We start from the raw sequence: 110,738 nt of genomic DNA on the forward strand, positions 1-110,738 counted from the left end.
CACCCGGCCGGGTCCTGCCGGTTCTGGTCTGGTCGGTTTGGGGATGGATCCTGCCCATCATACTGGTCGGCCTGTCCAGCCTTCTGGTCCTGCTGCTGACGCGCTCCGCGCCGGCCGACGCGGCCACACAACTGGCCGAGACCGTGCTGCAAGCCACCGGTGAAGACCTGCCGATGGAGGCCGACACATTGCTGATGCTGCAGCTGGCTGTTGGCGTGCCGGTCGGCATCCTCACCAATACCGCCATTCTGATGATCAGCGAGGAATTGGGCTGGCGCGGCTGGCTGCAGCCTCGACTGGCTCCGCTCGGTTTCTGGCCGGCGGCCCTGGTCAGTGGCGTCATCTGGGGCGCCTGGCACGCGCCGATCATCCTGATGGGGTACAATTATCCCGGCATGGGCTGGGGCGGGGTGGCCGCCATGATCGCCTTCACGACCCTGCTGACACCCTATATCGCCCTGCTGCGCGAACGCGGCGGCGGGGTTTATGCGGCCGGCGCCTTCCATGGCAGCCTCAATGCGGTCGCCGGCGTGGGCCTGCTCTACCTGCCCGACCCGGTCTTCCCGTGGAATGGCCTGCTCGGCGTGGCCGGATTCGGTCTCCTCGCCGCCGGCTGGCCCCTGATCGCCCTCTACCGGGCCAAGAAAAAACCGGCCTGACCGGCCGGTTTCCCCGAAGTCCAGCGATGGGGCGAGGCCTAGACCTCGCGCTCGTGGAACTGGCCGTAACGGCGATAGCGGACCAGATAATTCGGTACGATACTGTCCACGGTTTCGGCCTGCACACCCAGATCGGCGAGCGTCTTGGCCCCTTCGGCCACGACATTGTCCGATTTGAGCTGGATCAGCTGGTCGCGGGTCAGCATCGGCTGCACGAAGGGCAGGATGGCCGCGAGTTCCGACATCATGGCGATCACGGAACCGATCTGCCAGGGCAGCGGCAGCAGGAAGCGCGGACGATCGATCTCGTCGAGAATGAAACGCATCAGCTCGGCAAAGGTGTAAACGCCCGGCCCGCCCAGCTCATAGGTCTCGCCCTGGGCTTCCGGTGTTTCCAGCGCCGCGACCACGGCTTCGGCCACATCGCCGGCAAAGACCGGCTGGAATTTCGTCTTGCCGCCACCGAAGAGCGGCAGGGCCGGCGCGAAACGCGCCATGTCGGCGAACCGGTTGAAGAAGGCGTCATCGGTTCCGAACACGATGGAGGGGCGCAAAATGGTCGCGGTCGGCACGGCCGCTTTCACCGCAGCCTCGCCTTCGGCTTTGGACCGGGCGTACTGGGACGCGCTATCGGCATCGGCGCCGATCGCCGACATCTGGATGACGCGGGAAATCCTGGCCGAAGCCGCCGCTTCCGCAACCGTCTTGGCACCCAGGGCATGCAGACGCGAGAACGTCTGACGGCCGCTCTCATTGAGAATGCCGACCAGATTGACCACACCGGAGGCGCCTTCCAGCGCGCGCTCGACCGAGGCAGCCACACGCAGATTGGCCTGGACCAGCTGGACCTGCCCGACCACGCCCATCACACGAAGATCCTGGGCCAAGTGCGGACGACGTGAAGCCACCCGGACTCGATAGCCGGCTTTCGCCAGGGCCCGGACAATGTGGCGACCGATGAAACCGGAGCCACCGAATACGGTGATGATGTCGTCTCGCAGCATGGCTGTCCCTCTGGGAATCCCGTGTTGGGCCCGGATATTCCAAAAAAGCGCGGGCATGTCCATCAGGCATTGCGCCTCACCCCGCCGGACCGGGGTGTGAAATATGCAGTGCCCCGTGCAAACCGCCCGTTGACACGGGCCCGGCTCAGCTTTAGACACCGCGCTCCTGACACCTGCCCAGGTGGCGGAATTGGTAGACGCGCTAGCTTCAGGTGCTAGTGCCCGTATGGGCGTGGAAGTTCGAGTCTTCTCCTGGGCACCATTTCTCCGACATTGCAGTCAAGTTGCATATCGCGCCCAGCGTGCGCCTGCATGTGAATCAACTTAACTCTTGCCTTGCCGCGCAGACCGCCCCAACCTTGTCGTCAAGGGACGAGATTATTTGGGGTTTTTCATGCGTCGTTTTTTCTGTGCCGCGCTCATGGGCGCGTTGGGGATGGGTGTGTCTGGTCAGGCATTGGCCGAAGACACCGAGGCACCGGCCGATCCGGCCCGTTATCTGATCATGGAGCCGAATGCCCAGGTGATCTTCATCACCACCGGCGGAGCTGAACTGCGGGCAGACTGGACGGCAGCGGCCACGGAAAACCTCTGGTCTCACATGGACGACCAGGTCGGCACGGCGGGCTATGACACCGTGCTGTTCGACACCGAAGCCGAACAGGATGATGCACTCGAGCAACTCCTGCTCCTGTATGAACTGGTGGCGATTTCCGCGGACAGTGTGATGCCGCACAAGGGCGGCTTCCGGGCCAACCAGGAGATCACGCTGGGCCAGACCGCCTCGCTCCTGGCCGAAGCCTATGATGTCGACCGCGCGATTTTCGTGGACCACTATTCCCAGATCGAGAGTGGCGGCGTTTTCCTCACCCAGGTCATGATCGGGACCGCGACCGGCTATACGCCGCCGTCCCAGAACATCCGCGCCACGACCGGCACGGTGATCGATCTGGAGAGCGGTGACATTCTGGAGCGCAATTCGGTTGTCATGGGGGATCCGCGGGACCTGAACGAGTCTGCCGGAATCATTTCCCGCATCCTGCGCGACCTGCCGCTCGAATAGGGCCGCACCATGATCCGTCGATTGATGACACTGGGCGCAGCCGCCGGGTTCGCCATCAGCCTGAGCGCGTGTGCCTCCACGAACATGGAAGCGCGGGTGGTCGGCGATCGCCCCATGGACCTGTCCACCACCGAAGCCAGTCTCTGGTACCAGACGGACCAGGCCGAGGAACGCCTGCGGGCGTCCGGGCGGACCGTCGAGGACCCGGCGCTCAACGCGTTCGTCCACGGCCTGATCTGCGAGATTTCCGGCCCGTTTTGCGCCGACCTGCGCCTCTATGTGGTGGATACACCGGACTTCAACGCGTCCATGGCCCCCAATGGCATGGCGGTTGTGAATACCGGCCTGCTGATCCGGGCCGAAACCGTTGATGAACTGGCCTTCGTGCTCGGGCACGAATTCGTGCATTTCGAGGAAAACCATTTCCTGGAACGCCATGCCGCGATCCGCAATGCCAACATCACCTCGTCCATCCTGGGCAGTGCACTGGCCGCGGCCGGGGGAGGCGCCTTCACGTCATTGACCTCCCTGGCGGCCTATTCCGGTGCCGCCAATTTTTCGCAGGACCAGGAAAGTGAAGCCGATTCAAAGGGTCTCGATTATGCGGTCGCTGCCGGTTACTCGGCGACAGCGGGGGCTGAGATCTGGAGTCACTTCCTGGCCGAGTTGAGCGCATCCGACCTGGATGCGGTGCGGAACCGGCGGGGCGGCGGCATACTCGGCACCCACCCCCATATCGAACGCCGCATCGAGGACCTCACGGCCCAGGCCGAAACCCTGCCAAGCCCGGAACAGGATCAGGCCAGCTATCGCGCCCTCATCCGTCCGCATCTGCACACCTGGCTGGCCGACCATGTCGTTCGTCAGGACCACGGTGCCACCCTGGTCCTCATCGACCGCCTCAGCGAACAAGGCACCGATCTCGGCGTCCTGCTGAACGCCCGGGGCCGTGTCCTGGTCCTTCGGGGCGATGAGGGCGACACCGAGGAGGCGCTGGAAACCTTCCAGACGGCCGCCACCCATGACGACGCGCCGGCAGATGTCTGGCGTTCGATGGCGGAAATCCATCGCCAGGCCGGCCGCCATGCCGACGCCGCCGCAGCTTTTCAATCCTATCTCGACCGGGCACCGGACGCGCGTGATCGCGCCCTGATCGAAAGCCTGATCATTGACCTTACGGGGACATCCTCATGAAACAGTATCTTGCTCTCGCCCTCGCCGCGATCAGCGTCAGCGCCTGCGCCGTCGTCCCGCAAACCGCACCGGCCGGCATTCTGGAAACCGAAGGCGACTTCTCGGTCACCCTGGAACGTGACTGGTCGCGCTGGCCGTCGCAGATCAATGCCGACACGACGGGTGAGTTCATTACCCAGGATGGTGTCCTGCTGAACCGGGTCCACCTGGTGTCCATCCCGGATGAAGGCTCCCTGGTCCGGCCGCGCCGGGGTGTCGAAATGCCGATCTATTCGGAGGGCGCCAGCGAGTTCGAAGTCATCGAATTCGTCACGTCCAGCCTGGAAATGATCGGTTATCACGACGTCGAAGCGGCCGACATCCGTCCGGTGGACCTGGACGACCAGCGCGGCCTGCGCTTCGCCCTGACCGGTGTCTGGCAAAACGGTCTGCGCGTGCGCGGCGATGTGGCCACCCTGCCGCATGACGACCAGCTTGACGTGGTCCTCTTCATGGCGCCGGAACTGCACTATTACGATGCCCTGTCCGCGGAAGTGGACGGGATCATCGCCTCGATCAATCACGGCGCGGACTAGTCATTCGCACCCGGCGACGGATCATTTCAACGCACAAAGAACCCCGCTCCCGGTCCGGCAGCGGGGTTTTTGCTTGCCTGATCGGGAGCCAGGCTACTGCGCCAGGAGCAAAAGGCCGCGCAGCGCGTAGGCGGTCACCGCCACGACCCCGGCACCCGCCACAGCCAGACCCGCAAACCAGAGCCACTGACGCACGGACCCTGGGCGTGATGCATCGGGCTCGGCCGGGCCGGCCGGTTCCAGCCAGTCGCGCCAGGTCGGTTTAGTCATGATACCCGTCCCCGGGCTGAACCTTGCCCCAGAACAGCCGGTAGACATAGGCCGTATAGGCCAGGATGACCGGCAGCATGATGACCGCACCGACCAGCATGAAGCCCAGCGCATTGTCCCGCGCGGCCGCCTCATGGATCGTGACCTGATAGGGCACGATGAAAGGCAGGAGGCTGATCGCCAGCCCCAGATAGCCCGACAGGAAAATTCCGACGGCGAGCAGGTAAGGCCACCAATCACCACCCGACCGGTCTGCCGGACTGCGCGACAGCATGCGCCAGAGCAGGCCCACCAGGACCATGCCGGCAAGCGGTACGGGCAGCAGCGGCAACAGGGTGCCCGGATCGATATGCGTCATCGAGAAGCCCCAGCGCAGGACAACCTGCTCATTCACGGACAGGGTGGCCAGGCTGACGGCAAAGAAGCAGGCCGCCAGCACGACCAGGGACAGCCGCGCCCAGCCCCGCGCGCGTTCCTGCAGCGGGCCTTCGGTCTTGAGATAGAGCCAGCAGGCGCCCAGCAGGACATAGCCCACGGCCACGGACACCGCGACGAGCAGGCTGAACGGTGTCAGCCAGTCGAAGGGCCCACCGGCAAAGGCGCCATCCTCGACCGCCACGCCCTGGACAAAAGCCCCCAGCATGAGCCCCTGGGACAGGGCGGCCGCCAGTGAGCCGCCGAAAAAGGCGCCATTCCAGAAGCGGCGGGTCAGAGGGCGCACGGCCTTGTGCCGGAATTCGAAAGCCACACCGCGGAAGATCAGCGCGGCCAGCATCATCAGGACCGGCAGGTAGAAGGCCGGCATCAGGATGGCATAGGCGGTCGGAAAGGCCGCGAACAGGCCGCCGCCACCGATGATCAGCCAGGTCTCATTACCGTCCCAGACCGGCTCGACCGTGGCGGTCATCATATTGCGTTCCTCGTCGGACCGCGCCCGGCTGGTCAGGGTGCCAACGCCCAGGTCGAACCCGTCCAGGATGACATAGAGCATGACGCCGATGGCCAGGATGAGGGCCCAGATGAGTGGCAGATCCAGCATCATGCGCCCTCCCCTTCTTGGGTGCCGTCCGGCATTTCGGCGGGATCATCCACCGCTGCGAGCGGGGAGCCCGGCGCCCGGCGCCGGACAACTGGTGGTTGATCCCCGAAACCGCGGGCCGCAATCCGCGCCATGTAGATCACGCCGGCGGTGAAGATGATGGCGTAGACGATCATGAAGACGAGCAGGGAAAAGGCGACCTGGCCGGCCTCGACCGGCGCCACACTGTCAGCCGTCCGCAGCACGCCATAGACCGTATAGGGCTGACGCCCGACCTCCGCCGTGATCCAGCCCGTGACGACCGCCAGGAAGCCCAGCGCGCCGCCCGGCACGGCCAGCCAATGATACAGTCCGGGCTGGTCGAGACGCTTGCGCCACCAAAGGACCAGGCCCCACAGGCCGAGGACCAGCAGGGCCAGTCCGGCTCCGACCATGAGCCGGAAGCTCCAGAACACGATCCAGAAGGGCGGACGCTCTGTCTCGGCGAAAGCCGCCATGCCCTGCAGCGGTTCATCGGTGGCGAAGAGGAAACGGCTCGTGCCCGGAATGCCGATCGCATCGCGGCCACAGTCTCCATCGGAAGGCCAGGCCAGAAGGAGGGTCGGCTGGACCTCGGCGGTCTCGCACCAGCCTTCCATTGCGGCGATCTTGGCCGGCTGGTGATGATGCGCGACCTCGCCCGACCAGTGACCGGCCCAGATTTGCAGCGGCAGGAGCAGGGCCAGCGTGCCGGCCGCCATGCGCATCTGCCAGCGGGTCGGTTCCGATCCGCGCCCGCGCAGGACCTGCCAGGCCCCGGCCGCCAGGACGACGGCGGCGGTGGTGATATAGGCGGCCAGAAGCATGTGGACGAAGCGGCTGGGAAAACTCGGATTGAAGATCACGGCCAGCCAGTCCGTGGCGTAGAAATTTCCGGTATCGGGGTCCATCGCGAACCCCGCCGGCGTCTGCATCCAGGAATTGGCCGACAGGATCCAGAAGGCCGAGATCGTGGTGCCGATGGCAACGGCGCAGGTGGCGATGAAGTGCAGCTTGTTGCCGACCCGGCTCCAGCCGAACAGCATGACGCCCAGGAAGGTGGCCTCCAGGAAGAAGGCCGTCAGCACTTCATAGCCCAGCAAGGGACCCATGACGCTGCCTGTCCGCTCGGAGAAGACGCTCCAATTCGTACCGAACTGGTAGGACATGACGACGCCAGAGACGACGCCCATGGCGAAGGCGAGCGCGAAGATCTTGACCCAGTGGAGATAGAGCCGCCGGAAGACATCCCTCCCGGTCTTCAGCCACAACCCTTCGCAAACCGCCAGAAAGGCCGCCAAGCCGATCGTGAAAGACGGAAACAGGATGTGGAAGGCAACGACGAAGGCGAACTGCAACCGCGACAGGAGCAGGGCATCAAATTCCATGGCGGATCTCCTTGCCGCTGCAAACTAGGTGCAGCCACCGCACCTCACCAGTCACGGATTGTCACATGGGGCAATTCGGCGCGGACGCCGGCCCCTCCCGCACACAACAACGCCCGGCAGGTTTGCCTGCCGGGCGTTCTTTGACCTGCATGTGCTTCGTACAGGTTGGGGGTCTGCGGTCAGACGGAACCTTAGCGGGTTCCGGCCTGGGCCACCGAGGCAGAGCCGCGGCGGGTGATCTGGAAGCTGCCTTCATCCCCCGGGCGCAGATAGGCGCGGCAGAAACCGGCCTCATCCACCGGGAAGGGACAGGCAAAGCTGGTGTGCTCGACCGAAACGGTCAGGCGCAGCTCGCCACGCTCCGGCACGGAATAGGAGCACAGGCCGCCCGTGACATCGGCCACGGCGAAACGGCCATTATCGTGCAGGCCACGACCGCGTTCCCGGGATTCGATGACATCGCCATCATCCTGGTTCAGGCGGCAGGACACTTCCCAGCCGCGCTGGCCGAGCATTTCAAGAACGAAGGCTTCACCCGATTGCGGCGATTGCGCAGTGGTCGTGCCGACCAGGGCCAGGGCGCCAGCGAGGGAAGCTGCGATCATCATGGTTTGTTTTTTCATGACTTCTCCTCCTGCGAGAAATTCATTGGAACAAGTTGTATGACACTAATGTTACAGCTTTCAAAACGCCTGTAAAGTCCGTACACGGACGTTTCGTGATTTCGCGCAATGGCTTCTATGCTTTAATAACTGCGTGACTTTTGGCGACGAGTGCGGAAATTTTCGTAGTAATTTCCGATTAACAATTCCGAAAATGACACCTGATTGTCACAAAACGGCAGGACTTTTCCACAGCGTCAGCCGCGTGCAGCCCCGCCTTGCCGCTCCCGACCCGGCCCGCTAGCGTCATGACCACTCGGGGCGCGGCGCTGGCATGATCTTCAATTCCTTCGAATTCCTGTTTCTTTTCCTGCCGGCTGTGCTGCTCGCCTACTATCTGGCGCGGCGCTACATCTCGCACTGGACGGCCCTGTCCCTGCTCGCCGGAGCGAGCTTCTTCTTCTACGCCTGGTGGGACGTATCCCGGGCACCCTGGCATGAACTGACCGGGCTGAACGGAGAGAGCGTGATCCGGACGCTCTGGTTCATCCGCCATGTGTTGCTCTTGCTGATCTCGGTGATCACCAACCATGTGATTGCGCGCCTGATGCGGCGCTGGGGCAATCAGCCCCTGCTGGCGATCGGGATCATCTTCAATCTCTCCCTGCTCGGCTTCTTCAAATATGCCGACTTCCTGGCCTCCAACATCAATGCGCTGACCGGCCTGGCCATTCCGGAACTGGGTCTGGGCCTGCCCCTGGCCATCTCCTTCTTCTCCTTCCAGCAGATCTCCTATCTGGTGGATGTCGCGCGCCGGAAGACCGATCCGGGACGCTTCTTCGCCCACGCCCTTTTCGTCAGCTTCTTCCCGCACATCGTGGCCGGACCGCTGATCCAGCACCACCAGATCGCCTCCCAGTTCAATGACACCACCCGCAAGGATGATATCTGGGACAATCTGGGCGTCGGCTTCTCCCTGTTCGCGATCGGCCTGGCCAAGAAAGTCCTGATCGCCGAGAGCATCGAACCCTATGCCTCCTCCCTGTTCGCCATGGCCGAGCGGGGCGACACGCCCGGCCTGGTCGCCGCTTGGGTCGGCGCTATCGCCTATGCGCTGCAGATCTTCTTCGACTTCTCCGGCTATTCCGACATGGCGCTGGGCCTGGCCCGCTGCCTGGGCTTCCGCTTGCCGGTGAATTTCAACGGACCGTACAAGTCGGCCTCGGTGGTGGAGTTCTGGCGCCGCTGGCACATCACGCTGAGCCACTTCCTGCGCGACCATCTCTACATCCCGCTGGGCGGCAACCGGCATGGCGAAACCCGGCGCTCGATCAATCTGATGACGACCATGCTGCTGGGCGGACTCTGGCACGGGGCCGCCTGGACCTTCGTGATCTGGGGCGGACTGCACGGGCTGGGCCTGACCGTGAACCATTACTGGAACAAATGGGGCCCGAAGGGCTGGTTCGATGGCCATCGCCGCATCCTGGCGATCGGCCTGACCTTCGCCTTCACGACGATTGCCTGGGTGTTCTTCCGCGCCGAAAGCTGGAGCGGGGCCGGGCGCATCCTGGCCGGCATGTTCGGCTTTTCCGGCTGGGGTCTGGAAGGCGTTGCCACGGAAGCCGTGGCCTGGATCATTTTCGGCCTGGCCATCGTCTGGTCCCTGCCCGACACACCGGAACTCTTCTCCGATGTGATCGACGAGCAGACCCTCAAGGACGCCCAGATCAAGCCGAAGCCCGGCCTGCGCTGGCGCTTCACCCGCGCCATGTCGATCTGCGCCGCCCTGCTGCTCTTCCTGTCCGTGCTGAACGCCTGGAAGACGTCCGAATTCATCTATTACACCTTCTAGGGAGACCGGGATGCCGCGCTACGCCTCGACATTGCTGGCCACCCTGTTCGCCAGCCTCATCCTGTTCGCCGGCTTCAACACCGTGGTCGATCCATTCGGGATCACCGGTGCCCCGGACATTCCCGGCCTGACCGGCCGCGACACCCGCCTGCTCGAGGATGGCGGCCGCGTCCATGTCGCCGACCGCCTGGCGCGCGGCGAGGACCGCTCCATCATTCTGGGCTCCTCGCGCACGGTGGACGGCTTCCCCAGCGAAGCGGAGAACTGGCCGGGCGGGCTCTACAATGCCGGCATGCGCGGCACGAATATCTTCGAACTCACCCAGGCGGCGGCCCTCGCGGCGGAAAGCCCCGTCCTGCAATGCGTGGTCATCGGACTGGACCTCGACGAATTCGGCACGCACTCCAAGGCCAAGGCGACCTATTGGCTGTCGGCCCTGACCGATGGCAACCGGCTTTTCTCCCTGGCCCGGGTCGCCCTGTCGCCCAACACGTTCGGGGCCTCGGTGCAGATGATTGCCGACAATCTGACCGGCGGGGAGCCGCGGGTCCCCTGGGCCGACACCTATCCGGCCGGCGCCCAGCGCGAGCGCTATGAAAACGGCACGCGCGGCATCTATCGCTGGTATCTGGGCTATAATTTCGACCCGGAACGGCTCGCCCTGTTCGAAAGCCTGCTCGACCGGCTGACAGCCAATGGCGTGCAGGTCACCGGCTTCATCCACCCGCTTCATGCCTGGCGTGAGGAAGCCATGTGGCGCGCCGGACGGGGCGAGGACTATCTGGCCTTCCGCGCCGAGCTGGCCGCCCTGTTTGAGCGCCATGCCGACCGCGAGCCCGTATCGGCCTGCACGCCGGGCGGCAGTGCCGTGCTCTGGGATTTCTCCGGCTTTCAGCCCTTCGCCAGCCAGCCGGCTCCGGCGGCAGACCAGACCGAAGCTCATCCGGCCTTCTATGAGCCATCGCACTATCTGCCCCATGTCGGCGCGGACATGCTGGAACGGATGCGGCAGGTCCGGGATACCGGTCCGTTCGACCTGGCGCCTTTCGGTGTGCGCCTGACCCCGCAGACAGCGCCGGCGAGCGCCGACGCCATCCGGGACCGCCGCGCCGCCTGGCAACAGACCGAAGACGGCCAGGCCGTCACGCAGCTTCTGGATGCGGTGATCGCCGGCAACCCTGCGCCGGAGGTTTCACCGCCACAATTCCTCAACCGGGATGACCGCACCAGCGTGTCGGACAAGCTGGACGCCATTGCGCCCGCCGCCGCACGGCGCTAGGACGCACGCCTGACTGGAAGGACGGACGAGATGACAGTGCACTCTTACAAGGGCGACTTGCCCGCCGGGATCGATTTTGGCGATGCAGTTGCCGTCGATACGGAAACCCTGGGCCTGTCCCTGACACGCGACATGCTGTGTGTCGTCCAGCTCTCGTCGGGCGATGGCGATGCGCATGTCGTCCAGATGGACCGGTCCAGCTATGACTGCCCGAACCTGAAAGCCCTCCTCTCCGACCCCAAGGTCGAGAAGATTCTGCACTTCGCCCGCTTCGACGTGGCGATGGTGGAGAAATATCTCGGTGTCACGCTGGCGCCGGTCTTCTGCACCAAGATCGCGTCCAAACTGTGCCGCACCTATACCGACCGCCACGGCCTCAAGGACGTCACCCGCGAACTGCTCGGCATCAATATGGACAAGCAACAGCAGAGCTCCGACTGGGGCGCCGACGAGCTCTCCCAGGCCCAGCTGGAATATGCGGCCTCGGACGTGCTGCACTTGCATGCCCTGCGGGATCGCCTGACCGCCATGCTGGAACGGGAAAACCGGATGGAGCTGGCCCGGTCCTGCTTCGACTTCCTGCCGACCCGCGCCCGGCTTGACCTGGCCGGCTGGCCGGAAACCGACATTTTTGCCCATTCCTGAGCCGTCTGCCTTGAAAAGGCCTGCAAAGCCGGGTCAGTTGTCCTGACCGTTTGCCTGCCATCGGCAGGCCGCCACCAGCCCAGATCTCGACATGAGCGTCACTGCCACTCCCGGCCTGGAAGCCCTGCAGCCCACCCATCACGGGAGCTGGGAGCCGCGCCGTGCCCTGGCGCTGGATGTGGCCCGGCGGCGGACGGCTTTTGTGCGCTGGCTGCGCCTGGTCTTCATGGCCGGCGCCATCGGCATTCTGATCCTGCTAACCTTCCAGTTGGTGATGGGTAGTCTGGGACCGACTGAAGGCGATCCCCAGACCGCGTCCAGCGAAGGCCGGATGACGAATCCGCGCTTTACCGGACGGGATGAGAGCCTGACGCCCTATGCGATTACGGCCGACGTGGCCATTCGCCGCGAAGGCAGTGCGCCCGGCGTGACCGAGCTGGAGCGGCCGCGGCTGGATTACGATTTCCTGGCCGGCGATTCCTCGCGCGTCCTGGCCGAGACCGGGTTCTACGACCTGCCCAACCGGACCCTGGACCTGCATTCCAGCGTCAACCTTTCCACACCGGAGGGCTACAGCTTCGCCTCCAACCATGCGCGCATCCACTTGCGCGAGGAACGGGTGACCGGCGAGGAACCGGTGCAGGGAACCGGTCCGATGGGCACCATCCGCGCCGATCGCTATGAGATTCGCGACGGCGGTGATCATATTGTATTTGAGGGCAACGTCCGGGCCCGCCTGATTCAGGACCGGACAGCGCCGGTGCCGGCTGAAACGGCACCCAGAGAGGAAAACCAATGATGCGGCAAATCCTGACGGGTCTCGTTCTGATGCTGGCCGGGCTGGGTTCGGCCCATGCCCAGATCGGCAATTCCAGTCTCCCGCTCGATATCGAGGCCGATCATGTCGACGTTCTGGATGCGGAACGCCGCATCATCTGGCGCGGCAATGTCAACGCGATCCAGGGCACGTCCTCGATCCGGGCCCAGCAGATCGACGTCTACTATACCGGCAATGGGACCGGAGGCAGCGGCGCCGGCAGCTGGGGCGATATCGACCGCATCGTCGCGACCGAAGACGTCTATTACATCACGCCGACCCAGCGGGCCCGCGGCCAGCAGGGTGTCTATACCCTCGCCACGGAAACCATCGTTCTCACGGGTGATGTCGTCATCAATCAGGGTGACAATGTCATCACGGCCACCCGGTTCGTGACCAATCTGGCGACCGGGAATTCCAGCTGGGAATCAGGCGAAGGCGGCCGCGTCCGCGCCGTGCTCCAAACCCGGCAGGATGATGACACCACCGAGGGCTCCGACAGCCCGTCCAACCGCTAACCCTGGCTGATCGGACCCCATGGCCCTCCAAGAAACCCTGTCGCAAGACACTGATGCCGCACCGGCCCGCCCGGGCCTGGTCGTCGAACAGATCGGCAAGGCCTATGGCAAGCGCCCGGTCGTGAAGGGTGTGTCCGTTTCCCTGCAGCGTGGCGAGGTCGCCGGCCTGCTCGGTCCGAACGGCGCCGGCAAGACCACGTGTTTTTATATGATCACCGGTCTGGTGGAGGTCGATTACGGCCGCATCCTGCTGGATGGCGAAGATATCACCCGCCTGCCCATGTATCAGCGGGCCCGTCTGGGAATCGGTTACCTGCCGCAGGAAAAATCGATCTTTCACGGCATGACGGTGGCCCAGAACATCCTGGCCGTCGCGGAAGTGGTCGAGAAAAACCGCAAGGCGCGCCACGAGTTGGTCGACCAACTGCTTGAAGAACTTCGCATTTCCCATTTGCGCGATGCACCGGCCCCGTCCCTGTCGGGCGGTGAGCGCCGGCGGGTGGAGATTGCCCGCGCCCTGGCGACCCGCCCCTCCTTCATGCTGCTGGATGAGCCCTTCGCCGGGATCGACCCGCTGGCCATCGCCGATATTCGTGACCTGATCCGCTTCCTGAAAGAGCGCGGGATCGGCATTCTGATTACCGACCACAACGTCCGAGAAACCCTTGAAATCACTGACAGAGCGACGATCATCCACGAGGGTGAAGTTCTGTTCGAGGGCTCTCCGGCGGAGATCCGGGCCGACCCGGACGTGCGTCGCGTTTATCTCGGAGAAAGTTTTGGCTGATTAACCTCTGCAGGAAACGTACCAAACAGAGGTTCACATGGCCGGATTGATGCAGAAGCTGGATATGCGCCAGGGCCAGTCCCTGGTGATGACGCCCCAGCTCCAACAAGCCATCAAGCTGTTGCAGCTCTCGAATATCGAGCTTGCCGAGTTCGTCGAAGGCGAACTGGAACGCAATCCGCTGCTTGAACGGGATGAGCGCGAATCATCCACCGAATCGCTGCGCGAAGAGGGTGAAGGTGAACCGCGCGAGCTGGAACTCGCCGCGCCGTCCAGCGATGCCAGCGATTCGCTCGATGCCGATTCGGACATGCTGCACGGCGACGACTCCAAATCGGACCTGGCCGGTGTCGAAGCCGCCCCCGGCGAAGCCATGGGCGCCAGCAGCCAGTGGTCCTCGCCCGGTTCGGGCGGCGGCTCCGGGGCAGTCAGCGAAGACTATGATGCCATTGCCAATTCCTCGCGTGACATCTCCCTGTCCGAACACCTGCACGAACAGCTCGCCACGGCGACGGCCGATCCGGTCGACAAGCTGATCGGCGCCCATCTGATCGATCTGACCGATGATGACGGCTATATGCGCGCCGACCTCGACGAAGTGGCCGGCCAGCTGGGTGTCGAGCGCAGCCGGATCGAGCGTGTCCTGCAGCTGACCCAGACCTTTGACCCGTCCGGCGTGATGGCCCGGGACCTGCCGGAATGCCTGGCCCTGCAGCTGAAAGAGAAAGACCGTCTGGACCCGGCCATAGCCGCCCTGCTGGACAATCTCGATCGCCTGGCCCGCCATGACTACAGCGCCCTGAAATCCCTGTGCGGTGTGGACAATGAGGATCTGGACGAGATGATCGCGGAAATCCGCGACCTGACACCCAAGCCGGGCCTCGCCTTCACCTCCGACACCACCCGCGCCGTGGAGCCGGATGTCTTCATCCGCCAGTCTCCGGACGGGGCGTGGCAGGTGGAACTGAACACGGACACCCTGCCGCGCGTGCTGGTGAACAACACGTATTTTAATGAAATCGTGGCCGTGGCCCGCTCCGAGAGCGACAAGACCTTCATCACGGAGTGTTCCCAGAACGCGTCCTGGCTGGTGAAGAGCCTGGACCAGCGTGCCCGCACCATCCTCAAGGTCGCCAGCGAGATCGTGCGCCAGCAGGACATGTTCCTGGCCCATGGCGTCGCCTATCTGCGCCCGCTCAACCTGAAGACCGTGGCCGATGCCATCGGCATGCACGAATCCACGGTGAGCCGGGTGACCTCGAACAAGTATGTCGCCACGCCGCGCGGCATGTTCGAGCTGAAATATTTCTTCACCTCCGCCATCCCGTCAGCCGGCGGCGGCGAATCCCATTCCGCAGAAGCCGTCCGCTACCGGATCAAGAGCATGATCGGGCAGGAGTCGGCGGACGAAGTGCTCTCCGATGACAAATTGGTGGAGCATTTGCGGGATGAAGGGATTGAAATTGCCCGCCGGACTGTGGCCAAATACCGGGAGGCGCTCAACATCCCTTCCTCGGTCCAGCGTCGTCGAATTCTGAAACGCGCTGGCTAGGGAAAGCTTGCAAATGGCGCCTCGGCGGATCCGGTCCGCCGCCGTCGCGGTGCGACGGTCATCGGAGCCAGCTTGCAATTGACTCCAACCGTGACCCGCGACTAGGTTCCGCCCGCTTTTCCGGATCGGGGCGGCAACCACACGTCAACGCCTCACGTGCCGGTGTATGGCCGGCGGGAAGGAGCGCATGCAAATACAGGTGGTCAACAAGGGCATCGACGTCAGTGACGCGCTGCGGGAACAGATTCTCGGACGCGTCGAAGACGGGGTGACCAAATATTTCAATCGCCAGGGCGAGGCTTATGTCTCGATCTCGCGCGAAGGCGTCGGCTTTCGCGTCGATTGTTCGCTGCACCTGCCTTCGGGTGCCATGCTGCAGGCTCACGGCTCTGCCGATGATGCCTACAAGGCAGCGGTCGACACCATGGAGCGCCTTGAGAAGCGACTCCGCCGCTACAAACGGAAACTGAAGAACCACCACAACACCAACAAGGCCGAGCTTCCGGCCGAGTCCATGCCGATCTTCGTGCTTCAGGGCTCGCCCGATAATGGCCTTGATGATGATTATGATGACGATATGGACGCGCCGTCTGACGGCGCTCCGGAGCCGATCGTGATTGCAGAACGCCCCGGCGAAGTGCGGACCCTGACGGTCGGCATGGCGTCGCTGGAACTGGATGCGGCAGACTCGCCCTTCCTGATGTTCCGCAATGCGGCGAACGGCGGTCTCAACATCGTCTACCGGCGTCCGGACGGCCATATCGGCTGGCTGGATCCCAGCCGGGCAGACGCAGCAAAGTCGGCCTAGGAACGAGAAGTCGTACAATGGCGTTATCTGATTTGATCCCCAATGGGGGTGTGGCCGTTGATCTGGGTGCATCCAGCCGCAAACAGGCCCTGCAGGCGATGTCCGACATCGCGGCAGACCTGACCGGCCTGGCGCCCCGCGACATCTTTGATGCCGTGCTTCAACGGGAACGTCTCGGCTCGACCGGTGTCGGCCAGGGCGTGGCCATTCCCCATGCCCGGCTTGCCGGGGTCGATGAAGTCGTCGGCGTGTTCGCACGCCTGCGCTCACCGGTGGATTTCGAATCGATCGACGGTCGTCCTGCGGACCTGATCTTCATGCTGATCGCGCCCGAGGATGCTGGTGCGGAACACCTCAAGGCCCTGGCACGCGTGTCCCGCCTGCTGCGCCGCGAGGATGTCCGCCAACGCCTGCGTGCGGCTCCCGATGCCGACGCGATACATGCCGTCCTGGCCGGGGAACCGGCCAGCGATGCGGCCTGATATCCCAGCCGTCTGACGTCAGACAGAAGCGCTGAATGCGGCGGTCATGCCGCGTTCAGCTGCTGCCTGTTCTTCTCCTGCCAAGACATGCAAGCGGGAGACCCTGTCATGATGCGTGCAACCCTGTGCGCCCTCAGCCTGGCCCTGAGCGCCGGCACCCTGTCCGCACAGACCGATATCGCCAGCCTGCGCAGCGCGGCCGAGGCCGGCGATGCCGAAGCCGCCTTCGACTATGGCTATGAACTGACCTTTCCCGAGACCGGCACTCCCGACTTTGACACCGGCCGCTACTGGCTGACCCGGGCCGCCGATGCGGACCTCGCCCATGCCAATTACATGCTCGGCCAGATCTATCTGGACGGGATCGGCACCGAGGCCGACCCGGACCGGGCCCGCGCCTTTTTCGAACTGGCCTGGCAGGCCGGGGACCCGGCCGCCGGCTACGCCCTCGCCGAGCTGCTACTCTATGATTATGACGGTGAGCGTGACGCGGCCTTCATCATCCTGGAGGCTCTGGCCGATGATCCCGGCTTCGGCGCCCTGGCGCGCCTGGCCCAGGCCGACGCCCTTTTCTTCGGGTCCGAAGCGGATGCCGACGCCGTCCGCGCCGTGGACCTGGCCGAGACCGCCATCGCCCTCGATCCCTATCTCACGGACGCGCACTACCTTCTGGGCATAGCCGCCATGGAAGGCCTGGGCCGCGACACCGATCCGGGTGCGGCTCTGGAGCATTGGCGCCTGGGCAGTGAAGCGGGCGACACGCTCGCCATGCTCGCCCTGGCCGATGCCCTTCTGGATGGCGTTGCGGGTGACGCCGACCCGGTCGAAGCCCGCGCCTGGTATGGCGTGGCGGCCACCTTCGGCGATGCGGAAGCCGCAGAGAGTCTGGAAAGCCTCGATGCCAGCCTGCCGCCGGAAACCCTCGCAGCGGCCCGAACCCGGACCGAGACCCTGCTGGCGCAATTCGAATAAGAAAAAACCCCGCCGGAACCGGCGGGGTTTTGACTTGGTGGAGCCAGGCGGAATCGAACCGCCGACCTCTTGAATGCCATTCAAGCGCTCTCCCAACTGAGCTATGGCCCCGAAACTTGTGTCACCGGCTTGGGCCCCGGCGAGGAGCGCGGAAACTAGTCCCGGAATTTGCCGGGATCAAGCCTCTTTTGCGCCCTTTGTGCAGCAGCCTGCAGATGCCTCAGAGGTCCTCATCCTTCTCGATACTGAAGTCGCCGAAATCCTCGTCTTCCTCATCATCGAGCAGAACCGACGTGTCGTCATCATTGTCCGAATCATCGTCGACATCGTCTTCCTCGAAACCGTCCGGCAGATCATCGCTCAGACCCGAGGAATTCTCGTCGTCGTCATCATCATCGTCATCCGGGATGCGATCCGCTTCGGCGTCGACTTCCGGCGTATCGTCGTCCTCGTCGCCATAGCCGTCATCATCGGACGTATCCGGCTGTTTCTTCGGAGCTTCCTCTTCCTCGGGTTCCGGCGCCTTGGCTTTCAGGCGCGGATCCTCGAGTTCCGGATCAAACTCGGTTTCGCATTTCGGACAGCGCGCGGGGCGGCGGCCCAGATCGTAGAATTTAGCCGCACAGCTCGGGCAAGTGCGCTTGGTTCCCAGTTCAGGCTTGGCCATGACTTCCCTTCACAACCATGTTTCGAATTTCGGCGGCACCCGTTGCCACGATCACCGCGCTCTGTCAAAACCTCATCGCCGTCATGTCACCTCAAACCTTGCTTTTCCGTTCATGAGCGAAACTTCTTCCGGTCCGCGCGGCCCCATGCAGGCTCGCCCGGCTGATGGCCTGTCCGGTCGTCTGGCCGCGCCAGGCGACAAATCCGTCTCCCACCGCGCTTTCATCTTCGGCGCCCTGGCCAGGGGTGAAACGCGCATTTCCGGCCTGCTGGAAAGCGAGGACGTGCTCAATACCGGCAAGGCGATGGCCGCCCTCGGTGCCAAGGTCGAGCGCACCGGACCGGGCGCCTGGCAGGTCACCGGCTGCGCCGGCCAATTCTCCACGCCCGCCGTCGCGCTGGATTTCGGCAATGCCGGAACCGGGGTGCGCCTGGTCATGGGTGTCGTGGCCGGCGCCGGTGTCGGCGCGGATTTCATCGGCGATGCCAGCCTGTCCTCCCGCCCCATGCGCCGCGTGACGGACCCGCTGGGCGCCATGGGCGCGCAATTCGAGACCACAGATGGCCGCCTGCCCGCGCATCTGGAACCGTCCCGCCTGCACGGGATCGACTACACGCCGCCGGTCGCCTCGGCCCAGGTGAAGTCCGCCATCCTGCTCGCCGGGCTGGGTGCACAGGGCGAGACCCGGGTCCACGAACCGCAGATCACGCGGGACCATACCGAGACCATGCTGAAGGCCTTCGGCGCCGAGATCGATGTGGCCCGTGACGGCCCGGCCTCGACGATCCGCCTGACAGGCCCGCAAATCCTCACCGCCTGCCCGGTCGATGTACCGGGTGATCCGTCTTCCTCGGCCTTTGCCCTGGTGGCGGCGCTGATCATCCCGGACAGTGAGGTTACGCTGACCGGTGTGATGGACAATCCGGCCCGCACCGGCCTGTTCACGACGCTGCAGGAAATGGGCGCCGATCTCACCCTCACGCCGGGACCGGACATGGCCGGCGAGAAAACCATGACGATCACGGCGCGCACTTCGGCGCTCAAGGGAATCGAAGTCCCCGCCGAGCGCGCACCGGCGATGATCGACGAATATCCGATCCTGTCCGTGGCGGCGGCCTTCGCGGAGGGCACGACCTTCATGCCGGGCCTGGAAGAGCTGCGCGCCAAGGAAAGCGACCGTCTGGCCGGAACCGCGGCCCTGCTCGCCGCCAGCGGTGTCCGGGTCGAGGCCGGTGAAGACAGCCTTACGGTTCATGGCGCCGGCCTGAAGGGCGTCGAGGGCGGCGGGCAGACCGCCACCCATCACGACCACCGGCTGGCGATGAGCGGCCTGGTCCTGGGCCTGGCCTCGCGCGCGGGCGCGTCCGTGGATGATGTCGCCATGATCGCGACCAGCTATCCGGACTTCTTTGATCACATGCGCACGCTCGGTGCCGTACTGGAGCCGGTGTGAGATGATCATCGCCGTCGATGGTCCTCTCGCTTCCGGCAAGGGCACGATCGCCCGGGCCCTGGCGGCGCGCTTCGGCCTGCCACATCTGGACACCGGCACGCTCTACCGGGCGACCGGACTGGCCGTGATGGATACCCGGACCGACCCGGCCGATGTCGAAGCCTGCGCCAAGCTGGCGCGCAATCTGAACATCAACCGGATCGACGCCGACCGGATCCGCACCGCCGAGGCCGGCGCGATGGCATCCAAGGTCGCCTCCATCCCGCAGGTCCGGGAGGCCCTGTTCGAGCTGCAACGCAGTTTTGCCAACCAGCCGGGTGGCGCGATCCTGGACGGACGCGATATCGGCACGGTGATCTGTCCGGACGCCGAGGTGAAGCTCTATGTGACCGCCGATGCCGAGACCCGGGCCCGGCGACGCTGGGAAGAATTGCGCGCCCGCGGCGAGATGCTGAGCTATGACGACATGCTCGCCCAGACCCTAGAACGGGACCGCCGCGACGCCGGCCGGGCCGATGCGCCCATGCGGGCCGCAGAGGACGCGACCTTGCTTGATACGTCATCCTTGAGTATAGACGCCGCCGTTGCCCAAGCGATCCGCATTGTGGAAAAGCGCCAAAAAGCCTGACGCTTTAAACGTTAGGGCAGCAAGAAAGCCGGGTGTTTGGGACGGGATCTCGCGGCATCGAATGATGCAGCGACCTTGTCACACGCCCATTTGTACAATGTCCAACCGGCCGATATCGGCCAAGCGGTGCGCGCCTCTTTCTTACGCAACAGCGTTCGCCGCCTCGGAGCAACCCTTTAACATGTCTACAGAATCTCTCACCCCGTCGACTGATGATTTCGCCGCAATGCTCGAAGCGAGCCTGGCCGGCCGTGATCTGGCCGAAGGCCAAGTCGTCAAAGGTACCGTGACCTCGATCGAAAATGATGTCGTGGTCGTCGATGTTGGCCTCAAGACCGAAGGCCGCATCCCGATGCGCGAATTCACGGGCCCGGGCTCGGAAGCCCCCAAGGCGGGTGACGAAGTCGAAGTTTACCTGGAGCGCATCGAAAACGCGCTCGGTGATGCCATCCTGTCGCGCGACAAAGCCCGCCGCGAGGAAAGCTGGGATCGCCTCGAAAAGTCCTTCGAAAAGAAAGAGCCGGTCAACGGCGCCATCGTCGGCCGCGTCAAGGGCGGCTTCACGGTGGATCTGGGCGGTGCCTCGGCCTTCCTGCCGGGCTCCCAGGTCGACATCCGTCCTGTGCGCGATGTGGGTCCGCTGATGAACCAGGAACAGCCGTTCGCGATCCTGAAAATGGACCGTCCGCGCGGCAATATCGTGGTGTCCCGCCGCGCCGTTCTGGAAGAAAGCCGTGCCGAACAGCGCGCCGAGCTCGTTGGCCAGCTGGCCGAGGGCGAAGCCCGCGAAGGCGTCGTCAAGAACATCACCGATTACGGTGCGTTCGTTGACCTGGGCGGCATTGACGGCCTGCTGCACGTCACGGACATGTCCTGGAGCCGCGTCGGCCACCCGTCTGAAGTGGTGGAAGTCGGCCAGACGGTCAAAGTCCAGATCATCAAGATCAACAAGGAAACCCAGCGTATCTCGCTCGGCATGAAGCAGCTGATGTCGGATCCGTGGGAAGGCGTTGCCGCCAAGTATCCGGTTGGCGCGACCTTCGAAGGCCGTGTCACGAACATCGCCGAATACGGTGCCTTCGTTGAGCTGGAAGAAGGCGTTGAAGGCCTGGTCCACGTCTCCGAGATGTCCTGGACCAAGAAGAACGTCCACCCGGGCAAGATCCTGTCCACCTCGCAAGAAGTGCAGGTCATGGTCCTCGATGTCGACGCCGACAAGCGCCGCATCTCCCTGGGCGTCAAGCAAACCCAGCGCAATCCGTGGGAAGTGTTCGCCGAAACGCACCCGTCCGGTTCCGCCATCAAGGGCGAAATCAAGAACATCACCGAATTCGGTCTGTTCGTTGGCCTGGACGGCGACATCGACGGCATGGTGCACCTCTCCGACATCTCCTGGGAGCAGTCGGGCGAGCAAGCCATCGAAGCCTTCAAGAAGGGCGATGTCGTGGAAGCCAAGGTGCTGGACGTTGATGTCGAGAAGGAGCGCGTCTCCCTGGGCATCAAGCAGCTCGGCGGCGACCCGATGGACAGCTCCGGCGTCAGCCGTGGCGACACCGTCACCTGCACCGTCACCGAGATCACCTCGGGTGGTATCGAAGTGACCTTCGGCGATGAAGGCGGCGTGAAGTCCTTCATCCGCAAGTCCGACCTGTCCCGCGACCGTGCGGAACAGCGTCCGGAACGCTTCGCTGTCGGTGACAAGGTTGATGCCCGCATCACCAACATCGACAAGGCCTCGCGCCGTATCTCCCTGTCCATCAAGGCCCTGGAGATCTCCGAAGAGCGTGAAGCCGTCGAGCAGTACGGTTCCTCCGACGCCGGTGCGTCCCTGGGTGATATCCTGGGTGCGGCCCTGCGCGAGAAGGAAGGCGACGAGGACTAATCCTCAACGTCTCGGAAACGAAGAATCGGCCGGAGTTCACGCTCCGGCCGATTTTTTTGTCAGCATGCATTGACGCCTGCACCGGCAGGCGCAAGGATTAGGCGTTCAGGCGCGGAGGTTTAGCGATGATCAAATCCGAGTTGATCGACAAGCTTGCGGAAGCAAATCCGCATCTCTACCACCGTGACGTAGAGCGTGTGGTGAACACCGTCCTCGATGGCATCACGGACGCGCTCGCCGCAGGTGACCGGGTCGAACTTCGCGGTTTTGGTGCCTTTTCAGTGCGTTGTCGTCCGGCCCGCGTGGGTCGCAATCCCCGCACCGGCGAGAGCGTGGCCGTCAAGGAGAAGCATGTGCCCTTCTTCAAGACCGGCAAGGAATTGCGCGAACGCGTCGACGAATCCCGCGCCAGCGTCCCTGAACTGACCGGCTGATCTGCCGGTTTTCCCTCGCATTTTACCGATTTGGTAGAGCCCGCATTAGGACGTGACGCCGGATAATGGCGTCATGAATGGTGTGTCTGCCTCATCCCTGTCTTCACAATCCGCGTTTGGCGGATGGTCGGCCTCTGTGCCGGCGGCCCCCGTTCAGGCGCCGCCAGGCCCCGAAGCGGACCCGGACAAGTCCGGCGGATTTGACGTGAAATCGCGTCGCCTGGCCCGCCCGGATCCGGCCGGCCGATTGTCCGATGAAGAGCAGGCCCGGGTGGACGCGCTCAAGGCGCGCGACCAGGAAGTCCGGGCCCATGAACGCGCCCACCAGATGGTCGGCGGACAATATGCCGGCGCGGCCAGCTATACATTCGAACAGGGTCCGGACGGGCGATCCTATGCGGTCGGCGGCGAAGTCCCGATCGATGCCAGCGAGATCAAGGGCGATCCGGAAGCCACCATCGAGAAGATGGAACAGGTGAAGGCGGCCGCGCTGGCGCCCGTAGAACCCTCCGGTCAGGACCGCAAGGTGGCGGCCATGGCCGATGCGAAAGCGGCCCAGGCCCGGGCCGAGCTGAACCGGGCCGAGGACGAAGGCGGCGAGGGTGAGCGCGGAACGACGGGGGAGAAGCTCCAGCCCTCACTGTCCCAGCAGATCGCGGAAATGCGCGACACGGAAACACCGGCCAGCCCGTCATCGGCATCAACAGGTCCGGCCGACCTCACCGCCTATGCTGCCCAGGCCTATCGGCATCCGGCCCTGGCAGGCATTGTGAGTCACGGCGGCTTCTAGACCTTGCGGTGCCAGTCCCGCTGGCCATCCATCCAGGCAAAGGCCCCGGTGAGCCATCCCAACCAGCTGCGATCCTGTTTCCAGTAACGCGGATCCGACCCGATCACAGTGGGCGGTGTTTTCTCGATCATGAATTCCATCAGGGTCATGGCGACCTCCGTCATAAGCTTGATCATGACTTAGGTCCGCAAAACCGTCTTGACCAACGCGTTCTCGGGGGTCTCTCATAAAGACCGCTTATGACTGATCTTGCTCCCCTCCCGCCGGTCCAGGCCATTCGCGTCTTCGAGACGGCTGCCCGTCTGGGCAATTTCACCCGCACGGGGGAGGCGCTGGGCATGACCCAGGCGGCGGTGAGCTATCAAATCAAACTGCTGGAGGACCGGCTCGGCTTTGCCCTGTTCGAGCGCAAGGCGCGCCATGTCGAACTCACCGCGCGGGGCGCCCAGCTGGCACGGGGCACGTCCGAAGCCTTCCGCCTGCTGGAACGCACCTTCCGCGAAGTGCGCGAGGACCGGGCCAGTGTACTGTCGGTCACCGCCCTGCCGACCTTCTGCTCCAACTGGCTGGTGCCGCGGATCGGCGGCTTCCAGCTCGCCCACCCGGAGCTCGCCGTGCGCATCGACAGCCGATCCGACCTGGTCGACATCAAGGCCGGCGAGGCGGATATCGGCATCCGCATCGGCCAGGGCAATTGGCCCGGCCTGGAGGCGCGTCACCTCTTCCCGGACCGCACCGCCCCGCTGGTGCCGCGCATCGCGCTGGAACGCCACGGCCCGTTCAACCAGCCCGAAGACCTGCTTAAACTGCGACTGTTCGGCCCCATCCACTGGTGGCGGGCCTGGATGGCGGAGGCAGGCGTCGACCCCACCCGCTTGCCTGAGCGCCCCGCCCTGGAACTGGAAACCCAGACCATGGAAGTCTCTGCCGCCATCGCCTCGGGCGATGCCGCAGCGATGGTCACCCCGATCTATTTCGCCGAGCAGATCGCCGCGGGCACACTGATACAGCCTTTCGCCCATGAAAGCGCGCACACCCATTCCCACTATCTCGTCTTCGATCCGGCCCGCGCCCGGGAGCCCAAGATCAAGGCCTTCATAGAATGGCTGCTCTTCCAGCCCATGGCCTTCTGCCTCAACCGCCCCCAACCTGCCTTCCCCGAAGCCGGAGAAGCGGTTCACTCACCCCCAAGCTTCCCCTCCTCCCGATAAACCGCTAACGGTCGGGGCATGACCCAGATCAAGTTCTGCGGATTGAAGACCGGACGGGATGTGGCAGCGGCCGAGGCGGCGGGGGCGGCCTGGACCGGCTTTGTCATTTTCGAGAAGAGCCCGCGGCATGTCTCGCCCTCCCTGGCCGGCGAATTGGCGCATCTGGCGAAGAACAGCCAGACCGTCGCCGTGACGGTAAATCCCGATGATGATCTGCTGGCCCGCATCCGCGACGCCATGCATCCCGACTGGATCCAGTTGCACGGTTCGGAGAGCCCGCAGCGCGTCGTACAGGCGCGCGCCTATGCAAAGCGCGGTGTTATCAAGGCCTTGCCGGTGGCTGACGCGAGCGACCTGGACGCCGCAAAAGCCTATGACCGGATTGCCGACATGCTCCTGTTTGACGCGAAACCGCCGAAAGGGGCCGACCGGCCCGGCGGGCATGGCGTGGGCTATGATTATGCGCTGCTGAAATCGCTGCAGATTTCCGTGCCCTGGCTCTTGTCCGGGGGGCTTGATGCCACCAATGTCGCTGCCGCTGTATCCCAAGCGGGGGCCCAGGCGGTGGATGTCTCGTCCGGCATCGAATCCGCGCCCGGCGTGAAGGATGCGGACAAGATCGCCGCCTTCGCCTCGGCGCTGGCGGTGCCCACACAAGCCTAGCGATCTGTCAGGCCGTCAAAAGGAGAGTGCCATGAGCGAAACCGTGTCCGCCGATACACGCCCGAATGCGCTCTCGGCCTGGCCGGACAAGAAGGGCCGGTTTGGCGATTATGGCGGCCGTTTCGTCGCCGAAACATTGATGCCGAACATTCTGGAACTCGAGGCGGCCTATGAAGCCGCCAAGAAGGATCCGGACTTCAAGGCCCAGATGGACCTCTTCCTGAAGGATTATGTCGGCAAGCCCAGCCCGATCTATTTCGCGGAACGCCTGACCGAAGAGTTCGGCGGCGCGCAGGTCTGGTTCAAGCGCGACGAGCTGAACCATACGGGCAGCCACAAGATCAACAACTGCCTCGGCCAGGTCCTTTTGGCCAAGCGCATGGGCAAGACCCGGATCATCGCCGAGACCGGCGCCGGCCAGCACGGCGTGGCGACGGCCACCGTGGCGGCCCGGTTCGGCATTCCCTGCACCGTCTTCATGGGCGCCACCGATGTGGAACGCCAGGCGCCGAACGTGTTCCGCATGAAACTGCTGGGCGCGGAAGTCGTGCCGGTCACCTCCGGCACGGGCACGCTGAAGGACGCCATGAATGAGGCCCTGCGCGACTGGGTGACGAATGTGAAGGACACTTTCTACGTCATCGGCACGGTCGCCGGCCCGCACCCCTATCCGGCCATGGTCCGCGATTTCCAGTCCATCATCGGCCGCGAAGCCCGCGCCCAGATGAAGGAGCGCCTGGGCCGCCTGCCCGATGCCTGCGTCGCCTGTATCGGGGGCGGCTCCAATGCGATGGGCCTCTTCCATCCCTTCATCGAGGATGAGGAAGTGCGCCTGATCGGCGTCGAGGCGGCCGGCCACGGCATCGAAACCGGTGAGCACGCCGCGTCTCTGAAGGGTGGCAAGCCGGGCATCCTGCACGGGAACAAGACCTATCTCCTGCAGGATGATGACGGGCAGATCATCGACGCCCACTCCATCTCGGCCGGTCTGGACTATCCCGGTATCGGCCCGGAACACGCCTTCCTGCACGACGCCAAGCGCGCCGAATACGTCTCCGCGACGGATGATGAGGCGATGGAAATGTTCCAGCTCTGCACCAAGCTGGAAGGCATCATCCCCGCCCTGGAACCCAGCCACGCCCTGGCCCGCGTCCGCGATCTGGCCAAGGAGCTGGGCAAGGACGGCATCATCCTGATGAATATGTGCGGCCGCGGCGACAAGGACGTCCCGCAAGTCGCGCGCATGCTGGGGGTGGAGCTCTAGATGACCAATCGCCTCACCACCCGTTTCGCCGAGCTGTCCGCCTATAATCGTGCCGGTTTCGTTGCCTACATGATGGCCGGGGATGGCGACAGCCAGGCCTTGCTGAATGCGCTGCCGGCGGCCGGCGCCGATGTGATCGAGCTGGGCATGCCCTTCACCGATCCGATGGCCGATGGCGCCGCCATTCAGGCCTCGGCCCTGCGCGCGCTGGATGCCGGCATGACACTGAAGAAGACGCTGGACCAGGCGGCGACCTTCCGCAAGACCGACAAGTCCACGCCGATCGTGCTGATGGGCTATGCCAATCCGATCCATCACATGGGCTGGGACAAGTTCGCCAAGGCCGCCGGAAAGGCCGGTGTCGACGGGCTGATCTGTGTCGACGTGCCGCCGGAAGAGGATGAAGACCTCCGCACCGCGCTGGACAAGCACGGCATCGCCCTGATCCGCCTGGCCACGCCGACGACGGACGACAAGCGTCTGGCCACGGTTGTCGCCAATACGGCGGGTTTTGTTTATTACGTCTCCACGACAGGTGTGACCGGCGCCGGAACCGGAGCCGTCACCGAAGTCAGCGAAGCGGTGGCCCGGGTCCAGAAAGCCTCGGGTCTGCCGGTCGCGGTAGGCTTTGGTGTACGCGAACCGGAACAGGCCTCGGCCATTGCGAAACATGCTGACGCTGTGGTTGTCGGCTCGGCGATTGTCGACGCGATGCACGAAGGTGGTGTCACGGGCGCGACAGACTTGGTAAAGCGCCTGTCTTCTGCGGTTCACACCGCGCGTCGCTAGCGGCAACAGGCAGCATCAGGGCTTTGGGGGCCTTTGATAATGAGTGAACAGGATTCAGGCATGAACTGGCTGACCAAGATCACCCCTCCGGGGATGTCGAAAATCTTCTCCAAGCGGGACACGCCTGACAATCTCTGGGTCAAATGCCCCAAGACCGGTGAAATGGTCTTCCACAAGGACCTGGAAGCCGGCCTCTTCGTGACCCCGGGCGGCCACCACATGCGTATCGGCCCGTCCTGGCGCTTCCAGTTCACCTTCGATGGTGAGTTCAAGGAACTCGACACGCCGGAAGTGCCGCGCGACCCGCTGAAATTCAAGGACGACAAGCCCTACACCTCGCGCATCCAAGCCGCGCGCAAGAAGACGGGTCGCGACGACGCGATGGCGATTGCCGTCGGTCATATCGACGGTCTGGAAAGCGTTGTTCTGGTCCAGAATTTTGCCTTCATGGGCGGCTCGCTCGGCATGGCCGCGGGTGAGAGCTTCATCAAGGCGGCCGAGGAAGCCGTGAAGCGCAAGGCGCCGCTCGTCGTCTATACCGCCGCCGGTGGCGCGCGCATGCAGGAAGGTGCCCTGTCACTGATGCAGATGCCGCGCACCACGATTGCCGTGGAAATGCTGCGCGAGGCGGGCCTGCCCTATATCGTCGTCCTGACCGACCCGACCACGGGCGGCGTGACCGCCTCCTACGCCATGCTGGGTGATGTCCATATCGCCGAGCCGGGTGCCCTGGTGGGCTTTGCCGGCCCGCGCGTCATCGAGCAGACGATCCGCGAGAAACTGCCGGAGGGCTTCCAGCGCTCCGAGTATCTGCTGGAAAAAGGCATGGTCGACAAAGTCGTGCATCGCCGGGACATTCCGGCTACACTGGGTCGGCTTTTGAGGGTCATGATGAAACGTCCGGGATCTTCCGTTCGCGCCAGCCTGACACCGCCGCCTGCTGATCATGTGGTCGCCGACGGGGGTGGCCATTAGCACGCGCCGCCAGGATGTTGACGACGCGCTGGCGCGCCTCGCGCGCCTGCATCCCAAGAAAATTGACCTCTCCCTGGGTCGGCTCCAGCGCTTGCTGACGGCCCTGGGCAATCCTCAGGACAGCCTGCCCCCGACCATCCATGTCGCCGGGACCAACGGCAAGGGCTCGACCTGCGCCTATCTGGCGGAGATGGCCCGCACCAAGGGTGAAAAGGTCCATATCTACACCTCACCCCATCTGGTGGATTTCAACGAGCGCATCCTGCTTGATTCCAGACCGGTGGATGATCAATTGCTGATCGAGGCCTTTGCCCGCTGCGAGGCCGCGAATTTCGGCGAGCCGATCACCTTTTTCGAGATCACGACGGCGGCGGCCCTCCTCCTCTTTTCCGAACATCCGGCCGACCGGCTCATCCTGGAAGTGGGCCTGGGCGGGCGGTATGACGCGACCAATGTGATCGGCAAGCCGGCCCTGACCGTGATCACGCCGGTTTCGATGGACCACCAGGAATTCCTCGGCAATGACCTCGCCACAATCGCACGCGAGAAGGCGGGCATCTGCAAATTCGGGGTCCCGGTCGTGATCGGCAGCCAGTCCGACGAGGCCGAGGCCGCCATCCTGGAAGAAGCCCAGAAGGTCGGCGCCCCGCCCTGGGTCTGGGGCCGCGACTATAATGCCTACATGCAGCATGGCCGCCTGGTCTATGAGGACGAGACCCGGGTCTGGGACCTGCCGGCACCCGGTCTGCTGGGCCCGCACCAGATCATGAATGCCGGAGCGGCGGCCGCCTGTGCCGCCATTCTCGGCTGGCCGGAAAGCGCCGCGGCCGGCGGCATCGCCAATGCCAGCTGGCCCGCCCGCCTGCAGAACATCACGCGCGGCCCGCTGGGCGAAATTGCCAGCAAGGCCGGCGCCGAGCTGTGGCTGGATGGCGGTCATAATGAAGCCGCGGCCAAGGCGCTCTCCCATGCGCTGGCCGACATGGATGAACGCGATGAGCGCCCGCTGGTCATCATTGCCGGCTTCTCGCCGAACAAGGATGTGAAGGCCTGGTGCCGGCAATTTGCCGGCCTCGCCCGCCGCATGATCGTGGTGGAATTCAGCTCTGGCCGGGGCGGCTCCCAGTCGGCGCAGGATGTCGTGGCCGCCGCCAAGGCCGCCGGCCTGCATGCTGACCCGGCAGGCGGGCTCATACCCGCCATGAAGAATGCCGCCCGCGAACATCCCGCCCCGCGCATCCTGATCGGCGGCTCCCTCTATCTCGCCGGCGAAGCCCTCGCGCTTGGCGACGCCCCGCCCCACCGCACACCGGGCTAGCCAAGCCGCTTTGACGCCATGCCTTTAACCGCTAGTATGACACCGGTTTCCATAGCCTGGGGAGGATGGGATGAAACCGGTATTTCTGAGTGGTCTGGCCGCGCTTCTTGTGACCGCCTGCGCCGAGGAAGCGGCCACACCGGACACGGTGGAAGCCCGGCCCATGGTCGTGGTCGACCAGAATGATGTGATCCGCGAGGAAGCCCCGCCGCATGGCGCGATCGGGATGAGCACGGCCTACCGGATCTCCGATGTCGCGCCCGGCCGGGCGATGGAATTCCGGATCCGCACCCTGCATGTCGGCGCTGCCATCGGCCTGCACCCGATCTCCCATGACGAGGTCTATTACGTCGTCTCCGGGACCGGCGATGTCACCTCGGACGGAGAAACCGCCCGCATGACCGCCGGCATGGCGGCCTATCTCTATGAGGGCGCCGAAGTGGGCATCGTCCAGGTCGGCGAGGAACCGCTCAGCCTGATCATCGCCTATCCGCTGGCACAACGGCGGCCCGACTAAGAACAACAAACCGACTGGGGACAAAGAAAAACGGGCGCCAAACGGCGCCCGTTTTCATTCAATCCGGAAGGGCCGGTCAGCCTAGAGGCTTTCCTTGACCCATTCGGAGATTTTGCCCTTGGCCATGGCACCGATCTTCGTGGAGACGACCTGGCCGTCCTTGAAGATCATCATGGTCGGGATGCCGCGCACGCCATACTTGCCCGGCGTCATCGGGTGATCGTCGATGTTCACCTTGGCGACGGTCAGCTCACCGGCGAGCTCGTCGGAGATTTCCTCAAGCGCCGGGGCGATCTGTTTGCACGGCCCACACCATTCTGCCCAGAAGTCCACGAGGACCGGGCCGCTGGCATTGATAACGTCGCTTTCGAAGGATTCATCGCTGACCGCTTTGGTCGCCATGTGACACTCCTTTGTTTTGGGCCTTAAGGGACAGTTCCGGCTGCCCGGACTGCTCTGATGGCGCGTGAGGTAAGGAGCGCCGGTGCGTCCGTCAAGCTTTTGCGCCGTGCAACACCGCGTCCATGGCTTCGTCTGCCACTTCCATGAGCCGGGCTGCATCGGTCCAGAGCAGGGCGCAACGTACCGTTTTTCCGGGATGAACCGCTCTGAGCAGCTCCCGATAGGTCGCCAGCTGACCGATATAGACTTTCGCCACCGCAGCAACCGTGTCCGGCGGCGGACGATTGGTCTTGTAGTCGATGATCTGGACCTCGGTATCCGTCACCACCAGCCGGTCGACCTGACCCCGCACAATGACCGAACCCGGCAAGGTGTCCGCCCGTCCCACCAGCGAGACTTCCGCCCGGCTGCCCGGCCCGAAGAGGGGCGCAAACTCCGGATGGTCGAGAATGCCCAGCGTCTCCTCGACCATGACCGTGCGGGCGTCATCGTCAAAATCAGGCTGGGCCGCCACGAAACGTTCCGCAGCCTCCCGCCGCCGCTCGCGTGGCAGATCGGGCAGGGTCTGCAGGAGTTTGTGGATCACATCGCCACGCCGGAAACGATAGGCACCCGGATCGGACAGGGGTGAGAGCACGGCCGGTTCGAACCCGCCCTCTTCATCGCCCAGGAAGCTGGACGGCGCGACACCGCGCACGCCGGACTGCTCGGCCCGGGCGGGGACGCGCGACCATTCCGGCAGGTCGGCCTGCGCCGCCACGCCGACGGCCGCAGCCCCCAGCGTCCTCGGCGCATCGCCCAGGCGGCGACCCGGTTCAGGCTCATCCTCGTCGGGGGCGACCGGGATCGGTGACGGCATGGCCTGCCACTCCGGTCCGCTCCAGGCCGTGTCGAGCCGGGCATACCAGCTGTCATCATCGATGCGGCCGCCATTGCTCGAACTGGAATGCTTCCAGCCCGCCACCACCAGACGGTCCCGCGCCCGGGTCAGGGCGACATAGAGCAGCCGGCCATGTTCGGCCTGGGCCTTGTCCTCGCCCAATTGGCGCAAGGTAGCGATGGCCGGCGGGTCATCCCCCTTGCGCTGGGCCCAGACGAGACCGGTCCCGTCATGCTTCATGATCGGGTCCTTGCGCGTCTTGACGGGCGAACGGGTCGTGTCCGGCAGATAGACGACCGGCCATTCCAGCCCTTTGGAGGCATGGACCGTCATCACCTGGACCTCATTGCGGCCCTGGCTCATCTCCCGTTTGAGCTGGCTCTCCTCGCGCTCGATACCCGCGACAAAGCTGGCCAGCGCCCCGCCACCTTCGGTTTCGTGCCGCAGCGCCCGCGCCAGGAATTCCTCCAGCGGATCTCGGGCCTCCTCGCCCAGCCGGGCAAAGACGCGCGCCCAGCGGGTCTCGCCGGTCGGGGTCCGCGCATTGAGGAAGCTGGCGAAGACATCATAGAGGCGCTCACTGTCGGCCCGGTCGCGGAACAGGGCGAGCGCCTCGCGCGCCTCGGCAAAGACCGGCAGGTCACAGGTGAAAAGCGCCGCCCACAGCGCGCCGCGCCGTTTCGACTTGCGCAGCCGCGCCAGCGCCATCAATTCATCATCCCCGATCTTCGGGGTCTCCGTGTCGATCGGGTCGAAGAAGGGCGATTTGAGCACTTCGGCCAAGGCCAGATCATCGCCCGGGGTCAGCGCAAAGCGGGCCAGGGCCAGCATGTCCTTCACAGCAGTCTGGTCGCGCAGAACCATCCGGTCCGCCCCGGCCACCGGCACGCCCTGGAGCTTGAGCTGGCGGATCATCTCCTCGAAAAAGCCGCCGGTTCGCCGCCAGACCAGGATGGCGACATCGCCCGGCGTCAGCGGGCGTGGCGCGAACCCGTCCGGGGTTTCCTCCCAGACCGCATCGCCCTGCGCGATCCGCTGGCGGATATCCGCCGCAATCGTTGCCGCCAGCTGGTCAATGGCGCTGCCCCAGGGGCGCTGGTCGACCGGGTCAAAGATCGAGCCCTCCTCGACCTTGGGCGGCATGGGCACGGGCGGCCAGAACTCGACACAGCCCGACATGCCGATCCGGGCCGCCTGGTGGGACTGATAATGCGAGAAGGGCCGGGCCTCGTCGGGGGCTTGGAATTTGGTTTCCAGATCGAAGGCCTGATCGACGGCCGAGAGGATTTCCGGGGCCGAGCGGAAGGAGACATTCAGGCCCGGCCGTTCAAAGGGCAGCCCGACGGCGGCCGCCGCTTGCTGCAGCCATTCGCCCTCGGCGATGAAGCGGGCCGGTTCGGCCCCCTGGAAAGAGTAGATCGACTGTTTCTCGTCACCGACGATGAACAGGGTCCGCTCACCCTCCCGGGCGCCGTCACCGGCAAAATATTCGGCGGTCAGGCCGCGGATCATGTCCCATTGGCGCGGCGCCGTGTCCTGGGCTTCATCGATCAGGGCGTGGGACAGGGTGGCGTCCAGCTTGTAGCCGACCCAGCCGGAGAACGGGTTTTCCGGCTGCAGGAGATCGCCGGCCAGACGGATGAGATCATCGAAGTCGAGCGCCCGCCTCCGGGTCAGCTCGGCCTCATAGGCCCGGACAAAATCCGACGCGACCCGCAAGGCCAGCGCACTCGCCTGGGCCAGCGCCGCCGCCTTCACCAGATCGCGCGCCGCCTCCATGCGCGCCTGTTCCGCCTCCAGCATCGGCTTCACGGACGGTGCGACCTTGTCGATCTTGCCCGTCACGACATTCACCATCGGCGTGCTCTTGCCATTGCCCGTGAAATAGAAGGGGAGACAAGCTTCGAAGGCGCGCACGGGGTCCGTTTCGTCGAGAGCCGCCTGCAGCAACGCTCCACGCTTGGCATCGGTCGGGCTGCCCTCATGGATCATCGCATGGGCCGCTGCCTCAAGCTCCGCTCGCGGCGCGTCGAGCCAGGCCTCCGCCTTCACCGACCGCGCATCCTGGCCCTGGCTCAGACCCAGATCGGCATAGAGCGTATTGATCAGGGGCTGGGCGTCACCGCCGACCGCCTCGATCCGGTCGCGCAGGTGGTGCCGGTTGAACCGGGCCCAGCTCATGATCGTGGCAAAGGCCTCCGGTCCGCCGGTCGCCAGGATCCGGTCAATCTCGTCACCCTGCAAACGCGCAAGCACCTGGCGGCGCACCGTCTCGACACAGGCCTCCGCTTCGCTGTCATCCAGGGTCGAGAAACCCGGCGGCGCGCCGGCCTCCAGCGGAAAACGGCGCAGCAGGCTTTCGCAGAAGGCGTGGATGGTCTGGACCTTCAGACCGCCCGGCGTTTCCAGCGCCCGGGCGAACAGGCGGCGCACCTTGTCCAGCTCGCCGGGCACCGGATCGCGCCGTGTCATCTTGCGGAAATCGGCCTCAAGGGCCTGCGGTTCCATCATCGTCCAGGCGCCGAGGCGGGCGAAGAGACGGTCCTTCATCTCCGCCGCAGCCGCCTTGGTGTAGGTGACGCAGAGAATCTGTTCGGGCGGCACGTCCTTGAGCAGAAGATTGACCACGCGGTCCACCAGGACCCGTGTCTTGCCGGAGCCGGCATTGGCCTCGACGAAGACACTGGCCTCCGGCCTGGCGGCCCGGCGCTGTTCATCCGTCGCGTGCTGCTTGATGTCCTCGTCGAATCCCGGCTTGGTCATGATCCGCTCTCCGACCCGTCGGTGTCGCTGGCGGCACTCGCCCACTCACCCCGCCGGGCAAGATGGTCGAAATCCCCGTAATCATTCTTGTATTGGGCGCGCACCTGACTCTCATAGGGCATCATTTCGTCATCGAAACGAGCGATCCAGCCGATCAGGTCCTCCAACGCCTTTTCCGCCATGGTCAGCGCATCCGGTGTGGACCTGGAACTGTCGATCCGCGCCTCCAAGCCGCCATCGGCATTGCCGGGCAGGCGCACATAATAGAGGCCGGCCGGCGGACTTTCCGCCAGATCCGGGAAGACACCTGCCTGCATCGCCATCGCAGCCGTCAGCGGCAATTGCGGATCGAAGCCGACATTCACCGTCTTCGCGGACGGGGCATTGCCGGTCTTGTAATCGATGATATCGAGCCGGCCGTCCGCCGTGCGGTCAAACCGGTCCGCCCGGCCCGTGATCGTGAAGGCCCCTTTAGGCCCTGACAGCTCCATCCGGCCCTTGATTTCCACCTGTTCCAGCCGGGTTCCGATATCCTGGCGGCGCTGTTCCCACCGCACCAGCCATTCAGCGGCGCGCCGGAAACGGCCCAGCTCCACCCCCATCTCCTCCGGCGAGAAGCCCAGCGCGTCCAGCGGCTGTCGCGCCGCTTCGACCAGGTCCTCAACGGCTGTGGCGGGAATGCCATCCACCCATTGCGGAACGACGACCTCCAGCGCTTCGTGCAAGGCTGTGCCGCGCTCCCGTGCGCCTGGCGGCATGTCCGCGGGGTCCAGGCGTCGCAGGCCCAGAACATGCCGGGCAAAGATCGAATAGGGGTCGCGCACCCAGGTCCGGATTTCGGTGATCGACAGGGCGCGCGGGCGCTCCTCCACCGGCGGAGCCGGGGCCGGACGCGGCGCCGGGCGTGGCGCGCAAGCGGGATCGTCCAGCCGCGCCGCAATGGCGGAATAGTCCTGTGCCGGGGCCAGCGCCTTCGCGGCCGCTTCCCGCCCCAGAGCGCCTTCCGTCAGCGTCTTGAGACGCCAGACCCAGCGCGATGCGACCGTCGGTGCGCCATCGGCGCGGGCCGAACGGGTCAGGATCACGTCCGGCGCCGCCGCCAGCTGGGAAAAATCATGCGCCGCCAAGCCATAGCGCTGTTCCGGCGCGCCCAGTTTCGCCGCAATCCGCATCTGGCGCGACAGCCAGGGATCCGCTCCCGGCGCATTCGGCCAGACGCCTTCATTCAGACCGGCCAAAACGACCCGGTCCGCCGTGATCAGGCGCGCCTCAAGCGGACCCAGCACCTGCAGGCGCGGATGCACACCCAGTTTGGGGGGCACACGGCGTTTGCCGATCAGCTCCTTCACCGTGGCGGCATAATCCGCCAGCGTCATCGGCGGCAGGCTCTCACTCTCTTCCAGCAGGGCCCGGACGAGACCGGCTGCGGCTTCTCCGCCCTCTCCGCCCCACAGGCCCGGATCCGCGCCGATCGACAGGCTTTCGGCCGCCTCCGCATGCAGGCGTGCCCAATCCGCGACCGGCCGCTCGGCCTCGCTGAGCAGGGGAGCAAAAGCCGCCTCCTGGCGGTCCAGCACCTCGTGGATGAAGGTCTTGTCCGTCTCGAACAGATCGACGAAACGCCCCTCGATCCGGTCACGCACGGATTGGAAGTCGCGCCCCGGCCGCGCGCCCCGCAAGGCCTCCGCCTCGAACTTGCCGAGCACGGTATGCACCGCCCCGCGCGCACTGCCGGCGGTGAAGAGCGGCGATCCCCACAACGCCGTCAGGGCCACGACACTGCCCGGGTCCAAGGCGACATCGAGCAGACGTGTCAGGAAAGCCCCGGCCGGCGTCTCGGCCAGGGAGGCGCCGCCGGAATCATCCAGCCGCACACCAAAGCGCGACATTTCCGCGGACACCCGCCGCGCCAGGGCCCGGTCGGGCGTGACCAGAATGGCCGTCTTGTCCGGATCATCCAGTGTTTCCCGGAGCAGCAGCGCGCACACCCGCGCTTCGGTCAGCGGGTCGGGAGCCTCGATCAGGGAGAGACCTTCCAGTCCCGCTTCGATGACGCTTTGGCCGTAGCGTTCGCGCAGTTTCTCAAGCCGGCCGATCCAGGCATCCGTGGTCTCGGCAGGCCGCAGAGCTTCGGCGATCAGGTGACGGCGGGGCCGGCCGGCCGCTTCGGAGTCCGCCACACCCGGCCAGGGCCGGACGCCACGACCGTCGCGATCCGCCACGCCGAGCGCCGTGACGAAAACCTTCATCGCCCATTGCGGATGTTCCGACTCGATCTTGTCCCAGGCGGCATCATCGCAATCGCCGTCGAACCCGGGCAAGACAACCGCGCCCCGCGGCAGTTGCGACACCACAGCCATCAAGTCCCGGGCTGCCGGGATCGACCCCGTCGAGCCGATCGCCAGAACCGGATGTTCCGGCGGGTGGGCGATCCAGCGCTCGGTCAGGGCGCGCAGGACGAGGGTGCGGCGGGCCGCAGCATCGCTCAGCCCCAGCTCCGCCAGACGCGCCGGCCAGGCCTGTTGCACAATGTCGAGAAACTCGATGGCCTCGCGCCGGTCCTCGGGCAGATGCGCGCGCAGCGCTTCGTCGATCTTGGACAGGTCCGCCTGGTCTTCAGTCGCGATATCATCCAGCAGCGCCGCCAAGGGGTCGGCCAGCGCCAGCGCACCGCCGACACCAATGGGACGTCCCAGAGCCGCTTCCTTGGCCAGGATCAGCCGAGCCAGTTCGAACTTGCGGCGCAGCGGCGAAATCGAGGGCGGGGCAATCCCGGCCAGCTCGCCCGGCTCGAAGGGCGGATCGTCGACATCGACATCCCCGATCGGCCGGATCAGCGGCAGAAGCGCGACGCCACTCCCCGCCTCCTCGGCTAGGATATCACCGAGCGCTTTGGCCGCACGCCGGGTCGGTGTGAGGATGAGGAAATCCGTCAGCGCATCCGGATTGCGCGCAACATCGAATTCCTCCCGCAATTGGCGGGCGATCTTGCGCAGGAAATCGTCCTGCGGCGGCAGGGTGAAGAGGCGCGGGGCCGGCGTATCGAAAATCCGGTCACTCACCCGGACAGGCGCGCCTCAGCCTCGGCCAGGGCGACCGGGTCGCCGACATGCATCCAGAAACTCCGCATCGCCAGACCGTGGATACGGCCGGCAGCCGCGAGCTCCTTCCAGACATCCATCATGGAAAAGCGCACGGGCTCGCGCCCGGCGAGCACGGCCGGATTCAGGATCTGCACACCGGCATAGGCGTAGGGCGCGGCATCCGCATCACCGCGAAACCGCAATCGACCATCCGTCTCCAGAAAGGCATCGCCCGCCCCGTCAAAGCCCAGCGTTCGGTCCATCGGGGCCAGCAGCAGAAGCGCATCCATGCGCGCCGGGTCCCAGGCCGTCTGCAGACGGTCGAGTTCCCGCTCGTCCTCATCCAACCAGACCGCATCGATATTGGAGATGAAAAACGGATCGGAGCCGAGTTCCGGCAGAGCCTTCACCACACCGCCGCCGGTTTCCAGGACGTCATCGCGCTCATCGGAAATGGTCAGGGCGGGCGCGCCGCTCCGACCGGCGAGATGGGCTTCCATCAGATCGGCGAAATGGTGGATGTTCACCACACAGCGCTCCACGCCCGCAGCGGCGAACCGGTCCAGCGCCCAGTCGAGCAGGACCCGGCCCTGCACACTCACCAGGGCTTTCGGCCGGTCCAGGGTGAGCGGACGCATGCGCGTGCCCAGCCCTGCCGCCAGCGCCATGCCTGTGGTGATCCGGCTCATTTGTGCGCGTCCAGCAGGACCGCACCGGCATGCGTCTTGATCCAGAGATTGAGCTCCATCAGGGCCGGATGCTGGAGGTCCCCCACGAAATAGCGGGCAACACGCGGCAGAAGGTCAAGATAGCGCTGTTTGCCATCGCGCACGGCGAGCCGCACGAAAATGCCCAGGATCTTGGCATTGCGCTGTGCGCCGAGCACGGCATAGGCGGCATCGAAACCGGCGCTGTCGGCAATGCCGGCCTGCTCCACGAAACGCGCCTTGAGCGGCACGGCGAGTTTGCGCTCCACATTGCGGCGCGCATCCTCCAGCAGGGAGACGAGATCATAGGCCGGATGCCCCATCAGCGCGTCCTGGAAATCGAGCAAGCCGAGGGCGGCCGGTCCGTCACGGTCCGGCAGGTAGAGCAGGTTCTCGGCATGGAAATCCCGCAGGACCAGGCCCGGCGGGCAGGAATCCAGGCGCTTGAACGCCTTGGCCCAGATCGCATTCCATTCATCCAGCGCGGCCTGGTCGAGCTCAACGCCGGCATGCTTGGCCAGATACCATTCCAGGAAGAGATTGGCCTCGGCCAACAGGGCCGTGTCATCATAGGCCAGAAGCGGCCAGGTCTCACCGTCCACGCTGACATGATCGTCGAACGTGCTGCGATAGATGGCGGCCAACACGTCCACCGCCTGGGCATAGATCGTGCCCTCATGAAGCTGATCCGGCAAAAGCCGGGCGATCAGGTCATCGCCCAGATCTTCCAGTATCAGGAAACCATTCTCGATATCCGACGCCAGGATGCGCGGCGCGGAGAAGCCACGCTCGCACAAGGCATCGGCCAGACCGGCAAAGGCCACCAGATTGGACCCGGCCAGACGGGCGGTGGCATTATAGCCCAGCTCGGCGCGCTCTTCCGGCGTGGCGTCCGGCGGACAGAGCGGGGCCTCGGCCGAGGCCGGCGCATCCATGAGCATGGCCGTGCGGTCGCCCTCAACCAGGCGGATATAGCGGCGCGTCGAGGCATCCCCGGCCAGCGGGTTGCGCTGGGCCCCGCCCCAGCCGGAGCGGTCCAGAAAGGCGTCCATCGCCGTCGCGCGATCAGATATTGTCAATGCGGTCCTCCCACCGTCCAAATCCCGTTAGCCGGGCTTCTCGGCTCGTGGGGGAATCCTCCAATGTTTCGAGCCGGATTTCCAGCCGGTCCGGCGGCAGGTGCGCACCCAGGCGGTCGGGCCATTCCACAAGGCAGATGGCCTCCTCGAACGCGTCATCGAGGCCCAACTCGTCCAGTTCGGACGGATCTTCCACCCGGTAGAGATCGGCATGCCAAAGCTCACCACCGTCTTCGGTGTCATAGGTTTGCACGATCGTATAGGTCGGGCTGGGCGCATCGTTCACGCCGCACAAACGCGCGATCACGCCCCGTGCGAGCGTGGTTTTACCTGTGCCCAGGTCTCCCGTGAGCAGGATCACATCTGCGGCACCCAATTGCGCCGCCAGACGGGCGGCGAACCGGTCGGTCGCAGCGGGATCGTCAAGCCTGATTGAATATTTCATCCCCATACCCAGCGATTAGCGAAGCCCGCACCGGGCGACAAGCGATGAGGCTGAATCTTGACTCGTCCATGAACACTGTTCATTTCCCAAGGGTCCACGGAGTAAAGCATGCCGAAGATTACCTATATCGAGTTCAATGGAAACGAACACGAAATCGACGTCCCCAACGGCCTGTCGGTGATGGAAGGCGCGGTGCGCAATCTGGTTCCCGGTATTGATGCCGATTGCGGCGGCGCCTGTGCCTGCGCGACCTGCCATGTCTATGTCGATCCGGCCTGGACCGACAAGACAGGATCCCGCGAGGCGATGGAAGATTCCATGCTCGATTTCGCGGAAGGTGTGGAAGAGAATTCCCGCCTGTCCTGCCAGATCAAGGTGACCGACGAACTGGACGGCCTCGTCGTCCGCATGCCGGAACACCAGGGCTGATCAAGCCGAAAACCCGTCCTTGAGGCTCAGGCCGAGCTGGCCTGGACCTTGCCGGTCAGCCCCAGCTCCGGCGGGACGGCATCGCCATGCGGTTCGCGCGGCAAATGGCAGGCGACATGCGTGCCCTTGCCCGGTTCCGATTGCAGCTCGACCCAGCCGCCATGCAGTTCGGCAATCTCCTTCACCAGCGCCAGGCCAAGACCGGCGCCACCGCGTTCGCCGCGTGAGAAACGCTCGAACACGCTGGCCTGCTTCTCCGGCGCGATGCCTTCGCCATCATCCTTGACCCATAGGGTCAGCTCGTCGGCATCGCCGCGCGCGCCAATGGTGACATGGCCCTCCACCCGCACATGGCGGATGGCGTTGGAGAGCAGGTTCATGGAGACCTGTTTCAGACGGTTCCGGTCCGCGCGCAGCAGGCCCAGCTCGGCATCCACGGCGACCTCAAGCTTGATCTTGTGGTGTTCGGCGCGGGCCTGGACGAGTTCGGCGGCCTCGCGCACGACATCGCCCAGATCGACATCGCCCAGATCCAGCTCCAGCTGACCGGCATCAATCGCGGCGACATCCAGAATATCATCAACCAGCTTGGCCAGGTGCTCGGCGGCCTGCTGGATGGCGCTCATCGGTTCTCTCTGGCGATCGGACAATTCGCCGGCAAATCCCTGGGCGAGCATGTCGGCATAGCCGTTGATCGTCGTGAGCGGCGTGCGCAGCTGGTAGGAAACGTGCTCGACGAATTCCGTCTTGATCCGTTCGGACGTCTCCAGCGCCTCGGCGCGTTCACGCAGGGCTTCCTCGATACGGCGGCTGTCGGTGACATCATCCCAGCAGATCAGCGTCGCGCCATCCGGCAGCGGCCGCGTGAGATAGGTCAGGACCCGGCCATCGGAGCGGCGCATCTCGCCGGTGACCTGTTTGCGGGCCTGCGGGCTGGGATCGGTGACCCGGCCCTTGATATCGGTCCAGACGCGGTCATCTGCGAACAGGCTGGCACAGGTCTCGGCAACCGCGTCGAATTCCGGCTGACCGTCCAGCTCGACCGCCTCGAAGCCCCACAGGTCCTCGAAGGCATTATTGTGCAGCTGCAGGCGGCCATTGGCACCGAACACGGCGACCGCCTCGTGCAGTTTATCGAGCGTGGCGCGCTGGACATTGATGAGCGTGTTGTAGCGCGCGGTCAGCGCCATCTCGTCGGTCTTGTCCTCGAAGATGAGCATGAGGCCACCCAGCGGGTGACGCTGGCGGGCCACGCGCAGCGTGCGGCCATCGGGCAGCGGCCAGAGCTCGTCCGGCGTTTCCTCGGTGGAGGGCTGGTCATAGCGGGCCAGCTCATGCGAGCGCCAATCGGCATAGTCCGCCTGTTCCGGCAGAAGCCGCTTTTCCCGCATGCGGTCGAGGAACTGACCATGCCCCGGCCGGTCATTCAGCCAGGCATCATCCAGTTTGAACAGGCGGGAGAAAGCCGTGTTGTAGAAGTTCAGACGCTGCGAACGGTCGAACACGACCACGGCCTCGGCCATGTGATTGAGCGTTTCGTCATGGGCCCGGCGGAAGCGTTTCAGCGCCGCCTTGGCTTCCTCGCCCTCGGTCACGTCGATCGCGAAACCGGCTGCACCGCCCGAGACCGGAAAGACCTGGAATTGCAGGGCGCGACGGCGCCCCTCGATCACCACAACCCGGCTGTCACTGACCACTTCACCGTCCGACGTGGCACGCTGGGCCTGATCGATCATGGTATTGTCCAGGGCGATCTGTTCCTGCAGCACCTCATCCAGCGCCTTGCCTTCAACAGCGGCGACATAGGCCTGGTTCACCCACTCCAGCCGGCCGGACGCATTCATCCGCCAGGCCGGGAAAGGCGCACGGCCCAGCATGTCGAGGAAGGCCATCGGGTCCTGGGAGACCAGGCGGCGGGCCTCTTCGATCCGGCCCCGAGCACCGGATTCCTCCAGCCCGCGGATCGTCGCATCGGACAGCCAGATCACCAGCTGGGTCCCGGCCGGGCGTCCGTCGACTTCCAGGAAACGGCCGCTCGGGCCGAGAATGGTCAGGGAAAAGGGCTGGCCTTTCTGGGCCAGGTCATGGAAGCGGCGGCGCAGCGTGGTTTCCTCACCGCCAGCCGACCGGGCCTCATAATCGGCGAGACCTTCCATCAGGATGCCGGCCGGGTTGGGACCATCACTGGCTTCGGCAAAGCGCAGAAGTGAGGCCAGGGCCACCGAGGAGCCGAAGATCCGCGGCTCGCCCCAGCTGGTTTCGTCCTCGTCGAACGGGGCCTGGTCCCAGACCAGGACGAGGCCCGGATGCGCGCCGAAGACACTGTCTGCGCGGGAGACACGGTCTTCCATTTCAGCGAGCTTGCGGCGCCAGACGACTTGGGCGCCCCGGGCGCCGGCGGTCAGCCGGTAGGCCCACAATCCGACGGCCACGGCGAAGGCCATGGCACCGATGGTGACGACCAGCGTCACGATCTGGAATGTCTGTCCCGTCATAGAGTTCGCCCTGGGTGTGGCCCACCCCCGTTGATCCAGAGGCCCTCACGAATCACCATCATACCGGTCCGGCGAGTCGGGGGCGACGTCCGGCTGCGACAAAAACTTAATAAGTTATGGTCGCAACCCCGCCCACCCGCCGAAAACCTGTGGAGCCGGAGTGGACAATCCCTGCCACCAGACGCGGATCGGTGCACTGGGCACCATGATCCGCCAGCTGCACTCAGTTGTGGAAACCCGTCACCCGGTCCGGATCAGCGCAGTCGCACTTCGCCCAGACGGTATTCGAACAGGACCACACAATTCTCCAGCCAGACCCCGTCATCCAGGGGCTGGAACCGCCAGTCGGACACGGCGCGGCGGCTGACCCGGTTGAACGGACCGTTCGGCACGGCATGAGCGATGCGGGGATTGTCGACCTGACCGTCCGGTTCGACATTGAACCGCACCACCACCCAACCCTGACGCCCGCGGACATAGGCATCATGCGGATATTCGGGCATCGCCGCGGACACGGCAGCCAGGGTCGAACCCTGGCAATCGGCCTCGCCGATCAGGCGCGAGACATTCGGCGGCACGGGCAATTCATCCCGCGGCATGAAGGGACCGGGATCCCGTTGCAGCACGGAGGGCGTCAAACGGTCGGGAACAGCGCCGCAGGCCGCAAGAAGACCGCACCCGGCCAGCAGGATTGTGAAGACGGATCGCATGCCGTGACGCTATCCCATTGGGCCCGTTAGACAAGCGGACTCGTCAGGGCGGGGCGCGGAACGAAGGTTGAACAATTTTTGAAGACTTGATTAAGGCGTTCAAATTCCGGCCCCGAACTTGTACGGTACCGTCCGAATGGGTGAGGGGCCGCGTCGATTTGGGACACATCGACCCGGGTACCTGTGTAAGAGGTGCGTAGAAACATGTCTTTGTTGCCGACCGCGCATGCCGGGCAAGCCTTCGGGGCCCGCCGGATCGATTTTTATGCCGTTTCAGGAGAAGTCACGGGATCGGATGCCGGCACGGGCCGGGTCCGGGACAATGAGGGCGTCGACCATGAAGTCCGCCTGCTGGAGCGCACCAGCGCCCTGGCGCCGGGCGACAATGCCACACTCTTGCGGGTCCAGTCCGGCCCCAACCGGCGCTCCCGCCCGGTGGCGATCATCAATCACTCGCGGGATGTCTGGATGCGCGCCTCGCCGGATGCGACCTCGCTTCTGGCCCGCAGCGGCATCACCCGGGCCTTCAACTGGTGGCTCTCCGTCCTGCTTCTGGCCCTGACGGCCTTCGCAGCGGTCTGGCCGCAATTGCATGTCTTCTTCTCGGAAATGTTCGGCACAGCCATGGCCGGCATTCCCGCTTTCAACGTCTTCAATGAGATCAACATGCTGCTGCCATCCCTCACCGGATGGCGGCTGGAATCCGCCCTGCCGGTCGGCCTGATGGACAGTATCGAGGCCCTGGGTATCGTCCAGACCAGCCAGCTGACGGAGTGGGGTCTTGCCCTGGCCGGGCTTTTCCTGTCGCTTCTGGCCTTCTCGGCGCGCTCCTGGCGGCTGGTCTACATGCCGGTCCTGGCAGCCTTCGCCCTGGCCGCCGGCGTCATTCTCGGCGGAGCGGGGGCCACCCTGATCCTGACCGGCGGTGCCGTCGTGCTGTTCATGCTGGGAGGGTTGATCAACCGGGTGCGCGATGCCGGACGCTTCAATGCGCGCATCGAACGCCTCGCCGAGCACGCCCTGCGCAATCCGCCGCAGGAAGGCGTGCGCACCCCGGTCGCCGCCAATGACGACACCATGACCGGTGCCGCGGCCGCGACCGCCATTGCCAGCGCAGCCGCCATGGCCCAGGGCGCCGACGATGCGGTCAGCGAGCCTGCCGAGGGGCCGGCCGAAGCCACGGCCCTCGACGCCACGCCGGCCGATCCGGATGCCGATTCCGCCAATGGCGAAGTCGAAGCCAGCCCGCTGATCGAACTGCCGCCCGCCGCGTCGCCCGAGGCGACGCCGAGCGCCGAAAGCCCCGACGCTTCGGACGCATACGAGGCGGAAGCCGACGCTGAAACGATCGCTGAAGCTGAAGCCGAAACGGAAGAAGAGACCGAAACAGCTGCAGCCGCTGAAGCCGAGCCCGTGATCGAAGCCGAAGCCGAGGCTGGCGCAGAAGCCGAAGCCGAGACCGAGTCCGAAATGCCGGAAGCGGGCGATGCTGCCGACGCCGAAGCATCTGACGATGCAGAGACCGAAGCCGCCGTCAGCGAAGCCTCGGATGAGGATGACGACCTTCCCAGTCTCGACGCTGTTGCCGCTGCCGCTGCTTTGAGTGCGTCCGAACAGGGCGATGATGCGGCGGACACGTCCGCTCCGGTCGCCGCGCAAGGTAGCGCCGAGACGGACGAGCTGTCCGATGAGCGCACCATGGCCATGGCACCGCCACCGCCCATGCCGGGCAGCGAGACGCCGGCCCCGGCAGCCGAGGCGACGCCCGAGGCCGTGACAGAGGACGAATCCGCGACTCCGCCGCCGCCCGTTGCGCCAGTTGAGGAGACTGCGGAAACGCCTGAGGCGGGTCCGGAAGACGCAGTCGAGCCGGTCCTGTCAGACACACCTGAAGACACGGCCACGCCGGACGCGACTCCGACTGCTGTGGACAGCGCAGCGACCGATCCCTTGCCGGCACCGCCAGCATCCGACGCGCTGGCCGATGTGGAATCGCGCGTGGAAGAGGCCGTCACCGCAGCGGCGACCGGGGGCCCGGCTCATGCCATGGTTGATGATCCGCTGATGGATGATGAAGGGCCGGACCCGATGATGGAGCGCACCCAGAACGGCGATCTGGCGCCCGGGGCTCCGGAATTGGACATGGAAAAAGACCCGGCCGAATAGGCCAAGGGAAAGGGGCGCTCCGGCGCCCCTTTTTTGTTGGACACTTACTCGGTCTCGTAAAAGCCGGCTTCGACCAGCTCGGCCAGGGAGGCGACGGCCTGCTCGGCCTCGGGCCCAGACGTCTCGATCCCGATCTCGGAGCCCTTGCTGGCGGCCAGCATCAGCAATTCCATGATGGAATCGGCATTCACCGTCTCGCCATCCCGAGAGACATGGATTTCCGCATCGAAACCCTGAGCCATTTCCACGAATTTGGCGGCGGCGCGCGCATGCAGGCCGCGCGCATTGCAGATCGTCACCCGCCGGGCGGCACTGTCGCTCACTTGCCGGCCCCTTCCAGCACTGTCGATGCGATCGCGATATAGCGCTTGCCGGCGTCCTCACCCATCCGGGCAAGACTGTCGAGATCGGCGCGGGAGCGCGCCTCGGCCAGCTTGATCAGCATGGGCAGATTGACCCCGGCAATCACTTCGACCTTGCCCGGCTCGAGCAGGGAGATCGCCAGATTGGACGGCGTGCCCCCGAACATGTCGGTCAGCACCAGGACACCCTCGCCCCGATCCACATCGGCAATCGCCTCGCGGATATCCGTGCGGCGCTTTTCCATATCGTCGTCTGGGCCGATACAGACCGCGACAAACGCATCCATAGGCCCCACCACGTGTTCCGTGGCGGCCACAAATTCGTCGGCCAAACGGCCATGGGAAACGACGACGACACCGATCATGACATGCATCTAAACGCGGCTTTACCCGCCGGGAAAGCGTCTTTTTGCAACGCTTGAAGCAATTTGTCAGTCAGACGTGGCCGCGGGCAGCTCGACGGTGAAGCAGGCACCGGCCACCTGACCGTCCGCATCCCGGCGATTTGCGGCCGTGATCCGGCCACCATGCGCCTGCACAATCTGGCGTGAAATCGCCAGCCCCAGCCCGGAATGCGTGCCGAAAGCCGTGCCTTTGGGGCGTTCAGTATAGAAGCGCTCGAACACGGTCTCCAGATTGTCCTCGGGAATGCCCGGCCCCTCATCCTCGACCCGCACCAGAAGACTGGACTGACCGTGCCGGTGCCCGCGCTGCAGGCGGATTCGAACCTTGCCGTCTTCCGGAGAGAAGGTCAGGGCATTGTCGATCAGATTTCGGAAAACCTGACCCAGCGGACCGTCCCGCCCCATCACCCGGCCATTGCGGACCTGGCAATCCACCTCGATCATCGATCCGCCCCGGCCGGACTCGTTATAGCTGTCCGCCAACTCCGTCAGCAGGCCAGCCAGGTCCAAGGGACCGACATCCTCACGCGCCAGTTCCGCATCGACGCGGGAAGCCCGGGAAATGTCCGTGATCAACCGGTCGAGCCGTTTCACATCCGCCGCGATCACCGCCAGCAGACGGTCGCGGCGTTCCTCATCCTTGGCCAACGGCAGGACCTCGACCGCCGAACGGATCGAGGTGAGCGGGTTTTTCAGCTCATGGGAGACGTCAGCCGCGAAGGATTCGATCGCATCAAGCCGGTCATAGAGCGCCTCCGTCATCTCTGACAGGGCAATCCCCAGCTCGCCGATCTCGTCATTGCGCGAGCGCAGATCCGGCATCCGGACCCGCCGCCCCCCAGCGCGCCGGGCTTCGCGGGCCGCCCGCGCCAGGCGCCGGATGGGCCGGGCAATGAAAACGGTTAGCGCCAGGGAAGACATGCCGGTGACAAGGGCCGCAATCAGGATGAAGGGCAGGAGCGCGCGACGCTCGGCCTCGATGAGATGGTCCAGATCATAGGATTCGATCGTGACCACGCCCACGACCGCCCGCACGGGCTGGATCGGGATCGAGACGGACACGACGCGGCGTCCATCCACTTCACGCCGCACACCCCCGACCGAGTCGCCCTCGATCACCTGGCGGACCTCATCCACGAGATTCCGGTCGAGCGCAGCCCGCTCTTCCCGGGAACGCAGGAGATTGGACAATCCGTCCAGCACACGGGTGGGAAGGCCGCGGGCCTGCACAGCCAGGTCGGAGGCCGGCTGGCCGGGTGGCGGCAAGGTTGTGGTCTCGAAGACGTCGGCCAGCAAATGGCTGTCCGCGACGATCCCGCCACTCTTGTCGAACACGATGACGCGGGATTCCTCGGGCACGTAGAGCTGGCGCAGGATGGCCCGGGCATCCTCATTGCGCAGACGCGGAGCCGGGGCGCCGTCCGATGCGCCTTCGGCCAGGACATTGGCGATCAGCTCGCCCTGAGCGCGCAGTGAGTCCAGCTTGGCATTCACCAGGCCGCGCCGCGTCTCCGACAGGGCCATCATGCCGACCACCAGCACGCCCAGCGCCACGAAATTCGCGACCAGGATGAGCTGGGCCAGACGGGAGGACGGCCGCGGCGTCAGATTGCGCAGGACCGCCCCGGCCCTCTGGAGGCCGGCCTTGAAGGCCTGGGCGTCAATCTTCCTTATAACGGTACCCCACACCGTAAAGCGTCTCGATGGCGTCGAACGTCTTGTCGACTTCGCGGAATTTCTTGCGGACCCGCTTGATGTGGCTGTCGATCGTGCGGTCGTCGACATAGACCTGATCATCATAGGCCGCGTCCATCAGATTGTCGCGGCTCTTCACATAGCCCGGACGGGTCGCCAGCGCCTGCAGGATCAGGAATTCGGTGACGGTCAGGCGGACCGGCTCGCCCTTCCAGGAACAGGCATGACGGTTCGGGTCCAGCAACAGGCTGCCACGTTCCAGCGGCTTGCTGTCGCCCGGCTCGGCGCCGATCGGCGAACCCGGCTCGCCCGCGGCCCGCGCCCGGCGCAGGACCGCCTTCACCCGTTCGCCCAGCAGGCGTTGGGAGAAGGGTTTGGTGATGTAATCATCCGCCCCGAGATTCAGCCCCAGCGCCTCGTCGAATTCATCATCCTTCGAGGTCAGGAAAATCACCGGAAGGTTGGAGGACTGGCGCAGGCGGCGCAGCAATTCCAGACCGTCCATGCGCGGCATCTTGATATCGAAAATGCCGAGATCCGGCGGATCCTCGGCCAAGGCGGTCAGGGCCGAGGCCCCGTCATTATAGGTTCGGACATGATAGCCCTCGCCTTCCAGAAAGATGGAAACCGAAGTGATGATGTTCTCGTCGTCATCGACCAGTGCGATTGTAGCCATGCTGTCTCCGGACATTGCCAACCCGATAGGAACTGGCAGTCGAACCCCTAATTGTGGCGACAATAGACATGGCATGTGCATTGCGCCAAGCGCTGCTGCCGCATTCCGGCCATGGTTCACGAGGTTTTAAACCTATTCGTGCAAACCTCTTCCACTCTCGGGGAGACGGTGCATGTCCGGCAAGATCCATTACGAAGTCTTCTTCAAGAAGAACAAGAAGGCTGGGTGGGCGCTCATCGAGGCCTGTCCGGACCGCGATTCCGCCCTGAAACTGGCCACGGGCCTTGTCACCAAGCACAAGGACGGCTCGGCCCGGGTCACCAAGGAAAAGTATGACGAGGACAGCCGGTCCTTCCGGGCTGTCACGGTCTATGAGGCCGGCGCCGAGAAATACGGGGCCATCGAGGAAAAGTCCTCCGATGCCCATCTGCCCTGCCTGACCCCGGATGATTTGTCCAAACCGCATGCCCGCGACACGATCCGGCGCGTGCTGACCGGCTGGCTGGAACGCGTCCAGGCCGTGCCGATGGAATTGCTGCACCGGGCCGACCTGGTGGAAGACCTGGAAGCCTCCGGCACCGACCTGCAGCACGCCGTGCAGAAAGTCGCCGTCGCCAGCGCCCGCGAGAATGACGCGAACGTCCAGACTTTCGTCAAACAGCTCAACGAGCTGGTCCAGAAAGCCCTGGGCCGGATCTACAAGGATGCGCGGGACAAGCGCCTGCCCTCCTACCCCAAGAAGACGCCCTTCAGGGACATTGCCAACGATATTTACGGCAAGGACAAGCGTCCCTATTCCCTGCGCGCCGCGATGGCCGACCGGCTCAGTCATGAGCGCAAATATGCCGACAAGCTGGAAGTGCTTCTGGATATGTCGGACGGGCTGCCCGAGGACGAGGATGCCCGCAATTTCGCGCTGGCGGAGGTCGATGCCTATATCGCCGAGGTGATCAGTTTCGATGCCGGCCGTGAAGCCATGCTGGGCCAGTGCAAGGATCTTGGCGAGACGCTGGAACGCCTGGCCTGCCTGTTCGACGGCGATGCCACGGCTGATGCGCTGAACCTGGCGCCCCGCGCGTCCAAGCGCCTGGCGAAAAAGATCGAGTCACGCGAACTCGAGGCCTGCCGGTCCGTCATTGCCGCCGCCCTGCTCAAGGAGCTGGAACGCCCGGGCCGCCTGCGCCCGACCAGTGTGCGCGACGAGGTTCGCCTGGCCCGAGACCTGGCCGCCCGCCTTGTTATCGTCGCTGACAGCCTGCTTCCGGCCGATGCCCTGATCAAGGCTTTCACGGCCCGCTCGGCCCGTCTGCTCCAGACCGACACGGTCGATGAATACCTGCGCAATGCCAACGACCCGAACGAGGAAATCGAACGCCTTTTGGCGCTCGAGGAAAACCTGGTCGGCGAGACCAACAAGGCCAAGCTGGCCAGCTATATTCGCGGCATTGCCGGCAGTTCCCGCGCCGAAAGCCATTATGTCCGCGGCGAGGGCCAGCCCCTGGAACGCCTGGCGAAGCTGACCGCGCTGCAGACCCGGGTCCTGCGCGGTACCTATCCCAAGAAGGACAAGCTGGAACTGGCGGGCAGTTTCGACGCGCTCGGCATGAAGATTGTCGACGAGAGCAAGATCCTCAACATGGTGGAATCCGGTGACCGCTCCTGCCTGGACAAGGCCACGGCACTTCTGCGCCTGGCCACCGGCGGGGCCCTGCCGCTCGGACATTGTTGCAGCGATGCCCAGGCCCGGGCCATCCGCCATCTCAAATTCGCAGTCAGCCAGAACGAAACCCTCTCCGATGAGGGCCGCGCCAAGCTGAAGGGCATCCAGATACTGATGAAGCAGCTCGACGCCGCCAAACAGCAGGCCGCCTGATTTCCGTTTGCCGATCCGGACACCCCGGCTAGGGTGATGTCATGATCTGGCGTTCTGCACTCGCAATCCTGCTCGGCCTCGTCACCGGCATTGCCGCAGCCCTCTTCCTGGTCTTCGGACCGGTGGAGATCGGGGGGCTCAAGAACGGCCCCTGGCGCAGCAATGAGAATATCGGGGCATCCGATGCCGGACCGGTCCTGCGCGCCATCGTCGCCCGTCGCGGCCTGCTGGCGCTGAACCGGTCGGAAACCGTCTATTTCACCGCCTGGGAAGACGATCAGGGACGGCCGCTGGATGCGGACTGCCGCTATGCTGTCTCCGGCCAGGACATGCCGACCCGGTGGTGGAGCCTGACCCTGTATGCCGAGGATGATTTCCTGCCGCGCAATGGCGATGACGCCCATGCCCTGACCCGGACGGATCTGGGCGAAGGCGAGTGGAACGCGATCGCGGCACCGGAACCGTTCGGCTCGACACCCTGGCTCAGCACGCGCAATGCCGGGACCTTCGCCATCACGCTGCGCCTCTATCATCCAGAGGATGTGGTGCGCGACGCTCCGGAAAGTCTCAGCCTCCCCTCCGTTCAATTGCTCGATTGCGGGAGTGACTCATGACGCGTTGGCTCGTCCCGCTCGCCCTTTTCCTCGCCGCGGCCCTGGCCGCCTTCTGGTTCACCCTGAATGCCGTGCCCGGCATGATCATGGGCAAGGCGATGGACCGTATCAGCTCCACCGCCGCTGCCAGCGGGGGCGTGCTCTATGCCCCACGCCTTCGCGAAGACAATCAGACCATCGTCCGGGCCAGTCCGGACATTCTCTACTCGGTCTGTGCCTTTGATCTGGCGGCCGGCGATCTGGATATCACCGTGCCCTGGCCCACCGACGGAAATTACGCCTCGGTCAGCTTCTATGATGCCCGCACCAATAATTTCGCCGTCATCAGTGACCGCGAGGCGGAGGGGGCCCTGACACAGCTCCGTCTGAGCCTTCACTCGCCCGGAGACGGTCCGGGCACGACGATCCAGGCGCCGACCCCGCAGGGGCTGGCCCTGTACCGCCGGGTCATCGATGCGGAAACCGACCTGGACGCCGCCGACGCGGAACGTCGCGCCTTCACCTGTACGCCGCTTTCCGGCACGTAACTTGTCCGAAGCGTAACTTGCAGACCGGGCCTCACCCGGCAAACTGGCCCCGACTGGATAGGCCCGAGCCTCAGGGGGATCACCATGAAATACACCATCATCGCCGCCGTCACGGCGGCCTGCCTGTTCACCCTGCCCGTCCGGGCCGATCAAACCGCCGAGATCGAGGACACGATCAACGCGCTCTACGACGTGATTTCCGGCCCGGTCGGCGAGGCCCGCGATTTTGACGCGATGCGCGACCTGTTCATGGACGGCGCCTCCATGGGTGCCGTCGGTGCCGGTCCGGACGGCGAGGGGCGTGGCCGGGTCATCACGCTGGACGATTATATCGAGCGGTCCGGACCTTGGCTGGTGGAAAACGGCTTCACCGAACGCGCCACCCGCACCGAAATCACCCAATGGGGCGAGATCGCCTATGCCCGCTCCGCCTATGAGGGCGTCAATGGCGTGACCGGCGAGGTTTTCCTGATCGGCGTGAATTTCATCACCCTGTTCAAGGTCGAGAACGAGTGGAAGATCGCATCCATCCTCTGGCGCACCGAGACCGAGGACTGGCCGGTCGAGGCCGCGTTCGACTGACCGGCCCGGTCCCGCCACGACCGCTTTCCGCTTGAGGTTGAACCCCCGGCAACTAAACTCTCCCGTGCAAGCGCGGGAGGGGAATTTGTCGCAGGAAAAACCGTCGTCTGACTTGTCCCTGAAGGACTTCTGGCCCGAAGGATTATCGCTCACATTCTGGACGGCATCCCTGACCATTCTGGGTCAGCAGGAAGCCGACTGGCTTCCCCTTCACTGGCTGAACGCCCTGAAAGCCCTCGCGGCCTTCCTGCTCATCGCAATCCCGCTTTTCTACCTGTTCCGGCGCATCAAGCCTGTCGTGGGATTTCTCAGGGGCAGCGCCCGCGACCTCAGGGCCAACAATGAGAAGCTGGACACGCTGGCCACTGATCTCGCTGAGCTGCAATCGGAATCGACCCAGCTTCGCGAGGACATCGCCCGGCTTCAGCGTTTCACCGCGCTCAACAGCGAGATTGTGGAACAAGGCTTCATGGGCCTGCAGCAAAGGGCGATGCGGGTTGAGAGTCTGCCCGCCAATGAGGGTTCCAAGCTCTATGTGGTCAGCCGGCACCTCGCCAGCCATTTCCGGGACAACGATCTGGACATTGCCCTGGGCCGGCAGCTCTACAATGCCTGGACGCCCGAACGCCTGATCGCCCAGTACATCGAGGGTATCAACAAGCGCAAGGAACTGATCGACCGGTATCTCAAATCCGGCGGCAAGGCCTATTTCTTCTTCGAGTATGACAATCTGGAAGAATACAAATCCGGCCGGACGCAATTCGACCAGAACATCGACCCGGTCGAAGAGCGCAAGTCCCGCTTCAGAAAGCTCCGCGACATCAATCTCATGGATCACTGCGAAGTACGGCTGTTCCATCGTTCCCTGGGCAATAACATGATCATTCGATGCGATGACCAGCCCGCGACCGGGCAGGATCAGTCCATGGCTTTGCTGATGGATTTGCGCCTGCCCTATTCGTCGACGAATTTCGAGAAATCCTGCTATGGAATCTACTCGACCTCACCGGCCATCGTTCGCGAATACCGCGACAAGGCGGAAGGCATTCTCAGCGCGGCACAGGGAGATGTCTATCGACCCCGGGGCGACACATCCGGGGAAGCCAAACCGATGGTCATCAGTGACCAGGACGAGATTGAAACGCTTTTGAACAAGTGGCTGAGCGAAATATGACCCCGAAGTCTGCCCGTCTGAATGACGCCCTCAACGTCTCCACCCGCCATGTCCTGCCCTCGCGCAGCATTTTCAATGCGCGATGCGGCATCCTCACCCCGCGCCAGCGTCTGGCGCTCCAGGGTGTCACCGAGATGGCCTATACCTGCAGCGATCCGGCCTATGGCGAACGGGTCAGCGCCGCTGGCAATATGGGCTGGTCGGACGCGCCCGGCGCCGCCGATCTGGAAATCTCGTCGGAGGACTTCGCGGCCGGCCCGCTCATTGCCTCTTTGGATGAGAGCATCCTGGCCGATATCGAGCTCTTGGGTTCAACCGGTGCACTGGACGGCTTCCTGTCCGACGCACCGACCCTGGTCGGCCCCGCATCCGGCCTGCGGCGCCACCCGTCTTCCGACATCCAGCCCGGCTGCGTGATCGATACGAGTGACGGCCCGGTCATCATCGACAAGGGGGCCCGGGTGTCCCGCCTGAGCTATATCGCCGGCCCGGCCTATGTCGGTGAGAACGCCCGGATCGACAGTGCCCATCTGTGCGGGCCGGTCGTCATCGGCCGGGAATGCCGGATCGGGGGCGAGATCGAATGCTCGATCTTCAACGACTATTCCAACAAGCATCATGAAGGCTTTGTCGGCCATTCCATCGTGGGTGAATGGGTCAATCTGGGCGCCCTCACGACCACGTCGGACCTGAAGAATAATTACGGGCAGATCCGCCTCGAAAGCGCCGCCCCCTGGTGCGGGCGGCCGGAGCTGCACCGCTATGACACCGGCGAGATCAAGTTCGGCTCCATCATCTCCGAATTCGTGAAGACGGCGATCGGCACGATGATCAATACCGGCTCGGTTCTGGACATCGGCTCGAACGTGTTCGGGGACAGGCCGGGCAAATACCTGCCGGCCTTCTCCTGGGGTGCTGACTCCGCCGCATTGTACGACCCGGACCGCTTCATCAGCGACGCCCAGACCATCGCGGCCCGGCGCAAAGTCGTGCTCGACGACGCCCGGATCGCCACGCTTCGCCATATCCGCACCCTGGCCGGACAGCGCGTCTGATGCGCCTGGGCTTCCAGGCCATCCTGTTCGACATGGACGGCGTCCTGGTCAATTCCAATCCAGCGATCGAGGCCAGCTGGAAGGCCTGGTGCACGGGGAACGGGATCGACTTCGCCGCCATGAAACCGCGCCTGCACGGCCGCAAGGCGGTGGAGGTCATTCGGGAGTTCAAACCCGACGCCGAGATCGAGGCGGAATGGCAGGTCCTGATCGACCAGGAAATGGCCATGGTCGGCCTCACCGAAGCCCTGCCCGGAGCCCTGCCCCTGATGTCGGCCCTGCCGCCGGAGGGCTGGACAATCGTGACCTCCGCTCCGCTGGAACTGGCCAAGGCGCGGCTGGATGCGGCCGGCCTGCCCCATCCCCGACTTTGGGTCAGCGCCCGGGACGTCCAGCGCGGCAAGCCGGCACCGGACGCCTTCCTGTTGGGGGCAGAGCGCCTCGGCCAGACCCCGGCCGACTGTCTGGTGATCGAGGATTCCCGCGCCGGCATCGAGGCGGCACGGGCCGGCGGTTTCCGTTCGGTCATGGTCGGGCCGGACAGCGAGACCGATCCGGGGGCGACGATCCGGCTGCGCGATCTGTCAGACCTGACCCTGTCGCAAACGGATGACGGCCAGCCCTGCCTGATTGCGACTTGACCCAGATTTAGGTGAATTCCACCCGTTCCTGCGAGAAGAAGAAAAGCGACTGGACCGAGGGGTCCTCGATATCACCTTCGGTCTGCAGCAGGCTCTTCATCGAATCCCGGCGGCTCTTCAGCGCGGCGTCGAAATCGGCCTCGATCTTGGCGGTGGCCTCGACATCGCGCAGGGCATTCTTCAGCTCGACATAGAGCGTGAAGTCGCCGCACAGAAACATGCTTTCATAGAGGATTTTCGAGGCGATCTTCTCGTGGATATCGCCATACATCATCTGCGCCTTCATGCGCGATTCCGGTTTGACGACGAAATCGACCTCTTCCTTGAAGTTCGTCCGGCGCAGAACGAAGTTCTTCACCGCCAGCATTTCCTCATCGATCGCCTTGAGCATGTCCGGATCGAACCCGTCCCGGAACACCACAACGATGTCGATGTCCGACCCCTGGATCAGCTTGCCCAATTGCTGGTTCTGGCGCGGCTCGTCATGGGCCAGGTAATAGGCAATGTCCCCGGCAATGAAGCAGACCGCATTCTCGAACAGGGCTTTGCGGTGCTCGTCAGAGAGATACATGATCGTATCGCGCGCCACGGCCAGTTTGCGGACCGAGATTTCGCGGTGATGGTTGGACAGCTGGATCTGGCGTTCGATCACCTGGGAACGCTGGTGCGGCAGGGATATCAGCGTGAAGGTCAGGAAGTCCCGCAGGATGGACGGGCTGAGCCGGATGAAATCCTCGCGCGTGATGTCATAGCGCAGGTAATAGCGGGCAAAGTGCGAGATCTGCAGGAAGCCCGAGCCGAAACAGGTCCGCCAGACATCCAGATAGGGCGCGCCATCCAGGGCCTCGACCAGTTCCCGGCCCAGCAGGGGGCCCCGCGCGTTCACGGCATCAATGATGCGGGTTTCCATATCGGCACTGATCACGGCCCACTCCCCCGTCAAAGTGAAAACCCCCGGCCGGACGGACCGGCCGGGGGCAAAGGCATCAATCCATCAGCTTCTGCATCAGGAAGGTATAGAGCAGCGCATCGCGGCGGGCCGACTCGGCCAGATTTGCCGCGGCGGAGTGACCGCCGGCCGTGTTCTCGTAATAGAGATAATCATGGCCGAGCTCTTCGAGCAGGTGCGCCATCTTTCGGGCATGACCCGGATGGACGCGGTCATCGCGGGTGGACGTGAAGAGGTAGAGCTCCGGATACTCCCCGTTCGCATCCACATTGTGATAGGGCGAAATGGAGCGCAGGAAGGCACCCTCGTCCGGGTCGGACGGGTCACCATATTCGCCCATCCAGGACGCACCGGCGAGCAGGGTGTGATAGCGCAGCATGTCCAGCAGCGGCACGGCCGAGACGACCGCATTCCACAGGTCCGGGCGCTGGGTATACATCACCCCGGTCAGAAGGCCGCCATTGGAGCCGCCATAGACGCCGGTGTGGCGCGGGCTGGTCAGGCCACGGCTGTGCATGTCCTCGGCAACCGAGATCAGGTCGTCATAGATGCGCTGACGATTCATTTTCAGGCCGGCCTGGTGCCAGGACGGACCGAACTCGCCGCCGCCACGGATATTGGCGACGACATAGGCGCCGCCATTTTCCAGCCAGAGACGGCCGCGCGAGCCGGAATAGCTCGGACGGATCGACACCTGGAAACCGCCATAGGCGTAGAGCAAGGTCGGCGTCGTGCCGTCCATCACTGTGTCCTCATGGCGCACGACGAAATAGGGCACCATGGTGCCGTCGGTGGACTCCGCTTCCAGCTGTTCCACGATCAGGCCTTCGGTGTTGAAGCGTTCCGGGATCGACTTGATCGGCTCCACTTCCAGCTCCGCCGCATTGACGGTGTAGAGCGTGTCCGGCGTGAGGAAGCCTTCGGCATTCATGAAGGCGATGTCCTCATGCATGTTCGTCGAACCGAGCGAGATTGTCATGTTGTCCGGCACCGGAACCGTGTCCGACGTCCACTGGCCATCGGCATAGTGGAAGGCTTCCAGCCCGCCGACGACATTCTCGTCGATCGCCACGAGCAGGGCCGAGGCCGTCGCGCCGATACTGCCCAGCGACTGGCGCGGGCCCGGAACGAAGACCGTCTTCACGGCCGGCAATTCGCCGGTTTCCGCGAAATCCGCGAACGTGAAGGAGAGGAGCGAGCCGGACTCATAGGTCGGCCCGTCGGCCACCGGGGTCCAGTCTTCCTCGACCGTGAAGACCAGCTCGCCGGCATAAAGCTCCTGGATGGTCGACTTGGCCGGCAGCGGCAGCTGCACAGGCTCCGACCCTTCGGGCAGATACCACCAGGTGGTCTCGTAGAAAGTGTCGGCTTCCGACGCCATCATGTAGACCGTGCCGTCCACGTCTTCGACGCGGAAGGAGAACAGGCCGACATCGGTACGGTCACCGCGCAGGGCTTCGGTCGCCTCGGACAGGTCCGTGCCGCGCTCCCAGCGATACGTCACGGAAGGATAGCCGGACGTGGTCGAATCCGCCTCGCTCGTGGCCAGACCGACCATCACCGTATCCGCATCCACCCAGGACACACCGCCCTTGGCTTCCGGCGTCACGAAACCGTCCTCGACGAAGGCGCGATCGGAAATGTCGAATTCCCGGCGCACGGCGGCATCGGAACCGCCATCGGACAGGGTCAGGATGCACCGGTCATAGTCCGGGGCCAGGCAATTGGCACCGCGCCAGACCCAGTTGGTCTCCTCGGTTTCCGACAGGGCATCCACATCCAGGATGACATCCCAGTCCGGCGTGTCGGTCAGATAGCTTTCCAGCGTGGTCCGGCGCCACAGGCCGTGCGTGTGCTCGGCATCCTGCCAGAGGTTCCAGACATAGCCGCCATAATAGCTGCCATAGGGAATCCGGTCCTCGCTCTGGTAGATTTCCAGGGCCTGGTCGTAGAGGCCCTGATAGCGCTCATCGCCCTGCAGGCGTGCGAACGTGCGCTCATTCTGGCCTTCCACCCAGTCCAGGGCCTCTTCACCCTCGACCTCTTCCAGCCAGACCCGCGGATCATTGTCCGGGTCGATCTGGACGATTTCGCGGGTCGAGCCCGTATCACTGGTCTCCGTGGTCACCGTGTCACCTTCTTCACTGGCAGGCTGGCCGCAGGCCGCCAGCGCCAAGACGCTGACCCCGGCCGCCCAGGCGATGGATCGCTTGAACATCATGCTTACACCCCTTGAATGTCGTGGGGCGCAGTTAAGCCCGTCCGGCTACTGGACGTAAAGCCGTGTCAGCGGTATCGGGGCTGCATGAAGGCAAGACTGATGAATGGCGCGGGCAACCGCTTTATCCTCGCTGACCAGCGGGACAGTGCCATCCCCGCGCAATTGCCGGCGGAGACGGTGCGCGCCTGGGCGCGGCAGCATGCCTTCGACCAGCTTCTGGTGCTGAACCGGAGCGAGCAGGCCGATGCCTATATGCGCATCTGGAATGCCGATGGCGACGAAGTCGGCGCCTGCGGCAATGGCACCCGGGCCGCGGCCTGGGCGCTGATGGAAGAGAGCGGCAGCGATGCGGCCAGTCTCGACACGATCGGCGGTCGCCTGGCAGCAGAACGGGCCGGTCATCTGAGCGTCAGCGTCGACATGGGCGAGCCGCGGCTGGACTGGCAGAGCATTCCCCTCGCCCGGCCGATGGACACGGTGGCCCTGGACTTTGCCACCGAGGCCGACGGAATCCGGATCGAGACACCCGGCGCGGTCAATATGGGCAATCCGCACGCCGTCTTCTTCATCCGCGATGTCGAAAGCCTGCCGGTCGCAAAACTGGGCCGGGAGGTGGAGCTGGATCCGCTCTTCCCGGAAAAGGTCAATGCGGGCTTTGCCCAGATCTATGATGCCAGCCATATCCGGCTGCGGGTCTGGGAACGCGGGGCCGGTCTGACCGCCGCCTGCGGCACCGGGGCCTGTGCCGCCCTGGTCGCGGCGCACCGTCGGGGTCTGGCCGCGCGCAAGGCCTCCATCATGGCGGATGGCGGTGAGCTTTTCGTGGAATGGCGGGAGGCGGACAATCACGTCATCCTGACCGGCCCGGTCGAGGATGAGGGCGAGATCGAACTCGCCCCGTGATCTGAAATCGCCACACTTATCGCAGAGTTTTGCGACAAACAGGCCTTCCTGACGCCACAGATATTCCTATGATCCCGGGAACGTCGACCTTGGGGAGGTTCCATGCGTTGTCTCATTGCGTCCGTGCTGGCTCTGGGCCTGTGCACCACACCTGTCCTGGGGCAGGACGATCCGGCTCCGACCCAGCAGACGGTTGCGCTGGAACTGTTCGGCCTGGCCAATACCGCCCTGGACAATGACGACCATGAGGCGGCCCGGCGCTTCCTGGAAGCGGCCCTGGACCTGAAGCCGGCCCACCCCGCCATCCTGCGCGGTCTGATGATCACCGCCCTGCGCGCCGAACACGCCGAGGATGCCTTCTCGGCCCTGGAACGCATGGCCGCCGCCGGGATCGGTTTTGACCCGAGCCCGGCCCGTGACCTCCTGCAAGCCGCTGATGCAGCCCGCTATGCCGCAGTGGTCGCAGCCCTGGAGAGCAATCGCGAACCGGTCGGCCAGGCCGAAGTCTATACTCGCCTCGAGGGCGAAGACGGCCTCATCGAGGGCGTCGCCATGGATATCGAGACGGACCGTCTCTTTTTGTCCTCGGTCACCGGGCGTGAAATCCTGCTGGTGGAACCCTTTGCCCGCAATGAGGCCACGGTGTTCGCCGACCGGGAAGACGGTCTCTGGTCGGTTTTCGGCCTGGCCGTGGATGACCGGTCGCGGCTGGTCTGGGCGGGCTCCGCCTCCATCGACCAGACCCCGATGGAGGAGGGCGAGGCCGGTGGCACGGCCCTGTTCGCCTTCGATCTCGTCACCGGCGAGCTTTATCGCCGCTACGAAATCGACGGCGCCGTCCAGATCGCCGATTTCACGGTTCGCGACGGTGCGGTCTATGCCTCTGACAGCCAGGCCCCGCGGGTCTATGTCCTCGACAGCCCGACCGGCCAGTTGGAAATCCTGGCCGAAGACCCGCGATTTGTCAGCCTGCAGGGTGTCGCCCTCGCACGCGGCGCCGTGATCGTGGCGGACTATGCCACCGGCCTGTGGCGGATCGATCTGGGCGATGGCAGCGTCTCGCTGGTCCGCGCCGGGACGGAAAGCCTGATCGGCATTGATGGTCTGCGGCAGACCCGGGACGGCCGCCTGCTCGCCGTGCGCAATGGCACGGTGCCGCACCAGTTGATGGCGATTGATCTGGACGAGACCGGACATGCCGTCGCGGGCACGGAAGTCCTGTTGCGGGCCCATCCGGACATGGAAGCGGACTGGGGCGAACCCACGCTGGTCGACCCGGCCGACGGCCGCGCCTGGCTTCTGTCCAATGCCGCCTGGCCCTGGTTCTCCGCTGATGACGAGGCGCGCCCGGCAGGCGGGCCACCGGCTCCGGTCATTCTGGAACTGGACCTTCCCCAGCGGTAAACCCGGCCGTCAGCTTTCATTCACCGGTTTCTCATAATCTCGATCTGCGAGGGAGTGTGGGCCTCAGGGCCCGTCCGCTTTACGGAGGTTGAGATGGCGGAGATTGATCGCGAATTCGAGGCGCAATTCCTGCACGGGCTGAGACTGACGACAGCCGAGATCACCTATTACATGCCGGACCATCCCGGCCTGCTCCAGATCTTCCTCTGGCAGACCCAGGATCTCGCGCCGAAATATCCGCGCCTGGTCCGCTTTCTGGATTTCTGGAAGCGCGAGATCGATGCCGTGATCCATTCGGTGCAGGTCGCCCATCACGGGCTCGTCTCGCCGACCGTCTGGCGCTTCGCCGACTTCCAGGGCCGGATCAACTAGCGCCCGGAGCGCCCCAGTCCCTGGCCACAGGCCTCACGCAGAACCGGTTCCGCATAGGTCACGCGCTGCCGCAGGTTGAGAATCTGGTCCAGGCTCATCCCCAGCGAGTCGACCAGATCCTGCGGTTCCCCGATGCGGGAGAGTTCCGGCATGGCCGCCGCAATCACACGGCGCTGGTCCAGGTTGAAGCGTGACCGGGCCTCGCGCTCCAGGCATCCGCAGGTCATGGCTTCGCCGCCATGGGCGAGGCAGGCCTGGTAGATCGGATTTTCGGCCTGTTCCTGATCTGCATCCGGATGGCCCGGTGTAGCCAGCCCGATCAACAGAGACAGGAGCAGCGTTGCACTGATCATGGGGAACTCCAATGCCCCCGCTTGGGGTTTCGGGACACGGGTCTGGCTGATCCCGGACCAAATGTCACCCCAAAGCTTTTGAATTCAGCCCTTTCCACAGCGCCCAGACAAGTCATAATCAATCCAGCGAGGACAGTTCGAGCACGCAAGGAGCCTGTTTCATGAGGCGCATTCTTTTCAGCATCGCCGCGGCCACCTGTCTGGCCGCCTGCGCGACCCCCACGCCCTACCAGGCGGCGGAAGACGGCCGCCAGGGCTATGCCCAGACCCAGATCGAGACCAACCGTTTCCGGGTCTCTTTCCGGGGCAATTCGCTGACGGACCGGGAGACGACGGAAAACTACCTCCTCTACCGCGCAGCCGAGCTGACCTTGGAATCCGGCTATGACTATTTCACCGTCGTGACCCGCGCGACCGATGAGGACACGCAGATGACCCGCACGGGTTTCGGCTCGTCCTATACCTCTCCCTTTGCGGTGAACTATGCCTATTACCATCCCCGCTGGGGCTGGCGTGGCTGGCATGACCCCTTCTGGGATGACCGCAATTATCGCGAGATCACCCGCTATGAAGCCAGCGCCGAAATCTTCCTGGGGCGCGGCACCAAACCGGATGACGCCAATGCGTTTGATGCACGGGATGTGATCCAGAATCTGGGTGACGACATTGTCCGCCCCTCGACGGACTAGGCCCAGCCTGTCCCGACAGACCTGTTGCGAAAGGCCGGCCCCCGCGCCGGCCTTTCCTGTCTCTGCGTCACATTGACACCACACCTGCAGGTGTAGCGGCCCGGATGGGTCTCCTGAGACAGCACACGCACTTGACACTCACTATCACCCTCAATAATCGGCCTCGTGTAATTAATTCGCAGAGGCATTCCCAACATGTTCAAGTCCCGCGTTCTTCTGACCTCGACCGCCCTTGTCTGCGGTCTGGCGGCTGCCGCTCCGGCTTTCGCCCAAAACGATCAGGAAGACGTCATCCGTGTGGATGGCCGTTATCTCTCTCTCGACCAGCTCAATGCGGTGAAAACCCCGACGCCGATCATTGACGTGCCGCAGAGCCTGTCGATCGTCTCGGAGGTGCAGATCGCGGAACAGGGCTTTGCCAATCTGGGCGATATCCTGCGCTATACGCCGGGCCTCTCGATCAGCCAGGGCGAAGGCCACCGTGATGCGATCAATATTCGCGGCAACCAGGCCACGGGCGACTTCTTCCTGAACGGCATCCGCGATGATGTTCAGTACTACCGCCCGCTCTACAATCTGGAACAGGTCGAGATTCTGCGCGGTTCCAACGCGCTCCTGTTCGGCCGGGGCGGCGGTGGCGGTGTCATCAACCGCGTCACGAAATCCCCCGTCTCGGGCGAGGACTTCACCCAGGCCAGTGTCAGCCTCGACACGTTCGGCGCCTACCAGGTCACCGGCGACACCAATGCGGTTCTCACCGGCACAACGGCGGTTCGCCTGAACGCCTTCGTCGAGGAAATGGCCAACCACCGCGACGCCTTCGATGGCAGCCGCTACGGCATCAACCCGACGCTGACCACCGAGCTGGGCAATGAAACCACGCTCACCCTTTTCTACGAGTATCTCAATGATGACCGGGTCGTGGACCGGGGCGTGCCGTCCGTGGCCTATGCCGGCGTTCCGAACCGCCCGCTGACCGGCTTTGACGATTTCTTCTTCGGCTCCCCGGAGGAAAACAACACCACGCTGGAAGCCCATACCTTCCGCGCCCGTGTGGAACATGAATTCACCGACCAGCTGCGCGGCAATGTCACCGTCCAGTATGCCGACTATGACAAGGCCTACCAGAACCTCTACGCCGCCGGCATCGATACGAGCTCGACCCCGAACCGGGTCACGCTGGACGGTTATCGCGACACCACGACCCGGAGCAATCTGATCGTCCAGGGCAATTTGGTCGGCGAATTCCAGACCGGCATTTTCAGCCACACCTTCCTGGTCGGCGGCGAATATGGCGACCAGGAAACGGCCAATGCGCGCTGGGACAATGTCTTCGCGGCCAATAATGACGACCGGATCGAGATCGATGTCACCGATCCGCTCTCCATTCCGGACTTCAGCTTCTCCGCGCCGGCCCGGGACCGCCAGTCGGAGGTCAGCTTTGCCTCGCTCTATGTGCAGGACCAGATCGATGTGACCGACACATTCAAGGTCGTTCTGGGCGCGCGCCTGGACCGGTTCGACGTGTCCGTTCTGGACCTGCGCGCCGTGTCCGCCACCGATGATGGCCGCCGCGGCCGGGTCGATGAGGAAATTTCCCCCCGCTTCGGCCTGATCTACAAGCCGGCGGAGAATGTCTCCGTCTATGCCAGCTATTCGGAAACCTTCCTGCCGAGCGCCGGTGACCAGTTCCTGACCCTGTCGACCACGACCGAGGACATCCGCCCGCAGGTCTTCGAGAACCGCGAGATCGGCGCCAAGTGGGACGTCAATGACCGGCTCAGCTTCACGGCCGCGCTGTTCCGCCTGGAACGCGGCCAGTTCACCACGGTGGACCCGGATGATGCCTCCATCGTCACCACGGTGGCCGGCAGCACAACGGAAGGCTTCGAGCTTCAGCTGATCGGCGAGCTGCTGGACGGCTGGACCATCAATGCCGGCTATTCCTGGCTCGATGGCGAGGTTGAAGGCGGCGGGTCCGACGGCAATGTCACGCGCCAGACGCCGGAACACATGCTCTCGGTCTGGAACCGTTATCAGGTCAATGACCGCCTCGCCCTGGCGCTGGGCGCGACCTACCAGGACTCCTTCTTCGTGCTCGAGGACAATTCGGTGGAAGTGCCGGACTATCTGCGGTTCGATGCAGCCGTCTATTACGACCTGTCCGACACGACCCGGATCCAGCTCAATGTCGAGAACCTGACGGACGAGGATTATTTCCCGGACGCCCACTCCAACTCGAACATCTCCACCGGCGAGCCGACCAATGCCCGCCTGACCCTGCACCACCGCTTCTAGGCGAACAGACAGGTCCACAAACGAGAAAGGCCGGGGCAAGCCCCGGCCTTTCCTGTTTCAGCGTCTGGCGCGTACCTATTTCGGAGGCATGCGCGCGCCGGCGTCCAGGCGGACGCATTCGGCGTTGATATAGTCGTTGGAGATCATGAAATTGACCAGATCCGCATATTCTTCCGGCGTGCCGAAGCGCTGCGGGAATTGCAGATGGCTGGCCAGGTTCACTTTCACTTCCGGCGGCATCTGCGAATAGATCGGCGTCTCGAAGAAGCCCGGCAGGATCGTGTTCACGCGAACGCCTTCACGGGCGAGATCGCGGGCCATCGGCAGGGTCATGCCGTAAATGCCGCCCTTGGAGGAGGCATAGGCGACCTGGCCGATCTGGCCGTCCTGAGCCGCCACGGACGCCGTGTTGACGATGACGCCCCTGCCGGACTCGGTCGGGTCCAGGGTCAGCATGCCAGCGGCGGACAGGGCGGCGCAGTTGAAGCTGCCGATCAGGTTGACGTTCACCACCAGGGCGAACTTGTCCAGCTGGTGCATGACGATATCGCCCGAGGAGGCGCGACGGGCGGTCTTCTCGGCCCAGCCAATGCCGGCACAATTGACCAGGATGCGCTCCTGGCCGTGGGCCGCGCGGGCAATCTCGAACCCGGCCTTCACGCTCTCCGCGTCGGCCACATTGACCTTGGCGAACACACCACCCAGCTCGGCAGCGACGGCCTGGCCGCGCTCTTCATTCATGTCGAAAATGGCGACTTTGGCGCCTTCGGCAGCAAGACGGCGGGCTGTACCTTCGCCGAGACCGGATGCACCGCCGGTGACGACGGCAGCTACGGAATTGTCGATTTTCATGTGACTTCCCCTTATCGATTATGCCCAGCGACATAGCGTGTCGAAGCCGAAAAGAAAACGCGTCGCCTGAACCAGGCGACGCGGAAGAGGAGGGAAATACCGAATCCTCATGAATGGACTTCGATACCCACAGATTATCCATACATTTTGTGGGGCCGAATGTGACGTTTCCGCGCAGCCCGCCCGGACCGCATGGCATTGGCAGTTCTAAGCCCGCGGCGGGGGTGTTAGAGCTTTCGCCGACCTGTTTTCACCTGAAGCCAAGGGGACCCCTCATGGGCCAGACCTATGCCCTTCTTCTGCACGGCGGTGCCGGCGTTCTCGCCGACCGCAGCTATGACCCGGAACGCACCCACATGCGGACGCTGGCCGAAACCGGCAAGGCTATGCTGGCCCGCGGGGACAGCGCGCTCGATGTTGTGACGGAAATCGTCCGCCAGCTCGAGGATTCCGGCCTCTATGTTGCCGGCAAGGGTGCCTCGCCCAACCAGGCCGGCCGCTATGAGCTGGATGCCGCCATCATGGACGGGCCCAGCCAGAAGGCGGGCGCCGTTGCGGCCCTGACCGGCTTTCTGAGCCCGATCAAGGCGGCCCGCTGCGTGATGGAAGAAACGCCGCACGTCATGCTGGCCGGCCGCGGCGCCGAACGCTTTGCCGGCATGCACGAGCTGGACCGGGTCATCAGTGTGAATGACTATTACACACCGGCGGCCGCGCCCGACAGCCGCGCCATCGCGACCGGCACGGTCGGCTGTGTGGCGCTGGACATGTCGGGCCGCCTGGCTGCGGCGACCTCGACCGGCGGCACGCTGAACAAGCTGGAAGGCCGGATCGGCGACAGCCCGATCATCGGCGCCGGCTGCTGGAGTGACGGCCATGTCGCTGTCTCCTGTACCGGTCAGGGCGAATTCTTCATGCGCCAGGGCACGGCCAAGGACGTGTCCGCGCGGATGAAATATGCCGGCGAAAGCCTGGAAGAGGCGGCCCGCCATGCGATCGGCGATGTCGGCGCTCTGGGCGGTGAAGGCGGACTGATCGCCGTGGATGCGCAGGGCAATCTGGCCCAGCCCTTCAATTCACCGGGCATGAAACGCGCCGCCGTCCACGCCGACGGCACGATCACCGTTGATGTGAACTGACAGGGAAGCGGACCATGCGGGGTTATTTCGGGGTCGGTGCCGAGGGCATTTCCAAGCCGATGAATCTGGGGGCGATCCTGCGGACAGCCCATGCCTTCGGCGCGAGTTTCGCCTTCACGGTCGACGCCCACCACCGGGTCCGCGATGTCTACCAGGCCGACACGGCCAAATCGGTCGAGCATGTGCCCTACTATCCGTGGGACGGGCTGGACGACATGCACCTGCCGGACAAGTGCCAGCTGGTCGGCATCGAACTGACCGATGAAGCCATCGACCTGCCGACCTTCCGCCACCCTTTGTGCGCGGCCTATGTCTTCGGGCGGGAGCGCGGCTCCCTGACCGAGGAGATGCAGGCCAGGTGCAGCCATATCGTGAAGATCCCGACCAAGTTCTGCGTCAATGTCTCGGTCGCCTGTGCCATCACCCTCTATGACCGCACGCTCAGCCTGGGCGGGTTTGCGGAACGCCCCCTCATGCCGGGCGGCCCGAAGCTGGACACCACGCCGGACAAGAAATTCGGTCATCATCGTTGATCACGAATTCACAGGCCAAATCGGGAAAATTAGGACGGGCTTAACCCTCGCCATCTTACCGCCATGGAGTGCGCACAGACTCTTCCCGCTTCCCGATGAGGATTGATCAATCGTGTCCTTGAAAGCCTGCCTGTCCGCCCTTGCCCTGACCGCCGCCCTGCCGCTTTCCGCCCTGATCGCGGCGCCGGCCCAAGCGCAGGAAGAGCCCCAGTTCCGCGCCGAGTACAATGACTGGCGCGTCTTCACCCGGCCGTCCGATGCCGGCCTGATCTGCTACGCCCTGTCGCGACCCACCGACAGTGCGCCGCGCGCCCATGACCATGGCACTGTCTATTTCATCGTTGCCTCCTGGCAGTCCGGAGCCGTGGAAGAACAGCCCAATCTGCTTGTGGGCTATGATCTGCGTCCGACCAGCCCGCCGGAAGTCCGCGTCGGCTCTAGCCGGTTCGACATGTTCACCGACGGCCAGGAAGCCTTCCTCGACGACCTCTCCGATGAGCCCGACCTGATCCGCTCCATGCGCCGCGGCTCGGTCATGCGGGTCTCGGCCACCACGGTCGCCGGGGTCGCCACCTCCTATGAATTCTCGCTCTCCGGCGTCACCGCCGCCCTGCAGCGGGTCGAGGCACTGTGCGGGTAGACAAGTGGGCATAGAGAAACAGCGTCCGAGCTGGCATTCTCAAACATCACACGCTCCATAACCCAGCAGTGTGTTCTTCTTTTGTTTCGCGAATATTGATATTTGGGAAGAAAAAGGGAGATTTGCATCCATTTTGGCGTTAAGATTCCCTTAAGATGCGAATTACCGAAACCACTCACGCGGACCAAAATTGTCTCTAAACTAATGGCAACAAACGAAAAAACGTCGATAAAGGTCACCGTCTCTATGGATAAGAGAATGGTGAAGTACATCGACTATCTCGCCAGAAACAAGCTCAATGAGAGAACGCGGGCGAAGGTCATCGAAAGCATCGTAGAATCCTGGCTCATGGACAACATTGAGCAGGAGCATGAACGGTTCGAGCGGCTTTCTAGAATGTCTAAGTCGTGGGGCGATAATGATTAGTAAGGCGGGGGCTTTCAGATGGAAATTCAGCCCGAACGGAGCAACTCTAACCACGCAATAGCCGCCAACGTTACCTCCGCAATTGTGGTTGCCGCGTGGGTAGCCTATTTGGGTTTGGTCTATGTCATTATCAGAGAGTCCAACGTCCTTTGGGGAGGCCTGTTTGCGTCACCGCTTTGCCTTTTCCTTCCTAAAGTTTCGCTGATGCTGCTTAGAAAGTTTGGCATTGAAGACCGCAGGTCGAGCAGCTCCATCGCCGATGATATTGTCAAAATAATAAATGCGCTGAAGGGAACGCCCGCAGAAGCGGCCAACCCGGATGAATCGATAAAGCAAGCGGACTTGTTCGAGCTTCCCGTAAACAACGTGGTTCGCTCGAAATTGCGCGATCACAACTAGCCAGACTCAACAATCTAGCAATCCCGACATGCAACGCGCCCCCTCGCGGAGCGCGCGCTTTTCCATTATAGGACGCGCCATGAACGCCCAGACCGCCTCCTCGTCCGCGCATCCGCTGGACCTGTCCTTTGACCGCCGTGCCCCGAAGCCGGCCGGTCCCCTGTCGCTCGCCGGCCTGACCCGTCCGCAATTGCGCGACGCGCTGATCGCCCATGCCGGGGTGGATGAGAAGAAGGCGAAGATGCGCGCCGACCAGCTCTGGCGCTGGATCTATCATTATGGCGTCACCTCCTTCGAGGAGATGACCAATGTGTCCAAGGACCTCCGCGCCGTGCTGGCCCGGGAGTTCACCCTGGACCGCCCCAAGATCGTGGAGCGCCTGGTCTCCGTCGACGGCACCCGCAAATACCTGATCCAGCTGGCCCCGGGCGTGGAATGCGAGACCGTCTTCATTCCCGACGTGGCCCGCTCCGGTGCCCTGTGCGTGTCCAGCCAGGTCGGCTGCACGCTGAACTGCACCTTCTGCCATACCGGCACCCAGGCCCTGGTCCGCAATCTGACCGCCGCCGAGATCGCCGCCCAGGTGATGATCGCGCGCGATGACCTGGAAGAATGGCCGACCTCGAACGAGAACCGGAAGATCACCAATATCGTCTTCATGGGCATGGGTGAGCCGCTCTACAATCTCGACCATGTCTCTGACGCGATCGACATCATTTCCGATGGCGACGGCATGGCGATCGGCCGCCGCCGCACCACGGTCTCGACCTCCGGCGTCGTGCCGAAGATCCAGGAGCTGGGCGAGCGCACCGGCACCATGCTGGCTATTTCCCTGCACGCCACCAATGACGATCTGCGCAATGAACTGGTGCCGCTGAACAGGAAATACCCGCTGGCCGAGCTGATGGACGCGATCCGCGCCTATCCGGGCCTGGGCAATTCCAAGCGCGTCACCTTCGAATACGTCATGCTGAAAGGCGTGAATGACAGTCTCGCCGAAGCCCGCGCCCTGGTGAAACTGCTCAAGGGCGTGCCCGCCAAGATCAATCTCATCCCGTTCAATCCGTGGCCGAACAGCCCGTATGAATGCTCCGACTGGGACCAGATCGAGGCCTTTGCCGATGTGGTGAACCGAGCCGGCTACGCCTCCCCGATCCGCACCCCGCGCGGCCGCGACATCTTCGCGGCCTGCGGCCAGCTCCGTTCGGAAAGCGAGAAGATCAAGGCCAGCGTCCTGCGCAAGCAGCGGCTTGCCGGCGGGGAATGACCTCAGCCGTCCTCTATCGCTGGCGCCTGAAGCCCGGCCGGGATGCCGAGTTCCGGGAGGCCTGGGCAGAGGGCACGCGCCGCATCCATGAGGCCTGCGGCTCCCACGGGGCTTCGCTTCACCAGGACGAGGACGGGATTTACTGGTCCTACGCGCTCTGGCCGTCCGAAGCCGCGCGAAAGGCCTGTTTCCAGGACAATGACTGGTTCTCGCAGGACTGTTTCATGACCATGCAGGACTGTATCGCGGAGCGTTTCGAGGAGATCCGCCTCGACGTCGTGAAGGACGAATTGCGTCCCACCGAGCGCTAGCAGTCCCACCCGACAACCCGTAGCGCCATGCTACCTGTGATTACGTATATTTAATTCATAACTTTCAGATGCTTGTTGTCACCAAATAATGCCTCATTAACCGACGCGTCCTATTTTCCCGGTTTGGGTTAGGACAAGTCCTGATGAGAAAACTGCTTCACTATATTCCGGTTGCGCTCATTGCGAGCCTGACGGTGGCGACCCCACTCCTGGCGGCGGCCGAACCGGCGCGCGGCCCGGAAGTGGCGGTTGTCTTTCCGCCCGGATGGTCCGGCGCCGATGCCATGCGGGCTGCCGCCCGCGCCGATGTCGGGGTCGTCCGCTTCGGGGCCTGGGACAATATCCTGATCACCCGGCATGACAGCGACGCCGACATCGAACGGCTCCGCGACGCCGGTGCCTGGTTTATTCTTCCGCCGGGAGCCCTGGGGGGCTGCCTCGCCGGCAACCCTCTTGCGACCCCCCAAGAACGGGAATCCCAATCATGAGCAGTCTTGAAGCCTTCCGCGCCCGTGCCCAGGGCGTGGCGATGATCGTTGTCGGCATCCTGGCCGTCGCCGTCCTGATCACCACCGCCATCGTGAACACGGACCGTCTTGTGGGCGTTGCCGTCATCGGCCTCGCCGTCGCAGGTCTGGCCGCTGCCCAATGGAAGATGCAGCCCAATTCCGTGGTCTCCCGAAGCACGACCGGGGCGGCCCTGGTCGCTTTCCCCGCCCTCTTCGTCTACGCGATGAGCGGGTCCGGCTGGCAGATCGACATGCACATGATGTTCTTCGCCGCCCTGTCGATCGGCGCCATCATGCTGGACTGGCGGGTGATCCTGACCGCGTCCGCCGTCACCGCCGTTCACCACCTCTCGCTCAACTTCCTGCTTCCCTGGGCCGTCTTCCCGGACGGGGCCAGCTTCGGCCGCGTCGTCTTCCACGCCGTCATCGTGGTCGGACAGGCTGCTGCCCTGTGCTGGATGGCCTACCACTCGGCCAAGGCGCTGAAGGATGCCGACAAGGGCGCCGAAGAGGCCCGCGTGGCGTCCCAGTCCGCCGTGGAAAGCTCCAAGGCCGCCGAAGAAGCCCGCCAGACCGCCGAGGACCAGCGCAAGGCGACCCTCGACCTGGCCGCTTCCTTCGAGACCGCCCTGGCCCAGATCGCGCTCGGCATTTCCGGTGCCTCCTCGCAGGTCGACAGCCTGGCCGGTCAGCTGGCCGGCGATGCCCAGACTACCCGCACCAGCGCCGAAACGGCGCGCGAACAGGTCCGTCACACCCAGGACGACGTGCAGTCCGTGGCCGCCGCGGCCCAGGAATTGTCCGCCTCCATCGCCGAAGTGGCCCGCATTCTCGACAGTTCCGCCGATGTCTCCGACCGCGCTGCGGCCGAAGCCGAAGGCGCCGGGCGTTCCGTGGATGCGCTGGAAAACGCCGCCAAGGAGATCGAGGCCATCATGAAACTGGTCGCCGATGTCGCCGAGCAGACCAATCTGCTCGCGCTCAACGCGACCATCGAGGCCGCCCGCGCCGGGGAAGCCGGCAAGGGCTTCGCTGTCGTGGCGTCCGAAGTGAAAGCCCTGGCCGAACAGACCTCCAACGCCTCCAGCGAGATCGCGTCCAAGATCGAGACCATGCGGGGTGCGTCCGGTGGGGCCGCCAGTGCTCTGGGCCGGATCACGGAAATCGTGTCGGAACTGCGGGTCTCCACGGAGAGCGCCCAGTCGGCCTTCTCCCAGCAGAACGCCGCCACCCAGGAAATCGCCCGCCTTGCGGAAACCGCCTCCTCCGCCTCGTCGAGCGTGACCAGCGGGATGGAAGATGTCGCGAATGCAGCCAACCGCACCAATGATGCGGCCGCCGAAGCGACCCGTGCCTCCGGCGAGCTCAACGTCGCAGCCCAGGGGCTGGACGCTGAACTCAACCGGTTCAAGGAGGCGCTGAAAGCCTCCTAGGCCTACATGTCCGGCTTGCGGAACCGGTAGACAAACCGGTCCGTCTGCCGGCGGATGGCCGGATCAAACACCGAGATGTCGCGGGGGTCGTCCGGATTGGCGAGCACATCGCTCTGCCCGTCCAGGACGAATCCCGCTGCGGTGATTTCCGCCTCTGCCAGCGAGGCTTCCATGCGGTGCAGCGTATCGCCGGTCTCCGCACCACTTCCCTCCGGCGCATGGTGGTCGATCACGATATACACCCCGCCCGGACGCAGCGCGTCGTAAATGGCCTGGTTCATCGCGGCACGGTCCGTGCCGTCGAAATAGGTGTCGTGGTAGAAAAGCACCATGAAGACCGCATCCAGCGGCTCTTCGATCTCTGCCGCGAAGTCCTCGGTCGGAGCCACGACATGGGTGATGTTCGCATGCTCCGCCGCGTACGCGCCCAGCGCCTCGTTCGGCTCCGGGAAGCGCTCGGCCACCCAGCTCGGATTATGCGCATAGACATGCCCGTCCGCGCCGACCGCTCCCGACAGGATGCGCGTATAATACCCGGCGCCCGCTGTCAGATCCGCCACATGCCAGCCCGGTTCCAGACCGGCAAACATCAGCACTTCGCCCGGCCGCCGTCCGGCATCCTGGGCCCGCTCCTGCTCCGGTCGGCTCTCATCCGCCAGGGCGGCCTCGATCATCGCCGGCGCGTCATCCTGGACGCGCAGGGCCAGGGCGGCCGGTGTGGCCAGTGTCAGGGCCGCAAGTGCAGCCGCAAAATGTTTCATATTCCCCTCCATTCTCCGACGAAGCCGGTGGCTTCGTGCCGCCGGAGCATGCCCGCACGGCTGGCTCGCGCCCAAATCAACAAGGCGTGACACGCATGACGATCGCGTCATGGAATTTACGGTTACGAAGGGGTTTTCCGGCAGGATGGGGCAATAAGACCTCAAACAAGCTTGGGTCGACGGGGGTATCATGCATTTCATCCTGGCCTTTGCCGCCATCCTCTCCGCTGCAGCCGCCTATCTGTATCGCCGCGAGAGCCGCCGCGACTGACCCCTTGCCTGCGAGCGGCACTAAAGGTTAGCTCCCTGTCGGAACCAGTACGGGGAGAGTGCCATGCTTCTGCATCACGCAGCCTGGCCGGAAGTCGACGCCTATCTCAAGCATTGCAAGGGGATCATCATCCCCATCGGCTCGACCGAGCAGCACGGCCCCAACGGGCTGGTGGGCACGGACGCCATCTGCCCGGAAGTCATCGCCGCCGAAGCCGGAGCCGATAGCGGTTTCCTGGTCGGCCCCACTTTCAATGTCGGCATTGCCCAGCACCATCTCGGCTTTGCCGGTTCGATGACGCTGCGCCCCTCGACCATGATCGCCGTGCTCAATGACTGGATCGAGAGCCTGACCCGTCACGGCATTGACCGCATCTATTTCCTCAACGGCCATGGCGGCAATATCACCACGATCAACGCGGCCTTCGCCGAATTCTATGCCAATTTCTCGCTCGACGGGGCGGCCTGCCCGGTCAAGCTGAAGCAGCGCAATTGGTGGGAATTGGCCGGGATCTCGGATCTCAGCCGCGAACTCTTCCCGGTCGGTGAAGGCATGCACGCCACCGCCTCGGAAATATCGGTGACCTATTACGCCCACCCGTCCGCCATCAAATCTGTCGAGATGACGCCGAAGATCGCACCGGTCGGCGGCTTCACCGATGCCGCGGACTATCGCCGCACCTTCCCGGACGGCCGGATCGGGTCCGACCCGTCGCAGGCGACGCCGGAGAAGGGGCAGCGTCTCGTGGAGACCGCAAAACGCGCCCTGATTGCGGAAGTCTCGGACTTCTTCGGCACACGCCCACTTGTCCAGGCCGCCGAATAGACCGGATCAGCCCGCCAGCGCCTCGGCGACCCGGGCATCGATCTTCTCCATCGGCTCATTCACCACATCAACCGGGACTTCGGTCAGGCTGGCCTTGAGCGCGTCGGTATAATGGCCTCGCGCCGTACCCAGTGCGGCAGGCGGGGCGAAGACCAGGATGCGGTCAAAATCGGCACCCGCCGCGCTCGCATTCAAACGGTGGATGAAGGTCTCGATAAAGCGGGTTTCGACCTGGTCATGACGGTCCGTCTGCTCGACACCGGACAGCCCGCCGGCCGGATCCGCCATCCGTCCCGGACGATCATCACTGAGATCCCGGTCGGGCAAATTCTCAACACCGAAACTTTCGAGCAGTTTCAGATTGGGCTGATCATCAAAGCCTTCATTGCGCCAGATCAGGGCCTTGCCGCCATCAAAGGCCGCCACCCAGGTTACAGCGTCGATCGGTGCCGTCATTGCCGGTCTCCTTTTTGTCGTCGCCAGAATACACGCATGAAAGCTCTGGTTAATCCCCCCAGATTGTCGCGCCCTCGCCGCTCCGCCTGACCGGATCGCGACACAAAACATTCATTTCCCCCCGCAAAACGGGCTAGGTATACGCCGAGCCAGTCTCGTTGCTTCGAGGGAGTACGGAATGAAAACCTGGATCGCCCTGCCCGCTCTGGCAGTTCTGAGCTTCGCAACGGCCTGTTCGGCGCCGGACGGCGAGACCGGTGACAACGCCGAAGCCGAAACGGTCTCCGTCTTCAATGAAGACAATCTGGCCACATCGGAGGCCTGCTTCGCCGATGCGCCCTCGACCCTGCTCGAGCCCGGCCAGACGCTGATCGAGCGTGGGCCTTCGGGCATTATCCGGGTCTCCCACAATCTGGGCGATGCGCCGGCCGACTATGAATTCGCCATCATCCGCCTGGCCGAACCGCAACGCCAGATCATCGACAATGCGGCCGCCGATTTCTTCCGGGCAGCGGGCGCAGCGCATGATTTCGCGACGGACGAGGTGATCTATCACCGCTCGCGGGACGGGACCTTCTGCGCCGTGGTGCGGGATGAGACCATGGGCCGGCCGCTCGCGGAGGCCGCCGCCCGGGTCCAGGCCGAAACCGACGGCACGCCCTCGACCCAGGACGACTAGGCGGCACGCACCTCGCCATTGTCCAGCACCAGCGGGATCGGCGTCAGCCGGTCCCCGGCCGCTGGACCGCCCGTGCAGGTCCCGCCCTCCAGTTCGAAACTGGCGCCATGGACCGGGCAGACCAGGGTTTCCCCCTTGTGCAGGAGGCCGCGCCCGTCCGGCAGGGCCAGGGGCAGACCGGCATGCGGACACAAATTGCTCCAGCCGGTGACCCTATCGCCCTGCCGGACCAGCAGCACGGCCCCGCCTTCCCAGTCCGAGGCGCGGGCGCCGGGATCGGGCAGGTCATCCAGTTGCGCCAGGAGGGTTCCGCTGGGCGGTTTGGGTCTCACGAGACCAGGCCTTCGGGCGGATTGACCAGCCAGCGCCAGGGCGCGATCTCCACGTGTTCGAACAGGCCGGCCTTCTGATAGGGATCGCTCGCCAGCCAGACATCCAGCTCCGCCCGGTCCTCGGCTTCCACGACCAGAAGCGAGCCCGCCATCTCCCCGGCCTCATTAAGCCAGGGTCCGGCAGCTTTCACACGCTCCCCGTCTCCGGTCAGCCAGGCGAAATGGTCCGCACGATTGGCCAGGCGCACATCCAGCGCCCCCGCCTTGTCGCGGGCATGAACAATGAACAGCATCACAGGGCCTCGAGCGTGAAGGGTCGGGCCAGCAGGGATTCAATCGCTGCCTCGACACTGATCCGGCCGGCCAAGATATCGTCCACGGCCTGACAGATCGGCATGTCGACACCGTGGCGCTTGGCCAGCGCCACCACGGCCGGCGCGCTCGCCACGCCTTCGGTGACCGCCTTCCGGCTGGCGAGAATATCGTCCAGCGAGACCCCGCGCCCCAGCGCCAGTCCGCAGGACATGTTGCGCGATTGCGGGGAGGAACAGGTCAGGACCAGATCGCCCAGCCCGCACAAGCCAGCCAGCGTCTCGCGCTTGCCGCCCAGCGCCACGGCCAGGCGCGTCATCTCGGCGAAACCGCGCGAGATCAGCGCGGCATGGGCCGATTTGCCCAACTCGCGCCCTTCGGAAATCCCGCAGGCAATCGCCAGCACATTCTTCACGGCACCGCCGACTTCCGCGCCGACCAGATCCGTCGCCAGATAGGGCCGGAAGCGGCTCGTCCCCAGTGCTTCGATCAGGGCATTGCCGACCGCCTCATTCGTGCAGGCCAGGGTCACGGCCGTCGGCAGGCCCTTGGCCGTATCAATCGCGAAACTGGGGCCGGACAGGACCGCCGGCAGGGCCCGCGGAATCGTCTCGTGCAGCACATCCGTCATCAGGCTCAGCGAGGATTGCTCGATCCCCTTAGCACACAGCACGATCGGCACCCCATCACGCGCATAGGGCAGGAAGCCTTCCAGAACCCGCCGCAAATGCTGCGCCGGCGCGACTGCCAGGATCGCGTCGCAGGCGTCCAGGTCAGAGATCGCCGTGACGGCTTCCACCGCGTCCGACAGAGCCACGTCGGGCAAATAGACCGTGTTTTCGTGCTTGGTGTTGATCGCGTCGGCCACGTCCTGTTCGAAGGACCAGAGACTGACATTGCGGCCGGCCAGGGCCGCGGTCTGGGCCAGGGCCGTGCCCCAGGCTCCGGCGCCGATGACGCCAATATGCTGGTAATCCGTCACGCCTTGGGTCCTTTCCGTCCGGAGCCGATTGCCGGGTCGAGCTTGGCCGAAACCGCGTCCAAAGGCCAGCGCGCCCGTGCCGGTGCATCCAGCTCATCCGTCTGGCCGCGCACCAGTTTTTCCAGTCCGGCCAAGGCAATCATGGCGGCATTGTCGGTGCACCATTTCATCGGCGGAGCAATCAGGCTGAAGCCGGCATGCCCGGCCGCCTCTTCCAGCGCGGCTCGGACGGTCCGGTTGGCCGCCACACCGCCGGCCACGACCAGGGGCCGGGGCTGGGCAATATCGGGATAGTCTTCCGCAAACCGGTCCATGGCGCGCTTTGTCCGGCTGGCCAGGGCACGGGCGATCGCCGCCTGGACCGAGGCGGCCAGATCGGCCCTGTCCTGTTCCGTCGGCGTCTCCAGCCCGTCCCAGATCTGCCGCGCTGCGGTCTTCAATCCGGCAAAGGAGAAGTCACAGCCCGGCTTGCCCTTGAGCGGGACCGGCAGATCGAACCGGGTCGCATCACCCTCTTGCGCACAGCGCTCCAGTGCCGGGCCGCCCGGAAAGCCGAGCCCCAGCACCTTGGCCGTCTTGTCGAAGGCCTCACCGGCCGCATCATCCAGCGTCGAGCCCAGGCGGCGATACCGGCCGACCGCCTCGGCGATCAGCAATTGGGTATGTCCCCCGGACACCAGAAGCAGGAGATAGGGAAAATCCAGCGGCTCGCTGAGGCGCGGGGACAGGGCATGACCTTCCAGGTGGTTGACCGCGATCAGCGGCTTGCCCGAGCCCAGCGCCAGCCCCTTGGCCGTCATCAGGGCCGCCATCACGCCGCCGATCAGGCCGGGACCTGATGTCGCAGCAATCCCGTCCAGATCGGCCAGGGACAGACCGGCCTCGTTCAGGGCAGCTGCCGCCAAACCGTCCATCGCTTCGGCATGGGCGCGCGCCGCAATCTCAGGCACCACGCCGCCGAAGGGCGCATGCGCCTCGGTCTGGCCGAGCACGAGATCGGCCAGGACCTCAATCCGGCCGTCGGCCTGGCGGCGCAGAATGGCCGCCGCACTCTCATCACAGCTGGATTCCAGTCCCAGCACGATGAGTCCGTCGGCTTGCGTAGAGGAGGAAGGGGGGGCTAAGTCCATGGCAGACCGATAGCCCCTCGACCAGGATCCTGCAACGTGAAGCCGCCGTCCTCACCCCAGCCGATCGCCACGCGCCGCTCCCCCCTCGCCCTCTGGCAGGCCCGCGAGGTCCAGGCCCGGCTGGCCCGCGCCTGCGGGCTGGAAGGCGATGACGCCGATGCCGCCTTTCCGATCCTCGGCCTCGTCTCCACCGGCGACAAGATCCAGGACCGCACCCTTCTGGAGGCCGGAGGCAAGGGCCTGTTCACCAAGGAAATCGACGAGGCCCAGCTCTCCGGCGAGGCAGTCTATGCCGTTCATTCCATGAAGGATGTGCCGACCGAACTGCCCGACGGGCTGATACTGGGCGCCATTCTGGAGCGCGAGGATCCGCGCGACATGCTGCTCGCCCGGGGTGGCGAGACCCGGCTGGCAGACCTGCCGGAAGGCGTGGTGGTCGGCACGGCCAGTCTGCGCCGCCAGGCCCAGCTGCTGCACGCCCGCCCGGACATCACGGTGGTGCCCTTGCGCGGCAATGTCGCCACGCGCCTGGGCAAGCTGGAGAGTGGTGAGGTCTATGCGACCTTCCTGGCCCGCGCCGGGCTGAAGCGCCTGCAACGCCCGGAAGCGGAGCGCGAGCCGCTGCCTTTCTCCGACATGCTGCCCGCCGTCGCCCAAGGGGCGATCGGTGTGGCCGCCCGCATTGATGACAGCGATGCCCGCACCCGTCTGACGGCTCTTGAGCACGTCCCGACCCGTATCGCGATCACGGCGGAACGGGCCTTCCTGAAAGCGCTGGACGGCTCTTGCCGGACGCCGATCGCGGCCCATCTTAATAATGAATCAATGGATTTCACGGGCGAAGTCCTGACACCTGACGGTGTACAAAGATGGCAAAAAAGCCTGAGAATTGATCTGGCAACCACGACGCTCGAACAGGCGTTCGAGAGCGGCCAGCAATTGGGTCAGGCCATCCGGGACGATGCCGGAGACCGGCTCGAACAGGTTTTGGGAGTGGCATGACGGTATTGGTGACCCGCGGTTGGCCTGGCGCCGAGCGAACTGCAGCAGGACTGCGGGACATGGGCATTGATCCCATCATTTCACCTGTCCTGGACATCAATTTCCGCGCCCGCATCGATGCCGACCTCACCGACGTCCAGGCCCTGATTTTCACCAGCGCCAATGGTGTGCGTGCCTGGGGGCCCCGACGCGATGAGCGCGACCTCACCGTGTTTGCCGTCGGCGACAACACCGCTGAAGCGGCGCGCAAGATCGGCTTCAAGAAAGTCCATTCCGCCAACGGCAATAGCGATGATCTGGCCACCCTGATCAAACGCAAGACCCGGCCTGAGAAGGGCGAGTTGCTGCATATCCGGGGCATTCATGTCGCCGGCGACCTGGCCGGGGCCCTGCGCCCGGACGGGTTCAAACTGCGCGATGCCATCGGCTATGGCGCCATTCCGGTCGACACGCTGAGCGAAGAGGCGATTGCCGCCATCGTGTCCGGTTCGCCGCTCTCCGTGCTGATCCATTCGCCCCGCGCCGCCAAGACCTTTCTCGACCTGCTCAAGAAGTTCGGCCTGCACCACTGGCTGGGCTCCGTCAGCGTGTACGGAATCTCCGAGAAAAGCCTGGAACCGCTCAAGGGCGCGGGCTTTGGCGCCCTCATTCCCGCCGCCGCTCCGACGGAAGCAGCGATGCTGGCACTGCTCGATGAAAGTTCGGAACTGGCGCAGGCTTCCAACGCGTCCTAAGCTGGACGAAATTTGCGCGAATCATGGGCCAAAATGGCTGACCCGAACGACACTCTCGACCCCGAACCTGTCGATGCCGAGTTCGAGCCGGCAGGCGACACGCCCCCCGCAGACAAGGCGTCGCGGCGCGGGCCCGGCTGGACCTCGCTGATCCTGGTTTTCCTGCTCTCCACGGCTGCCGGTGGCGCGCTGGGCTATGCCGGTCAGGCCTGGCTGGATAACACCACCAATCCGGTCGACACCGGCGCCGATGCGCGCGCCGCCCTGTCCGGTGATCTGGAGGCGCTGACGGCCCGTCTGGCGGCTCTGGAAAATGCCGATCCGGTGTCCCCGGTCGACGACACGGCCCGGGCCTCGATCGAGACTCTCCTCACACGGCTTGACGCGCTGGAGAACCGTCCGGTCCCCGCTGCGAATGGCGCGCCTGTCGACCTCACCGCCATCGAGGCCCGCCTCGCCGCCCTGGAAAACGCCCCGGCCACCGACGCAGAGCCCTTCGATCTGACCGCAATGGAATCCCGCCTGTCCGCCCTCGAGACTGGCGCTGACGACACCCGTGACCTCGCCAGCCAGGCGCTGGACACGGCCCGGACCGCCTCGCAATCCGGCGTCGATCCGCAAATCCTGCAAAACCTCACCCAGCGCATCGCCGACCTGGAAGCCGCCGGGGACCAGAATGCGATCGCCTTTGACGATCCGGCGCCCCGGATCGCCGAACTCCAGGCCGAGTTGGACCGCCTGACAACCGAACTCGCCGAGACGCGGAGCCTGGCGGAAACCGCCCAGTCGCGCGCCTCCGATGCCGCCGCCTCGGCCCAATCCGCCGCTGACCGGCCCGATACCGGCAACGCCGACCGCCAGCTCGCCGCCCGCGCCCTGGCGCTGACCGCCCTGCGCGAAATGGCCCAGACCGGGGACAGTTTCGAAGCCGAGCGCGCCGCCCTCGCCCGCCTCTGGCGCGACAATGCCGATCTGGCCGCCCTGGCCAGCGTCGCCCGCGCCGGCGTGCCGACGCGCGACCAGCTGGAAGCGAGCTATCCCGGCGAGACCATCCGCGAAGCCGCGGGACCGGGCCGTGTCTTTTTCGGCCTGATCGCCGTGCGCCAGACCGATGGCGAAAGCGACAGCAGTGGACCAATGGCGATCACCGCCCTGGCGGAAACCCGGCTGGCCGAAAACGATCTGGACAGCGCCATCACCCTGACAGAACAACTCTCCGGCCCGGCCCTGGAGGCTGCCCGCGACTGGCTCATTGCCGCCCGCGCCCGCCAGGATGTCGACCAACGCCTGCTCTCGCTGCGCCAGACACTTGCCGACGAGGCCGCCGCGCGGGGAGAAGATCCGTCATGATCCGCCTCATCCTTGCCGTCGTCTTTGCGCTCCTGACCGCCGCGCTGGGTGCCTTCCTCGCCCTCAATCCGGGCACGGCCGCCTTCGAATTCCTCGGCTGGCAGATGGAAATGCCTTTCGTGGTCGCCGCCGGCGGCACCATCCTGTTCGCCTTCCTCTTCCTCGTCCTGTGGTGGGGCATCTATCTGCTCTGGACCTCGCCGGACAAGGTGAAGTCCTTCTTCAAGCGCCGCCGCCGTGAACAGGGCTATGACGCGCTGGAACGCGCCCTGATCGCCTCGGCCGCCGGGGATGGCGAAGCCGCGGTCCGCCAGGCCGCCCGTGCTGATGCCCTGCTGGAACGCCCCGCCCTGTCCCGCCTGCTCGCCGCCCGCGCCGCCGAGGCGGCCGGCAATCTGGACGGCGCGGAGACGCATTACGAAGCCCTGCTGGAAGACCAGCGCACCCGCGTCGTCGCCCGCCGGGGTCTCGCCCAGCTGGCCCATGACCGGGGTGACCATTCCGCAACCCAGACCCATGCCGCCGACGCCTTCCAGCAGGCCAAGGGCGCCCGCTGGGCCTTTGAAGCCCTGTTCGACAGCCAGGTTGCACAGGGCCGCTGGGACGAAGCCGTCACCACGCTCAATGAAGGCGAGAAGCGCAAGCATGTCGGCCCGGATGTCGCCCGCCGCCGCCGCGCTGTCCTGCTCACCGCTGCCGCGCTGGAGTGCGAGCAGAGCGATGCCGAGAAGGCTCGCGAATGGGCGTCCAGTGCCCATCGCAATGCGCCGGGCTTTGCCCCGGCTGCGGCCCTCGCCGCCCGGCTTCTCGCTGATGGACGCCGCCACAAGCGCGCGGCCGAAGTGCTGGAGGCCGCCTGGGCGGCCAATCCACACCCGGCTCTGGCCCACGCCTATCGTGAACTGCGCAAGTCCGACAGCAAGGCCAAGCGCCTGGAACGCCTGCGCGGCTTGGCCAGCCTCAATCCGGGCCACCGGGAAAGCCAGCTGGTCCAGATCCAGGTCGCCCTGGAAGACAGCGATGCGCCGGCCGCCCGCGCCGCCCTCGATCCGCTGCTGAAGAATAATGACGCGCCGTCCTCGCGCCTGTGCGCCCTGGCCGCCCGCCTCGCCCGGCTGGAAGGCAAGGATGAGGAGGCCCGCCGCTGGATGACCAAGGCCTCCCATGCCGCCACCGAGGCGGACTGGTCCGACATCGACCCGGATGGCCGGCTCTTCGCCTACACCGCGGATGACTGGAAGCGCATGGTCTATGCCTATGGCGATGAGAACAAGCTGACGCATCCGCGCTATGAGCGCTTCGAGCGCTATGCCGAAGCGGTACCGGAAACCGCCCTGCTGGAAGCCCCGCGCCCGAAGAAGGCCGCCGCCTCCCGCGCTGCCGCCAGCTTTGCCGAACCCGCCCCGCGCATGCCCGATGATCCCGGTGTGGGGGACGAGGATGACGAGGACGGCGCCACGGCATGACCACGCCCGTGACGCTGCTCGGCATTGTCGGAGGCTCGGCCTCCGGCAAGACCTGTCTGGCCGAAGAGATTGCCCGCCAGAATGCCCATGCCGGCACCTATGTCCTGTCCGAGGATGACTACTATGTCGATGCCGGCAATAGGCCCGGCTTCGATCCCAACCGGTTCAATTTCGACGAGCCGGCCGCCAAGGATCACGACCTGCTCCTGGCCCATCTGGAAGCGTTGAAAGCGGGACAGGCCGTGCAGGCCCCGCTCTATGATTTCACCACGCACTGCCGGCGGGACGAGACACAATGGCTGGAACCGGCCCCGCTCGTCGTCATTGAAGGCCTGCACCTGCTGGCCAGCACCGCCATTGCCCGCGTTCTGGACCTGTCCGTCTTTGTGGAGGCCGACCGGGATGTCCGCTTCCAGCGCCGCCTGGCCCGCGATGTGGCCGAGCGCGGACGTCAGCCGGACTTCGTGAAACACCAGTTCGAAACCCTGGTCGACCCGATGCATCGCACCCATATCGAGCCGCAGAAAACCCGCGCCGATCTGGTCATCGAGAATATGGGCGCACCGGACTTCAAACAGCTCGCCGAGCCGGTTCTCGCACGCCTGAATGACCAGTGATTTTCCTGCTGCACCGGGGCTTGCCCCTCCCGCATTTCGCGGGTAGGTTCCGCCGCCTCTCGCCGGTGATTTTGCACAGGCGGGACGCCTGAATGGCAGGCCGCTTTAGCTCAGCTGGTAGAGCAACGCATTCGTAATGCGTAGGTCGCGTGTTCGAGTCACGCAAGCGGCACCACTCTTCCTCCATTGTTCCCGCTCCGCTCGACCCGCGCCTGTCGCCGATTTCGGCGTTGGGGTCGATGCTCACCTGGAACGCGCTCAAGGCTGGGGCCAGCGAGATTTGTCAGACGCGTCCGCCAGCCCCACCTCGTTCTCGCTCCGCTCGGTCAAAGCGGGTCGGCGCTTGGCGCGTCGACCTCCGCTTCGCTGACACGCAGAGCGATGTCCGAAGCCGGTTCGGGCGCGGCCAGGGTGACCAGGCCGGTCAACCAGAAAGCCAGAATGATGAGGCCCGCCAGCATGGTGAGAAAATCGGGCAGGGTCGGGGCGCGATAGATGATCGGCATGGTGAGACATCCTGTTTGGAGAGGGAGGGTCAGGCGGCCGACAGCGCCGCCAGTATGAGGGCGAGGGCGGCCAGGGCGCAGGCCGCGGTGCGGACATGATTGAGCCGCGTCCACTGACGTGAATACGTGCCCCAGAAGGCCTGCCCGTCAGGCCGATCAACCGGCAGACGGTCGAGGCGGCGGTTCAGGGGAACATTGCCCAGAAGCGTGACGAAGAGGGCGCCGACGCCATAGACCAGAGCAGCCAGGACCACGAGCACCCGCTCCGCTCCGTCCAGCTTGGACAGGGAAAGCCAGGCCAGACCGGCCAGCCCCGGCACCAGCAGGAGGAAAACGATCAGGAAGACCGAGCGCAAGACGGTCCGGTTCAGGCTCTGCATTGACGCCATGCCTGCGACCGAACCGGCCTGGATGAAGCCCCGCATCAGAAAGTCGGAAAAGGCCAGGAAGACCCCCGCCATGACGGCACAGAGCAGGCCGGCAAGTCCCAGGATATGGGGAAGGATTGCGCTCAGCATTCAGGCCTCCACGCGCGGGGCCCTGGACCAGACCTCCTGATCAGCGCTTTCACGGGCAAAGTCCCGGAAATCCTTCGGGGGCCGCCCGAGCGCCCGCTGCACGCCATCGGTCAGCTTCGCATTCCGACCGTCCAGGACCGTGGCGAACAGATAGTCCAGCAGTCCGGCCATCGGTTCCGGCACACCCTCATCGGCCAGGGCGTCCAGGAAGGCCTGCCGCGGCAGGTCGATATAGCTCACGCGCCGGCCCAAGACCGTCGACAATTCCTCTGCAATATCCGCAAAAGTCAAAAGCCGCGGGCCGGTCACTTCATAGACTTCACCGGAATGTCCCGGCTCTGTCAGCGCAGCGACGGCGACATCCGCGATATCGTCGACATCAATGAAGGGTTCCGGCGTCTGGCCGGCCGGCAGGGCCAGCACGCCCGCCTCGATCATGGGGTGGAAAGCCCCTTCGGAGAAATTCTGGTTGAACCAGCTGGCCCGCACGATCGTCCAGTCCAGTCCGCTGTGCTGGACGATGCGCTCGCACGCCTGGGCATCCGGCTCGCCCCGTCCGGAGAGAAGGACGATGCGGGCCACATCCATTGTGGCGGCCAGATCGACGAAGCGGCGGATATCGGACCGGGCCTGGGGCAGGGCGAGATCCGGGGAGTAGGTCAGATAGACCTGGCTCACCCCGTCCAGGGCCTGGGCCCAGCCCTCCGGCCGGTTCCAATCAAAGGCGGGATGCGAAGAGCGGGACACGCCCCGCACACTGTGGCCGCGATCTGTCAGCCGGTCTGCCACACGGCGGCCGGTCTTGCCGGACGCGCCGACGATGAGGGTCAGACCGGTCTGGGCCGGATGGGTTCGGGTCATGATGAAGCCTCCTGATCAGCTTAACACGATGTAAACTTTACACGGCGTCAATATGGCGGACTTGACACCGTGTCAAGCGTTTCCGAAAACAGGGTCATGCCCCGCTCAAAAGACGAATCCACCCGCACCCTGATCCTGAAAGCCTGCCGCCGCCTGCTCGAGGCCGGGCCCGGTCAGGCGGTCCGCATGAGCGATGTGGCCAAGGCCGCCGGCGTCAGCCGCCAGGCGGTCTATCTCCACTTTCCCAAGCGCGCCGACCTCCTGGTCGAGACCGCGCGCCACATTGATGCGGAAGAGGATGTCGATGCCCGTCTGGCCCCCAGCCGGGCGGCGAAGGACGGCCTGTCGCGACTCGACCTCTATATCGAGGCCTGGGGAAATTACATTCCGGTGGTGATGCCGACCGCCCGCGCCCTGATCGCGATGAGCGATACGGATGAGGATGCGCGCGCGGCCTGGGACAACCGGATGGCGGCCATGCGCCATGGCTGCGAGGCCGCCGTCCGCGCACTGAAGAATGATGGCAGACTGACGCCGGAACTGGAGGCGGACCGGGCCACGGATCTGCTCTGGTCCCTGCTCTCGGTGGACCACTGGGACAATCTCGTTGGCCGGTGCGGCTGGTCGCAGCCGGACTATATCGCCCAGATCCAGCGTCTCGCCCGCGCCGCCCTGGTCAAACCGGCCCCGCAAGCCCGCACGCCCCGGATCACCAGCCTGTGATCAGCCCGGCGTCTTGTCCGCAGGATCCGGGCTCTTACATCTCGCCCCAAGCCAAGAGGGAATGATCATGAGTGACACGACCGGATACACCCCGCCCAAGGTCTGGACCTGGGACAATGAAAGCGGCGGACGCTTTGCCAGCATCAACCGGCCGATTGCCGGGTCCACGCACGACAAGGAGCTTCCCGTCGGGGAGCATCCCTTCCAGCTCTACTCCCTCGCCACACCCAATGGGGTGAAAGTGACGGTCATGTTCGAGGAATTGCTCGAGCTGGGCATTTCCGAGGCCGAGTATGATGCCTGGACGGTCAACATCTCCGAGGGCGAGCAATTCGGCTCCGGTTTTGTCGCCATCAATCCCAATTCCAAGATCCCGGCCCTGCTGGACCGCTCCGGTGAGACGCCGGTCCGGGTCTTCGAGTCCGGCTCGATCCTGGTCCACCTGGCCGAGAAATTCGGACATTTCCTGCCCAAGGACCCGGCCGCGCGCACCGAAGCCTTCAACTGGCTGTTCTGGCAGATGGGGTCTGCGCCCTTCCTCGGCGGCGGGTTCGGCCATTTCTACGCCTATGCGCCGGAGAAGTTCGAATACCCGATCAATCGCTACGCCATGGAAGTGAAGCGCCAGCTCGACGTGCTCGACAAGCATCTGGCGGAGAATGACTATTTGGCCGGCGCGGAATACTCGATCGCCGACATGGCCGTCTGGTCCTGGTATGGCGCTCTGGTTCTGGGCCGTCTCTACGAAGCCGCCGAATTCCTCTCGGTCAGCGAATACACGCATGTCCTTCGCTGGGCGAAGGCGATCAATGACCGCCCCGCCGTCAAGCGCGGCATCCGCGTCAACAAGGTCTGGGGCGATGAAGCCACCCAGATGCGCGAACGCCATTCCGCCGATGATTTCAAATCACCGGCGGAAACGGCCTAGGCGTCCGGGTCAGCCCAGCGAGACCAGCAGATCGCCGAGCGCTTGCATGCGTTCGGCATCTGCGCCCTCGGCCTCACCCGCCAGTTCCTGGAAATGCGTGCCCATCAGGACGAGATCATCGGTTTCGGCCTCGCCCGCTGACCAGGCATTCACCAGATCACGCGCCTGCCCCAAACGGTCGGCCGCCAGGGCCTCGGTGCGGGTCAGCTGGTCCAGATAGGCCAGCGCCACGACCGGCTCGGCCGGCCAGTCGAAATGCAGCTGGGTCTGGGTATTGGCTTCGTCGAAGCGGATCAGATTGGCTGCCGCGATCTCGTTTTCGGTCAGCAGACCGTTCGGCACCAGCTCCAGTACATCCAGACCGCGGACGATCTCCGGCGCCCAGATATAGCCATTGTGCCAATAGGCGGCCCAATAGCCGGCCAGGAAGAGGTTTTCCTCACTCACCGGCCCCCGGTCAAAGAAGGCAATCTCGACAATATTGTCCGGATCGGTGAAATCGGTGATCGACAGGCCGCCGGAATACCAGCCCTGCACCATGATATCGCGCCCCGGGACCGGGATCAGCGAGCCGTTATGGGCGACGCAGTTCTCGACACTCGTCTGTTCCGGCGGGATCTTGAAGAAGCCGCGGCGTTCCAGCGTGCCGTCCTCGCCGATCGTGGCGACGATATTGGCACCCCAGTTTTCCGGATCCTCTTCACGGCAACGCGGCATCAGACCGCCACCCCACTCATCGGTGAACAGGACGGCATCGGCTTCATTGGTGAAGGTGGCGGAGTGCCAATAGGCCATGTTCGGATCGAACAGGTCGGAAATCCGCTGCGGATTCACCGGGTCGGAAATGTCCAGAAGGATGCCATTGCCACCACAGGCGCCGGCCGCCAGATTCATTTCGGGATAAACCGTAATATCGTGACAGGCCACGGTGGACGAGGCCTCCTGGGCGCCCTCCTCGATCGCGCCGCCGGCCCAGAGGCCCGCGATCGCACCAGTTTCCGGGTCCGCGAAAATATGCGGCCGGTTCACGACCGCGGCCGTCTCCGGCGCATCCAGCGGCACTTCGATAATGTCGATCGAGTAGAGGGCCGTGTCCGGATTCTCGTCCGGCTCACCGCCCACGCATCCGGCGAGCTCACTTTCCGGACGCACACCGCTCGTGCCCTGGACATAGACATAGAGCGTGTCCGGGTCGGTGGGATCCGGAACCAGGGTGTGGGTGTGGGAGCCGCGGCAGGTCTGGACGGCCGCGACCTGGACCGGCGCGGTAATGTCGGAAATGTCAAAGATCCGCACGCCGAGGAAACGCTCCTCGCTGCTGTCCTCCTCGACCCCGCCGGCGCCGCAATCCAGCCGCGCCCGGCCCTGTTCCACCGAGTGGAAGAGAAGATTGCCGTGGATGGACACATCGCCCTGGCCACCCGGACAGGCCACTGAGACCAGCAATTCCGGATCGGTCGGCACCGCCGCGTCATAGATGTTGAAGCCGTGGAAATTGCCCATCACGACCCGGTCGCCGGAGAAGGCCAGATCGGTATTGGCAAAGGCGAGCGGCCGGATCTGCGGCCCCGCATCGGCATCGTCTTCACCGGTTTCGGCGTCAGCGGTTTCGCCGTCAGCGGTTTCAGCAGTTTCAGCGCTTTCGGTGGTTTCGTTCTCTGCAGCCTCGTCTGCGTCCGCACCATCGTCCGGAGCCTCCTCGGCATCATCGCCGTCGGCGGCGTCCTCGTCCTCTTCCGGCGGATCGATCCATTCAGCCGGAACGAAGAACATCGTCTCTTCGTCAAAGAAGCCCGGCGGCGGCGGCACATTGGCGATCAGGTTCACATTCCAGGACACGCTCTCCGCGTCCATGACACCGGCGGCCAGTCCGGCGCGGCTGGGCGCCGGGTCCGTCTCCGGCAGGACATAGGCCTGGCTGTCCTCGTCGGACGGGGCGGAGCAGGCGGCCATGGTCAGCGCCAGAAGGCTGACCCCGGCCAGATGTGTCAGAGCGTGTTTCATGATTTCCCCCAGCGATAAGGCCTGTCAGAGGCCGGCAAGAATGGAGCGCATGCGCGCGATTTCGGATGATTGGTCGGCCATCACATCTGTCAGGAATTGCGACAATTCCGGGTCTTCGCCATTGCCCGGCGTGGCCAGCAGGGCCTCCACCATGTCGATGGCGCCCTGGTGATGGTGGATCATGCCGGTCAGGAAGAGCCGGTCGAATTCATCGCCCTCGGCCATGGACAATTCCACCATCTGTGCCGGCGACAGCATGCCGGCCATCAGCGGGATGTCCGAGGGCGCGTTGGCGGGGTGATGGCCGCCATGGGCGGCTGCCTGCGAGTGCGCCATCTGCGTATGGACGTCATGGCCCGGCATGGTCGTGTGATCCATGACCATTTCGGTGGATTCGCCGCGTTCCCGGAGCCAGCGGCGCATCATCGCCATTTCGTCACTCTGGGACCGGGCAATCCGGTCGCCCATCAGTGTCACGGCCCGGTTATCGGTCCGCTCGGCGATCATCGCGACCATGTCGACCGCCTGATTATGGTGGACGATCATGTGCTGCATGAATTCCGCATCATCCGCCGTGTAGGGCACGGCGGCCAGCGCGGTGGATTCGTCCGGGGTCAGGATGCGCGAGGACTGTCCCGGCGCACCGGGCTGCACGATGGGGGGCTGGGCCAGCGCCGGCACGGCGCCCAGGGCGAAAGCCGGCACAAGCAAGAGGAGAGAACGGCGCATCATGAGGCAATCCGGGTGAAATCAAAGGATTTCACCAGATTAGTCACAAGCCGCCGGCAATGCCAATCAATGCGGGGTGTCAGTCCTCACCCGGGCTCATCTGGGACTGCATGTAGCGCTCTTCCCCGATCTTCTCGATCAGGCCGAGCTGGGTCTCCAGATAATCGGTGTGCTCTTCCTCGCTCTCAAGGATATCGACGAGCATTTTGCGCGAGACGTAGTCCTTGACCTCTTCGCAATAGGCGATGGCCTCGACATAGAAGGGATGCGCCCGCTTTTCGATCTTCAGATCGGCTTCCAGGCATTCCTTGAGGGTCTCGCCGATATAGATCTTGGCCAGGTCCTGGACATTGGGCAGGCCCTCCAGGAAGAGAATCCGCTCGATCAGCAGATCGGCATGCTTCATCTCGTCGATGGATTCCTCGTATTCGACCTTGGCGATCTTGGCGAAACCCCAATCCTTGAACATGCGGGCATGCAGGAAATACTGGTTCACCGCCGCCAGTTCGAGCTTCAGGGCCTGGTTGAGATACTCAATGACCTTGGCATCACCCTTCATGACGGCATTCCTTCTTGCTGCGTCGAATGGTCGCCACTCTACGCAAAAGTGCGCATGCGCCAACGTCTATCTTTGCAAGTGAAAATGGGTGTCTTTCGCGACAGGGGCGCGCGCCTGGCCGGCTGACCTATTCGGCGGCCGCCGCCATGTCGTCCGGACCCAGACGGGTGGCGGCGATCATGTCGGCCACATCCGGCAGGCAGCGTCCGCATTGCGGCTTGGTCGAGCAGCGCTTGAACACACAGGACACGCCCTTCACAGCCGGGTCAGCGGCAGCAGCCTGAAGCTCTTTTTCGCGCAGCGCGTTGCAGATGCAGACATACATGGGCGGGACGCCATCTGTGAGTGATGACAAAATCTTTCCCGCAAATGCGAATGACTGTCAACTACATAAATCATGCATCCGGTGGGTTTTGAGTCAGGGCGACACTCCCTCCTTCTCCCTGGGGAGAAGGTGCCGCGAAGCGGCGGATGAGGGGGAACGGCGAGGTCTTCGCGATTATCCCCAAACACCGGGATTTCCCCCTCTCCCGGCGCATGCGCGCCACCCTCTCCCCGTGGGAGAGGGGGTTTGCAGCACCGAGCTTGAAGGGCGGACCTAATTCCCCCGCATGATCGAGCCGAGCGGGCCCAGGACGGAGCCTTCGCCCTGGCCCGATCCGGCGACCGGGACATTGGCCAGGATGCGGCCGGCCAGGCGCGAGAAGGGCATGGACTGGATCCAGACCTGACCCGGGCCGCGCAGACGCGCAAAGAAGACGCCCTCGCCGCCGAAGATCATCGATTTGATATTGCCGGCGCGCTCGATCTCGAACTCCACATCCGGCGTGTAGGCGACGACACAGCCGGTATCGATGTGGATTTCCTCACCGGGCGCGAGATCCTTCTTGATCAGCGTTCCGCCGGCATGGACGAAGCACCAGCCCGTGCCCTGCAGGCGCTGCATGATGAAGCCTTCACCGCCGAACAGGCCGGTCATGATCCGCTTTTGCAGCGCAATGCCGATCGACACGCCCTTGGCCGCCGCCAGGAAACTGTCCTTCTGGCAGATCAGCTCGCCGCCCAGATCAGGCAGATGGACCGGGATGATCGTGCCCGGGAACGGCGCGGCAAAGGCCGCATGGGCCTTGCCCTGCCCCTGATGGGTGAAGACCGTCATGAACAGGCTTTCCCCGGTCAGCAGCCGCTTGCCGGCGCCGGCCAGCGCGCCCCAGACACCGGAATTCTGCTTGGAGCCGTCACCAAAGACCGCCTCCATCGTCACCGACGGGGATTTGTACATCATGGCGCCGGCCTCGGAGACGACACTCTCCCCCGGATCCAGCTCCACTTCGACATACTGGATGTCTTCGCCACCGATCTTGTAGTCGATCACGTCTGCCTGGCTCATCTTGCTCTCCTGAAAACCGTCCACGCCAGCTTAGCGGCGCGTACCGGTCCGGCAAGCGCATCACGGGTCAGGTTTCAGATTTCAGGCAGAAATTCCGGTCAGATCGTCTGCACATCCGCGTGCTCGGCGGCATCGCGGATCAAATGCGCCAGATGCACGGGCATGTCCCCGGAGTGCGAGCGGAAGCTGGCATTCTTGTCCAGGCGCGACACGTCTTCCGGGATTTTCGATTCATCCACGGCGATGGAGCCCGACAGGATCATGACCGGCGTATCCCCGGCATGGGCCCGTGTGGTTTCCAGCGTGTCGGTCGGATGGATGGAATCGGGCAGGCGCAGATCCAGCAGGATCAGGTCATAGCTTTTGCGTTCAAGACAGCGCTTGGCATCCTTGAGCGTGCGCGCCACTTCAAACTCGATGTCCAGATCGCCCGCTTCGCAGACGGCATGCTGGACCAGCATGGCGTCGGCAAAATCATCTTCGACGTGCAGAACACTGAGCGCTTGGCCTGACATTGATCCCTCCCAATTCGGCATCCTATATCGGTTGCCTTACCGAACCGTATACGAGTCCCGGAGCAATTGACTCAAAAATCTGCAGGCAGAGCCTTGCCACTCCGGGTTGCGGCCGCAATTACGGTGTTTCGCAACAGCATGGCAATGGTCATCGGGCCGATTCCGCCGGGAACCGGTGTAATCCAGCCGGCATGGCCGACAATCTCGTCAAAGGCCGCATCCCCCACGAGGCGAGTCTTGCCTTCGCCCCGTTCCGGCGCGTCGATCCGGTTGATGCCGACATCCAGCACGCAGGCGCCCGGCTTCACCCAGTCGCCCTTGACCATTTCCGGACGCCCCACCGCCGGCACCAGAATGTCGGCTGTGCGGCAGAGGGCTGGCAGGTCCTTGGTGCGCGAGTGCGCGACGGTCACGGTGGCATTCTTTTCCAGGAACAAGAGCGCCGCCGGCTTGCCAACCAGGATGGAGCGGCCGATCACCACGACATTCTTGCCGGAGATATCCCCCAGCGCGCGCTCGGCCAGCAGGACACAGCCTGCCGGTGTGCACGGACGCAGGCCCGGCTTGCCCAGCACGATCCGGCCGGCACTGACATCGGTCAGCCCGTCGACATCCTTGTCCGGGTCGATCTCGCCGATCACACGGTTGGCATCGATATGATCCGGCAGCGGCATCTGGACCAGGATCCCGTCCACCATGTCATCGGCATTGAGCTGGCGCACAATCTCGATCGCCTCGGCTTCGGTGGTCTCGGCCGGCTTGCGGAATTCGATGGATTTGAGGCCCGCCGCCTCGGTGCGTTTCACCTTGTTGCGGACATAGACATCGCTGGCCGGGTCATCGCCGATCAGCACCACGGCGAGACAGGGCGCCCGTCCGATCTGCTTGGCCAGTTCAGCCCCGACTTCACCGGCCCGGGCATCAATCTCGGCGGCGACCGCCTTGCCATCAATCAGTTGAGCACTCATCCGCAAAACCCTCCAGCAAGGCCGTGACAGGCTGGAGGGCCGCCCCCTCGACAGCAATGCGCACGGTTTTCAGACGGGATGTCGCGCCGCGTATAACATCCAGATCGCGTTTGGGAAGGCCCAACTGCTTGGCCAGCAGCGCCACCAGCGCCGCATTCGCCTTGCCCTTCTCCGGAACGGCCCGAACCCTCACCGCCAGGTGCACACTGCCATCCGACGCGGCCCGCCAGGCCTCGATGACGTCCTTCGAGGCATTCGGCGTCAGGCGGACCTGGAAGGTCAGCCCGTCCTTGTCCTGACGATAGCGCACCGGATCAGAAGATGCGCATCAGCTCCGGCAGGATATAGCCCTGAACAAAGCCGATCAGGAGCAAAAGGATGATGGGCGAGAAATCCATTCCGCCCAGCGGCGGAAGCACGCGGCGGATCGGCGCCAGAAGCGGTTCGGTGATGGCCGAGGTGATCCGCCACAACATGGAGACGAACTGGTTGTGCGTATTCACCACATTGAAGCTGATCAACCAGCTCAGGATCACACCCACGAGCACCACGATCCACAGGAGCTGGAGCAGGGGATGAATGATGTAGATGATCAGGCCGTCAATCGGTGACATGGGCTTTGTGTCCTCGCCATTTGTGTGTTGCCTTCGCTTCTAGCCTGCCATGGCCTGCATCGTCCAGAAGCGCATGCTTGACTGCACAGCAAGAGGCTCGTATTTCGCAAAATCAAGGTGACGGGGCCGTAGCTCAGTTGGGAGAGCGCGTCGTTCGCAATGACGAGGTCAGGGGTTCGATTCCCCTCGGCTCCACCACCCTTCGCCCTTATTCTTTGATCTCACGGCAGTCCGCTGCGCGGACGCCTCCGATGGGGCGGTCCATCAGGGGCCGACGCGCCGTCGCGCTTGCGAACCCTCCGGGTTCGAGGAGCTCGGCGCTTTCCTCCCCATGATATGGGGAAGAAAGCTCTTCCATACCTTCCAATTTCGCACGTCATCCCACGGTGCCCGAAGGGCATCCGGGGGACCTGAGCTCACCTGTCGACAGGATAGGAGAGGTCCCCCGGACAAGCCGGGGGATGACGGCGTTGGTGGATCGGGTGGAGCTAAATTGGCTCCCAATCCACCACCTTTGTCATCCCGGCCGAATGCCCCGCGAAAGCGGGGCGCAGAGCCGGGACCCATTTTCGTGCAAGTCCGACCTTCGAAGAGGTTTGCGCACCCGTGACCCCATCCTGATACTAATCCGATACCATCCTGATCCCACTCTGAACCCGCTCTGATCCCATACCGCCCCCATTCCAGACCCGTTCCACCCCCTTCCCGACCCTGTTTGCGCCCCCTTTTTTCATTAAAATGCGCGACCGCTTCACGCCTCCGGGTGCCCTCAATGAAAGTCCCGGCTTTTGGGGATAACCCGGACATTCCGGGGATGGGTCCGGCCCCTGGGATCGCGGGATACGGGGCGTTTGACCTCATCGCCGCGGCTGGCCACGCCATCGAGGACATCGCGCTGGACATCCTCGGACAGGAGGGAGAGATCATCGGTCCGGTCGACCAGGCTTTCACAGACAATATGGACCACCCCGTCCGCCTCCTGCACCCGGCCACTGACCGCCAGGAGGCGCGCCCCCATCACCACGGGCCGGAAGCGTTCGAACACGCGGGGCCAGACCACCAGATTGGCCACGCCCGTTTCATCCTCGATCGTCACGAAAACCACCCCGCTGGCCGTACCCGGTCTCTGCCGCACCAGGACAACGCCGGCCGTTGTCACCCAGCGCCCATTGCCGCGTGCATTGGCCTCTTTCGTGGTCACCAGACCCATGCCGGCATAGCGCTCGCGCAGGAAGTTCATCGGGTGGGATTTCAGGGACAGGCCGGTGGTCTGATAGTCCTGCAGCACATGTTCCGACAGGGGCATGTCGGGCAGGCCGGTCCGCCCCTCATCCCCGAAGGAACTCACCTCCGCGGCATCAAAAAGCGGCAACCCCTTGTCCCGCGAACCACCCCGCACCGACCAGAGCGCGGCCCTCCGGTCCAGCTGCATGGAGCGGAAACTGTCCGCGGCGGCCAGACGCTCCATGGCGCCCCGGCCCAGCCCGGCCCGGCGCCGCAGACTGTCCGGGTCGACATAGCCGGCCTGGCGCGCCGCCATCAGCCGGTCCGCATCCTCCTGGCGCATGCCGTCAATCATGCGGAAGCCCAGGCGCAGGGCGAACGCCCCGTCCTCTGCCGGTTCCAGCGTGCAGTCCCAGTCGGAATAATTCACGTCCACGCCGCGCAGCTCCACCCCGTGCTCGCGCGCATCGCGGACGATCTGGGCCGGGGCATAGAAGCCCATGGGCTGCGAGTTCAGCAGGGCCGCCGCGAACACGTCCGGGTAATGGCATTTCAGCCAGGAGGAGACATAGACCAGGAGGGCGAAACTGGCGGCATGGCTTTCCGGGAAGCCGTACTCGCCGAACCCCTTGATCTGGTTGAAACAGGCCTCGGCGAAATCCGGCGCATAACCGCGCGCCACCATGCCGCCCACCATCTTGTTCTGGTACTCGGTAATCGTGCCCATCTTGCGGAAGGTGGCCATGGCCCGGCGCAAACCATTGGCTTCGTCCGGCGCGAACTTGGCGGCATCGATCGCGATCTGCATCGCCTGTTCCTGGAAGAGCGGCACACCCAGCGTCCGGCGCAGGATCTGCTCCAATTCGTCCGGCGGACCGCAGGACGGGTCCGGACTGGGGAAGCGCACCGGTTCCAGGCCTTTCCGACGGCGCAGATAGGGATGGACCATATCCCCCTGGATCGGGCCGGGCCGGACAATCGCCACCTCGATCACCAGATCATAGAAGCAGCGCGGCTTCAGCCGGGGCAGCATGGTCATCTGGGCCCGGCTTTCCACCTGGAACACGCCCAGACTGTCCGCCTTGCACAACATGTCATAGACCGCCTCATCCCCCTCCGGGACGGTCGCCAGATCCCAGTCCTCGCCGCGATAGAGGGCCAGCATGGCGAAGGCCTTGCGGATGCAGCTGAGCATGCCCAGCGCCAGCACATCCACCTTCATGATGCCCAGCGCGTCGATATCGTCCTTGTCCCATTCGATGAAGGTTCGGTCCTCCATCGCGGCATTGCCGATCGGCACGGTCTCGATCAGCGGCCCCCGGGTCAGCACGAACCCGCCCACATGCTGGGAGAGGTGGCGGGGAAAACCGATCAATTGCCCCGCCAGGATCAGGGCCTGTCGCAGGACCGGCTTGTCCGGGTCCAGGCCGGTCGCGCGGATATGCTCCGCCTTCACCTGGCTGCCCCAACTGCCCCAGACCGTGCCGCTCAGGGCGGTCGCGATATCTTCCGACAGGCCCAGCGCCTTGCACACTTCACGCAGGGCCGAGCGCGGCCGGTAGCAGATCACGGTCGCCGTCAGCGCGGCCCGGTGTCGGCCATAGCGGCGATAGACATACTGGATCACCTCCTCGCGCCGCTCATGTTCGAAATCGACATCAATGTCCGGCGGTTCGCGGCGCTCCTTGGACAGGAAGCGGGCAAAGAGGAGGCTGGAACTGGCCGGATCGACACTGGTGATGCCCAGGCAATAGCAGACCGCCGAATTCGCCGCCGACCCCCGCCCCTGGCACAGAATGCCCTGCTCGCGCGCCCAGGCGACAATGTCATGCACGGTGAGGAAATAGGCCGGATAGTCGAGCGCCTCGATCAGGGCGAGCTCGCGCAGGATGAGCTGGGAGACCTTGGGCGGAATTCCGTCCGGATAGCGCCGGGCCGCCCCCTCCCATGTCAGACGGACAAGATGCTGCTGCGGCGTACTGCCGGCCGGGACCGGTTCGTCGGGATAGACATAGGAGAGCTCGTCCAGGCTGAAGCGGCAGCGCGCCGCGATCTCCAGGCTTCGGGCCAGGGCGGTTTCATACCCGTCGAACAGGTGCGCCATGTCCGACGGGGATTTGAGATGGCGCTCGGCATTCGCCTCCAGGCGGAAGCCCGCCGTCTCCACCGTGCAGCCTTCCCGGATACAGGTCAGCACGTCCTGAAGCGGGCGCCGGGCCGGCGTGTGATAGAGCGCGTCCTGGGTCGCCACCAGGGGCACGCCGGTCCGGTCCGACAGGGCGGCCAGTTCACCCAGCCTGGCCCGGTCACCGCCGCGCATGTGATGGCAGGCGGCCAGGTAGAGCCTGTCCCCCCAATAAGTCCGCAGGCGATGCAGGAGCGGTTCGAAGTCCGGGTCCGGTTCGGAGGGGGGACAAGCGATGAAAATCTGCCCCTCCGCATGGGCGAGGATATCTTCGATCGTGATCCGGCACTCCCCTTTCGCGACCGTCTCCCCCATTTTGCCCCGGGAAATCAGCGTCGACAGCCGCCCATACGCCGCCCGGTCCGTGGGATAACAGACCAGGTCCGGCCCTTTCACCGGGCGCAATCGGGCCCCGACCAGAAGCGGGAAATCCTGCTCCTTTGCGGCCAGATGGGCCCGCACCACACCCGCCAGCGTGTTCAGGTCACACACGCCCAAGGCCTTGAGGCCCAAGGCTTTTGCGGCGGCCACCATCTCTTCCGCATGGGAGGCCCCGCGCAGGAAGGAGAAATTCGTCATGGCGATGAGTTCGGCATATCCGGTCATGCGAACAGCCCGTGGATAAACCAGGCGGGTGGACCGCCCCGTCCATCGCCGTAGAGACCCTCCCGGAACACCCAGAAACGCCGCCCATCCTCATCCTCGACCCGGTAGTAATCCCGCGCACGCGCCGGCCCCGTCACCGGCCGCCACCATTCCGGCGACAGGCGTTCCGGGCCCTCGGCCCACTGCACCTGGTGGACCTGTCTGCGCCACACGAAGCGCAGGGGCGGGCCGTGTGGCACCTCGGCGATAACCTGAAGACTTTCAGGACGATCAAAAAGGCGGATGGGGCGTTCGGCCTGCCCGGTCGCCGGGTGACTGTCCCACACCGGCAGCTCCCCCTCATAGACGTCCAGAGACTCCGACCGCTCCGGCCAATGACTGGCCAGGGGACGGAGGATTTTGACCCGCCTGTCCCCGATCCGGGCCGTGATCCGGTCGGCCAGGACCGAGAGCGCATCCAGGTCCGGCTCATCGCCCTCGAAATCCCCGCCGAATCCCCGCGGCACGGGCCGGACTATCCCCGTTCCGGCCGCCTCAAGCTCCAGAAGTTCAATGCCAAATCCGGGATCTATCCGCTCCAGCCGGTCCCGGAAGAGACGCAGGATATGCGCCGGATCATTCACCGGGCGCGCCGCGCCGACCATCACTTGCGCAACGCTCTGGTCGGACCGGAAAGCCGCCAGACGAAATCGCCGAGCCCCCTCTCCATGTTCCTGTAAATGCTCGCACAATTCCGGAGCCATACGCTCCAGACCGGCCCGCACACCGTCCAGGTGGAGCAGGGCTTCCACACAGGGCAGGCGCACGGAATGGTCCGGTTTCGCCCGGATCGGCTCAACCGGCTCCTGCCGCAGCCCCAAAGCCTGGTCCAGCCGCACCAGAACAGCCTCCACCGCCGCCTTGGAATGGAAGCGGCGGGCCAGGGCGCGGCGGTCGATATCATACAGCTGACCGATCCGGGTCAGGCCGAAACGCCGAAGCAGAACAAGGGTTTCCTCTGACAGGCGCAGACCGGCCATGGGCAGTTTGTCCAACCCGTCGCGCAAGTCCTTCTCGCCCAGGCAGGTCCGGTCCGCCCCCTCATGCGCCAGCGCCCAGGCCGCCCCCGGCGTCGGGGCCAGACCCAGCCGGCAGGACAGTCCGCCCTGCTCCAGACGCCCGGCCATGTCAGCCAGCATTTCCGCTTCTCCGCCAAACAGATGCGCCGCGCCACTCGCATCGATCAGGACACTGTCCTCTTCGGCCAGGGCAATACTGGGCGACCAGCGCTCCATCCACAGCGCCAGCGCCTTGAGCGCCCGGGCATCCGCCTGACGATCCACGGGTTCGGCCACCAGGCCCGGAGCCCGGGCCCGGGCATCGGCAAAGCGCAGACCAACGTCCACGCCCTGCTCCCGCGCCGCCGCATTGGCGGCGATAACGCGAAGGCCATGCCGGCCAACCTCTGTCAGGACAAAGGCTTGCGGCTCAGCCGGCGCGTCGCCAGCGCGGGTGATGGAGGGCGGACCGGAAGGCTGGAACCGGTCGCGGCTGCGGCGCAGACGGTCGAGCGGCCAGTCCGGAAACCAGACGCAAACATGGCGCCTCATCACGGAACTCCAGATCGAATATCCGTCCCGCCTCGCCCGGCTGCAGGCGGGACTTCTCCAATTCCACACGCCAGGCCGGCCGCCCCGGGGCACGTGGATCCGCTTGATCGGGAACGGACCGGCGCGCCGAAACGCGCCAGCGCCCGTGTGCGGCCGTCACCCCCGACCGCGTATGGGGAAAGAGGAGGATGACCGGTGTCCGACTGGTCTGGCTTGCCAGAACCAGACGCCGGGCCGCCGTGAAATCCATGTCGTCCAGCTCGGCCACGACCGCCGCCAGACCGGCATCCCGCGCGCCTTCCTCGATCGCGCGCAAAGCCTCCATGCGGGAGGGCGCCTCGACGAGGACAAGGGATCCGGGATCAAGCCCCGCACATACCAGTCCACGCCCGCTCACCCGCCCATGCTCACCCGCCAGACTCCGTTGGCTCACCCACAGGCACACGCCGGAACGCCCGGCATCCCGCAAAGCCGCCAGGGCCAGACCGGTCAGGGCCGGAAAGTCGCCATAGCGGGCCTCCGACAACTCGTGCAGGCCGGATTGCCCCAGACCGTAGGGAAAGGGCATCGTCACGGCCGGACCGGGCGGCAGGGAAACCGGAGAAGACATCATTGTTCTGTTTTTGTTCCAGAGTCTGGAAGAGTCAAGGCGAACCCGGTGCCGCGACTTCCAGGAACCGCCAAGCATCTGGAATTTCAGGAATCAATTCCGTCAGGCCGAAACGCCCATACCTCCGGCCAACCTCAAGACGGCGTTAACGAGCCTCCGGCGCTCATGATCCTCAGCCGGCTTTTCCATGGCGCCGACAACATTCGGAAACTCCCGGGCCCGGGCCACGGCATCCGCACGCTGGGACAGGACGATCACGGGAACATCCCGCAGACGGGCAAACTGCCTCATCCGCCCCAGCAGCCAGACACCATCCTGCGCGCCCATCACCATGTCCAGGAGAATGCAGGCAGGCAGTTTGCCCGCCCCCTGAAGCGCCCTGTCCCGCAAAAGCCTCCAGGCCGCCTCGCCTGACGCCGCATGCTCCAGCCGGATGAGCGCGGCATGGCGTTCCATGGCCTCGGTTACGAGCTCCACATCGGCCGCATCATCTTCAACCAGCAAGACCCGCTTCACGCCACAACCCCCGATCACTTCATGGCTGCATCACCCGCTACAATGATATTCGCCAGAAGGCCAGAATGGTTTTAATTTCGAACAAAGAAATCATCAGATTCGGGGGCGCATGATGAGAAAACCGAACCATCAGTCTGGAGCGGACTGTGAACTGGCCCTTTGAACTCCGCGCCCTGCGCTCGCGGGCCGGTCTCACCCAACGGGGACTGGCCGAACTCCTGGGAACGACCCAGCCGCACATATCCCGGATCGAAGCCGGCCAGATTGATCCCCAGGACGAACTGGCAGACCGGATCCGGCATTTCAGGGATGCGCCCCGCAGCCGCGGCGTACTCGCCAGTATCGAGGCCTCGGTCCGCCAGAACCCGCATATCGCCTGCCTGATCCGGCCGGATTCCGGCGAAATCTGCTATGACACACTCAGCGCGGGCATGCGGGAGCATCCGCTGTTCCAACCGGATGAGGAAGGCGACCCTATCCGTCCGGAAGTCAGTCCCCGCGGGGCCGAACTGATCCAGCGCCTGCAGGATAGCGGGATTTTTGACGGACAGGTCGAGGCGATCGAGACGCTCTGGGACACCTGGGTCGGTGATACGGTCTATTACTGGCACTCCACGCATACGCCGATCCAGACCGACCGGGGTGAGCGGGTGGTCCATTGTGCCCTCCGGCCCATCACCCAAGCCGATCATGCCCGGCTCTCAGATGAATGGGGCGGACACTATCGCGTTCTCAACCGCGACTGACGCCAACGCTTCCTTTACCCGCTTGCGCTAGGCTGGACACCATGATGCGTCCAAGTCCTTTCCTTCGCGGCACTGCCATTGCCATCAGTCTGGCCCTGTCGGGCCCGGCCCTTGCGGGTGACTATGCCAAACGTGCGCCGGCCCAATCATCCAATGATGAAAGCCGCCACCGGACGCTGACCAATTCCCCGTCCTACGTGCCCCTTGCAGCCCTGACCGCGACGGTCCAGGCCAATCATCGCGCCCGCGGCTTGCTGCAAATCGAAGCGGGGCTGGAAGTTCCGGACGCCCAGCTGCGTCGCCGCGTGGAACGCTACATGCCCCGCCTGCGCAATGCCTGGGTGACCGCACTGAGCGTCTATGCCGGCGTCAATTACCGCTATGGCGACATCCCTGATGCTGACCGGATTGCCGAAGTCCTGCAGGAAGCCACCGACATGACTCTGGGCCAGGAAGGTGCACAGATCCTGATCGGCATGATCATCATCCACGGTGATTGAGGCCGCTAGCCGGCCAGGCTGTCCATGAATTGGGCCAGGTCGACATCCTTCTGCGTCACACCGTCGGCATCATGCGTGGCCAGCGTCACATCCACGCGATTGTAGACATTGAACCATTCCGGATGGTGATCGCTCGTCTCCGCCTTCAGGGCGACCCGGGACATGAATCCCCAAGCCTGATTGAAATCATCGAACTGGAAGCTCTTGAAAATCGCGTCACGTCCATCGACGGCTGACCAGCCTGACAGAACGTCCAGGGCGGCCGCGGCTCCGATCTTCTGCATGGGATTCTCCTTCTGATCGATGCGGACATAACACTCACGGCCCGAGATGAAAGCCCCCGTCCCGTCTTTCGGACTTATGCACAACCCCAGCTTTTTCGTGATATCTTTCTCTCCTGACACGGGAGGGTCCAATGCTGTTTGTCACCAATCGCCGCCGCAAGGGAAATGGGGGCCGCAAGGCCGGGTCGAAAATCCGTTTCGACACCGGGAACCGGTCACCGGAAGTCGAGTTTTTCGCCTGTCGCTTCACCGGCGGCGATACGCATGAATTCCTGGGTTCGAACCTGTTCTTCAAGGAATTGCGCGATCAGCCACGCCGCAACATTTTCCTGTTTGTCCACGGCTTCAACGTCTCCATGGACGACGCCCTTAAATCGGCCAGCCGCCTGCAGGCGGCGCTCGATCAGCAATTGGGCACGGATACGCCGGCAGCCAGTCTGGTCGTTCCGTTTATCTGGCCCTCGGCCGGAGCGGTCCTGGAATACTGGGACGACCAGGACAGCGCCAAGCACTCGGCAGCGGCCTATAGCCGTTTCCTGAATTTCTTCGTGAAATGGCGTGAGGCCGGCCGCCAGGATCCCGCGATCAATAATTGCGACCGCCGCATCAATATTCTCGCCCATTCCATGGGCAATCGCGTCCTGGTCTACGGACTGCGGGACTGGGCCGAGAAGAATGGCGGGACACCCCACCTGTTCCGCAATGTCTTCATGGTCGCACCGGACATCGTCAATGAAAGCATGGAGCGCGAAAAGCCGGGCCGGCTGGTCTCGGACTCCGCCCGCAACGTCATTGTCTACCATGCCTCCGACGATCTGGCCCTACGCTCCTCCAAGGCCGCCAATGTCGCCAATGCAATCGCGTCACGCCGGCTGGGCCACAACGGTCCGGAAGACATGAATGCCGTGGCCCGGAATGTCTTCGCCGCGGACTGCTCCGACTTCAACAATGGCTATGAGCCCCTGGGGCACAGCTATTTCCTGCGGCGCGACTATTCGCAAACCGATCCGGACCCGGGCGTTGTCCTGAGGCACATGGCCGACGCCGTGAACACCGGACGCGTCACCGTGCCCGACAGCGAGATCGCCAATCGCCTGGGTGATGGCGGCGAGCGCCGCGCCTTTGTCCTGCCCGAAAGCTGGGGTCGCTGACCGCCTACTCGGCGGCCGGCATGGCCATCGGCTCGATCCCCAGGGTCTGGAACAGATCGAAATCCTCGCGCTGTTCCGGGTTCGGGGTGGTCAGAAGCTCTTCACCGACAAAGATCGAATTGGCCCCGGCGAGGAAGCACAGCGCCTGAAGCTCTTTGCTCATGCCCTCACGGCCGGCCGAGAGGCGCACCATGGATTTCGGCATCAGGATGCGGGCCGTCGCAATCGTGCGGACAAAGTCGATCCCGTCGAGCGGCTCGCTGTCGCCCAGCGGCGTATTCGCCACGCCGACCAAATGGTTGATCGGCACGCTCTCCGGATGCGGTTCCATGCAGGCCAGCTCGGTCAGAAGGCCGATGCGGGCCGCTTCGTCCTCGCCCATGCCGACAATGCCGCCGGTGCAGACATGGATGCCGGCACCGCGCACGCGCGCCAGCGTATCGAGACGGTCCTGGTAGGTCCGTGTGGAGATGACACGTCCATAGTCTTCCGGCGCGGTATCCAGATTGTGGTTGTAGTAATCCAGGCCGGCAGAACGCAGTTTTTCGGCTTGGCCATCGGACAGCATGCCGAGTGTGACGCAGGTCTCCATGCCCATCGCCTTCACGCCGGAAATCATGTCGCAGATCTTGTCTTCATCGCGCGCCTTGAGCTCGCGCCAGGCGGCGCCCATGCAAAAGCGCGTTGCCCCGCCGGCCTTGGCCTTCTCGGCCGCCGACAGAACCTCATCCAGCGGCATCAGCTTGGACGCGGCCAGACCGGTGTCGAAATGGGCAGACTGGTTGCAGTAGCCGCAATCCTCCGCACAACCGCCCGTCTTGATTGACAGGAGTTGGCTGGTTTGCACGTGATTGGCCGAATGGCCCTTTCTGTGCACGGACTGGGCCGCAAACATCAGATCATTGAACGGGGCACGATAGATGGCCCCCGCTTCTTCGCGTGTCCAGTTGATGCGTGGCTGAGCCAGAAGATCGATATCGCTGAGCAAGGAAGTCATGGCAGATCCGTCCCGAAAAGTGACAGGGGAAAGTAGAAACACCCGCGCCGCTCGTCCAGACATGGCACTGCGCTGGGGTGCGCGATTACTGCTCGTGATCGCTCTGGTCGTCATCACGGATCTCGCGCTGCAACCCGCCAGCGCCGTCACGACGCGCTGGCTGGGCACCGACAAGGTCGAACATTTGGCGGCCTTTGTCGCACTGACATTTCTGATAGTTGTCAGTTTTCCGGGACTGCCGCGCTGGCTGGGCGGCCTGAGCCTGCTGGCCTACGGTCTGGGCATTGAACTGGCCCAGGCCAATATGGGCCAGGGGCGTCACGCTTCCATGGCCGATCTGGTCGCCGACGGATTGGGTATTCTTCTCGCGCTGGCCCTGATCAGCCTGGGCAAACGCCTGTTCCACGCACAGCAATCCTGAAAAAGAAAAGGCCCCGCCCGAAGGCGAGGCCTCTACTTTGCCCGGAAACAGGACCTATTCGGCCTTGCCGCCCCCGGCTTCCCCGGATTTGGCTTCCAGCTTGTCGAAGTATTCCTTCGTCGCCTTGAAGATGATCGGCGAAAGAACCGCCAAGGCGATCAGGTTCGGCGCAGCCATCAAGCCCGTCAGCGTATCCGTCGACAGCCAGATCGTGTTCATCAGGGCAGTGACGTTCTCGCCAGCATAGAGCAGGAAGGTCGCGCACAGGATCATGGCAATCCACAGCAGGCGGAAGGGCAGGATGATCTTCACGCCGAACAGGTATTCCGCACAGCGCTCGCCATAGTAGGACCAGCCGAGAATGGTGGTGAAGGCGAACAGGGACAGCGAAATGGTGACGAAGTGATCACCGAAACCCGGTAGCGCATCGGCAAAGGCCGCCGTCGTGATCCGGGCGCCTGTATCGCAGGCCTCCGGCGTAATGCCCGACTGGGCGATCAGGAAGGCGTTGCACTCTTCCGGGATCACGCCCGAGGTCAGGATGGCAAGACCGGTAATGGTGCAGACCATGATCGTGTCGATGAAGGTGCCGAGCATGGCGATGATGCCCTGGTCGACCGGGTCATCATTCTGGGCTGCCGCGTGTGCAATCGGGGCGGAACCCTGACCGGCTTCGTTCGAAAAGATGCCGCGGGCAACACCACGCTGCATGGCCAGCATCAGCATGGCCCCGGTGAAACCACCGGCCGCCGCATCAAAGCCGAAGGCCGCCGAGAAGATCCGGTAGAAAGCGTTCGGGATTTCGGCGTAATTGATCGCGACCACGACCAGGCCCAGGGCGATGTAGGACAGCGCCATCGCCGGCACGACTTTTTCGGCCACATTGGCGATCCGCTTGATGCCGCCCAGGATGACCAGGCCAGCCAGCAGGGCGATCACCCCGCCCGTGATGTAGTATTCGACGCCATAGGTATCACCGACCGTGCGGACGACTTCAGCTGTCTGGATCGCATTCCCGGTGCCCAGACCGGCCATCACGCCGAAGAAGGCGAACAGTCCGCCAAGCCAGACCCAGCGTTTTCCCATGCCGTTCTTGATGTAATACATCGGTCCGCCGACCCGGCGGCCCTGCTCGTCGACCTCGCGGTATTTCACCGCCAGCACGCCTTCGGAGAATTTGGTGGCCATGCCGACAAGCGCGGTCATCCACATCCAAAACAGAGCACCCGGTCCGCCGATCGCGATCGCAACGGCGACACCGGCGATATTGCCGGTCCCGATCGTGGAGGACAGCGCCGTCATGAGCGCCTGGAACGGCGTCACATCACCAGCACCCTCGGATTTGCGGCCCTTCAGCAGTTCGCCGAAGGCAAATCCGATCTTGCGCAGCGGCATGAACCGCAGGCCGATGGTCAGGTACAGGCCGGTACCCAGGAGCAGCACCAGCATGGGCGGCCCCCAAACGAAACCGTTCAAGGTTCCGATTGCGTTGGAAATCACTTCTCCGATCGGTGCGGAATTCGCGGTCATACCTATCCCCAGTATTGCGCTGGCAGCTGCAGAGAGGCCGCTCTTCTTGCCAGACTTTGCTCCGCCACGGCCCCACCGTGGCATCACGCCGTCAGAAAGCGGCCCTTTACCCCATTTCTGAAGGCGGCACCTTAGGCGGGGGCTTGCAGGGCGCAAAGGGATTTTGTGCGTAATGTGACAGTGACGCTACGAGGGCCTGAACGCGAGTTCACTTGATAGCCCGTTCTATCCGCGCTCCTCTTCCCGCAAGACACGGGGAGTAAAGCATGAAAAATTTAGGCGGAATTTCAACGCTCTGTCTGGCAGCAGCGACGGTATTGGCCAGCGCCGCGGCGCAAGCCCAGACTTCACTGACCCCGGCGGAACGCTCCGCTGCAGTCGATGCGCTCGCTCAGGTCATCGAGGATGAATATTTCGACGAGGTCCGCGCTGAAGCACTGGCGCATGATCTGCGAGCAGATCTCGACGCCGGCGTGTTCAATTCCAGCGAAGATGCCGAATCCCTCGCCGAGCAATTGACCCAGATCTTGCGCGAACAGGACCGCCATTTTGCCGTCCGCTTCGCTGGTGACGCGCCGCAGGCGCCCCGGCCTGAGATGACCGAAACCGGCCCGCAGCAAGACCCGTGGGCCGCACTGCGGCGACAGAATTTCGGCTTCGTCGATGTCTCCATCCTGCCCGGAAACCTCGGTTATATCCGGCTTGACCAGTTCGCGCCGATCGAACCGGCCGCAGAGACGGCCAGCGCGGCGCTGGATTTCGTCGCCAATACGGATGCGGTGATCTTCGACCTGCGAGAGAACCGGGGCGGCGCGCCCTCCATGGTCCAGTTCCTGATCAGCCACTTCCTCGCCCCCAACGAGCCGGTCATGATCAATACATTCGTGTCCCGGGATTATGAGTATCCCAACCAAATGTGGTCCCTGCCGAGCCACCCGTCCGGATTCCGGCCTGACACACCGCTCTACGTCCTGGTCAGCGGTCGGTCCGGGTCCGCCGGCGAAGCTTTCCCCTATCACCTCCAGGCCATGGAGCGCGCCACCATCATCGGGGAGACGACCTACGGCGCCGGCAATCCGGGCGAGACGTTCGCGGTGCCGGGCGGTTTCAGGATCTTTGTGTCGACGGGTTCAGCCCGCAATCCGATCACCCAGAGCAATTGGGAAGGAACGGGTGTCACGCCGGACATTCCGGTGCCGGCCGATACCGCGCTGGAACGCGCCCGTATCGAGGCCTATCAGGACCTGATGGCTGTGACCGAGGACGCTCTGCTGCGGGAGAACCTGCAATGGGCCGCGGATCAGCTCCAGGCGTCCATGAACCCGCAAATGCTCGATGACGCGACGCTGGACCTCTATGTCGGCCAATATGGAATCCGCAGTTTCTCGGCGGAAAACGGACAGTTGATCTACACCCGGCAGGGCCGCCCGCCCGAGCCCTTGCTGGCCCTGGGAGACCACCGGTTCGCATTCACCGACACGGTGGATTTCATGCTGGAGTTCAAACAGGACGGGACCGATCCCGCCCATGCCGTGGAGATACAGGTCGCCGATGGTCGGCGCATGCTCATGCCCCGCAGCGACTAGCCGTCAGTCGGCTTCGCCGATCTCAATCGCGAACACGCTCCAGATCCAGTCATCATCGGACTGACCGGCCAGGGCCGGATCATCCTGGCGAGGCCAGACCAGCATGGCGGGACCGAAGCCCCCCAGCGGCAACCCGGTTCCGTCCATGCTGATGGCCAGAATGACACCATGGCGACCGATCCGGTCGCGATCCAGCGTGCGTTGATACCCGTCCAGTGCCGTCAGCGTCACGGTGCCACGACCGGCCTGCGCCAGATCGAGCACATCCTGCAGGCGTGGACCGGAGAAAGTGCGGATGGCCCCACCGGCCGGGAAATCGACCGTGATCTCATGCTGTTCCAGCGCCAAAAGACTGTCGCGGGACAGGCCCATGGCGGCCTGGAAGTCCAGGCCATAACTGGCGAACACAGGTTCGGTCACCAGGTCCATGCCGGTCCGGTCCACCTGGGACACATCGCCGAACAGGGTTATGATATCCGCGTCGGACGCGGTTTCGAATTGGAGCGCCGTCTCCGCCCCACAGGCTGCGAGAAGAAGGCTGCACGCTCCAGCCTGGATCATCCGTTTCAGCATGCGCGCGCTCCGTATCAAAAATAGGTTCCGCCCAGCGTCACCAGCCGACCGCCCGTGCCCAGTTTGAACCGGGCAATACCCGCTCCAGACACCGTGTTCACGCCGCCCAGATCCAGCTGCCGGACACCTCGCGCCCGCAAGCGCCCCAAGGCCGCCCAAAGCAAGCGATTGTGGGCGCCCGATTTCCGACCGGCCTCACTGGCCCATCCCATATGATAGGTGGCCGCACAGCCATGGACGAGAAACATCATGGCCGCCGTCTTTGCCTTGCCCTCATCGGCTCGCAGAATGAGGAGGCTGTCCCGGTCCTGTTTGGCATCGGCAAAGGCCGGGACCAGCGCTGCAGGCGTCGCCTGATAGCCCCGCGATTGACGCTGGCCCTCTTCCGTTTCAAGAAGCCAGCGGTATTGGGGCAATTTGGTCGAGTTCTCGCGAACCTGGAATCCCGCTTTCTGAGCCGCATTCAGGCGGTTCCGCCACTTGCCGTCCAGCTCGGATCGAAGCGTGTCATCGGGCTTGTCCAGGCCCAGGAGCACTGTCGAATAGCCCGTCATCACGCGCTTCATCCGGCGCGTTCCGACCGGGTCTGTCTCGTCGGGCGTCACCAGGGTAACCCGCGGCCAAGCGGAGAGGAGACCGGATTTGAGCGCCTTGTAGGCCCGACGCGCCTGTTCATCGGACACAGGCTCCAGCCAAACGGGCCCCCGCGTGCTAACTGCCAGCGAAACCACACCGCCAATCCGGCGCGTGGTGAATTGTACCAACCCGATCAGCACCCCGCCATCAACCAGACCGACCCTGCGGACATCCGCCCCCAGCGCCTTCAGGGCCTCGCCATAGCACCAGTCCTGCTGCAGGGCGGCGGGCGTCTGGGCCAGCGCCGCATCCCAGACCGGACGGGGAATTTCAGGGTCGAGTTTCATCCCGCGAAGGGTTAGGGATGTCGGGCCCGGAAGTCGAGACCCGGCAGACAAAGGACGAGACCGGCATGTTCGCCAAGAAGGCTCAGACCGTTATGGGACACCGCATTCCCGAACCGCGCCCGACCCTGATGGCGGTCGCGCTGGTCGTGCTCTATGTCGGCCTGCCGCTGCTGGTCGTGACCGGATTGCTGGACCTGGCCATGCAGGTCTTTTTCGGCATCTGCACGGGCCTGTGGTGCCTGGCCTGAAGCCCGAGCCACGAAAGCCTACTGACTGTAATACTTCTGGTAAGCTTGATAATAGCCGTAATAGCCCCCGCCATAGCCGTAGCGGGCCTGGGCCTTCAGATCGACATTATTGAGAACCACACCCAGCATGCGCGCCTTGGCCGATTCAAGCGCCGACAGGGCCATCCGGCTGAGGCTGACAGGCGTCTTGCGCCAGCGGACCGCGCAAATCGTGGCGTCCACCTGGCTGACGATGGCGGCAGTATCCGCGACGGCCAGAACCGGAGCCGTATCGAGCAGAACCAGATCATACTGATTGCGCACCGTCGCAAGGAGTTCGCCAAAGGCTGAGCTGCCAAAAACATCCTTGGGCGTAAATTGGGACGCCGACAGGGGCAGGACATCCAGACCGGTCGCATCCAAATGCCGGATGGCATCAGACAGGGACGCATCACCGCTCAGCACCTGCAGAAGGCCAACCTCGGAATCCGGGGCGACTTCCAGCGTCAGCAAACGCCGGCGCAGATCACAATCAATCACCAGGACCCGGCTGTCTGCAAGGGCCGCTACCTGCCCCAGACAGGCGGTCACGGTTGTCTTGCCCTCACCCGGGACGGCCGATGTCACCGCCACGGTCTTGATGGGGGCGTCCATGGCGTTCAGGCGGATCGCCGACCGGATATTCCGGAAGCTCTCGGCAAAGCTCGAGAGCGGTTTCTCCGTGATATACTTCACAGGTGAGACCTGTTTCCGGGAAAAAGCGGACATCATGCCGCTGTGGATTCTTGGCACCGACGAGATGTGAGCCTGGCCCAACCGGCCCTCGATCTCGCCCCCGGAGTGAAGTCCGTTGTCGAAGACCTCCAGCAGCACGACCAGTCCAATTCCTGCCAGCCCGCCGAATACGAGGCCCAAGGCGAGGTTCAACATGACATTGGGAGAGCTGGGCTGACGCGGCTGGGCCGCCATCGACACGACCCGGGCATCCGATTCCGTCAGGGATTGCTGCTCGGACGTTTGCTGGAATCGGGCCAATATGGATTCGAACAGGGTGCGGCTAGCCTCCGCTTCCCTCTCCAGTTCGCGAAGCCGGACCAGGGCGCTGTAATTCTCCGCGAGTTCGTCCCGAAGGCTCGCGAGACTGGCCTCCAGCGACCGTACGCGTTCGCGCGCGACATCGACATCATTGTCCAGATTGTTGACGATGCGCTGGATCTCGAGATCGATCTGACTGGCAACATCGGCCAGCTCCCGTTCCACGGTCAGGATTTGCGGATGGCGCGGACCATAGCGGGAACTCAGCTCGCCACGCCGCCGGGAAATCTCGGCCTGTTGCGACCGCAGGTCCCGGATCACGTCCGAACGCAGGACCTCCGAGATGGAGTCCGCGCTGGCGCCGCGATCAAGCTGCTGGCGCAGATTGCGGAGACGGGCATCCGCCTCGGCTAGCTGGGCCCGCTGAAGAACAAGCTGGGCACTCACATCCGTGATTTGCTGCTCGGTGATATTGGCCCCTTCCGCGTCCAGCAGGCCCGCCTCATTGCGGAATTGGGCCACGGCCGCTTCCCGGGCCCGGACCTGGTCGCGCAGGGTTTCCACCCGGGCATTCAACCACTCATTGGCCCGTTCCGTAGCCTCGTACTTCGCCTCGAGCTGGCTGACGATGTACTGGTCTGCATAGGCGTTGGCGATATCGCGCGCCAAGGTGGGCGACTCGGACGTTGCCACGATGTTGATGACATAGGTCAGGCCGGCGCGACGCACACTGGTCGCCTCCAGCAAGGCCGCGACGACGCCGTCACGGGCAGCCTCTTCCGCATCATCATCTGCAGACCCGGACCGGGGCACGAGGGCGGAGACCATGCCCCGCAATACGCCCTTGATCCCGTCTACGAAGCCTGGCTCCCGCAGCCGGGCATTAAATTCGGGATAATTGACCAGACCCAGCCGGTCCACGACAGCGCTGGCCAATTGCCGGCTTCGCAGGATTTCCACTTCGGTGTCAACGGCCGCCGAGTCCGGGGGCAAGCCGGACATGACGGCCTCGAAATCCATGACCTGGGATTGCCGGACCTCGATCGCGACTTGGGCGACGGCCGTATAACGCGGCGTCAGCTGGAGCGTCACGAGGGCGACCAGGAGGAAAACAAGCACGCCAGACGAAATCAGGGTCCACATCCGACGGCGCAGGACCGTGATCATCGCCCCCAGATCGAACATTTCACCATCGGACTGGGGATTGGCCGCATCAAGGGTTCGC

Annotated in this window: 115 protein-coding genes and 4 tRNA genes (2 of these 119 only partly in view); 67 read left to right on the forward strand and 52 right to left on the reverse strand. The window is 64.5% G+C overall.

Annotation, left to right across the window (positions count from 1 at the left end):
* Window positions 1-659: the 3' portion of a CPBP family intramembrane glutamic endopeptidase gene (locus FCS99_RS12095; protein WP_138512891.1), read on the forward strand. 205 nt of this gene lie to the left of the window's left edge; only the last 659 of its 864 coding nucleotides appear in the window; its start codon lies off the left edge, out of view; the stop codon is at window positions 657-659.
* A gap of 38 nt (window positions 660-697) precedes the next feature.
* On the opposite strand, the gene FCS99_RS12100 is transcribed toward FCS99_RS12095, so the two are convergent.
* Window positions 698-1,663, reverse strand: coding sequence for a complex I NDUFA9 subunit family protein (locus FCS99_RS12100; protein ID WP_138512893.1), 966 nt, complete (start codon window positions 1,661-1,663; stop codon window positions 698-700).
* A gap of 175 nt (window positions 1,664-1,838) precedes the next feature.
* On the opposite strand from FCS99_RS12100, the gene FCS99_RS12105 reads away from it, so the two are divergent.
* The 4 genes from FCS99_RS12105 to FCS99_RS12120 all read left to right on the forward strand — a co-directional run bounded on the left by FCS99_RS12105 (window position 1,839) and on the right by FCS99_RS12120 (window position 4,495).
* Window positions 1,839-1,925 (forward strand) — tRNA-Leu (locus FCS99_RS12105).
* A gap of 132 nt (window positions 1,926-2,057) precedes the next feature.
* A complete protein-coding gene (locus tag FCS99_RS12110) occupies window positions 2,058-2,726 on the forward strand; it encodes a hypothetical protein (protein ID WP_138512895.1) in 669 nt (222 codons plus the stop codon).
* A 9-nt stretch (window positions 2,727-2,735) separates the two neighbouring features.
* Window positions 2,736-3,920 (forward strand): M48 family metallopeptidase, encoded by a 1,185-nt coding sequence (locus FCS99_RS12115; RefSeq protein WP_138512897.1) that lies wholly within the window; start codon window positions 2,736-2,738, stop codon window positions 3,918-3,920.
* Window positions 3,917-4,495 carry a hypothetical protein gene (locus tag FCS99_RS12120; RefSeq protein ID WP_138512899.1) on the forward strand — a complete coding sequence of 193 codons (579 nt, stop codon included), beginning with the start codon at window positions 3,917-3,919 and terminating at the stop codon, window positions 4,493-4,495. Before FCS99_RS12115 ends, FCS99_RS12120 begins: the two co-directional genes overlap by 4 nt.
* Window positions 4,496-4,588: 93 nt before the next feature.
* On the opposite strand, the gene FCS99_RS16135 is transcribed toward FCS99_RS12120, so the two are convergent.
* The 4 genes from FCS99_RS16135 to FCS99_RS12135 all read right to left on the reverse strand — a co-directional run bounded on the left by FCS99_RS16135 (window position 4,589) and on the right by FCS99_RS12135 (window position 7,833).
* A complete protein-coding gene (locus FCS99_RS16135; protein WP_171036360.1) occupies window positions 4,589-4,765 on the reverse strand; it encodes a hypothetical protein in 177 nt (58 codons plus the stop codon).
* A complete protein-coding gene (gene cydB / locus FCS99_RS12125; RefSeq protein WP_138512901.1) occupies window positions 4,758-5,807 on the reverse strand; it encodes a cytochrome d ubiquinol oxidase subunit II in 1,050 nt (349 codons plus the stop codon). Before cydB ends, FCS99_RS16135 begins: the two co-directional genes overlap by 8 nt.
* Window positions 5,804-7,210, reverse strand: coding sequence for a cytochrome ubiquinol oxidase subunit I (locus FCS99_RS12130; RefSeq protein ID WP_138512903.1), 1,407 nt, complete (start codon window positions 7,208-7,210; stop codon window positions 5,804-5,806). The genes cydB and FCS99_RS12130 overlap by 4 nt, the downstream gene beginning before the upstream one ends.
* A 191-nt stretch (window positions 7,211-7,401) precedes the next feature.
* The gene (locus FCS99_RS12135) at window positions 7,402-7,833 is read right to left on the reverse strand and encodes a hypothetical protein (protein ID WP_138512905.1); all 432 of its coding nucleotides are present in this window, start codon (window positions 7,831-7,833) and stop codon (window positions 7,402-7,404) included.
* Between the two features lie 313 nt (window positions 7,834-8,146).
* Here FCS99_RS12135 and FCS99_RS12140 point away from each other — a divergent pair, with 313 nt between their 5' ends.
* The 10 genes from FCS99_RS12140 (at window position 8,147) to FCS99_RS12185 (ending at window position 17,527) form a co-directional block, all read left to right on the forward strand.
* Window positions 8,147-9,667: an MBOAT family O-acyltransferase gene (locus tag FCS99_RS12140; protein WP_138512907.1), complete on the forward strand. Its 1,521-nt coding sequence runs from the start codon at window positions 8,147-8,149 to the stop codon at window positions 9,665-9,667.
* A gap of 10 nt (window positions 9,668-9,677) precedes the next feature.
* Entirely contained in the window at window positions 9,678-10,946 is a 1,269-nt protein-coding gene (locus FCS99_RS12145) for a hypothetical protein (protein WP_138512909.1), read from the forward strand.
* 30 nt (window positions 10,947-10,976) lie between these two features.
* Window positions 10,977-11,591, forward strand: a complete 615-nt coding sequence (locus tag FCS99_RS12150) for a ribonuclease D (protein ID WP_138512911.1) — start codon at window positions 10,977-10,979, stop codon at window positions 11,589-11,591.
* Window positions 11,592-11,682: 91 nt separating this feature from the next.
* Entirely contained in the window at window positions 11,683-12,390 is a 708-nt protein-coding gene (gene lptC / locus FCS99_RS12155) for an LPS export ABC transporter periplasmic protein LptC (protein WP_138512913.1), read from the forward strand.
* Complete coding sequence (locus FCS99_RS12160) at window positions 12,387-12,926, forward strand: LptA/OstA family protein (RefSeq protein ID WP_138512915.1); 540 nt, start codon at window positions 12,387-12,389, stop codon at window positions 12,924-12,926. Before lptC ends, FCS99_RS12160 begins: the two co-directional genes overlap by 4 nt.
* Window positions 12,927-12,945: 19 nt before the next feature.
* Window positions 12,946-13,713: an LPS export ABC transporter ATP-binding protein gene (lptB, locus tag FCS99_RS12165; RefSeq protein ID WP_138512917.1), complete on the forward strand. Its 768-nt coding sequence runs from the start codon at window positions 12,946-12,948 to the stop codon at window positions 13,711-13,713.
* Between the two features lie 37 nt (window positions 13,714-13,750).
* The gene (rpoN, locus tag FCS99_RS12170) at window positions 13,751-15,265 is read left to right on the forward strand and encodes an RNA polymerase factor sigma-54 (protein ID WP_138512919.1); all 1,515 of its coding nucleotides are present in this window, start codon (window positions 13,751-13,753) and stop codon (window positions 15,263-15,265) included.
* A 187-nt stretch (window positions 15,266-15,452) separates the two neighbouring features.
* Window positions 15,453-16,073: a ribosome hibernation-promoting factor, HPF/YfiA family gene (gene hpf, locus FCS99_RS12175; RefSeq protein WP_138512921.1), complete on the forward strand. Its 621-nt coding sequence runs from the start codon at window positions 15,453-15,455 to the stop codon at window positions 16,071-16,073.
* A gap of 17 nt (window positions 16,074-16,090) precedes the next feature.
* Window positions 16,091-16,555 (forward strand): PTS IIA-like nitrogen regulatory protein PtsN, encoded by a 465-nt coding sequence (gene ptsN, locus FCS99_RS12180; protein WP_138512923.1) that lies wholly within the window; start codon window positions 16,091-16,093, stop codon window positions 16,553-16,555.
* A 108-nt stretch (window positions 16,556-16,663) separates the two neighbouring features.
* Window positions 16,664-17,527, forward strand: coding sequence for a tetratricopeptide repeat protein (locus FCS99_RS12185; RefSeq protein WP_171036361.1), 864 nt, complete (start codon window positions 16,664-16,666; stop codon window positions 17,525-17,527).
* 35 nt (window positions 17,528-17,562) lie between these two features.
* On the opposite strand, the gene FCS99_RS12190 is transcribed toward FCS99_RS12185, so the two are convergent.
* Both FCS99_RS12190 and FCS99_RS12195 read right to left on the reverse strand, forming a co-directional pair.
* A tRNA-Ala gene (locus FCS99_RS12190) sits at window positions 17,563-17,638 on the reverse strand.
* Window positions 17,639-17,747: 109 nt separating this feature from the next.
* Window positions 17,748-18,194 carry a TIGR02300 family protein gene (locus tag FCS99_RS12195; RefSeq protein WP_138512927.1) on the reverse strand — a complete coding sequence of 149 codons (447 nt, stop codon included), beginning with the start codon at window positions 18,192-18,194 and terminating at the stop codon, window positions 17,748-17,750.
* 112 nt (window positions 18,195-18,306) lie between these two features.
* On the opposite strand from FCS99_RS12195, the gene aroA reads away from it, so the two are divergent.
* From aroA to FCS99_RS12220, 5 genes are all read left to right on the forward strand, one after another.
* Window positions 18,307-19,647 (forward strand): 3-phosphoshikimate 1-carboxyvinyltransferase, encoded by a 1,341-nt coding sequence (aroA, locus tag FCS99_RS12200; protein WP_138512929.1) that lies wholly within the window; start codon window positions 18,307-18,309, stop codon window positions 19,645-19,647.
* Window position 19,648: 1 nt separating this feature from the next.
* Window positions 19,649-20,275 carry a (d)CMP kinase gene (gene cmk, locus FCS99_RS12205; protein ID WP_138512931.1) on the forward strand — a complete coding sequence of 209 codons (627 nt, stop codon included), beginning with the start codon at window positions 19,649-19,651 and terminating at the stop codon, window positions 20,273-20,275.
* A 97-nt stretch (window positions 20,276-20,372) separates the two neighbouring features.
* A complete protein-coding gene (gene rpsA, locus FCS99_RS12210; RefSeq protein WP_267899623.1) occupies window positions 20,373-22,157 on the forward strand; it encodes a 30S ribosomal protein S1 in 1,785 nt (594 codons plus the stop codon).
* Window positions 22,158-22,282: 125 nt separating this feature from the next.
* Window positions 22,283-22,591 (forward strand): integration host factor subunit beta, encoded by a 309-nt coding sequence (locus tag FCS99_RS12215; RefSeq protein ID WP_138512935.1) that lies wholly within the window; start codon window positions 22,283-22,285, stop codon window positions 22,589-22,591.
* A 205-nt stretch (window positions 22,592-22,796) separates the two neighbouring features.
* The gene (locus FCS99_RS12220) at window positions 22,797-23,381 is read left to right on the forward strand and encodes a putative metalloprotease CJM1_0395 family protein (protein ID WP_233352792.1); all 585 of its coding nucleotides are present in this window, start codon (window positions 22,797-22,799) and stop codon (window positions 23,379-23,381) included.
* On the opposite strand, the gene FCS99_RS12225 is transcribed toward FCS99_RS12220, so the two are convergent.
* Entirely contained in the window at window positions 23,378-23,557 is a 180-nt protein-coding gene (locus FCS99_RS12225) for a hypothetical protein (RefSeq protein WP_138512939.1), read from the reverse strand. The two genes, FCS99_RS12220 and FCS99_RS12225, sit on opposite strands and share 4 nt — an antisense overlap.
* A gap of 63 nt (window positions 23,558-23,620) precedes the next feature.
* Between FCS99_RS12225 and FCS99_RS12230 the strand changes: the two genes are divergently transcribed.
* The 7 genes from FCS99_RS12230 (at window position 23,621) to FCS99_RS12260 (ending at window position 30,118) form a co-directional block, all read left to right on the forward strand.
* The gene (locus tag FCS99_RS12230; RefSeq protein WP_138512941.1) at window positions 23,621-24,592 is read left to right on the forward strand and encodes a LysR substrate-binding domain-containing protein; all 972 of its coding nucleotides are present in this window, start codon (window positions 23,621-23,623) and stop codon (window positions 24,590-24,592) included.
* An 18-nt stretch (window positions 24,593-24,610) separates the two neighbouring features.
* A complete protein-coding gene (locus FCS99_RS12235) occupies window positions 24,611-25,255 on the forward strand; it encodes a phosphoribosylanthranilate isomerase (RefSeq protein WP_138512943.1) in 645 nt (214 codons plus the stop codon).
* A gap of 31 nt (window positions 25,256-25,286) precedes the next feature.
* Window positions 25,287-26,519, forward strand: a complete 1,233-nt coding sequence (gene trpB / locus FCS99_RS12240; protein WP_138512945.1) for a tryptophan synthase subunit beta — start codon at window positions 25,287-25,289, stop codon at window positions 26,517-26,519.
* A complete protein-coding gene (gene trpA / locus FCS99_RS12245; RefSeq protein ID WP_138512947.1) occupies window positions 26,520-27,308 on the forward strand; it encodes a tryptophan synthase subunit alpha in 789 nt (262 codons plus the stop codon).
* Window positions 27,309-27,368: 60 nt separating this feature from the next.
* Window positions 27,369-28,283 carry an acetyl-CoA carboxylase, carboxyltransferase subunit beta gene (gene accD, locus FCS99_RS12250; protein ID WP_138513169.1) on the forward strand — a complete coding sequence of 305 codons (915 nt, stop codon included), beginning with the start codon at window positions 27,369-27,371 and terminating at the stop codon, window positions 28,281-28,283.
* Entirely contained in the window at window positions 28,279-29,601 is a 1,323-nt protein-coding gene (locus FCS99_RS12255; RefSeq protein WP_407658287.1) for a bifunctional folylpolyglutamate synthase/dihydrofolate synthase, read from the forward strand. Before accD ends, FCS99_RS12255 begins: the two co-directional genes overlap by 5 nt.
* 163 nt (window positions 29,602-29,764) lie before the next feature.
* Complete coding sequence (locus FCS99_RS12260; RefSeq protein WP_138513171.1) at window positions 29,765-30,118, forward strand: cupin domain-containing protein; 354 nt, start codon at window positions 29,765-29,767, stop codon at window positions 30,116-30,118.
* A gap of 81 nt (window positions 30,119-30,199) precedes the next feature.
* Here FCS99_RS12260 and trxA read toward each other — a convergent pair whose 3' ends face one another.
* The 6 genes from trxA to tsaE all read right to left on the reverse strand — a co-directional run bounded on the left by trxA (window position 30,200) and on the right by tsaE (window position 39,477).
* Window positions 30,200-30,520 (reverse strand): thioredoxin TrxA, encoded by a 321-nt coding sequence (gene trxA, locus FCS99_RS12265; protein WP_138512951.1) that lies wholly within the window; start codon window positions 30,518-30,520, stop codon window positions 30,200-30,202.
* 91 nt (window positions 30,521-30,611) lie between these two features.
* On the reverse strand, window positions 30,612-34,163 hold the full coding sequence (gene addA, locus FCS99_RS12270) for a double-strand break repair helicase AddA (RefSeq protein ID WP_138512952.1): 3,552 nt from the start codon (window positions 34,161-34,163) through the stop codon (window positions 30,612-30,614).
* Window positions 34,160-37,225: a double-strand break repair protein AddB gene (gene addB / locus FCS99_RS12275; RefSeq protein ID WP_138512954.1), complete on the reverse strand. Its 3,066-nt coding sequence runs from the start codon at window positions 37,223-37,225 to the stop codon at window positions 34,160-34,162. Before addB ends, addA begins: the two co-directional genes overlap by 4 nt.
* Complete coding sequence (locus tag FCS99_RS12280) at window positions 37,222-37,935, reverse strand: nucleotidyltransferase family protein (protein ID WP_138512956.1); 714 nt, start codon at window positions 37,933-37,935, stop codon at window positions 37,222-37,224. The genes addB and FCS99_RS12280 overlap by 4 nt, the downstream gene beginning before the upstream one ends.
* A complete protein-coding gene (locus FCS99_RS12285; protein ID WP_233352798.1) occupies window positions 37,932-39,032 on the reverse strand; it encodes an aminoglycoside phosphotransferase family protein in 1,101 nt (366 codons plus the stop codon). The genes FCS99_RS12280 and FCS99_RS12285 overlap by 4 nt, the downstream gene beginning before the upstream one ends.
* Window positions 39,019-39,477, reverse strand: coding sequence for a tRNA (adenosine(37)-N6)-threonylcarbamoyltransferase complex ATPase subunit type 1 TsaE (gene tsaE, locus FCS99_RS12290; protein ID WP_233352799.1), 459 nt, complete (start codon window positions 39,475-39,477; stop codon window positions 39,019-39,021). The genes FCS99_RS12285 and tsaE overlap by 14 nt, the downstream gene beginning before the upstream one ends.
* Window positions 39,478-39,585: 108 nt before the next feature.
* On the opposite strand from tsaE, the gene FCS99_RS12295 reads away from it, so the two are divergent.
* Window positions 39,586-39,906: a 2Fe-2S iron-sulfur cluster-binding protein gene (locus tag FCS99_RS12295; protein WP_138512960.1), complete on the forward strand. Its 321-nt coding sequence runs from the start codon at window positions 39,586-39,588 to the stop codon at window positions 39,904-39,906.
* Between the two features lie 26 nt (window positions 39,907-39,932).
* Here FCS99_RS12295 and FCS99_RS12300 read toward each other — a convergent pair whose 3' ends face one another.
* A complete protein-coding gene (locus FCS99_RS12300; protein WP_138512961.1) occupies window positions 39,933-42,401 on the reverse strand; it encodes a sensor histidine kinase in 2,469 nt (822 codons plus the stop codon).
* A 254-nt stretch (window positions 42,402-42,655) separates the two neighbouring features.
* Window positions 42,656-43,111 (reverse strand): energy transducer TonB, encoded by a 456-nt coding sequence (locus FCS99_RS12305; RefSeq protein ID WP_138512963.1) that lies wholly within the window; start codon window positions 43,109-43,111, stop codon window positions 42,656-42,658.
* Window positions 43,112-43,315: 204 nt separating this feature from the next.
* Here FCS99_RS12305 and FCS99_RS12310 point away from each other — a divergent pair, with 204 nt between their 5' ends.
* Window positions 43,316-45,277 carry a hypothetical protein gene (locus tag FCS99_RS12310; RefSeq protein WP_138512965.1) on the forward strand — a complete coding sequence of 654 codons (1,962 nt, stop codon included), beginning with the start codon at window positions 43,316-43,318 and terminating at the stop codon, window positions 45,275-45,277.
* A gap of 44 nt (window positions 45,278-45,321) precedes the next feature.
* On the opposite strand, the gene FCS99_RS12315 is transcribed toward FCS99_RS12310, so the two are convergent.
* The 4 genes from FCS99_RS12315 to FCS99_RS12330 form a co-directional block, all read right to left on the reverse strand.
* A complete protein-coding gene (locus FCS99_RS12315) occupies window positions 45,322-45,600 on the reverse strand; it encodes an HPr family phosphocarrier protein (protein WP_138512967.1) in 279 nt (92 codons plus the stop codon).
* Complete coding sequence (locus tag FCS99_RS12320) at window positions 45,597-46,004, reverse strand: PTS sugar transporter subunit IIA (protein WP_138512969.1); 408 nt, start codon at window positions 46,002-46,004, stop codon at window positions 45,597-45,599. The genes FCS99_RS12315 and FCS99_RS12320 overlap by 4 nt, the downstream gene beginning before the upstream one ends.
* Before the next feature lie 66 nt (window positions 46,005-46,070).
* Entirely contained in the window at window positions 46,071-47,732 is a 1,662-nt protein-coding gene (locus FCS99_RS12325) for a sensor histidine kinase (RefSeq protein ID WP_233352801.1), read from the reverse strand.
* Window positions 47,704-48,414 (reverse strand): response regulator transcription factor, encoded by a 711-nt coding sequence (locus FCS99_RS12330; protein ID WP_138512971.1) that lies wholly within the window; start codon window positions 48,412-48,414, stop codon window positions 47,704-47,706. Before FCS99_RS12330 ends, FCS99_RS12325 begins: the two co-directional genes overlap by 29 nt.
* Window positions 48,415-48,586: 172 nt before the next feature.
* On the opposite strand from FCS99_RS12330, the gene FCS99_RS12335 reads away from it, so the two are divergent.
* The 7 genes from FCS99_RS12335 (at window position 48,587) to FCS99_RS12365 (ending at window position 54,880) form a co-directional block, all read left to right on the forward strand.
* On the forward strand, window positions 48,587-50,287 hold the full coding sequence (locus FCS99_RS12335) for a hypothetical protein (RefSeq protein ID WP_138512973.1): 1,701 nt from the start codon (window positions 48,587-48,589) through the stop codon (window positions 50,285-50,287).
* A 41-nt stretch (window positions 50,288-50,328) separates the two neighbouring features.
* On the forward strand, window positions 50,329-50,901 hold the full coding sequence (locus FCS99_RS12340; RefSeq protein WP_138512975.1) for a DUF1214 domain-containing protein: 573 nt from the start codon (window positions 50,329-50,331) through the stop codon (window positions 50,899-50,901).
* On the forward strand, window positions 50,898-51,428 hold the full coding sequence (locus FCS99_RS12345; RefSeq protein ID WP_138512977.1) for a DUF1254 domain-containing protein: 531 nt from the start codon (window positions 50,898-50,900) through the stop codon (window positions 51,426-51,428). The genes FCS99_RS12340 and FCS99_RS12345 overlap by 4 nt, the downstream gene beginning before the upstream one ends.
* 84 nt (window positions 51,429-51,512) lie before the next feature.
* A complete protein-coding gene (locus tag FCS99_RS12350; protein ID WP_138512979.1) occupies window positions 51,513-52,010 on the forward strand; it encodes a nuclear transport factor 2 family protein in 498 nt (165 codons plus the stop codon).
* Between the two features lie 112 nt (window positions 52,011-52,122).
* Window positions 52,123-53,184 (forward strand): hypothetical protein, encoded by a 1,062-nt coding sequence (locus FCS99_RS12355; protein WP_138512981.1) that lies wholly within the window; start codon window positions 52,123-52,125, stop codon window positions 53,182-53,184.
* A complete protein-coding gene (locus tag FCS99_RS12360) occupies window positions 53,181-54,239 on the forward strand; it encodes a glucose-1-phosphate thymidylyltransferase (RefSeq protein WP_138512983.1) in 1,059 nt (352 codons plus the stop codon). The genes FCS99_RS12355 and FCS99_RS12360 overlap by 4 nt, the downstream gene beginning before the upstream one ends.
* The gene (locus tag FCS99_RS12365) at window positions 54,239-54,880 is read left to right on the forward strand and encodes an HAD-IA family hydrolase (RefSeq protein WP_138512985.1); all 642 of its coding nucleotides are present in this window, start codon (window positions 54,239-54,241) and stop codon (window positions 54,878-54,880) included. The genes FCS99_RS12360 and FCS99_RS12365 overlap by 1 nt, the downstream gene beginning before the upstream one ends.
* Before the next feature lie 7 nt (window positions 54,881-54,887).
* Here FCS99_RS12365 and FCS99_RS12370 read toward each other — a convergent pair whose 3' ends face one another.
* Together FCS99_RS12370 and FCS99_RS12375 are read right to left on the reverse strand one after the other, a co-directional pair.
* Entirely contained in the window at window positions 54,888-55,805 is a 918-nt protein-coding gene (locus FCS99_RS12370) for a hypothetical protein (RefSeq protein WP_138512987.1), read from the reverse strand.
* A 61-nt stretch (window positions 55,806-55,866) separates the two neighbouring features.
* Complete coding sequence (locus FCS99_RS12375; protein ID WP_138512989.1) at window positions 55,867-58,050, reverse strand: prolyl oligopeptidase family serine peptidase; 2,184 nt, start codon at window positions 58,048-58,050, stop codon at window positions 55,867-55,869.
* 84 nt (window positions 58,051-58,134) lie between these two features.
* Here FCS99_RS12375 and dapF point away from each other — a divergent pair, with 84 nt between their 5' ends.
* From dapF to FCS99_RS12390, 3 genes are all read left to right on the forward strand, one after another.
* The gene (gene dapF / locus FCS99_RS12380; RefSeq protein WP_233352803.1) at window positions 58,135-58,953 is read left to right on the forward strand and encodes a diaminopimelate epimerase; all 819 of its coding nucleotides are present in this window, start codon (window positions 58,135-58,137) and stop codon (window positions 58,951-58,953) included.
* A 102-nt stretch (window positions 58,954-59,055) separates the two neighbouring features.
* Window positions 59,056-60,357, forward strand: a complete 1,302-nt coding sequence (locus tag FCS99_RS12385) for a hypothetical protein (RefSeq protein ID WP_138512991.1) — start codon at window positions 59,056-59,058, stop codon at window positions 60,355-60,357.
* Between the two features lie 93 nt (window positions 60,358-60,450).
* Complete coding sequence (locus tag FCS99_RS12390) at window positions 60,451-60,729, forward strand: hypothetical protein (RefSeq protein ID WP_138512993.1); 279 nt, start codon at window positions 60,451-60,453, stop codon at window positions 60,727-60,729.
* Here FCS99_RS12390 and FCS99_RS12395 read toward each other — a convergent pair.
* A complete protein-coding gene (locus FCS99_RS12395) occupies window positions 60,726-61,082 on the reverse strand; it encodes a hypothetical protein (protein ID WP_138512995.1) in 357 nt (118 codons plus the stop codon). The two genes, FCS99_RS12390 and FCS99_RS12395, sit on opposite strands and share 4 nt — an antisense overlap.
* Window positions 61,083-61,243: 161 nt before the next feature.
* Here FCS99_RS12395 and FCS99_RS12400 point away from each other — a divergent pair, with 161 nt between their 5' ends.
* The gene (locus FCS99_RS12400) at window positions 61,244-61,771 is read left to right on the forward strand and encodes a CC0125/CC1285 family lipoprotein (protein ID WP_138512997.1); all 528 of its coding nucleotides are present in this window, start codon (window positions 61,244-61,246) and stop codon (window positions 61,769-61,771) included.
* Window positions 61,772-61,966: 195 nt separating this feature from the next.
* Window positions 61,967-64,069 (forward strand): TonB-dependent receptor, encoded by a 2,103-nt coding sequence (locus FCS99_RS12405; RefSeq protein WP_138512999.1) that lies wholly within the window; start codon window positions 61,967-61,969, stop codon window positions 64,067-64,069.
* A gap of 75 nt (window positions 64,070-64,144) precedes the next feature.
* On the opposite strand, the gene FCS99_RS12410 is transcribed toward FCS99_RS12405, so the two are convergent.
* Window positions 64,145-64,921, reverse strand: a complete 777-nt coding sequence (locus FCS99_RS12410; protein ID WP_138513003.1) for an SDR family NAD(P)-dependent oxidoreductase — start codon at window positions 64,919-64,921, stop codon at window positions 64,145-64,147.
* A 275-nt stretch (window positions 64,922-65,196) separates the two neighbouring features.
* Here FCS99_RS12410 and FCS99_RS12415 point away from each other — a divergent pair, with 275 nt between their 5' ends.
* From FCS99_RS12415 to FCS99_RS12450, 9 genes are all read left to right on the forward strand, one after another.
* Window positions 65,197-66,060, forward strand: coding sequence for an isoaspartyl peptidase/L-asparaginase family protein (locus tag FCS99_RS12415; RefSeq protein ID WP_138513005.1), 864 nt, complete (start codon window positions 65,197-65,199; stop codon window positions 66,058-66,060).
* A 14-nt stretch (window positions 66,061-66,074) separates the two neighbouring features.
* Window positions 66,075-66,593: an RNA methyltransferase gene (locus FCS99_RS12420; RefSeq protein WP_138513006.1), complete on the forward strand. Its 519-nt coding sequence runs from the start codon at window positions 66,075-66,077 to the stop codon at window positions 66,591-66,593.
* A gap of 112 nt (window positions 66,594-66,705) precedes the next feature.
* Entirely contained in the window at window positions 66,706-67,233 is a 528-nt protein-coding gene (locus FCS99_RS12425; RefSeq protein ID WP_233352805.1) for an invasion associated locus B family protein, read from the forward strand.
* Between the two features lie 258 nt (window positions 67,234-67,491).
* Window positions 67,492-67,659 carry a hypothetical protein gene (locus tag FCS99_RS16140; protein ID WP_171036362.1) on the forward strand — a complete coding sequence of 56 codons (168 nt, stop codon included), beginning with the start codon at window positions 67,492-67,494 and terminating at the stop codon, window positions 67,657-67,659.
* 18 nt (window positions 67,660-67,677) lie between these two features.
* Window positions 67,678-68,058 carry a hypothetical protein gene (locus tag FCS99_RS12430; protein ID WP_138513008.1) on the forward strand — a complete coding sequence of 127 codons (381 nt, stop codon included), beginning with the start codon at window positions 67,678-67,680 and terminating at the stop codon, window positions 68,056-68,058.
* Between the two features lie 79 nt (window positions 68,059-68,137).
* The gene (gene rlmN, locus FCS99_RS12435) at window positions 68,138-69,325 is read left to right on the forward strand and encodes a 23S rRNA (adenine(2503)-C(2))-methyltransferase RlmN (RefSeq protein ID WP_138513010.1); all 1,188 of its coding nucleotides are present in this window, start codon (window positions 68,138-68,140) and stop codon (window positions 69,323-69,325) included.
* The gene (locus FCS99_RS12440; protein ID WP_138513012.1) at window positions 69,322-69,636 is read left to right on the forward strand and encodes a putative quinol monooxygenase; all 315 of its coding nucleotides are present in this window, start codon (window positions 69,322-69,324) and stop codon (window positions 69,634-69,636) included. The genes rlmN and FCS99_RS12440 overlap by 4 nt, the downstream gene beginning before the upstream one ends.
* 143 nt (window positions 69,637-69,779) lie before the next feature.
* Window positions 69,780-70,124 carry a hypothetical protein gene (locus FCS99_RS12445; protein WP_138513014.1) on the forward strand — a complete coding sequence of 115 codons (345 nt, stop codon included), beginning with the start codon at window positions 69,780-69,782 and terminating at the stop codon, window positions 70,122-70,124.
* On the forward strand, window positions 70,121-71,578 hold the full coding sequence (locus FCS99_RS12450) for a methyl-accepting chemotaxis protein (RefSeq protein ID WP_138513016.1): 1,458 nt from the start codon (window positions 70,121-70,123) through the stop codon (window positions 71,576-71,578). The genes FCS99_RS12445 and FCS99_RS12450 overlap by 4 nt, the downstream gene beginning before the upstream one ends.
* Window positions 71,579-71,580: 2 nt before the next feature.
* Here FCS99_RS12450 and FCS99_RS12455 read toward each other — a convergent pair whose 3' ends face one another.
* The gene (locus tag FCS99_RS12455) at window positions 71,581-72,339 is read right to left on the reverse strand and encodes a class I SAM-dependent methyltransferase (RefSeq protein ID WP_138513018.1); all 759 of its coding nucleotides are present in this window, start codon (window positions 72,337-72,339) and stop codon (window positions 71,581-71,583) included.
* Between the two features lie 334 nt (window positions 72,340-72,673).
* Between FCS99_RS12455 and FCS99_RS12460 the strand changes: the two genes are divergently transcribed.
* Window positions 72,674-73,435, forward strand: a complete 762-nt coding sequence (locus FCS99_RS12460; protein ID WP_138513020.1) for a creatininase family protein — start codon at window positions 72,674-72,676, stop codon at window positions 73,433-73,435.
* A 6-nt stretch (window positions 73,436-73,441) separates the two neighbouring features.
* On the opposite strand, the gene FCS99_RS12465 is transcribed toward FCS99_RS12460, so the two are convergent.
* Window positions 73,442-73,891: a host attachment protein gene (locus tag FCS99_RS12465; RefSeq protein WP_171036363.1), complete on the reverse strand. Its 450-nt coding sequence runs from the start codon at window positions 73,889-73,891 to the stop codon at window positions 73,442-73,444.
* A gap of 178 nt (window positions 73,892-74,069) precedes the next feature.
* Here FCS99_RS12465 and FCS99_RS12470 point away from each other — a divergent pair, with 178 nt between their 5' ends.
* Window positions 74,070-74,570 (forward strand): hypothetical protein, encoded by a 501-nt coding sequence (locus FCS99_RS12470; protein WP_138513035.1) that lies wholly within the window; start codon window positions 74,070-74,072, stop codon window positions 74,568-74,570.
* On the opposite strand, the gene FCS99_RS12475 is transcribed toward FCS99_RS12470, so the two are convergent.
* The 4 genes from FCS99_RS12475 to tsaD are packed head-to-tail and all read right to left on the reverse strand — an operon-like array spanning window position 74,567 to window position 77,326.
* The gene (locus FCS99_RS12475) at window positions 74,567-74,902 is read right to left on the reverse strand and encodes a Rieske (2Fe-2S) protein (protein WP_233352806.1); all 336 of its coding nucleotides are present in this window, start codon (window positions 74,900-74,902) and stop codon (window positions 74,567-74,569) included. The two genes, FCS99_RS12470 and FCS99_RS12475, sit on opposite strands and share 4 nt — an antisense overlap.
* Window positions 74,899-75,195: a YciI family protein gene (locus FCS99_RS12480; RefSeq protein ID WP_138513037.1), complete on the reverse strand. Its 297-nt coding sequence runs from the start codon at window positions 75,193-75,195 to the stop codon at window positions 74,899-74,901. Before FCS99_RS12480 ends, FCS99_RS12475 begins: the two co-directional genes overlap by 4 nt.
* The gene (locus FCS99_RS12485; RefSeq protein ID WP_138513039.1) at window positions 75,195-76,196 is read right to left on the reverse strand and encodes an NAD(P)H-dependent glycerol-3-phosphate dehydrogenase; all 1,002 of its coding nucleotides are present in this window, start codon (window positions 76,194-76,196) and stop codon (window positions 75,195-75,197) included. The genes FCS99_RS12480 and FCS99_RS12485 overlap by 1 nt, the downstream gene beginning before the upstream one ends.
* Window positions 76,193-77,326, reverse strand: a complete 1,134-nt coding sequence (tsaD, locus tag FCS99_RS12490) for a tRNA (adenosine(37)-N6)-threonylcarbamoyltransferase complex transferase subunit TsaD (protein ID WP_138513041.1) — start codon at window positions 77,324-77,326, stop codon at window positions 76,193-76,195. Before tsaD ends, FCS99_RS12485 begins: the two co-directional genes overlap by 4 nt.
* 36 nt (window positions 77,327-77,362) lie before the next feature.
* Here tsaD and hemC point away from each other — a divergent pair, with 36 nt between their 5' ends.
* From hemC to FCS99_RS12520, 6 genes are all read left to right on the forward strand, one after another.
* Entirely contained in the window at window positions 77,363-78,328 is a 966-nt protein-coding gene (hemC, locus tag FCS99_RS12495) for a hydroxymethylbilane synthase (RefSeq protein WP_138513043.1), read from the forward strand.
* Complete coding sequence (locus FCS99_RS12500) at window positions 78,325-79,062, forward strand: uroporphyrinogen-III synthase (RefSeq protein ID WP_138513045.1); 738 nt, start codon at window positions 78,325-78,327, stop codon at window positions 79,060-79,062. Before hemC ends, FCS99_RS12500 begins: the two co-directional genes overlap by 4 nt.
* 33 nt (window positions 79,063-79,095) lie before the next feature.
* Window positions 79,096-80,412, forward strand: coding sequence for a hypothetical protein (locus FCS99_RS12505; protein WP_138513047.1), 1,317 nt, complete (start codon window positions 79,096-79,098; stop codon window positions 80,410-80,412).
* On the forward strand, window positions 80,409-81,878 hold the full coding sequence (locus FCS99_RS12510; RefSeq protein ID WP_138513049.1) for a heme biosynthesis protein HemY: 1,470 nt from the start codon (window positions 80,409-80,411) through the stop codon (window positions 81,876-81,878). Before FCS99_RS12505 ends, FCS99_RS12510 begins: the two co-directional genes overlap by 4 nt.
* Window positions 81,875-82,495, forward strand: coding sequence for a uridine kinase (udk, locus tag FCS99_RS12515; RefSeq protein ID WP_138513051.1), 621 nt, complete (start codon window positions 81,875-81,877; stop codon window positions 82,493-82,495). Before FCS99_RS12510 ends, udk begins: the two co-directional genes overlap by 4 nt.
* Before the next feature lie 99 nt (window positions 82,496-82,594).
* Window positions 82,595-82,670, forward strand: a tRNA-Thr gene (locus FCS99_RS12520).
* Window positions 82,671-82,821: 151 nt separating this feature from the next.
* On the opposite strand, the gene FCS99_RS12525 is transcribed toward FCS99_RS12520, so the two are convergent.
* Genes FCS99_RS12525 through FCS99_RS12535 form a run of 3 tightly spaced genes read right to left on the reverse strand, consistent with a single transcriptional unit; the run spans window position 82,822 to window position 84,380 of the window.
* Window positions 82,822-83,001: a hypothetical protein gene (locus FCS99_RS12525; RefSeq protein ID WP_138513053.1), complete on the reverse strand. Its 180-nt coding sequence runs from the start codon at window positions 82,999-83,001 to the stop codon at window positions 82,822-82,824.
* Between the two features lie 29 nt (window positions 83,002-83,030).
* Window positions 83,031-83,519, reverse strand: coding sequence for an anthrone oxygenase family protein (locus FCS99_RS12530; RefSeq protein ID WP_138513055.1), 489 nt, complete (start codon window positions 83,517-83,519; stop codon window positions 83,031-83,033).
* On the reverse strand, window positions 83,520-84,380 hold the full coding sequence (locus FCS99_RS12535; protein ID WP_138513057.1) for an NAD(P)H-binding protein: 861 nt from the start codon (window positions 84,378-84,380) through the stop codon (window positions 83,520-83,522).
* Window positions 84,381-84,476: 96 nt separating this feature from the next.
* Here FCS99_RS12535 and FCS99_RS12540 point away from each other — a divergent pair, with 96 nt between their 5' ends.
* The gene (locus FCS99_RS12540; RefSeq protein ID WP_138513059.1) at window positions 84,477-85,103 is read left to right on the forward strand and encodes a TetR/AcrR family transcriptional regulator; all 627 of its coding nucleotides are present in this window, start codon (window positions 84,477-84,479) and stop codon (window positions 85,101-85,103) included.
* Window positions 85,104-85,170: 67 nt separating this feature from the next.
* Window positions 85,171-86,031 (forward strand): glutathione-dependent disulfide-bond oxidoreductase, encoded by an 861-nt coding sequence (gene yghU / locus FCS99_RS12545; RefSeq protein ID WP_138513061.1) that lies wholly within the window; start codon window positions 85,171-85,173, stop codon window positions 86,029-86,031.
* A 9-nt stretch (window positions 86,032-86,040) separates the two neighbouring features.
* On the opposite strand, the gene FCS99_RS12550 is transcribed toward yghU, so the two are convergent.
* The 9 genes from FCS99_RS12550 to FCS99_RS12590 form a co-directional block, all read right to left on the reverse strand.
* On the reverse strand, window positions 86,041-88,035 hold the full coding sequence (locus FCS99_RS12550; RefSeq protein ID WP_138513063.1) for an LVIVD repeat-containing protein: 1,995 nt from the start codon (window positions 88,033-88,035) through the stop codon (window positions 86,041-86,043).
* Between the two features lie 24 nt (window positions 88,036-88,059).
* Entirely contained in the window at window positions 88,060-88,767 is a 708-nt protein-coding gene (locus FCS99_RS12555) for a DUF305 domain-containing protein (RefSeq protein WP_138513065.1), read from the reverse strand.
* A 76-nt stretch (window positions 88,768-88,843) separates the two neighbouring features.
* Window positions 88,844-89,323, reverse strand: coding sequence for a bacterioferritin (bfr, locus tag FCS99_RS12560; RefSeq protein WP_138513067.1), 480 nt, complete (start codon window positions 89,321-89,323; stop codon window positions 88,844-88,846).
* 127 nt (window positions 89,324-89,450) lie between these two features.
* Window positions 89,451-89,678 (reverse strand): (2Fe-2S)-binding protein, encoded by a 228-nt coding sequence (locus tag FCS99_RS12565; RefSeq protein ID WP_233352807.1) that lies wholly within the window; start codon window positions 89,676-89,678, stop codon window positions 89,451-89,453.
* 243 nt (window positions 89,679-89,921) lie between these two features.
* Window positions 89,922-90,713 (reverse strand): TIGR00266 family protein, encoded by a 792-nt coding sequence (locus FCS99_RS12570; RefSeq protein ID WP_138513069.1) that lies wholly within the window; start codon window positions 90,711-90,713, stop codon window positions 89,922-89,924.
* Between the two features lie 98 nt (window positions 90,714-90,811).
* Window positions 90,812-91,228, reverse strand: a complete 417-nt coding sequence (locus FCS99_RS12575; protein WP_171036365.1) for a response regulator — start codon at window positions 91,226-91,228, stop codon at window positions 90,812-90,814.
* A 71-nt stretch (window positions 91,229-91,299) separates the two neighbouring features.
* The gene (gene folD, locus FCS99_RS12580; protein WP_138513073.1) at window positions 91,300-92,196 is read right to left on the reverse strand and encodes a bifunctional methylenetetrahydrofolate dehydrogenase/methenyltetrahydrofolate cyclohydrolase FolD; all 897 of its coding nucleotides are present in this window, start codon (window positions 92,194-92,196) and stop codon (window positions 91,300-91,302) included.
* Window positions 92,177-92,506 (reverse strand): DUF167 family protein, encoded by a 330-nt coding sequence (locus tag FCS99_RS12585; protein WP_138513075.1) that lies wholly within the window; start codon window positions 92,504-92,506, stop codon window positions 92,177-92,179. The genes folD and FCS99_RS12585 overlap by 20 nt, the downstream gene beginning before the upstream one ends.
* 4 nt (window positions 92,507-92,510) lie before the next feature.
* A complete protein-coding gene (locus FCS99_RS12590) occupies window positions 92,511-92,810 on the reverse strand; it encodes a YggT family protein (protein ID WP_138513077.1) in 300 nt (99 codons plus the stop codon).
* Between the two features lie 122 nt (window positions 92,811-92,932).
* On the opposite strand from FCS99_RS12590, the gene FCS99_RS12595 reads away from it, so the two are divergent.
* Window positions 92,933-93,008: transfer RNA gene (locus tag FCS99_RS12595), tRNA-Ala, on the forward strand.
* Between the two features lie 571 nt (window positions 93,009-93,579).
* On the opposite strand, the gene FCS99_RS12600 is transcribed toward FCS99_RS12595, so the two are convergent.
* From FCS99_RS12600 to FCS99_RS12610, 4 genes are all read right to left on the reverse strand, one after another.
* Entirely contained in the window at window positions 93,580-96,825 is a 3,246-nt protein-coding gene (locus FCS99_RS12600; RefSeq protein ID WP_138513079.1) for an error-prone DNA polymerase, read from the reverse strand.
* Window positions 96,822-98,366 (reverse strand): Y-family DNA polymerase, encoded by a 1,545-nt coding sequence (locus FCS99_RS12605; RefSeq protein WP_267899624.1) that lies wholly within the window; start codon window positions 98,364-98,366, stop codon window positions 96,822-96,824. Before FCS99_RS12605 ends, FCS99_RS12600 begins: the two co-directional genes overlap by 4 nt.
* Window positions 98,293-99,024, reverse strand: a complete 732-nt coding sequence (locus FCS99_RS16295; protein ID WP_233352808.1) for an ImuA family protein — start codon at window positions 99,022-99,024, stop codon at window positions 98,293-98,295. Before FCS99_RS16295 ends, FCS99_RS12605 begins: the two co-directional genes overlap by 74 nt.
* 102 nt (window positions 99,025-99,126) lie before the next feature.
* Window positions 99,127-99,540, reverse strand: a complete 414-nt coding sequence (locus FCS99_RS12610) for a response regulator (protein ID WP_171036366.1) — start codon at window positions 99,538-99,540, stop codon at window positions 99,127-99,129.
* 146 nt (window positions 99,541-99,686) lie between these two features.
* Here FCS99_RS12610 and FCS99_RS12615 point away from each other — a divergent pair, with 146 nt between their 5' ends.
* Both FCS99_RS12615 and FCS99_RS12620 read left to right on the forward strand, forming a co-directional pair.
* Window positions 99,687-100,286, forward strand: coding sequence for a helix-turn-helix transcriptional regulator (locus FCS99_RS12615; protein ID WP_233352810.1), 600 nt, complete (start codon window positions 99,687-99,689; stop codon window positions 100,284-100,286).
* A 41-nt stretch (window positions 100,287-100,327) separates the two neighbouring features.
* Complete coding sequence (locus tag FCS99_RS12620) at window positions 100,328-100,786, forward strand: flagellar basal body-associated FliL family protein (RefSeq protein WP_138513087.1); 459 nt, start codon at window positions 100,328-100,330, stop codon at window positions 100,784-100,786.
* 5 nt (window positions 100,787-100,791) lie between these two features.
* On the opposite strand, the gene FCS99_RS12625 is transcribed toward FCS99_RS12620, so the two are convergent.
* Window positions 100,792-101,070, reverse strand: a complete 279-nt coding sequence (locus FCS99_RS12625) for a 4a-hydroxytetrahydrobiopterin dehydratase (RefSeq protein ID WP_138513089.1) — start codon at window positions 101,068-101,070, stop codon at window positions 100,792-100,794.
* Between the two features lie 131 nt (window positions 101,071-101,201).
* On the opposite strand from FCS99_RS12625, the gene FCS99_RS12630 reads away from it, so the two are divergent.
* Window positions 101,202-102,221, forward strand: coding sequence for an alpha/beta hydrolase (locus tag FCS99_RS12630; RefSeq protein WP_138513091.1), 1,020 nt, complete (start codon window positions 101,202-101,204; stop codon window positions 102,219-102,221).
* A 4-nt stretch (window positions 102,222-102,225) separates the two neighbouring features.
* Here FCS99_RS12630 and bioB read toward each other — a convergent pair whose 3' ends face one another.
* Window positions 102,226-103,218, reverse strand: a complete 993-nt coding sequence (gene bioB, locus FCS99_RS12635; RefSeq protein ID WP_138513092.1) for a biotin synthase BioB — start codon at window positions 103,216-103,218, stop codon at window positions 102,226-102,228.
* Window positions 103,219-103,279: 61 nt separating this feature from the next.
* On the opposite strand from bioB, the gene FCS99_RS12640 reads away from it, so the two are divergent.
* Window positions 103,280-103,639: a VanZ family protein gene (locus FCS99_RS12640; protein WP_138513094.1), complete on the forward strand. Its 360-nt coding sequence runs from the start codon at window positions 103,280-103,282 to the stop codon at window positions 103,637-103,639.
* Between the two features lie 54 nt (window positions 103,640-103,693).
* Here FCS99_RS12640 and FCS99_RS12645 read toward each other — a convergent pair whose 3' ends face one another.
* Entirely contained in the window at window positions 103,694-105,169 is a 1,476-nt protein-coding gene (locus FCS99_RS12645; RefSeq protein ID WP_138513096.1) for an alanine/glycine:cation symporter family protein, read from the reverse strand.
* A gap of 266 nt (window positions 105,170-105,435) precedes the next feature.
* Between FCS99_RS12645 and FCS99_RS12650 the strand changes: the two genes are divergently transcribed.
* Window positions 105,436-106,755, forward strand: coding sequence for a S41 family peptidase (locus FCS99_RS12650; protein WP_138513098.1), 1,320 nt, complete (start codon window positions 105,436-105,438; stop codon window positions 106,753-106,755).
* Between the two features lie 3 nt (window positions 106,756-106,758).
* On the opposite strand, the gene FCS99_RS12655 is transcribed toward FCS99_RS12650, so the two are convergent.
* Window positions 106,759-107,328, reverse strand: a complete 570-nt coding sequence (locus tag FCS99_RS12655) for a hypothetical protein (protein ID WP_138513100.1) — start codon at window positions 107,326-107,328, stop codon at window positions 106,759-106,761.
* Window positions 107,329-107,342: 14 nt separating this feature from the next.
* Window positions 107,343-108,251, reverse strand: a complete 909-nt coding sequence (locus FCS99_RS12660) for a lipid II:glycine glycyltransferase FemX (protein ID WP_138513102.1) — start codon at window positions 108,249-108,251, stop codon at window positions 107,343-107,345.
* 17 nt (window positions 108,252-108,268) lie between these two features.
* Between FCS99_RS12660 and FCS99_RS12665 the strand changes: the two genes are divergently transcribed.
* On the forward strand, window positions 108,269-108,499 hold the full coding sequence (locus tag FCS99_RS12665) for a hypothetical protein (protein ID WP_233352811.1): 231 nt from the start codon (window positions 108,269-108,271) through the stop codon (window positions 108,497-108,499).
* An 18-nt stretch (window positions 108,500-108,517) separates the two neighbouring features.
* Here FCS99_RS12665 and FCS99_RS12670 read toward each other — a convergent pair whose 3' ends face one another.
* Window positions 108,518-110,738 carry the 3' portion of a polysaccharide biosynthesis tyrosine autokinase gene (locus tag FCS99_RS12670; protein ID WP_138513104.1) on the reverse strand. It continues 5 nt past the right edge of the window, so only the last 2,221 of its 2,226 coding nucleotides appear in the window; its start codon lies off the right edge, out of view; the stop codon is at window positions 108,518-108,520.

The sequence above is a fragment of the Maricaulis alexandrii genome (genome assembly GCF_005871165.1).
Lineage (GTDB): Bacteria > Pseudomonadota > Alphaproteobacteria > Caulobacterales > Maricaulaceae > Maricaulis > Maricaulis alexandrii.

What these genes read in the sequence shown, in the direction of transcription:
- FCS99_RS12230 (WP_138512941.1), top strand. Translation starts at nt 23,621, where the DNA reads ATGACTGATCTTGCTCCCCTCCCGCCGGTCCAGGCCATTCGCGTCTTC.
- FCS99_RS12650 (WP_138513098.1), top strand. Translation starts at nt 105,436, where the DNA reads ATGAAAAATTTAGGCGGAATTTCAACGCTCTGTCTGGCAGCAGCGACG.
- tsaE (WP_233352799.1), bottom strand. Translation starts at nt 39,477, where the DNA reads ATGAAATATTCAATCAGGCTTGACGATCCCGCTGCGACCGACCGGTTC.
- FCS99_RS16135 (WP_171036360.1), bottom strand. Translation starts at nt 4,765, where the DNA reads ATGACTAAACCGACCTGGCGCGACTGGCTGGAACCGGCCGGCCCGGCC.
- aroA (WP_138512929.1), top strand. Translation starts at nt 18,307, where the DNA reads ATGAGCGAAACTTCTTCCGGTCCGCGCGGCCCCATGCAGGCTCGCCCG.
- tsaD (WP_138513041.1), bottom strand. Translation starts at nt 77,326, where the DNA reads ATGGACTTAGCCCCCCCTTCCTCCTCTACGCAAGCCGACGGACTCATC.
- rlmN (WP_138513010.1), top strand. Translation starts at nt 68,138, where the DNA reads ATGAACGCCCAGACCGCCTCCTCGTCCGCGCATCCGCTGGACCTGTCC.
- FCS99_RS12620 (WP_138513087.1), top strand. Translation starts at nt 100,328, where the DNA reads ATGATGCGTCCAAGTCCTTTCCTTCGCGGCACTGCCATTGCCATCAGT.
- FCS99_RS12630 (WP_138513091.1), top strand. Translation starts at nt 101,202, where the DNA reads ATGCTGTTTGTCACCAATCGCCGCCGCAAGGGAAATGGGGGCCGCAAG.
- cydB (WP_138512901.1), bottom strand. Translation starts at nt 5,807, where the DNA reads ATGATGCTGGATCTGCCACTCATCTGGGCCCTCATCCTGGCCATCGGC.
- FCS99_RS12555 (WP_138513065.1), bottom strand. Translation starts at nt 88,767, where the DNA reads ATGATGCGCCGTTCTCTCCTCTTGCTTGTGCCGGCTTTCGCCCTGGGC.
- FCS99_RS12570 (WP_138513069.1), bottom strand. Translation starts at nt 90,713, where the DNA reads ATGAGCCAGGCAGACGTGATCGACTACAAGATCGGTGGCGAAGACATC.
- FCS99_RS12350 (WP_138512979.1), top strand. Translation starts at nt 51,513, where the DNA reads ATGAAATACACCATCATCGCCGCCGTCACGGCGGCCTGCCTGTTCACC.
- FCS99_RS12110 (WP_138512895.1), top strand. Translation starts at nt 2,058, where the DNA reads ATGCGTCGTTTTTTCTGTGCCGCGCTCATGGGCGCGTTGGGGATGGGT.
- FCS99_RS12130 (WP_138512903.1), bottom strand. Translation starts at nt 7,210, where the DNA reads ATGGAATTTGATGCCCTGCTCCTGTCGCGGTTGCAGTTCGCCTTCGTC.
- FCS99_RS12385 (WP_138512991.1), top strand. Translation starts at nt 59,056, where the DNA reads ATGCGTTGTCTCATTGCGTCCGTGCTGGCTCTGGGCCTGTGCACCACA.
- FCS99_RS12600 (WP_138513079.1), bottom strand. Translation starts at nt 96,825, where the DNA reads ATGACCGGATATGCCGAACTCATCGCCATGACGAATTTCTCCTTCCTG.
- FCS99_RS12160 (WP_138512915.1), top strand. Translation starts at nt 12,387, where the DNA reads ATGATGCGGCAAATCCTGACGGGTCTCGTTCTGATGCTGGCCGGGCTG.
- FCS99_RS12640 (WP_138513094.1), top strand. Translation starts at nt 103,280, where the DNA reads ATGGCACTGCGCTGGGGTGCGCGATTACTGCTCGTGATCGCTCTGGTC.
- cmk (WP_138512931.1), top strand. Translation starts at nt 19,649, where the DNA reads ATGATCATCGCCGTCGATGGTCCTCTCGCTTCCGGCAAGGGCACGATC.
- udk (WP_138513051.1), top strand. Translation starts at nt 81,875, where the DNA reads ATGACCACGCCCGTGACGCTGCTCGGCATTGTCGGAGGCTCGGCCTCC.
- FCS99_RS12470 (WP_138513035.1), top strand. Translation starts at nt 74,070, where the DNA reads ATGAAAACCTGGATCGCCCTGCCCGCTCTGGCAGTTCTGAGCTTCGCA.
- FCS99_RS12535 (WP_138513057.1), bottom strand. Translation starts at nt 84,380, where the DNA reads ATGACCCGAACCCATCCGGCCCAGACCGGTCTGACCCTCATCGTCGGC.
- accD (WP_138513169.1), top strand. Translation starts at nt 27,369, where the DNA reads ATGAACTGGCTGACCAAGATCACCCCTCCGGGGATGTCGAAAATCTTC.
- FCS99_RS12215 (WP_138512935.1), top strand. Translation starts at nt 22,283, where the DNA reads ATGATCAAATCCGAGTTGATCGACAAGCTTGCGGAAGCAAATCCGCAT.
- FCS99_RS12100 (WP_138512893.1), bottom strand. Translation starts at nt 1,663, where the DNA reads ATGCTGCGAGACGACATCATCACCGTATTCGGTGGCTCCGGTTTCATC.
- FCS99_RS12645 (WP_138513096.1), bottom strand. Translation starts at nt 105,169, where the DNA reads ATGACCGCGAATTCCGCACCGATCGGAGAAGTGATTTCCAACGCAATC.
- FCS99_RS12320 (WP_138512969.1), bottom strand. Translation starts at nt 46,004, where the DNA reads ATGATCGGTGTCGTCGTCGTTTCCCATGGCCGTTTGGCCGACGAATTT.
- FCS99_RS12405 (WP_138512999.1), top strand. Translation starts at nt 61,967, where the DNA reads ATGTTCAAGTCCCGCGTTCTTCTGACCTCGACCGCCCTTGTCTGCGGT.
- dapF (WP_233352803.1), top strand. Translation starts at nt 58,135, where the DNA reads ATGAAGGCAAGACTGATGAATGGCGCGGGCAACCGCTTTATCCTCGCT.
- FCS99_RS12120 (WP_138512899.1), top strand. Translation starts at nt 3,917, where the DNA reads ATGAAACAGTATCTTGCTCTCGCCCTCGCCGCGATCAGCGTCAGCGCC.
- FCS99_RS12140 (WP_138512907.1), top strand. Translation starts at nt 8,147, where the DNA reads ATGATCTTCAATTCCTTCGAATTCCTGTTTCTTTTCCTGCCGGCTGTG.
- FCS99_RS12360 (WP_138512983.1), top strand. Translation starts at nt 53,181, where the DNA reads ATGACCCCGAAGTCTGCCCGTCTGAATGACGCCCTCAACGTCTCCACC.
- trpA (WP_138512947.1), top strand. Translation starts at nt 26,520, where the DNA reads ATGACCAATCGCCTCACCACCCGTTTCGCCGAGCTGTCCGCCTATAAT.
- rpsA (WP_267899623.1), top strand. Translation starts at nt 20,373, where the DNA reads ATGTCCAACCGGCCGATATCGGCCAAGCGGTGCGCGCCTCTTTCTTAC.
- bioB (WP_138513092.1), bottom strand. Translation starts at nt 103,218, where the DNA reads ATGACTTCCTTGCTCAGCGATATCGATCTTCTGGCTCAGCCACGCATC.
- FCS99_RS12590 (WP_138513077.1), bottom strand. Translation starts at nt 92,810, where the DNA reads ATGTCACCGATTGACGGCCTGATCATCTACATCATTCATCCCCTGCTC.
- FCS99_RS12310 (WP_138512965.1), top strand. Translation starts at nt 43,316, where the DNA reads ATGTCTTTGTTGCCGACCGCGCATGCCGGGCAAGCCTTCGGGGCCCGC.
- trxA (WP_138512951.1), bottom strand. Translation starts at nt 30,520, where the DNA reads ATGGCGACCAAAGCGGTCAGCGATGAATCCTTCGAAAGCGACGTTATC.
- FCS99_RS12665 (WP_233352811.1), top strand. Translation starts at nt 108,269, where the DNA reads ATGTCGGGCCCGGAAGTCGAGACCCGGCAGACAAAGGACGAGACCGGC.
- FCS99_RS12550 (WP_138513063.1), bottom strand. Translation starts at nt 88,035, where the DNA reads ATGAAACACGCTCTGACACATCTGGCCGGGGTCAGCCTTCTGGCGCTG.
- addA (WP_138512952.1), bottom strand. Translation starts at nt 34,163, where the DNA reads ATGACCAAGCCGGGATTCGACGAGGACATCAAGCAGCACGCGACGGAT.
- FCS99_RS12335 (WP_138512973.1), top strand. Translation starts at nt 48,587, where the DNA reads ATGTCCGGCAAGATCCATTACGAAGTCTTCTTCAAGAAGAACAAGAAG.
- yghU (WP_138513061.1), top strand. Translation starts at nt 85,171, where the DNA reads ATGAGTGACACGACCGGATACACCCCGCCCAAGGTCTGGACCTGGGAC.
- FCS99_RS12625 (WP_138513089.1), bottom strand. Translation starts at nt 101,070, where the DNA reads ATGCAGAAGATCGGAGCCGCGGCCGCCCTGGACGTTCTGTCAGGCTGG.
- FCS99_RS12345 (WP_138512977.1), top strand. Translation starts at nt 50,898, where the DNA reads ATGACGCGTTGGCTCGTCCCGCTCGCCCTTTTCCTCGCCGCGGCCCTG.
- FCS99_RS12135 (WP_138512905.1), bottom strand. Translation starts at nt 7,833, where the DNA reads ATGAAAAAACAAACCATGATGATCGCAGCTTCCCTCGCTGGCGCCCTG.
- FCS99_RS12525 (WP_138513053.1), bottom strand. Translation starts at nt 83,001, where the DNA reads ATGCCGATCATCTATCGCGCCCCGACCCTGCCCGATTTTCTCACCATG.
- FCS99_RS12530 (WP_138513055.1), bottom strand. Translation starts at nt 83,519, where the DNA reads ATGCTGAGCGCAATCCTTCCCCATATCCTGGGACTTGCCGGCCTGCTC.
- FCS99_RS12510 (WP_138513049.1), top strand. Translation starts at nt 80,409, where the DNA reads ATGATCCGCCTCATCCTTGCCGTCGTCTTTGCGCTCCTGACCGCCGCG.
- FCS99_RS12465 (WP_171036363.1), bottom strand. Translation starts at nt 73,891, where the DNA reads ATGACGGCACCGATCGACGCTGTAACCTGGGTGGCGGCCTTTGATGGC.
- FCS99_RS12440 (WP_138513012.1), top strand. Translation starts at nt 69,322, where the DNA reads ATGACCTCAGCCGTCCTCTATCGCTGGCGCCTGAAGCCCGGCCGGGAT.
- FCS99_RS12660 (WP_138513102.1), bottom strand. Translation starts at nt 108,251, where the DNA reads ATGAAACTCGACCCTGAAATTCCCCGTCCGGTCTGGGATGCGGCGCTG.
- FCS99_RS12430 (WP_138513008.1), top strand. Translation starts at nt 67,678, where the DNA reads ATGGAAATTCAGCCCGAACGGAGCAACTCTAACCACGCAATAGCCGCC.
- FCS99_RS12260 (WP_138513171.1), top strand. Translation starts at nt 29,765, where the DNA reads ATGGTCGTGGTCGACCAGAATGATGTGATCCGCGAGGAAGCCCCGCCG.
- FCS99_RS12305 (WP_138512963.1), bottom strand. Translation starts at nt 43,111, where the DNA reads ATGCGATCCGTCTTCACAATCCTGCTGGCCGGGTGCGGTCTTCTTGCG.
- FCS99_RS12575 (WP_171036365.1), bottom strand. Translation starts at nt 91,228, where the DNA reads ATGTCAGGCCAAGCGCTCAGTGTTCTGCACGTCGAAGATGATTTTGCC.
- FCS99_RS12500 (WP_138513045.1), top strand. Translation starts at nt 78,325, where the DNA reads ATGACGGTATTGGTGACCCGCGGTTGGCCTGGCGCCGAGCGAACTGCA.
- FCS99_RS12505 (WP_138513047.1), top strand. Translation starts at nt 79,096, where the DNA reads ATGGCTGACCCGAACGACACTCTCGACCCCGAACCTGTCGATGCCGAG.
- lptC (WP_138512913.1), top strand. Translation starts at nt 11,683, where the DNA reads ATGAGCGTCACTGCCACTCCCGGCCTGGAAGCCCTGCAGCCCACCCAT.
- ptsN (WP_138512923.1), top strand. Translation starts at nt 16,091, where the DNA reads ATGGCGTTATCTGATTTGATCCCCAATGGGGGTGTGGCCGTTGATCTG.
- FCS99_RS12225 (WP_138512939.1), bottom strand. Translation starts at nt 23,557, where the DNA reads ATGATCAAGCTTATGACGGAGGTCGCCATGACCCTGATGGAATTCATG.
- FCS99_RS12235 (WP_138512943.1), top strand. Translation starts at nt 24,611, where the DNA reads ATGACCCAGATCAAGTTCTGCGGATTGAAGACCGGACGGGATGTGGCA.
- FCS99_RS12455 (WP_138513018.1), bottom strand. Translation starts at nt 72,339, where the DNA reads ATGAAACATTTTGCGGCTGCACTTGCGGCCCTGACACTGGCCACACCG.
- FCS99_RS12540 (WP_138513059.1), top strand. Translation starts at nt 84,477, where the DNA reads ATGCCCCGCTCAAAAGACGAATCCACCCGCACCCTGATCCTGAAAGCC.
- FCS99_RS12390 (WP_138512993.1), top strand. Translation starts at nt 60,451, where the DNA reads ATGGCGGAGATTGATCGCGAATTCGAGGCGCAATTCCTGCACGGGCTG.
- FCS99_RS12420 (WP_138513006.1), top strand. Translation starts at nt 66,075, where the DNA reads ATGCGGGGTTATTTCGGGGTCGGTGCCGAGGGCATTTCCAAGCCGATG.
- FCS99_RS12280 (WP_138512956.1), bottom strand. Translation starts at nt 37,935, where the DNA reads ATGAGCCGGATCACCACAGGCATGGCGCTGGCGGCAGGGCTGGGCACG.
- FCS99_RS12195 (WP_138512927.1), bottom strand. Translation starts at nt 18,194, where the DNA reads ATGGCCAAGCCTGAACTGGGAACCAAGCGCACTTGCCCGAGCTGTGCG.
- FCS99_RS12365 (WP_138512985.1), top strand. Translation starts at nt 54,239, where the DNA reads ATGCGCCTGGGCTTCCAGGCCATCCTGTTCGACATGGACGGCGTCCTG.
- FCS99_RS12450 (WP_138513016.1), top strand. Translation starts at nt 70,121, where the DNA reads ATGAGCAGTCTTGAAGCCTTCCGCGCCCGTGCCCAGGGCGTGGCGATG.
- FCS99_RS12150 (WP_138512911.1), top strand. Translation starts at nt 10,977, where the DNA reads ATGACAGTGCACTCTTACAAGGGCGACTTGCCCGCCGGGATCGATTTT.
- FCS99_RS12375 (WP_138512989.1), bottom strand. Translation starts at nt 58,050, where the DNA reads ATGATGTTCAAGCGATCCATCGCCTGGGCGGCCGGGGTCAGCGTCTTG.
- lptB (WP_138512917.1), top strand. Translation starts at nt 12,946, where the DNA reads ATGGCCCTCCAAGAAACCCTGTCGCAAGACACTGATGCCGCACCGGCC.
- rpoN (WP_138512919.1), top strand. Translation starts at nt 13,751, where the DNA reads ATGGCCGGATTGATGCAGAAGCTGGATATGCGCCAGGGCCAGTCCCTG.
- FCS99_RS12400 (WP_138512997.1), top strand. Translation starts at nt 61,244, where the DNA reads ATGAGGCGCATTCTTTTCAGCATCGCCGCGGCCACCTGTCTGGCCGCC.
- FCS99_RS12480 (WP_138513037.1), bottom strand. Translation starts at nt 75,195, where the DNA reads ATGCTGTTCATTGTTCATGCCCGCGACAAGGCGGGGGCGCTGGATGTG.
- FCS99_RS12410 (WP_138513003.1), bottom strand. Translation starts at nt 64,921, where the DNA reads ATGAAAATCGACAATTCCGTAGCTGCCGTCGTCACCGGCGGTGCATCC.
- FCS99_RS12145 (WP_138512909.1), top strand. Translation starts at nt 9,678, where the DNA reads ATGCCGCGCTACGCCTCGACATTGCTGGCCACCCTGTTCGCCAGCCTC.
- FCS99_RS12115 (WP_138512897.1), top strand. Translation starts at nt 2,736, where the DNA reads ATGATCCGTCGATTGATGACACTGGGCGCAGCCGCCGGGTTCGCCATC.
- FCS99_RS12415 (WP_138513005.1), top strand. Translation starts at nt 65,197, where the DNA reads ATGGGCCAGACCTATGCCCTTCTTCTGCACGGCGGTGCCGGCGTTCTC.
- FCS99_RS12185 (WP_171036361.1), top strand. Translation starts at nt 16,664, where the DNA reads ATGATGCGTGCAACCCTGTGCGCCCTCAGCCTGGCCCTGAGCGCCGGC.
- hpf (WP_138512921.1), top strand. Translation starts at nt 15,453, where the DNA reads ATGCAAATACAGGTGGTCAACAAGGGCATCGACGTCAGTGACGCGCTG.
- folD (WP_138513073.1), bottom strand. Translation starts at nt 92,196, where the DNA reads ATGAGTGCTCAACTGATTGATGGCAAGGCGGTCGCCGCCGAGATTGAT.
- FCS99_RS12460 (WP_138513020.1), top strand. Translation starts at nt 72,674, where the DNA reads ATGCTTCTGCATCACGCAGCCTGGCCGGAAGTCGACGCCTATCTCAAG.
- bfr (WP_138513067.1), bottom strand. Translation starts at nt 89,323, where the DNA reads ATGAAGGGTGATGCCAAGGTCATTGAGTATCTCAACCAGGCCCTGAAG.
- FCS99_RS12445 (WP_138513014.1), top strand. Translation starts at nt 69,780, where the DNA reads ATGAGAAAACTGCTTCACTATATTCCGGTTGCGCTCATTGCGAGCCTG.
- FCS99_RS12655 (WP_138513100.1), bottom strand. Translation starts at nt 107,328, where the DNA reads ATGCTGAAACGGATGATCCAGGCTGGAGCGTGCAGCCTTCTTCTCGCA.
- FCS99_RS16295 (WP_233352808.1), bottom strand. Translation starts at nt 99,024, where the DNA reads ATGTCTTCTCCGGTTTCCCTGCCGCCCGGTCCGGCCGTGACGATGCCC.
- FCS99_RS12340 (WP_138512975.1), top strand. Translation starts at nt 50,329, where the DNA reads ATGATCTGGCGTTCTGCACTCGCAATCCTGCTCGGCCTCGTCACCGGC.
- FCS99_RS12300 (WP_138512961.1), bottom strand. Translation starts at nt 42,401, where the DNA reads ATGACGGGACAGACATTCCAGATCGTGACGCTGGTCGTCACCATCGGT.
- FCS99_RS12395 (WP_138512995.1), bottom strand. Translation starts at nt 61,082, where the DNA reads ATGATCAGTGCAACGCTGCTCCTGTCTCTGTTGATCGGGCTGGCTACA.
- FCS99_RS12295 (WP_138512960.1), top strand. Translation starts at nt 39,586, where the DNA reads ATGCCGAAGATTACCTATATCGAGTTCAATGGAAACGAACACGAAATC.
- FCS99_RS12330 (WP_138512971.1), bottom strand. Translation starts at nt 48,414, where the DNA reads ATGGCTACAATCGCACTGGTCGATGACGACGAGAACATCATCACTTCG.
- FCS99_RS16140 (WP_171036362.1), top strand. Translation starts at nt 67,492, where the DNA reads ATGGTGAAGTACATCGACTATCTCGCCAGAAACAAGCTCAATGAGAGA.
- trpB (WP_138512945.1), top strand. Translation starts at nt 25,287, where the DNA reads ATGAGCGAAACCGTGTCCGCCGATACACGCCCGAATGCGCTCTCGGCC.